105 protein-coding genes, 3 tRNA genes and 1 pseudogene (2 of these 109 cut by a window edge) are annotated in these 115,343 nt (G+C 54.7%); 44 read left to right on the top strand and 65 right to left on the bottom strand.

All coding sequences use genetic code 11. The features are described 5' to 3' along the window. Positions 1–846 carry the 3' portion of a luciferase-like monooxygenase gene (locus AC6I8N_RS02845; protein ID WP_497829985.1) on the top strand. The gene continues 165 nt to the left of window position 1, outside the view, so 846 of the gene's 1,011 nt are visible here — the last part of the coding sequence; the start codon falls outside the window, past its left edge; its stop codon occupies positions 844–846. A gap of 3 nt (positions 847–849) precedes the next feature. On the opposite strand, the gene AC6I8N_RS02840 is transcribed toward AC6I8N_RS02845, so the two are convergent. Further along, complete coding sequence (locus AC6I8N_RS02840; protein ID WP_021185749.1) at positions 850–1,764, bottom strand: AraC family transcriptional regulator; 915 nt, start codon at positions 1,762–1,764, stop codon at positions 850–852. A 183-nt stretch (positions 1,765–1,947) separates the two neighbouring features. On the opposite strand from AC6I8N_RS02840, the gene AC6I8N_RS02835 reads away from it, so the two are divergent. After that, positions 1,948–2,694, top strand: a complete 747-nt coding sequence (locus tag AC6I8N_RS02835) for an SDR family NAD(P)-dependent oxidoreductase (protein ID WP_208724705.1) — start codon at positions 1,948–1,950, stop codon at positions 2,692–2,694. A 58-nt stretch (positions 2,695–2,752) separates the two neighbouring features. Here the strand turns inward: AC6I8N_RS02835 and AC6I8N_RS02830 are convergent, their stop codons facing one another. The 17 genes from AC6I8N_RS02830 to rlmE form a co-directional block, all read right to left on the bottom strand. Then, positions 2,753–4,669 carry a DEAD/DEAH family ATP-dependent RNA helicase gene (locus AC6I8N_RS02830; protein WP_497829984.1) on the bottom strand — a complete coding sequence of 639 codons (1,917 nt, stop codon included), beginning with the start codon at positions 4,667–4,669 and terminating at the stop codon, positions 2,753–2,755. Between the two features lie 16 nt (positions 4,670–4,685). After that, complete coding sequence (yrbN, locus tag AC6I8N_RS02825; protein WP_100229640.1) at positions 4,686–4,742, bottom strand: protein YrbN; 57 nt, start codon at positions 4,740–4,742, stop codon at positions 4,686–4,688. A 105-nt stretch (positions 4,743–4,847) separates the two neighbouring features. Next, a complete protein-coding gene (gene nlpI / locus AC6I8N_RS02820) occupies positions 4,848–5,732 on the bottom strand; it encodes a lipoprotein NlpI (RefSeq protein WP_021185746.1) in 885 nt (294 codons plus the stop codon). 132 nt (positions 5,733–5,864) lie between these two features. Beyond that, positions 5,865–8,003, bottom strand: a complete 2,139-nt coding sequence (gene pnp, locus AC6I8N_RS02815) for a polyribonucleotide nucleotidyltransferase (RefSeq protein WP_021185745.1) — start codon at positions 8,001–8,003, stop codon at positions 5,865–5,867. Between the two features lie 309 nt (positions 8,004–8,312). Further along, entirely contained in the window at positions 8,313–8,582 is a 270-nt protein-coding gene (rpsO, locus tag AC6I8N_RS02810) for a 30S ribosomal protein S15 (RefSeq protein WP_013507704.1), read from the bottom strand. Positions 8,583–8,705: 123 nt separating this feature from the next. After that, positions 8,706–9,650, bottom strand: a complete 945-nt coding sequence (gene truB / locus AC6I8N_RS02805) for a tRNA pseudouridine(55) synthase TruB (protein ID WP_497829983.1) — start codon at positions 9,648–9,650, stop codon at positions 8,706–8,708. Next, on the bottom strand, positions 9,650–10,057 hold the full coding sequence (gene rbfA / locus AC6I8N_RS02800) for a 30S ribosome-binding factor RbfA (RefSeq protein WP_013507702.1): 408 nt from the start codon (positions 10,055–10,057) through the stop codon (positions 9,650–9,652). Before rbfA ends, truB begins: the two co-directional genes overlap by 1 nt. A gap of 65 nt (positions 10,058–10,122) precedes the next feature. Beyond that, a complete protein-coding gene (gene infB, locus AC6I8N_RS02795; RefSeq protein WP_021185743.1) occupies positions 10,123–12,816 on the bottom strand; it encodes a translation initiation factor IF-2 in 2,694 nt (897 codons plus the stop codon). 17 nt (positions 12,817–12,833) lie between these two features. Then, positions 12,834–14,321, bottom strand: a complete 1,488-nt coding sequence (gene nusA, locus AC6I8N_RS02790) for a transcription termination factor NusA (protein WP_021185742.1) — start codon at positions 14,319–14,321, stop codon at positions 12,834–12,836. 24 nt (positions 14,322–14,345) lie between these two features. Then, positions 14,346–14,798 carry a ribosome maturation factor RimP gene (gene rimP / locus AC6I8N_RS02785; protein ID WP_021185741.1) on the bottom strand — a complete coding sequence of 151 codons (453 nt, stop codon included), beginning with the start codon at positions 14,796–14,798 and terminating at the stop codon, positions 14,346–14,348. Positions 14,799–15,010: 212 nt separating this feature from the next. Further along, positions 15,011–15,087: transfer RNA gene (locus tag AC6I8N_RS02780), tRNA-Met, on the bottom strand. Positions 15,088–15,146: 59 nt separating this feature from the next. After that, positions 15,147–15,233, bottom strand: a tRNA-Leu gene (locus tag AC6I8N_RS02775). 47 nt (positions 15,234–15,280) lie between these two features. Continuing rightward, positions 15,281–15,613, bottom strand: a complete 333-nt coding sequence (gene secG / locus AC6I8N_RS02770; RefSeq protein ID WP_013507698.1) for a preprotein translocase subunit SecG — start codon at positions 15,611–15,613, stop codon at positions 15,281–15,283. Between the two features lie 218 nt (positions 15,614–15,831). Continuing rightward, positions 15,832–17,166 carry a phosphoglucosamine mutase gene (glmM, locus tag AC6I8N_RS02765; protein WP_021185738.1) on the bottom strand — a complete coding sequence of 445 codons (1,335 nt, stop codon included), beginning with the start codon at positions 17,164–17,166 and terminating at the stop codon, positions 15,832–15,834. Between the two features lie 6 nt (positions 17,167–17,172). Further along, a complete protein-coding gene (gene folP, locus AC6I8N_RS02760) occupies positions 17,173–18,006 on the bottom strand; it encodes a dihydropteroate synthase (protein WP_208724702.1) in 834 nt (277 codons plus the stop codon). An 85-nt stretch (positions 18,007–18,091) separates the two neighbouring features. Continuing rightward, positions 18,092–20,020 (bottom strand): ATP-dependent zinc metalloprotease FtsH, encoded by a 1,929-nt coding sequence (gene ftsH, locus AC6I8N_RS02755; protein ID WP_036627470.1) that lies wholly within the window; start codon positions 20,018–20,020, stop codon positions 18,092–18,094. 174 nt (positions 20,021–20,194) lie between these two features. Beyond that, positions 20,195–20,824 carry a 23S rRNA (uridine(2552)-2'-O)-methyltransferase RlmE gene (rlmE, locus tag AC6I8N_RS02750; RefSeq protein ID WP_013507694.1) on the bottom strand — a complete coding sequence of 210 codons (630 nt, stop codon included), beginning with the start codon at positions 20,822–20,824 and terminating at the stop codon, positions 20,195–20,197. Positions 20,825–20,950: 126 nt separating this feature from the next. On the opposite strand from rlmE, the gene yhbY reads away from it, so the two are divergent. Then, positions 20,951–21,247: a ribosome assembly RNA-binding protein YhbY gene (yhbY, locus tag AC6I8N_RS02745; RefSeq protein ID WP_021185735.1), complete on the top strand. Its 297-nt coding sequence runs from the start codon at positions 20,951–20,953 to the stop codon at positions 21,245–21,247. A 107-nt stretch (positions 21,248–21,354) separates the two neighbouring features. On the opposite strand, the gene greA is transcribed toward yhbY, so the two are convergent. Further along, entirely contained in the window at positions 21,355–21,831 is a 477-nt protein-coding gene (greA, locus tag AC6I8N_RS02740) for a transcription elongation factor GreA (RefSeq protein WP_013507692.1), read from the bottom strand. A 246-nt stretch (positions 21,832–22,077) separates the two neighbouring features. Between greA and dacB the strand changes: the two genes are divergently transcribed. The 3 genes from dacB to pmrB are packed head-to-tail and all read left to right on the top strand — an operon-like array spanning position 22,078 to position 25,228. Then, positions 22,078–23,511 carry a serine-type D-Ala-D-Ala carboxypeptidase gene (gene dacB / locus AC6I8N_RS02735; protein WP_036627468.1) on the top strand — a complete coding sequence of 478 codons (1,434 nt, stop codon included), beginning with the start codon at positions 22,078–22,080 and terminating at the stop codon, positions 23,509–23,511. Further along, complete coding sequence (pmrA, locus tag AC6I8N_RS02730) at positions 23,511–24,173, top strand: two-component system response regulator PmrA (RefSeq protein ID WP_021185733.1); 663 nt, start codon at positions 23,511–23,513, stop codon at positions 24,171–24,173. Before dacB ends, pmrA begins: the two co-directional genes overlap by 1 nt. After that, positions 24,170–25,228 carry a two-component system sensor histidine kinase PmrB gene (pmrB, locus tag AC6I8N_RS02725; protein WP_497829982.1) on the top strand — a complete coding sequence of 353 codons (1,059 nt, stop codon included), beginning with the start codon at positions 24,170–24,172 and terminating at the stop codon, positions 25,226–25,228. The genes pmrA and pmrB overlap by 4 nt, the downstream gene beginning before the upstream one ends. On the opposite strand, the gene AC6I8N_RS02720 is transcribed toward pmrB, so the two are convergent. Continuing rightward, positions 25,225–27,477, bottom strand: a complete 2,253-nt coding sequence (locus AC6I8N_RS02720) for a TonB-dependent siderophore receptor (RefSeq protein WP_497829981.1) — start codon at positions 27,475–27,477, stop codon at positions 25,225–25,227. The genes pmrB and AC6I8N_RS02720 overlap by 4 nt on opposite strands. Positions 27,478–27,730: 253 nt before the next feature. Between AC6I8N_RS02720 and fes the strand changes: the two genes are divergently transcribed. From fes to AC6I8N_RS02705, 3 genes are read left to right on the top strand one after another with little or no spacing between them, the layout of a single operon-like run. After that, positions 27,731–28,942, top strand: coding sequence for an enterochelin esterase (gene fes, locus AC6I8N_RS02715; RefSeq protein WP_497829980.1), 1,212 nt, complete (start codon positions 27,731–27,733; stop codon positions 28,940–28,942). A gap of 29 nt (positions 28,943–28,971) precedes the next feature. Then, on the top strand, positions 28,972–29,193 hold the full coding sequence (locus AC6I8N_RS02710) for an MbtH family protein (protein WP_497829979.1): 222 nt from the start codon (positions 28,972–28,974) through the stop codon (positions 29,191–29,193). Next, positions 29,186–33,103: an enterobactin synthase subunit F gene (locus AC6I8N_RS02705; protein ID WP_497829978.1), complete on the top strand. Its 3,918-nt coding sequence runs from the start codon at positions 29,186–29,188 to the stop codon at positions 33,101–33,103. Before AC6I8N_RS02710 ends, AC6I8N_RS02705 begins: the two co-directional genes overlap by 8 nt. Positions 33,104–33,179: 76 nt before the next feature. Here the strand turns inward: AC6I8N_RS02705 and AC6I8N_RS02700 are convergent, their stop codons facing one another. The 3 genes from AC6I8N_RS02700 to fepD are packed head-to-tail and all read right to left on the bottom strand — an operon-like array spanning position 33,180 to position 35,895. Beyond that, positions 33,180–33,974: an ATP-binding cassette domain-containing protein gene (locus AC6I8N_RS02700; protein ID WP_021185727.1), complete on the bottom strand. Its 795-nt coding sequence runs from the start codon at positions 33,972–33,974 to the stop codon at positions 33,180–33,182. Then, positions 33,971–34,942: an iron-enterobactin ABC transporter permease gene (gene fepG, locus AC6I8N_RS02695; protein WP_208724699.1), complete on the bottom strand. Its 972-nt coding sequence runs from the start codon at positions 34,940–34,942 to the stop codon at positions 33,971–33,973. Before fepG ends, AC6I8N_RS02700 begins: the two co-directional genes overlap by 4 nt. After that, complete coding sequence (gene fepD, locus AC6I8N_RS02690) at positions 34,939–35,895, bottom strand: Fe(3+)-siderophore ABC transporter permease (protein WP_244634015.1); 957 nt, start codon at positions 35,893–35,895, stop codon at positions 34,939–34,941. The genes fepG and fepD overlap by 4 nt, the downstream gene beginning before the upstream one ends. 181 nt (positions 35,896–36,076) lie before the next feature. Here fepD and entS point away from each other — a divergent pair, with 181 nt between their 5' ends. Then, entirely contained in the window at positions 36,077–37,327 is a 1,251-nt protein-coding gene (entS, locus tag AC6I8N_RS02685) for an enterobactin transporter EntS (protein WP_497829977.1), read from the top strand. Here the strand turns inward: entS and fepB are convergent. After that, complete coding sequence (gene fepB, locus AC6I8N_RS02680) at positions 37,322–38,287, bottom strand: Fe2+-enterobactin ABC transporter substrate-binding protein (protein ID WP_208724696.1); 966 nt, start codon at positions 38,285–38,287, stop codon at positions 37,322–37,324. The genes entS and fepB overlap by 6 nt on opposite strands. A 176-nt stretch (positions 38,288–38,463) precedes the next feature. On the opposite strand from fepB, the gene AC6I8N_RS02675 reads away from it, so the two are divergent. Genes AC6I8N_RS02675 through AC6I8N_RS02655 form a run of 5 tightly spaced genes read left to right on the top strand, consistent with a single transcriptional unit; the run spans position 38,464 to position 43,316 of the window. After that, entirely contained in the window at positions 38,464–39,642 is a 1,179-nt protein-coding gene (locus tag AC6I8N_RS02675) for an isochorismate synthase (protein WP_208724695.1), read from the top strand. A gap of 10 nt (positions 39,643–39,652) precedes the next feature. Continuing rightward, complete coding sequence (locus AC6I8N_RS02670) at positions 39,653–41,269, top strand: (2,3-dihydroxybenzoyl)adenylate synthase (RefSeq protein WP_497829976.1); 1,617 nt, start codon at positions 39,653–39,655, stop codon at positions 41,267–41,269. Between the two features lie 17 nt (positions 41,270–41,286). Beyond that, positions 41,287–42,141 (top strand): isochorismatase family protein, encoded by an 855-nt coding sequence (locus tag AC6I8N_RS02665; protein WP_021185720.1) that lies wholly within the window; start codon positions 41,287–41,289, stop codon positions 42,139–42,141. Then, on the top strand, positions 42,138–42,896 hold the full coding sequence (gene dhbA, locus AC6I8N_RS02660; RefSeq protein ID WP_021185719.1) for a 2,3-dihydro-2,3-dihydroxybenzoate dehydrogenase: 759 nt from the start codon (positions 42,138–42,140) through the stop codon (positions 42,894–42,896). The genes AC6I8N_RS02665 and dhbA overlap by 4 nt, the downstream gene beginning before the upstream one ends. Before the next feature lie 3 nt (positions 42,897–42,899). Continuing rightward, positions 42,900–43,316 carry a hotdog fold thioesterase gene (locus AC6I8N_RS02655; protein WP_497829975.1) on the top strand — a complete coding sequence of 139 codons (417 nt, stop codon included), beginning with the start codon at positions 42,900–42,902 and terminating at the stop codon, positions 43,314–43,316. 76 nt (positions 43,317–43,392) lie between these two features. On the opposite strand, the gene cgtA is transcribed toward AC6I8N_RS02655, so the two are convergent. The 3 genes from cgtA to rplU all read right to left on the bottom strand — a co-directional run bounded on the left by cgtA (position 43,393) and on the right by rplU (position 45,399). Next, complete coding sequence (gene cgtA / locus AC6I8N_RS02650; RefSeq protein ID WP_021184255.1) at positions 43,393–44,568, bottom strand: Obg family GTPase CgtA; 1,176 nt, start codon at positions 44,566–44,568, stop codon at positions 43,393–43,395. A gap of 246 nt (positions 44,569–44,814) precedes the next feature. Further along, on the bottom strand, positions 44,815–45,072 hold the full coding sequence (rpmA, locus tag AC6I8N_RS02645) for a 50S ribosomal protein L27 (protein ID WP_006121751.1): 258 nt from the start codon (positions 45,070–45,072) through the stop codon (positions 44,815–44,817). Between the two features lie 15 nt (positions 45,073–45,087). Beyond that, positions 45,088–45,399 (bottom strand): 50S ribosomal protein L21, encoded by a 312-nt coding sequence (gene rplU / locus AC6I8N_RS02640; protein ID WP_013507673.1) that lies wholly within the window; start codon positions 45,397–45,399, stop codon positions 45,088–45,090. A 255-nt stretch (positions 45,400–45,654) separates the two neighbouring features. Between rplU and ispB the strand changes: the two genes are divergently transcribed. Both ispB and AC6I8N_RS02630 read left to right on the top strand, forming a co-directional pair. Beyond that, positions 45,655–46,626 carry an octaprenyl diphosphate synthase gene (ispB, locus tag AC6I8N_RS02635; protein WP_013507672.1) on the top strand — a complete coding sequence of 324 codons (972 nt, stop codon included), beginning with the start codon at positions 45,655–45,657 and terminating at the stop codon, positions 46,624–46,626. A gap of 233 nt (positions 46,627–46,859) precedes the next feature. Then, positions 46,860–47,171 (top strand): helix-turn-helix domain-containing protein, encoded by a 312-nt coding sequence (locus AC6I8N_RS02630; RefSeq protein ID WP_208724693.1) that lies wholly within the window; start codon positions 46,860–46,862, stop codon positions 47,169–47,171. 57 nt (positions 47,172–47,228) lie between these two features. Here the strand turns inward: AC6I8N_RS02630 and murA are convergent, their stop codons facing one another. The 7 genes from murA to mlaF form a co-directional block, all read right to left on the bottom strand. Beyond that, the gene (gene murA / locus AC6I8N_RS02625) at positions 47,229–48,488 is read right to left on the bottom strand and encodes a UDP-N-acetylglucosamine 1-carboxyvinyltransferase (protein WP_036626380.1); all 1,260 of its coding nucleotides are present in this window, start codon (positions 48,486–48,488) and stop codon (positions 47,229–47,231) included. 54 nt (positions 48,489–48,542) lie between these two features. Further along, positions 48,543–48,800: a BolA family iron metabolism protein IbaG gene (gene ibaG, locus AC6I8N_RS02620; protein WP_021184251.1), complete on the bottom strand. Its 258-nt coding sequence runs from the start codon at positions 48,798–48,800 to the stop codon at positions 48,543–48,545. A gap of 115 nt (positions 48,801–48,915) precedes the next feature. Then, positions 48,916–49,221 carry a lipid asymmetry maintenance protein MlaB gene (gene mlaB / locus AC6I8N_RS02615; RefSeq protein WP_021184250.1) on the bottom strand — a complete coding sequence of 102 codons (306 nt, stop codon included), beginning with the start codon at positions 49,219–49,221 and terminating at the stop codon, positions 48,916–48,918. Continuing rightward, positions 49,221–49,853 (bottom strand): phospholipid-binding protein MlaC, encoded by a 633-nt coding sequence (mlaC, locus tag AC6I8N_RS02610; RefSeq protein ID WP_497829974.1) that lies wholly within the window; start codon positions 49,851–49,853, stop codon positions 49,221–49,223. Before mlaC ends, mlaB begins: the two co-directional genes overlap by 1 nt. A gap of 19 nt (positions 49,854–49,872) precedes the next feature. Then, positions 49,873–50,400: an outer membrane lipid asymmetry maintenance protein MlaD gene (mlaD, locus tag AC6I8N_RS02605; RefSeq protein ID WP_208724691.1), complete on the bottom strand. Its 528-nt coding sequence runs from the start codon at positions 50,398–50,400 to the stop codon at positions 49,873–49,875. 4 nt (positions 50,401–50,404) lie between these two features. Beyond that, positions 50,405–51,187: a lipid asymmetry maintenance ABC transporter permease subunit MlaE gene (gene mlaE / locus AC6I8N_RS02600; RefSeq protein ID WP_021184247.1), complete on the bottom strand. Its 783-nt coding sequence runs from the start codon at positions 51,185–51,187 to the stop codon at positions 50,405–50,407. Between the two features lie 4 nt (positions 51,188–51,191). Beyond that, the gene (gene mlaF / locus AC6I8N_RS02595) at positions 51,192–52,007 is read right to left on the bottom strand and encodes a phospholipid ABC transporter ATP-binding protein MlaF (protein WP_021184246.1); all 816 of its coding nucleotides are present in this window, start codon (positions 52,005–52,007) and stop codon (positions 51,192–51,194) included. 226 nt (positions 52,008–52,233) lie between these two features. On the opposite strand from mlaF, the gene AC6I8N_RS02590 reads away from it, so the two are divergent. The 11 genes from AC6I8N_RS02590 (at position 52,234) to npr (ending at position 60,244) form a co-directional block, all read left to right on the top strand. Then, the gene (locus AC6I8N_RS02590) at positions 52,234–53,214 is read left to right on the top strand and encodes a calcium/sodium antiporter (RefSeq protein WP_021184245.1); all 981 of its coding nucleotides are present in this window, start codon (positions 52,234–52,236) and stop codon (positions 53,212–53,214) included. 16 nt (positions 53,215–53,230) lie between these two features. Continuing rightward, the gene (gene kdsD / locus AC6I8N_RS02585) at positions 53,231–54,211 is read left to right on the top strand and encodes an arabinose-5-phosphate isomerase KdsD (RefSeq protein WP_021184244.1); all 981 of its coding nucleotides are present in this window, start codon (positions 53,231–53,233) and stop codon (positions 54,209–54,211) included. Between the two features lie 13 nt (positions 54,212–54,224). Continuing rightward, complete coding sequence (gene kdsC, locus AC6I8N_RS02580) at positions 54,225–54,791, top strand: 3-deoxy-manno-octulosonate-8-phosphatase KdsC (RefSeq protein WP_021184243.1); 567 nt, start codon at positions 54,225–54,227, stop codon at positions 54,789–54,791. Beyond that, on the top strand, positions 54,788–55,366 hold the full coding sequence (lptC, locus tag AC6I8N_RS02575; RefSeq protein ID WP_021184242.1) for an LPS export ABC transporter periplasmic protein LptC: 579 nt from the start codon (positions 54,788–54,790) through the stop codon (positions 55,364–55,366). The genes kdsC and lptC overlap by 4 nt, the downstream gene beginning before the upstream one ends. Beyond that, the gene (gene lptA, locus AC6I8N_RS02570; protein WP_036626375.1) at positions 55,335–55,889 is read left to right on the top strand and encodes a lipopolysaccharide ABC transporter substrate-binding protein LptA; all 555 of its coding nucleotides are present in this window, start codon (positions 55,335–55,337) and stop codon (positions 55,887–55,889) included. Before lptC ends, lptA begins: the two co-directional genes overlap by 32 nt. A gap of 5 nt (positions 55,890–55,894) precedes the next feature. Further along, positions 55,895–56,620, top strand: coding sequence for an LPS export ABC transporter ATP-binding protein (gene lptB / locus AC6I8N_RS02565; protein WP_021184240.1), 726 nt, complete (start codon positions 55,895–55,897; stop codon positions 56,618–56,620). A 48-nt stretch (positions 56,621–56,668) separates the two neighbouring features. Then, entirely contained in the window at positions 56,669–58,102 is a 1,434-nt protein-coding gene (rpoN, locus tag AC6I8N_RS02560) for an RNA polymerase factor sigma-54 (RefSeq protein ID WP_497829973.1), read from the top strand. A gap of 21 nt (positions 58,103–58,123) precedes the next feature. After that, complete coding sequence (hpf, locus tag AC6I8N_RS02555) at positions 58,124–58,411, top strand: ribosome hibernation promoting factor (protein ID WP_013507656.1); 288 nt, start codon at positions 58,124–58,126, stop codon at positions 58,409–58,411. A gap of 174 nt (positions 58,412–58,585) precedes the next feature. Next, a complete protein-coding gene (gene ptsN, locus AC6I8N_RS02550; protein WP_200864665.1) occupies positions 58,586–59,068 on the top strand; it encodes a PTS IIA-like nitrogen regulatory protein PtsN in 483 nt (160 codons plus the stop codon). A gap of 52 nt (positions 59,069–59,120) precedes the next feature. After that, on the top strand, positions 59,121–59,975 hold the full coding sequence (rapZ, locus tag AC6I8N_RS02545) for an RNase adapter RapZ (RefSeq protein ID WP_013507654.1): 855 nt from the start codon (positions 59,121–59,123) through the stop codon (positions 59,973–59,975). Then, a complete protein-coding gene (gene npr, locus AC6I8N_RS02540; protein WP_013507653.1) occupies positions 59,972–60,244 on the top strand; it encodes a PTS phosphocarrier protein NPr in 273 nt (90 codons plus the stop codon). Before rapZ ends, npr begins: the two co-directional genes overlap by 4 nt. Before the next feature lie 5 nt (positions 60,245–60,249). Here npr and mtgA read toward each other — a convergent pair whose 3' ends face one another. Both mtgA and arcB read right to left on the bottom strand, forming a co-directional pair. Then, on the bottom strand, positions 60,250–60,972 hold the full coding sequence (gene mtgA, locus AC6I8N_RS02535) for a monofunctional biosynthetic peptidoglycan transglycosylase (protein ID WP_497829972.1): 723 nt from the start codon (positions 60,970–60,972) through the stop codon (positions 60,250–60,252). 896 nt (positions 60,973–61,868) lie between these two features. Next, positions 61,869–64,202, bottom strand: coding sequence for an aerobic respiration two-component sensor histidine kinase ArcB (gene arcB, locus AC6I8N_RS02530; RefSeq protein WP_021184235.1), 2,334 nt, complete (start codon positions 64,200–64,202; stop codon positions 61,869–61,871). Positions 64,203–65,104: 902 nt separating this feature from the next. Here arcB and AC6I8N_RS02525 point away from each other — a divergent pair. Continuing rightward, the gene (locus AC6I8N_RS02525; RefSeq protein WP_497829971.1) at positions 65,105–70,636 is read left to right on the top strand and encodes a glutamate synthase-related protein; all 5,532 of its coding nucleotides are present in this window, start codon (positions 65,105–65,107) and stop codon (positions 70,634–70,636) included. 63 nt (positions 70,637–70,699) lie between these two features. After that, a complete protein-coding gene (locus AC6I8N_RS02520) occupies positions 70,700–72,457 on the top strand; it encodes a sulfite reductase subunit alpha (protein ID WP_021184233.1) in 1,758 nt (585 codons plus the stop codon). A 38-nt stretch (positions 72,458–72,495) separates the two neighbouring features. Here the strand turns inward: AC6I8N_RS02520 and sspB are convergent, their stop codons facing one another. The 6 genes from sspB to zapE form a co-directional block, all read right to left on the bottom strand. Then, positions 72,496–72,981 (bottom strand): ClpXP protease specificity-enhancing factor, encoded by a 486-nt coding sequence (gene sspB / locus AC6I8N_RS02515; protein WP_013507647.1) that lies wholly within the window; start codon positions 72,979–72,981, stop codon positions 72,496–72,498. A 3-nt stretch (positions 72,982–72,984) separates the two neighbouring features. Beyond that, a complete protein-coding gene (sspA, locus tag AC6I8N_RS02510; protein ID WP_021184232.1) occupies positions 72,985–73,626 on the bottom strand; it encodes a stringent starvation protein SspA in 642 nt (213 codons plus the stop codon). Positions 73,627–73,794: 168 nt separating this feature from the next. Next, on the bottom strand, positions 73,795–73,929 hold the full coding sequence (locus AC6I8N_RS02505; protein ID WP_021184231.1) for a hypothetical protein: 135 nt from the start codon (positions 73,927–73,929) through the stop codon (positions 73,795–73,797). A 24-nt stretch (positions 73,930–73,953) separates the two neighbouring features. Beyond that, positions 73,954–74,346: a 30S ribosomal protein S9 gene (gene rpsI, locus AC6I8N_RS02500; protein ID WP_013507645.1), complete on the bottom strand. Its 393-nt coding sequence runs from the start codon at positions 74,344–74,346 to the stop codon at positions 73,954–73,956. 15 nt (positions 74,347–74,361) lie between these two features. After that, a complete protein-coding gene (rplM, locus tag AC6I8N_RS02495; protein ID WP_013507644.1) occupies positions 74,362–74,790 on the bottom strand; it encodes a 50S ribosomal protein L13 in 429 nt (142 codons plus the stop codon). A gap of 235 nt (positions 74,791–75,025) precedes the next feature. Beyond that, complete coding sequence (zapE, locus tag AC6I8N_RS02490) at positions 75,026–76,153, bottom strand: cell division protein ZapE (protein ID WP_021184230.1); 1,128 nt, start codon at positions 76,151–76,153, stop codon at positions 75,026–75,028. A gap of 184 nt (positions 76,154–76,337) precedes the next feature. On the opposite strand from zapE, the gene zapG reads away from it, so the two are divergent. The 3 genes from zapG to degS all read left to right on the top strand — a co-directional run bounded on the left by zapG (position 76,338) and on the right by degS (position 79,367). Next, positions 76,338–76,742, top strand: coding sequence for a Z-ring associated protein ZapG (gene zapG, locus AC6I8N_RS02485; protein ID WP_021184229.1), 405 nt, complete (start codon positions 76,338–76,340; stop codon positions 76,740–76,742). A 106-nt stretch (positions 76,743–76,848) separates the two neighbouring features. After that, positions 76,849–78,219, top strand: a complete 1,371-nt coding sequence (degQ, locus tag AC6I8N_RS02480) for a serine endoprotease DegQ (protein WP_036626367.1) — start codon at positions 76,849–76,851, stop codon at positions 78,217–78,219. Between the two features lie 86 nt (positions 78,220–78,305). After that, complete coding sequence (gene degS / locus AC6I8N_RS02475; RefSeq protein WP_021184227.1) at positions 78,306–79,367, top strand: outer membrane-stress sensor serine endopeptidase DegS; 1,062 nt, start codon at positions 78,306–78,308, stop codon at positions 79,365–79,367. 86 nt (positions 79,368–79,453) lie between these two features. On the opposite strand, the gene epmA is transcribed toward degS, so the two are convergent. The 4 genes from epmA to efp form a co-directional block, all read right to left on the bottom strand. Beyond that, on the bottom strand, positions 79,454–80,431 hold the full coding sequence (epmA, locus tag AC6I8N_RS02470; RefSeq protein WP_497829970.1) for an elongation factor P--(R)-beta-lysine ligase: 978 nt from the start codon (positions 80,429–80,431) through the stop codon (positions 79,454–79,456). Positions 80,432–80,630: 199 nt separating this feature from the next. Next, entirely contained in the window at positions 80,631–80,765 is a 135-nt protein-coding gene (locus tag AC6I8N_RS02465) for an entericidin A/B family lipoprotein (RefSeq protein ID WP_208724684.1), read from the bottom strand. A gap of 102 nt (positions 80,766–80,867) precedes the next feature. After that, positions 80,868–80,999: an entericidin A/B family lipoprotein gene (locus tag AC6I8N_RS02460; RefSeq protein ID WP_013507637.1), complete on the bottom strand. Its 132-nt coding sequence runs from the start codon at positions 80,997–80,999 to the stop codon at positions 80,868–80,870. A 55-nt stretch (positions 81,000–81,054) separates the two neighbouring features. Continuing rightward, a complete protein-coding gene (gene efp / locus AC6I8N_RS02455; RefSeq protein ID WP_021184224.1) occupies positions 81,055–81,621 on the bottom strand; it encodes an elongation factor P in 567 nt (188 codons plus the stop codon). Between the two features lie 41 nt (positions 81,622–81,662). On the opposite strand from efp, the gene epmB reads away from it, so the two are divergent. Beyond that, positions 81,663–82,691: an EF-P beta-lysylation protein EpmB gene (gene epmB, locus AC6I8N_RS02450; RefSeq protein ID WP_021184223.1), complete on the top strand. Its 1,029-nt coding sequence runs from the start codon at positions 81,663–81,665 to the stop codon at positions 82,689–82,691. Between the two features lie 100 nt (positions 82,692–82,791). Here epmB and AC6I8N_RS02445 read toward each other — a convergent pair whose 3' ends face one another. From AC6I8N_RS02445 to AC6I8N_RS02430, 4 genes are all read right to left on the bottom strand, one after another. After that, positions 82,792–83,139 (bottom strand): DUF4156 domain-containing protein, encoded by a 348-nt coding sequence (locus AC6I8N_RS02445; protein ID WP_021184222.1) that lies wholly within the window; start codon positions 83,137–83,139, stop codon positions 82,792–82,794. Between the two features lie 194 nt (positions 83,140–83,333). Next, the gene (gene groL, locus AC6I8N_RS02440) at positions 83,334–84,983 is read right to left on the bottom strand and encodes a chaperonin GroEL (protein WP_021184221.1); all 1,650 of its coding nucleotides are present in this window, start codon (positions 84,981–84,983) and stop codon (positions 83,334–83,336) included. Positions 84,984–85,031: 48 nt separating this feature from the next. After that, a complete protein-coding gene (locus AC6I8N_RS02435; RefSeq protein WP_021184220.1) occupies positions 85,032–85,325 on the bottom strand; it encodes a co-chaperone GroES in 294 nt (97 codons plus the stop codon). A gap of 196 nt (positions 85,326–85,521) precedes the next feature. Further along, positions 85,522–85,974, bottom strand: a complete 453-nt coding sequence (locus AC6I8N_RS02430) for an FxsA family protein (RefSeq protein ID WP_021184219.1) — start codon at positions 85,972–85,974, stop codon at positions 85,522–85,524. Positions 85,975–86,359: 385 nt separating this feature from the next. On the opposite strand from AC6I8N_RS02430, the gene aspA reads away from it, so the two are divergent. The 7 genes from aspA (at position 86,360) to AC6I8N_RS02395 (ending at position 92,654) form a co-directional block, all read left to right on the top strand. After that, complete coding sequence (aspA, locus tag AC6I8N_RS02425; protein WP_021184217.1) at positions 86,360–87,796, top strand: aspartate ammonia-lyase; 1,437 nt, start codon at positions 86,360–86,362, stop codon at positions 87,794–87,796. Positions 87,797–87,899: 103 nt separating this feature from the next. Next, positions 87,900–89,201 carry an anaerobic C4-dicarboxylate transporter gene (locus AC6I8N_RS02420; RefSeq protein ID WP_208724683.1) on the top strand — a complete coding sequence of 434 codons (1,302 nt, stop codon included), beginning with the start codon at positions 87,900–87,902 and terminating at the stop codon, positions 89,199–89,201. Positions 89,202–89,275: 74 nt separating this feature from the next. Next, positions 89,276–89,599 carry a divalent cation tolerance protein CutA gene (gene cutA, locus AC6I8N_RS02415; RefSeq protein ID WP_497829969.1) on the top strand — a complete coding sequence of 108 codons (324 nt, stop codon included), beginning with the start codon at positions 89,276–89,278 and terminating at the stop codon, positions 89,597–89,599. Further along, positions 89,575–91,275 carry a protein-disulfide reductase DsbD gene (locus tag AC6I8N_RS02410; protein ID WP_497829968.1) on the top strand — a complete coding sequence of 567 codons (1,701 nt, stop codon included), beginning with the start codon at positions 89,575–89,577 and terminating at the stop codon, positions 91,273–91,275. The genes cutA and AC6I8N_RS02410 overlap by 25 nt, the downstream gene beginning before the upstream one ends. 65 nt (positions 91,276–91,340) lie before the next feature. After that, positions 91,341–91,919, top strand: coding sequence for a division control transcriptional repressor DicD (dicD, locus tag AC6I8N_RS02405; RefSeq protein ID WP_021184213.1), 579 nt, complete (start codon positions 91,341–91,343; stop codon positions 91,917–91,919). Between the two features lie 108 nt (positions 91,920–92,027). Then, a tRNA-Phe gene (locus AC6I8N_RS02400) sits at positions 92,028–92,103 on the top strand. Between the two features lie 377 nt (positions 92,104–92,480). Next, entirely contained in the window at positions 92,481–92,654 is a 174-nt protein-coding gene (locus AC6I8N_RS02395) for a YlcI/YnfO family protein (protein ID WP_021184212.1), read from the top strand. A gap of 167 nt (positions 92,655–92,821) precedes the next feature. On the opposite strand, the gene cydC is transcribed toward AC6I8N_RS02395, so the two are convergent. From cydC to kup, 6 genes are all read right to left on the bottom strand, one after another. After that, positions 92,822–94,465, bottom strand: coding sequence for a thiol reductant ABC exporter subunit CydC (gene cydC, locus AC6I8N_RS02390; RefSeq protein WP_497829967.1), 1,644 nt, complete (start codon positions 94,463–94,465; stop codon positions 92,822–92,824). Then, positions 94,462–96,222, bottom strand: coding sequence for a thiol reductant ABC exporter subunit CydD (gene cydD, locus AC6I8N_RS02385; protein ID WP_497829966.1), 1,761 nt, complete (start codon positions 96,220–96,222; stop codon positions 94,462–94,464). The genes cydC and cydD overlap by 4 nt, the downstream gene beginning before the upstream one ends. Positions 96,223–96,229: 7 nt before the next feature. Then, positions 96,230–97,276, bottom strand: a complete 1,047-nt coding sequence (locus tag AC6I8N_RS02380) for a cytochrome d ubiquinol oxidase subunit II (protein ID WP_021184209.1) — start codon at positions 97,274–97,276, stop codon at positions 96,230–96,232. Positions 97,277–97,292: 16 nt separating this feature from the next. Beyond that, positions 97,293–98,735, bottom strand: coding sequence for a cytochrome ubiquinol oxidase subunit I (locus tag AC6I8N_RS02375; RefSeq protein ID WP_021184208.1), 1,443 nt, complete (start codon positions 98,733–98,735; stop codon positions 97,293–97,295). 1,398 nt (positions 98,736–100,133) lie between these two features. Next, positions 100,134–100,745 (bottom strand): DUF2913 family protein, encoded by a 612-nt coding sequence (locus AC6I8N_RS02370; protein ID WP_497829965.1) that lies wholly within the window; start codon positions 100,743–100,745, stop codon positions 100,134–100,136. 184 nt (positions 100,746–100,929) lie between these two features. After that, positions 100,930–102,795 carry a low affinity potassium transporter Kup gene (gene kup, locus AC6I8N_RS02365; protein WP_497829964.1) on the bottom strand — a complete coding sequence of 622 codons (1,866 nt, stop codon included), beginning with the start codon at positions 102,793–102,795 and terminating at the stop codon, positions 100,930–100,932. A gap of 131 nt (positions 102,796–102,926) precedes the next feature. Here kup and AC6I8N_RS02360 point away from each other — a divergent pair. Further along, positions 102,927–103,517 (top strand): annotated as a pseudogene (locus AC6I8N_RS02360) (trehalose-6-phosphate synthase); the annotation flags it as partial. 84 nt (positions 103,518–103,601) lie between these two features. Here the strand turns inward: AC6I8N_RS02360 and AC6I8N_RS02355 are convergent. From AC6I8N_RS02355 to AC6I8N_RS02315, 9 genes are all read right to left on the bottom strand, one after another. Next, positions 103,602–104,879, bottom strand: coding sequence for a TonB-dependent receptor (locus AC6I8N_RS02355; protein ID WP_021184204.1), 1,278 nt, complete (start codon positions 104,877–104,879; stop codon positions 103,602–103,604). A 101-nt stretch (positions 104,880–104,980) separates the two neighbouring features. After that, a complete protein-coding gene (locus AC6I8N_RS02350) occupies positions 104,981–106,372 on the bottom strand; it encodes an FAD-binding oxidoreductase (RefSeq protein WP_208724677.1) in 1,392 nt (463 codons plus the stop codon). A 23-nt stretch (positions 106,373–106,395) separates the two neighbouring features. Beyond that, positions 106,396–107,196 (bottom strand): ABC transporter permease, encoded by an 801-nt coding sequence (locus AC6I8N_RS02345; protein WP_208724676.1) that lies wholly within the window; start codon positions 107,194–107,196, stop codon positions 106,396–106,398. Continuing rightward, positions 107,196–108,029: an ABC transporter ATP-binding protein gene (locus tag AC6I8N_RS02340; protein ID WP_415173128.1), complete on the bottom strand. Its 834-nt coding sequence runs from the start codon at positions 108,027–108,029 to the stop codon at positions 107,196–107,198. The genes AC6I8N_RS02345 and AC6I8N_RS02340 overlap by 1 nt, the downstream gene beginning before the upstream one ends. Further along, positions 108,026–108,997: an ABC transporter substrate-binding protein gene (locus AC6I8N_RS02335; RefSeq protein ID WP_497829963.1), complete on the bottom strand. Its 972-nt coding sequence runs from the start codon at positions 108,995–108,997 to the stop codon at positions 108,026–108,028. The genes AC6I8N_RS02340 and AC6I8N_RS02335 overlap by 4 nt, the downstream gene beginning before the upstream one ends. 14 nt (positions 108,998–109,011) lie before the next feature. Beyond that, entirely contained in the window at positions 109,012–109,890 is an 879-nt protein-coding gene (locus AC6I8N_RS02330; RefSeq protein WP_208724674.1) for a creatininase family protein, read from the bottom strand. Between the two features lie 14 nt (positions 109,891–109,904). Further along, positions 109,905–110,360 carry a RidA family protein gene (locus AC6I8N_RS02325; protein WP_021184198.1) on the bottom strand — a complete coding sequence of 152 codons (456 nt, stop codon included), beginning with the start codon at positions 110,358–110,360 and terminating at the stop codon, positions 109,905–109,907. Next, positions 110,350–111,555, bottom strand: a complete 1,206-nt coding sequence (locus AC6I8N_RS02320) for an amidohydrolase family protein (RefSeq protein ID WP_497829962.1) — start codon at positions 111,553–111,555, stop codon at positions 110,350–110,352. Before AC6I8N_RS02320 ends, AC6I8N_RS02325 begins: the two co-directional genes overlap by 11 nt. After that, entirely contained in the window at positions 111,552–112,508 is a 957-nt protein-coding gene (locus AC6I8N_RS02315) for a PDR/VanB family oxidoreductase (RefSeq protein ID WP_497829961.1), read from the bottom strand. Before AC6I8N_RS02315 ends, AC6I8N_RS02320 begins: the two co-directional genes overlap by 4 nt. A 147-nt stretch (positions 112,509–112,655) precedes the next feature. Between AC6I8N_RS02315 and AC6I8N_RS02310 the strand changes: the two genes are divergently transcribed. Beyond that, complete coding sequence (locus AC6I8N_RS02310; RefSeq protein ID WP_497829960.1) at positions 112,656–113,606, top strand: LysR family transcriptional regulator; 951 nt, start codon at positions 112,656–112,658, stop codon at positions 113,604–113,606. Positions 113,607–113,824: 218 nt separating this feature from the next. Then, positions 113,825–115,343: the 5' portion of a PTS beta-glucoside transporter subunit IIABC gene (bglF, locus tag AC6I8N_RS02305; RefSeq protein WP_208724671.1), read on the top strand. 347 nt of this gene lie beyond the right edge of the window; 1,519 of the gene's 1,866 nt are visible here — the first part of the coding sequence; it begins with the start codon at positions 113,825–113,827; its stop codon lies off the right edge, out of view.

The following is a 115,343-nucleotide window of genomic DNA, read 5'->3' as shown; positions in this document are numbered from 1 at the left end:
ATTGCCAGCGCGGCAACCTCCGTATTGATTGGTTATCTGGCTGCTAGCACCGAAACCCTGCGTCTCGGCTCCGGCGGCATTATGCTGCCGAACCATTCACCGTTGGTGATCGCCGAACAATTTGGCACCCTGGAGGCGCTCTATCCGGGACGTATCGATTTAGGGCTGGGCCGTGCGCCGGGTTCCGACCAGCGTACTATGCTGGCGCTGCGTCGCCATCTGTCGAGCGCACAGGCCGACAGCTTCCCCGATGATGTCGTTGAGCTGCTGAACTGGTTTGATGCTGAGGTGGGTGAATGTCCACCGGTTCAACCGGTGCCCGGCCTGTGTTCAAAAATTCCGGTCTGGCTGCTGGGTTCCAGTCTTTACAGCGCCCAGTTGGCCGCACAGCTTGGCTTGCCATTTGCCTTTGCCTCGCATTTTGCCCCGGATCTGCTGCTCCAGGCATTGCACCTGTACCGTGAGAAGTTCCAGCCATCAGCGCGTCTGGAAAAACCTTACGCAATGGTGTGCGTCAATGTGGTGGCCGCCGATAGCGAACGTAATGCGCGCTTCTTGTTTACCTCAATGCAGCAGCAATTTATCAATCTGCGTCGCGGTAAACCGGGTCCACTCCCGGCGCCAGTGGAGAATATGGACAACTTATGGTCGCCGTCAGAGCAATACGGCGTGCAGCAAGCACTCAGCATGTCGATCGTCGGAGATAGCGACAAAGTTCGCCACGGCCTCGCGGCGCTGGTACGCGAAACTCAGGCGGATGAAATCATGGTGAATGGCCAGATTTTCGATCCGCAGGCACGCCTCCGCTCCTTCGCTATCGCGATGGAAGCCGCTCGCTCGCTGTAACGGTTATTGCGGTGGGTACGCTTCCTGGCCCACCGCCATCTGACGGATATCCCGTCCCGGAGACTGGCCATAGAATCGGCTGTATTCACGGCTGAACTGTGAAGCGCTTTGATATCCCACCCGATAACCCGCCGTTCCGGCATCCAGTTTTTCCATCAACATCAGACGCCGCGCTTCATTCAGACGCAGCTGCTTTTGATACTGCATTGGCGTCATGGCAGTGACCGATTTGAAGTGATGGTGCAGTGACGAAATGCTCATGCCTACGTTGCTTGCCAGCTGATCCATCTTTAACGGCTGATGAAAGTTTTCCCGCAACCAACGCGCAGCGCGCGCCACTTTGTTACCCGGACGTTCTGCCAGCGCCATATTCAGAATGCGCGGCCCTTCCGGCCCGGTCAGCAGACGATAAAAAATTTCCTGCTCAATTAACGGTGCCAGCGCCGCGATGTCCTGTGGCTGATCCAGCAGTTCAATCAGGCGAATGACCGCATCCACTAACGGCGGGGCCACTTTATGCACCGTAATGCCACGCTCATTGGTGGTGGCGGCGGCTACCTGATGCAACGGAAAGTGCTCCAGATAACGCATCAGACGTGCCTCATTGATAGTGATGCCCACCCCCAGATTGGGTTTCTCCTCCGTCGCCATCACCACGCAGGATTGCACAGCCATATCCAGCGTCACCAACAGCAAATCGCCCGCCCCGTAATGCATCACATCCTCTCCCATGCGCAGCGCTTTCTGTCCCTGCGCGACCAGCGCAAAGCTGGCCCAGGTGGCAACATGCGTCAGGCTGGTGGGTCTGGAACTGCGGCCAAAAGAGAGAAAATCGATAGCGCTGTGGTGACGGCCATCAGCCGGGGCGTGGCGGGCTATCATGGCAACCAGTTGCTGCCACTGTTCCTGATGAATCATGCGTTGGGCGCTCCGCGATGAGAGATCGTCAAGTCGCTATTCTAACCTGGCGTGGTTGTTACGCCTGCTCCCTGGGATGGAGATTTGCAGGATCGTGCAAAAAGCTTGCAGGATTGCGCTACCGGTAGATTGTATGGACAGCGCATTCTTATGCTTCCCCGAAACCTCAGGTGGAGAGACACAATGAAAGCACTTGAAGGCAAAATTGCGCTGGTGACGGGCGCTTCGAAAGGCATTGGTGCAGCTATTGCCATGACTTTCGCGGCGGCCGGCGCCCGGGTGGTAGTGAATTATCGTCAGGATGAAGTCGGCGCAGCTGACGTGGTGACGGATATCCGTGCTCTGGGTAGCGATGCCATCGCCGTGCAGGCTGATGTCTCGCGTGAAGCTGATGTTGCACGGCTCTTTGCTACCGCCATTGATCAATTCGGCGCACCGGACATCGTGGTGAACAACGCAGGTATTTTTCATCATGGTGATTTCACCGCGCTGAGTGTCGTTGAGATGCAGCAACAGCTGAATGTAAACCTGTTCGGCACGCTTCTGGTTTGCCAGCGAGCAGCACAGCATTTTCCGTCACGCGGCGGTTGCATCATCAACCTGAGTGCGTTGAATAGCCAGCGCAGCACGCCCGGTTCAGTGCTGTGGGCCGCCACCAAAGGCGCGATCGATACCCTGACACAGGGTCTGGCACGAGAACTTGGGCCGCGTAATATCCGCGTCAATGCCCTGGCCCCAGGCATTATCCTGACCGAAGGTTTACTGGCGGCGAAGAAGATGCACCCGGAACTGAAAGCACAGTTAATTGCAGCAACACCGCTGGGACGCTTTGGCTTACCGGAGGATGTGGCGCAGGTCGCGCTGTTCCTCGCATCGGAGGAGTCTGCCTATGTCAGCGGCGAACGGGTGCTGATTGCTGGCGGCGTGTAGGAAATAGGAAAAAAATGGGACGCCGAGGCGTCCCATTTTGTTATTCAGCGTTTATCGCTTAGATATCACGACGACGCGGTGCTGCTGCACCCGCTTCTTCGCGACGCGGGCCACGGTTACCTTCACGGCTGAAACGGCCACCTTCACGACCACCTTCACGACGTTCAGAGAAACGACGACCGCCTTCACGACCTTCACCACGCGGTGCGCCACCCTCACGGTTACCACCACGACGCTCACCACCGAAGTCACGGCCACCGCCACGACGTTCGCTGCGCTCACCGCGCTCAAACGGCTGTGCGTCGCCCAGCAACTGCATATTCATCGGTTTGTTCAGAATACGCGTGCGGGTGAAGTGTTGCAGAACTTCGCCCGGCATGCCTTTCGGCAGCTCGATAGTAGAGTGAGAAGCAAACAGCTTGATGTTACCGATGTAACGGCTGCTGATGTCACCTTCGTTAGCGATCGCGCCCACGATATGACGAACTTCAACACCATCATCACGGCCCACTTCAATGCGGTACAGCTGCATTTCGCCCACATCACGACGCTCACGACGCGGACGGTCGCCATCACGGCTGTCACGCGGACCACGAGAATCGCGAGAGTCACGACGATCATCACGATCACGGAATTCACGACGCGGCGGACGCGGTGCATCAGCAGGTACGATCAGAGGACGTTCGCCCTGAGCCATTTTCAGCAGTGCCGCAGCCAGGGTTTCGATATCCAGATCTTCTTCCGGCTGCATTTTGCTCAGCAGGGCACGGTACATTTCCAGATCGCTGCTTTCCAGCTGCTGCTGAACTTTCGCCGCGAATTTAGCCAGACGACGCTCACCCAGCAACTCAGCATTCGGCAGTTCAACTTCCGGAATGGTCAGCTTCATGGTGCGTTCGATGTTACGCAGCAGACGACGCTCGCGGTTCTCAACGAACAGCAGCGCACGACCTGCACGGCCTGCACGACCGGTACGGCCAATACGGTGAACGTAAGATTCTGCGTCCATCGGGATGTCATAGTTAACAACCAGGCTGATACGCTCAACGTCCAGACCACGGGCAGCAACGTCGGTTGCGATCAGGATGTCGAGACGACCATCTTTCAGACGCTCCAGCGTCTGCTCACGCAGTGCCTGGTTCATGTCGCCGTTCAGTGCTGCGCTGTTGTAACCACTGCGCTCCAGCGCTTCAGCCACTTCCAGCGTTGCGTTTTTGGTACGCACGAAGATGATCGCAGCATCGAAGTCTTCTGCTTCGAGGAAACGCACCAGCGCGTCAGTTTTACGGCCATAAGCGGTCCAGTAAGACTGAGAGATGTCCGGGCGGGTAGTCACGCTTGACTGGATGCGCACTTCCTGCGGATCTTTCATGAAACGCTTGGTGATACGACGAATCGCTTCCGGCATGGTGGCAGAGAACAGAGCGGTCTGATGACCTTCCGGGATCTGCGCCATGATGGTTTCAACGTCTTCAATAAAGCCCATACGCAGCATTTCGTCAGCTTCGTCCAGTACCAGACCACGCAGGTTGGACAGATCAAGCGTACCGCGTTTCAGGTGGTCAAGCAGACGACCCGGGGTGCCCACGACAATTTGCGGGCCCTGACGCAGTGCACGCAGCTGTACGTCATAACGCTGGCCGCCGTACAGGGCCAACACGTTTACGCCACGCATGTGTTTGGAGAATTCAGTTGCTGCTTCAGCAACCTGCACCGCCAGCTCACGGGTCGGTGCCAGCACCAGAATCTGCGGTGCTTTCAAATTTGGATCAATGTTATTCAACAGCGGCAGAGAGAATGCTGCAGTTTTGCCACTACCGGTCTGTGCCATACCCAGCACGTCACGGCCAGCCAGCAGGTGCGGAATGCACTCAGCCTGGATCGGTGACGGCTTGACGTATCCCATGTCGTTAAGAGCAGACAGGATGGATTCGTTCAGGCCCAGATCAGCAAAAGTGGTTTGAATATCAGTCATGTAGTACACGTGCCTCTTAGATTGCGGCGGCCAGTCTACATAACTCGTCATGAAAATTTTCAGTCATTTTCATCGAAAAGTGTGAACCGGCTCAAATTAGAAGTTTCGACGAACAGAAAAGCCCTCATCCCGGAAGATGATGACTTAACGGGTAATTCAGGCAATAAAAGTTCGTCAGCTATTGCTGGTCAGATTCTGATAAATCGTCTTGTGCCTGGCCGAGTTGCGCCAGTTCCAACAATGCGTATCGGTGTTCAACAAAGTTGTTAACGTTGTTGGCCACCGCCAGTTTGAACAACGCTTTCGCGTCGTCCTTCTCCCCCAGACTTAGGTAGTACTTACCTAAATAGAAGTTGGTTTCACTGAGATGTTCAGCGAGCGAGGTGTTATCCGTTGCGTCCGCCTTGAGACGTTCCATCAATGTTTTTTCACTGATGTCGCCCAGGTAGAACTCGACAATATTCCATCCCCATTGATCCCGGACCGCTTTGTCGTAACGCTGTTTCAGCGAAACTTTTGCTTTGTCGACATCCATCTCGCGTTCAACGAGGTAGAGCCACAGGCTGCGGAATGGATCATTAGGATCGTCTTGATAAAACGCCAGCAGATCATCTTGCGCTAACTTGTATCGACCGCCGTAATAGAGGGCGATACCACGGTTTAAATGCGCATAGTTGTAAGTTGGATCAAGCTCAAGTACAGAATCAAACGCTTCATAGGCAGCATCAAAATTGCCTGCCTGCGTTAAATATATGCCGAGATAGTTAAACACCTCAGGCATATCCGGTCTGATAGACAGCGCTTGCGAGAAATCGTTCCGCGCTAATGCTCTCAGACCTAAGCTATCATACAACACTCCACGCTCATATAATAGCTGTGCGCGTTCATCATCGGTCAGGGCGCGACTGGCAAGAATTTGTTCCATTCGCGCCAAAATCACTTCCTGCTGCAGTGTGGGCTGCAAAGGTACTGCCAGAACTTCGTTCTTACGCCAATTGGAGTTGCTGCATCCTGCCAGCGTCAAAGCTGTCGCAACAAAACACCAGCGCAAAAAAGGCTTCATTTCCCACTCCCGAATACAAACATTGGGATAACCATCCTGTCATCCGCCTGCTGTGCACAAGGATTCCCGCCCTCGCGATGATACAAACACCTCTCCCCACCAAACGGCAGGGAGAGGCTAATCAGGAAACGCTTACTCGGCGTCAGGTGCATCGGTCGCAGCGGTAGTCTCGACCGCCTGCGGTTTCTGCTCTGTCGCTTCTTTGATGCTCAGACGTACACGGCCCTGACGGTCCACTTCCAGTACTTTAACCGGAACTTCCTGGCCCATCTGCAGATAGTCGGTCACCTTCTCAACGCGCTTGTCAGCGATTTGAGAGATGTGTACCAGACCTTCTTTGCCGCCGCCAATCGCAACAAAGGCACCGAAATCAACGATACGGGTCACTTTACCACTGTAAATGCGGCCCACTTCGATTTCTGCGGTGATCTCTTCGATACGACGAATAGCTTCTTTCGCTTTCAGGCCATCGGTCGCGGCGATCTTCACGGTGCCATCATCTTCGATTTCGATGGTGGTGCCGGTTTCTTCAGTCAGCGCACGAATGACAGAACCGCCTTTACCGATGACATCTTTGATCTTGTCTGCATTGATCTTAATGGTGTAAATACGCGGTGCGAACTCAGAAATCTCCTGACGCGGCGTGCTGATTGCCTGTTCCATCACGCTCAGAATGTGCAGACGCGCACCCTTAGCCTGGTTCAAAGCAACCTGCATGATCTCGCGGGTGATCCCTTCGATTTTGATATCCATCTGCAGCGCGGTCACACCTTCACGGCTACCGGCCACTTTGAAGTCCATGTCGCCGAGGTGATCTTCGTCACCCAGGATGTCAGACAGAACCACAAATTTTTCGTCTTCTTTTACCAGGCCCATCGCGATACCGGCTACGGCAGCTTTGATCGGCACACCAGCATCCATCAGCGCCAGAGAAGCGCCACACACGGAAGCCATAGAAGAAGAACCGTTTGATTCGGTGATTTCAGATACCACACGTACGGTGTACGGGAAATCTTCCTGCTTCGGCATCACCGCCAGCACGCCGCGTTTCGCCAGACGACCGTGACCAATTTCACGACGCTTTGGTGAACCGACCATACCGGTCTCACCCACCGAGTACGGAGGGAAGTTATAGTGGAACAGGAAGCTGTCGGTACGTTCGCCCATCAGCTCGTCCAGGCTCTGCGCATCACGCGCAGTACCCAGGGTAGCAGTAACCAGCGCCTGAGTTTCACCACGGGTGAACAGTGAAGAACCGTGGGTACGCGGCAGCACGCCAGTGCGCACGTCCAGACCACGAATCATGTCTTTTTCACGGCCATCGATACGCGGTTCGCCGTTCAGAATACGGGTACGTACCACGTTCTTTTCCAGGCTGTGCACGATGTCACCGATTTCAGCGTCATCCAGCGTTTCGTCTTCAGCCAGCAGCGCTGCAATGGTTTCGTCTTTGATAACGCCAACCTGAGCGTAACGTTCCTGCTTATCAGTGATGCGGTAAGCATCGCTGATGCGTGCTTCAGCCAGTGCGGCAACGCGTGAAATCAGCGCATCGTTAGCAGGCTCTGGCTGCCAGTCCCAACGCGGTTTACCGGCTTCAGCCACCAGCGCGTTGATGTTTTCGATGACAACCTGTTGCTGGTCGTGGCCGAATACCACCGCACCCAGCATCTGATCTTCAGTCAGGATATCAGCTTCAGATTCCACCATCAGTACGGCGTTCTGTGTACCGGCAACCACCAGATCCAGACGAGATTGTTTGATTTCGTCAGCCGTCGGGTTCAGTACGTATTGATCGTTGATGTAACCAACGCGCGCAGCACCGATCGGGCCGTTGAACGGAATACCAGACAGCGACAGCGCAGCAGAAGCACCGATCATCGCAACGATATCCGGGTTAACCTGTGGGTTAACAGAAACAACGGTAGCGATAACCTGAACTTCGTTAACAAAACCTTCCGGGAACAGCGGGCGAACCGGGCGGTCAATCAGACGCGCGATCAGGGTTTCACCTTCGCTCGGACGGCCTTCACGACGGAAGAAGCTACCCGGGATACGGCCAGCAGCGTAAGTACGCTCCTGATAGTTGACGGTCAACGGGAAGAAGTCCTGACCTGGTTTAGCTTTTTTCTGGCCAACAACGGTTACGAAAACCGCGGTGTCGTCCATGCTTACCATCACAGCAGCGGTGGCCTGGCGTGCCATCATGCCAGTTTCCAGCGTGACGGTATGCTGACCATATTGGAATTTGCGTACGATCGGGTTCAGCAAAATTAAAGTCCTTAACGTCGGGGCAGACCCATCTCAGGCCCGCCGGGGATTACCGATCTTCAGCTGCATCCTCGCGACTAATGACAACCTTTAACCGCCCTTGCGGTAAAGCCTCTCATTAGCCGCGCGAACCTCTGCAAGCGAAGATCACTCTCAGCAACAATACATGAGTTTGGACCGGATTGCTGCCGATTGCTCGAAAAAAGGGGCCATAAAGGCCCCCTTTTCGCGAAACTCGCACAAATCTGATCATCAGATGCGTTTTTTTGCATACTGTCTGCGCTACACCCTTGATCAGATTCTTCAGACTTAGCGACGCAGACCCAGGTTTTCGATCAGGCTGGTGTAGCGTGCAACGTCTTTACGCTTCAGGTAGTCCAGCAGCTTACGACGCTGGGATACCATGCGCAGCAGACCGCGACGGCTGTGGTGGTCTTTTTTGTGCTCAGAGAAGTGACCCTGCAGGTGGTTAATCTGAGCAGTCAGCAGAGCAACCTGAACTTCAGTTGAACCGCTGTCGTTAGCACCACGACCGTATTTGGCAACGATCTCTGCTTTAGCTTCTACGCTTAGAGACATAATAAACTCCAGTTATTAATGAATGTATGGGTGCCGATCTCTAATTCAGCAGCCCGCTTTTAAAGCCGCGCTATTCTACTCTTCGCCCAGCGGCAACGCAAATACCCCGTTGGGCGAACCGCATTATTGCGGAAATTCTACCACCAGACGGCGTGGCGCAACACGCAGTCGCTCGTCAATCTCTGCCATACCGATAAATTTACGCGCTTCGCCTTCCGTGACTCGCACCAGGCCCGCCGCAGGTACCCCTTCGGCCTGCACCGGCTGGCCCAGCTTAAAGAAAGCGGCAACGGCATCGGGCAGATTCACTTCCGGAAAATCCGCAGCCGGGCTATCCATCGGTAACAAGAGCGGATCGAGCAGTTCAGCGGGCGCGATTTCTGCCGCTGTGGCTTGTTCCAACAACGCTTGCAACTGCTCAAGCGTGACCATTTTCTCTGCCGGATAGCGGGAAACCTGCAAACGACGCAGCATGGTCACATGGGCACCACAACCGAGTTTCTCGCCGAGGTCGTCGATGATGGTCCGAATATAGGTGCCTTTGGAGCAGTGGATTTCCAGCTCCAGCTCATCCCCTTCCCAGCGAATAAACAGCAGTTCATACACGGTGATGGGACGGGCATCACGCTCAACAGTAATCCCCTGGCGTGCATACTCATACAACGGACGCCCCTGATGCTTCAGCGCCGAAAACATGGTCGGCACCTGCTGGGTATCGCCACGAAAACTTTCCAGTGCAGCATCCAGCTCAGCCTGAGTAAAGCTGACCGGACGGGTTTCGACCACATTGCCGTCGGCATCAGAGGTATCGGTACGCTCACCCAGGCGAGCAATCACCCGGTAACGCTTATCCGAATCCAGCAGATACTGCGAAAACTTGGTGGCCTCACCGAGACAGATGGGCAGCATGCCGGTTGCCAGCGGATCCAGCGCGCCGGTGTGGCCCGCTTTGTTCGCATTAAAGATGCGTTTTACTTTTTGCAGCACGTCGTTAGAGGACGCACCCTGATGCTTATCCAGCAGCAATACACCATGCACATCGCGACCGCGACGACGAGGACGACTCATCAATCCTCCTTGTCGTCGTCCGTTGCATGATCGCCACGGCGTTCAGCATCATTTTTGACAACGTTGGTGACCAGGTTTGACATGCGCATACCTTCGATCAACGAGTTGTCATAGAAGAAGGTCAGCTCAGGCACAATGCGCAGACGCATCGCTTTACCGACTAAAGTACGGATATAACCTGAAGCCTCTTTGAGTGCCTTCAGACCGTTTTTCACCGCTTCTTCGTCTTTATCATTCAAAAAAGTGACAAACACTTTGGCATAAGCCAGATCGCGTGACACTTCAACGCCAGAAACCGTCACCATCATACCAAGGCGCGGATCTTTAATTTCGCGTTGCAGGATGATTGCGATCTCTTTCTGCAATTCCTGTGAAACGCGCTGTGGGCGGCCAAATTCTTTCGCCATTATGCTTTCTCCCAAATAATTCGGGAGGCCAGCGGCCTCCCAAATTGCAACACATCAGATGATGATCAATCGATGGTGCGTTTAACTTCAATCACTTCAAAGACTTCGATCATATCGCCGACACGAACGTCGTTGTAGTTCTTCACGCCGATACCACACTCCATGCCGTTACGCACTTCGTTGACATCGTCTTTGAAGCGACGCAGGGATTCCAGTTCGCCTTCATAGATAACAACGTTGTCGCGCAGAACACGGATCGGGTTGTGACGTTTGATGTTGCCTTCGGTAACCATACAGCCCGCGATCGCACCAAATTTCGGTGACTTGAACACATCACGAACTTCAGCCAGACCAATGATCTGCTGTTTGTATTCCGGAGCCAGCATGCCGCTCATCGCCGCTTTCACTTCGTCAATCAGGTTATAGATGACGGAGTAGTAACGCAGGTCGACGCTTTCCGCTTCAATTACGCGACGAGCCGAAGCATCAGCACGCACGTTGAAGCCGAGGATGATCGCGTTGGAAGCCGCAGCCAGCGTCGCGTCGGTTTCGGTGATACCACCTACGCCCGAACCGATAATCTTCACCTTCACTTCGTCGGTGGAGAGTTTCAGCAGGGAGTCGGAGATCGCTTCCACAGAACCCTGTACATCGGATTTCAGTACGATGTTCAGCTCGGACACTTCGCCTTCAGTCATGTTGGCGAACATGTTCTCCAGCTTAGATTTCTGCTGACGCGCCAGTTTCACTTCGCGGAATTTACCCTGACGATACAAAGCAACTTCACGCGCTTTCTTCTCGTCACGGACCACGGTGGCTTCATCACCCGCAGCCGGAACACCGGACAGACCGAGGATTTCGACCGGAATTGACGGACCAGCAGCCAACACTTCACGGCCCAGCTCGTCACGCATCGCACGCACACGGCCATATTCGAAGCCGCACAGCACGATATCGCCTTTATTCAGGGTACCTTCACGCACCAGAACGGTAGCGACCGGACCACGACCTTTGTCGAGGAACGATTCAATCACCACGCCGCTTGCCATACCTTCACGGATAGCAGTCAGTTCCAGAACTTCCGCTTGCAGCAGAATTGCGTTCAGCAGGTCATCAATGCCGGTACCGGCTTTCGCAGAAACGTTGACGAACATGTTCTCGCCGCCCCACTCTTCCGGGATGATACCGTACTGAGTCAGCTCGTTCTTAACGCGATCCGGATCGGCTTCTGGTTTGTCGATCTTGTTCACGGCAACCACAACCGGCACACCGGCCGCTTTCGCGTGCTGGATAGCTTCAATGGTTTGCGGCATCACGCCGTCATCCGCGGCCACGACCAGGATAACGATATCCGTTGCCTGTGCACCACGCGCACGCATCGCGGTAAACGCGGCGTGGCCCGGGGTATCCAGGAAGGTGATCATGCCGTTTTCGGTTTCAACGTGGTAAGCACCGATATGCTGGGTAATGCCGCCCGCTTCGCCTGAGGCGACTTTGGTTGAGCGGATGTAGTCCAGCAGTGAGGTTTTACCGTGGTCAACGTGACCCATGATAGTCACGACCGGTGCGCGGCTTTCCTGCGCAGCATCGGTATCACGATCGTCCATCACCGCTTCTTCCAGCTCATTCTCACGGCGCAGGATCACTTTGTGACCCATCTCTTCCGCAACCAGCTGGGCAGTTTCCTGATCGATAACCTGGTTAATGGTCGCCATAGCGCCCATCTTCATCATGGCTTTGATGACCAGGGAACCTTTCACGGCCATTTTGTTAGCCAATTCTGAAACGGTGATGGTTTCACCGATGATAACATCACGGTTCACTGCCTGAGCTGGCTTGTTAAAGCCTTGTTGCAGGGAGCTCGGTTTGCGATGTTTACCGCCTTTACCACCACGAACAGCGGCGCGCGCTTCTTCACGGTCAGTTTTGGCTTCAGAATGCTTGTTGCCTTTCTTGGCAGGGCGAGCAGCTTTAGTGGTGCGGCCACGGCCACGACCGCCTTCAACTTCGCGATCGTTTTCATCTTCAGCCTGGCGGGCATGGGTCGAGGTGGTGACGTGATAGTCGCCTTTATCCTCTTCTTCCGGTTTTTCCCACTCAGCAGCTTTTTCTTCTGCCAGACGGCGGGCTTCTTCAGCCGCACGTCGTGCGTTTTCTTCCAGCTTACGGCGCGCTTCTTCTTCGGCTTTACGCTTCAGTTCTGCGGCTTCGGCTTCACGACGGGCCTTATCAGAATTCGCGGCTTTGGTTAGTTCGTCGGTAGGTTGATTAGTCACTTTGTCATTTTCCGCTGCTTCACGCTTCGCCTTGTCAGCGGCTTCGCGCTTGGCTTTTTCTTCGGCTTCACGTTGCGCTTTTTGTTCAGCTTCGCGACGGGCTTGTTCTTCCGCCTCGCGACGCGCCTTCTCTTCCGCTTCACGCTGCGCCTCGGCTTCAGCTTCAGCCTGAGCCTGCGCTTCGGCTTCTGCATCACCCTTCACATAGGTGCGCTTTTTGCGGACTTCGATTTGCACCGACTTACTTTTACCCCCGGTGCCAGGAATATTCAAGGTGCTGCGAGTTTTACGTTGCAGCGTCAGTTTACCTGAACCGGCCTGACCATGTTCACGATTCAGGTGGGACAATAAGGTTTCTTTCTCTTGCTGGGTCACCGCGTCGTTCTCAGACTTACGGATCCCCGCATCAGCAAATTGCTGTACCAGGCGATCTACCGGAGTCTGAATTTCGGCGGCCAGCGATTTTACGGTTACATCTGTCATGCTGTTCCTTCCTGTAATTATGCGTCATCGCCGAACCAGCAGATATTACGCGCGGCCATGATCAGCGCGCCGGCTTTCTCATCATCCAGCCCTTCGATATCTGTCAGATCGTCGACACCTTGCTCGGCAAGATCTTCCAGCGTGCAAACGCCAATCGCTGCCAGACGGTAAGCCATCGCACGATCCAGACCCTCGAGATTCAGCAGATCCTCAGCAGGCTCCTGATTGCCACGGCTCTCTTCTTTCGCCAGTGCCAGGGTAGTTAACGCATTTTTTGCTCGTTCACGCAGGGCTTCTACCGTGTCTTCATCGAGGCCGTCAATTTCCAGCAGCTCGTTGATCGGTACATATGCCAGCTCTTCAAGAGAAGAGAAGCCCTCTTCCACCAGAATGGTGGCAAACTCTTCGTCGATGTCGAGATGTTTGGTGAACATATCGATGGCCGCGTGTGCTTCAGCCTGATGCTTCGCCTGCAGGTCATCGACGGTCATTACGTTCAGTTCCCAACCGCTCAGCTGGGAAGCCAGACGTACGTTTTGGCCGTTACGGCCGATCGCCTGAGCCAGATTGCCAGCTTCAACAGCGATATCCATGGTGTGATTGTCTTCATCCACCACAATTGACGCTACATCAGCCGGAGCCATAGCGTTGATGACGAACTGTGCCGGGTTATCGTCCCACAGCACGATATCGATACGCTCGCCACCCAGTTCGCTGGAGACAGCCTGCACGCGAGCGCCACGCATACCTACGCAGGCACCCACCGGATCGATACGTTTGTCATTGGTTTTCACCGCGATTTTGGCGCGAGAACCGGGATCACGCGCTGCCGCTTTGATCTCAATAACTTCTTCGCCAATTTCCGGTACTTCGATGCGGAACAGTTCGATCAGCATTTCCGGCTTCGAACGGGTCACGAACAGCTGCGCACCACGCGCTTCCGGACGCACGGCATACAGCACACCGCGAATACGGTCGCCAGGGCGGAAGTTTTCACGCGGCAGCATATCTTCACGCACGATGACCGCTTCAGCATTGCTGCCGAGATCCAGCGTGATGTTGTCGCGGTTCACTTTCTTCACCACGCCAGTGATGATGTCGCCTTCCTGCTCGCGGAACTGATCCACCACCATCGCGCGTTCAGCTTCGCGCACTTTCTGCACGATAACCTGCTTCGCCGTCTGGGTGGTGATACGGTCAAACGTGACCGATTCAATCTGATCTTCAACAAAATCGCCCAGATTGAATGCTTCATCTTCGAAGCGGGCTGCTTCCAGCGTGATCTCGCGAGTCGGCTGCGTCACTTCATCAACAATCAGCCAGCGACGGAAAGTATCGAAATCGCCACTTCGGCGGTCAATGCTGACACGCACGTCGATTTCCTGCTCATACTTCTTTTTGGTCGCAGTGGCCAAAGCGCTCTCCAGCGCTTCGAAGATTTTCTCACGCGGCAGGGCTTTTTCGTTAGAAACGGCTTCTACTACAGCTAAGATCTCTTTGTTCATCCTGGTTAGCCTCAATCCGGACTTTTAAAAGTGGGGGACCAGGTTCGCTTTCTGAATGTTGCTCAGCGCGAACACTTCATCCTTACCCTCAACGGTTACCGTGATCATCTCGCCTTCGACAGACTTAATGATGCCCTGCCATTTACGGCGGTTCTGCACGGCCATACGCAGTACCAGACTTACCTCTTCACCGGCGAAACGCGCGTAGTGTTCAGCAGTAAAAAGAGGACGGTCAAGACCCGGTGAGGAAACTTCAAGGTTGTAAGCCACGGTGATGGGATCTTCCACATCCATCACAGCGCTGACCTGGTGGCTGACATCGGCGCAATCATCAACATTGATACCCTCTTCACTATCAATATAGATGCGCAAGGTTGATGTGCGACCACGAATAAATTCGATACCGACCAATTCGTAGCCAAGCGCTTCTACCGGAGCAGAGATCAACTCTGTCAATTTTTGCTCTAATGTGGACAAGCCCACCCCCAAGACATAAAAAAAGGGCCTAATAGCCCAGTGTTGCGATTTCCTGATAACAAAAAACCCCGAAAAATCGGGGCTTTTTGTGACTGGACCCTGTATGCCGCGATGCGGCTCGGAGCACAATCCAGAAGAATTTTTTTCAAAACTCACTGCGAATGCGTCCGTCGATGCATACAGTATATTTGAAAAAGAACTCTAAGGGAAAGTGGTTGCGGGGGCCGGATTTGAACCGACGACCTTCGGGTTATGAGCCCGACGAGCTACCAGGCTGCTCCACCCCGCGTCCGAAAACGTGGCGAATGTTACGCCGAACATGCAAAAATTGCAAGTCATACTGAGATTTGGTACCGAGGACGGGACTTGAACCCGTAAGCCCAATCGGGCACTACCACCTCAAGGTAGCGTGTCTACCAATTCCACCACCTCGGCACTTCACTGACGGCGACGATAATATGTCGCACTGCAAGCTGACGATCTTACTGCGGGATATCGTTACCCGGGGTTGCCGGTTTGGCTGGCTGAGTCTGTTCAGATTTAGCCGGCGCAGTCAGATTTTCCCACTCGCTTCCTTTGGAAGTTTTATTCGTGTTCAGGTTACCCAGAATCAGGCTGATGATGAAGAACAGCGTCGCCAGCACTGCGGTCATGCGAGTCATAAAGTTACCAGACCCGGTAGAACCGAACAGCGTCGCAGAAGCGCCTGCACCAAATGATGCTCCCATATCAGCGCCTTTACCTTGTTGCAGCATGATCAGACCAACAAGGCCCAGTGCCACAATAAGGAAAACAACTAAAAGAGCTTCGTACATAATCAACCTGTTTCCTTGCGCGTAAACCGCACAGTTAAAGCTTCAACCAGTATCGATGGGGAGTCTCGTCATCACCCATCAGAAGCGGGTGTGAATACTAACCAAAGGCACATTGCTCTGCAAGCGCAATTTTCACGAACCTCATCAATTGCGGAAAAAAGCGCCATCATGGTGATTTTACAGGCGGAAAGAGAAAAATCTTACCGCCTGAAAGGCACTTAAACCGCCTTCACCGCATCGGCAATTTTGTGCGCCAGCGCGGTCACCTGCGCTTCATCTTCACCTTCCACCATCACCCGAATCAGTGGCTCAGTGCCAGATTTACGTAACAGCACGCGACCACGACCCGCCAGCGTTTTTTCCACTTCTGCGCTGGCCGCTTTGACGGCATCACTTTGTAAAGGATCGTTGTTGCCGCTGAAGCGAACATTGACCAACACTTGGGGCAACATCTTCATGCCGCTACACAGGTCATGCAGGCTCATATGGTTTTGCACCATTGCAGTAAGTACTTGCAAACTTGCAACGATGCCGTCGCCAGTGGTGGTTTTGTCCAGCAGGATGACATGGCCGGAGTTCTCCGCCCCCAGACGCCAGCCCTTCTCCTGCATTTTCTCCAGCACGTAGCGGTCGCCAACTTTGGCACGCACAAACGGGATACCAAGCTGCTTCAGCGCCAGTTCAAGGCCCATGTTGCTCATCAGCGTCCCCACTACGCCACCGCGCAGTTGGCCCTGACGTAAACCTTCTCGCGCAATGATGTAGAGGATCTGGTCACCATCAACCTTCGCGCCTAAATGGTCAACCATCATGATGCGATCGCCGTCGCCATCGTAAGCCAGGCCGATATCGGCCTTCTCTTCCAGCACACGTTGCTGCAACATCTTCAGATCGGTTGCGCCGCAATTTTTATTGATGTTCATACCATCCGGTTGAGTCGCGATGGCAATCACCGTAGCCCCCAGTTCACGCAACACGTTTGGCGCAATGTGATAGGTCGCCCCGTTCGCGCAATCCACCACGATTTTTAAGCCATTCAAGCTCAGTTCACTGGGGAAGGTGCCTTTGCAAAACTCGATGTAGCGCCCGGCAGCATCGACAATGCGGCTGGCACGTCCCAGCTCAGCAGACTCAACACAAGTGATCGGTTTTTCCATCTCCAGTTCGATCGCTTCTTCCACTTCATCTGGCAATTTGGTGCCTTCAGCAGAGAAAAATTTGATGCCGTTATCGTCGAAGGGGTTATGTGAAGCAGAAATCACAATGCCAGCTTCGGCGCGGAAAGTGCGTGTCAGATAAGCAATCGCCGGCGTCGGCATCGGACCGGTAAACGCCGCAGACAGACCCGCCGCTGCCAGCCCGGCTTCCAGAGCCGATTCCAGCATGTAGCCCGAAATACGCGTATCTTTGCCAATCAACACTTTCTTAGAACCGTGACGGGCCAGCACTTTTCCTGCCGCCCAACCCAGCTTCAGAACGAAATCCGGGGTAATTGGCGCTTCACCCACTTTGCCGCGAATCCCATCCGTACCGAAATATTTACGATCACTCATGCCTTTTTATCCTTTTGCTCTGCGTGTCGCTTCAACCACACGCATCGCTTCAACAGTTTCTTTCACGTCATGCACGCGAATAATGTGCGCGCCTTGCATGGCGGCAATGACCGCACACGTCAGGCTGCCGGTCAGGCGCTGGGCCGGGCCGACATTCAGCAACTGACCAATCATTGATTTACGCGACATCCCCACCAATAACGGCAAACCGAAATGATGAAAATGGCTCAGTTCAGCCAGTAGCTCATAGTTGTGGCTGAGATTCTTACCGAAACCAAAGCCGGGGTCGAGTAGCAGATTCTCTTTTTTAATACCGGCGTCGACACAACGCGTAATCTGTTCTGTGAAGTAAGCGTCCACTTCACTGACGATGTTTTGATACTGCGGTGCTTGCTGCATGGTGCGCGGCTCACCTTGCATATGCATCAGGCACACCGGCAATCCGGTATCAGCCGCAGCCTGCAACGCACCGGGTTCAGATAATGAGCGAATGTCATTAATGATGTGAGCACCCACTCGCGCAGATTCACGGATCACTTCAGCCTTTGAAGTATCGACAGAAATCCATACCTCAAAACGCTGGGCGATGGCTTCCACCACCGGGATAACCCGCTCCAGTTCCTCCTCAACGCTCACCTCATCGGCTCCCGGACGGGTCGATTCACCACCAACATCAATAATGGTTGCCCCGGCATTGACCATCTCATTGGTGTGCGTCAGCGCATCCACCAATGAATTGTGCTTACCGCCATCGGAGAAGGAGTCCGGCGTGACATTCAAAATGCCCATCACATGGGGAAACGAGAGATCGAGATGGGTATCACGGGCGTACAACTTCATGGCGAGAGCCTCCTTGAGGAATTACGGAACTACGGGATGTAAAAAACCCCGGACCGGCCGGGGTTTTTGTCGAGGTTTGCGCCTCTTATTTGTCGAGCTGTTCTGACATGGTGTTGCCTGGGTTCGGCGTACGCGGTTCATCAACCGGACGTGGCGCCTTCGGCGTACCGTTGTTGTCAGAAGAGTTGCTGCCTGGATCTTCCCAGCCAGCAGGTGGACGCACTTCACGGCGTGCCATCAGGTCATCAATCTGCGGTGCATCAATGGTTTCATACTTCATCAACGCGTCTTTCATCGCGTGAAGAATATCCATGTTTTCACCCAGGATACGGCGTGCACGTTGGTAGTTGCTGTCGATCAGGTGTTTAACTTCCTGGTCGATAATACGCGCCGTTTCATCAGACATATGCTTGGCTTTCGCCACAGAACGTCCGAGGAACACTTCTCCCTCTTCCTCTGCATACAGCAGTGGACCGAGTTTTTCTGAGAAGCCCCATTGGGTCACCATGTTACGCGCCAGATTAGTGGCAACTTTGATGTCGTTTGATGCACCCGTCGATACGTGTTCCACACCGTAGATAATCTCTTCAGCCAGACGGCCGCCGTACAACGTAGAGATCTGGCTTTCCAGTTTTTGACGACTGGCGCTGATCGCATCGCCTTCCGGCAGGAAGAAGGTCACACCCAGTGCACGACCGCGCGGAATAATCGTCACTTTATGTACCGGATCGTGTTCCGGCACCAGGCGACCAATAATCGCGTGCCCCGCTTCGTGATAGGCAGTCGATTCTTTCTGCGCTTCCGTCATCACCATAGAGCGACGTTCCGCACCCATCATGATTTTGTCTTTCGCTTTCTCGAATTCAACCATCGATACCACGCGCTTATTGGAGCGGGCAGCAAACAATGCAGCTTCGTTGACCAGGTTCGCCAGGTCAGCACCGGAGAAGCCCGGCGTACCACGCGCGATGATGGCAGCATCAATATCGGTTGCCAGCGGCACGCGACGCATATGCACTTTCAGAATCTGCTCACGGCCACGCACGTCTGGCAGACCGACCACCACCTGACGGTCGAAACGGCCAGGACGCAGCAGCGCCGGGTCCAGCACGTCAGGACGGTTAGTAGCCGCGATAACGATAATACCTTCGTTGCCTTCAAAGCCGTCCATTTCAACCAGCATCTGGTTCAGCGTTTGTTCACGTTCATCGTGACCACCGCCTAAACCTGCGCCACGCTGGCGACCCACTGCATCGATCTCATCGATAAAGATGATGCAAGGTGCGGCTTTTTTCGCCTGCTCGAACATGTCACGCACACGAGATGCCCCGACACCCACGAACATTTCAACGAAGTCAGAACCGGAAATGGTAAAGAAAGGCACTTTAGCTTCACCGGCAATCGCTTTCGCCAGCAGCGTTTTACCCGTACCCGGCGGACCAACCATCAGTACGCCTTTCGGGATTTTACCGCCCAGTTTCTGGAAGCGACTCGGTTCACGCAGATATTCGACCAGCTCACCCACTTCCTCTTTGGCCTCATCACAACCGGCCACATCCGCAAAAGTGGTTTTGATCTGATCTTCGGTCAGCATGCGGGCCTTGCTCTTGCCGAAGGACATCGCGCCCTTCCCGCCGCCACCTTGCATCTGACGCATAAAGAAGATCCACACGCCAATCAGCAGCAGCATCGGGAACCAGGAGATGAAGATCGAAGCCAGCAGGCTCGGCTCTTCCGGCGGTTCGCCAACTACTTTGACGTTTTTGGTCAACAGGTTATCGAGTAACTTGGGATCGTTGACAGGAATATAGGTCGTGTATTTATTACTGTCTTTTTTGGTAACGTTAATCTCACGCCCGTTAATACGTGCCTCGCGGACCTGATCCTGGTTCACTTCCGACAGGAAGGTTGAATAATCAACCCTACGGCCATTCGACTCGCTGGGCCCAAAGCTCTGGAATACTGACATCAGCACAACCGCGATGACTAGCCAGAGAATCAGGTTTTTCGCCATGTCACTCAAGGGATTAACCTCATATTACAACGGTGTTAACAGACAGCGTAGGGTACTATATATCCTTCATACCTGGAATCGCGGCGCTGATGATTTTGCTTGTTTACCCTGAAAGTCAGAATACTCATCGGTGTAAACGCATTGGTCGCCTTGCTTTGATTCCTGTCAATCAGGTTATAGTTTGCGCCCTGTCGCCACAATGTACACTTCGCGCGAACGTGAACGCGAAGCATCCGGCTTACGAATTTTCACTTTCGTAAACAGGGAGCGAATTTCCCGCAGGTATTCATCGAAGCCATCTCCCTGAAACACTTTCACTACAAAACTGCCGCCTGGTGCCAGGATATCCCGACACATTTCCAACGCTAACTCTACCAAATACATGGAACGTGGAATATCAACCGCCGGTGTACCACTCATGTTCGGAGCCATGTCCGACATGACAACCTGCACTTTTTCGTCACCAACACGTTCCAGAAGCGTCTTCAGCACGGCTTCGTCACGAAAATCGCCTTGCAGAAAATCGACCCCAACAATCGGGTCCATGGGCAGCAGGTCACACGCAATAATACGGCCAGAAGAGCCAATCAGTTGTACCACATATTGCGACCAGCCACCGGGTGCAGCTCCCAGATCTACCACTGTCATACCGGGTTTGAAAAGCTTGTCACCCTGCTGTATTTCCTCAAGTTTAAACCAGGCGCGCGAACGCAACCCTTTTTTCTGTGCCTGTTGCACATATTTATCGCTAAAGTGTTCCTGAAGCCAGCGACTGGAACTGGCCGAACGCTTTTTACCCGTCATAATTTTTCCAGTTAAATCGTCATCGTAGCGATAAATCAGCACGCATCGGTTGCGTTGATTTGGCGATATACCCGAGATGGCGGTAGAATGAACCGTTTTCAATCCCTAAGTAAGCAAAAAAATACGATGAATCTGAGTACCAAACAAAAACAGCACCTGAAAGGTCTTGCCCATCCATTGAAACCCGTTGTTATGCTGGGCGGAAATGGCCTGACTGAAGGCGTGCTCGCCGAGATCGAACAGGCGCTGGAACATCACGAATTAATCAAGGTAAAAATTGCCTCGGAAGATCGTGAAACCAAACTGTTGATCGTTGACGCAATCATTCGCGAAACGAAAGCTTGCAACGTACAGGTCATCGGCAAAACGCTGGTGCTGTATCGCCCTGCAAAAGAGAGCAAAATTTCTCTGCCTCGCTCATAAGGCGGGCAAAGAAAGTGCCATGCTCCTGCATGGGATAAAAGGCCGCTATGCGGCCTTTTTCCTTTCTTTACAATATGCAGCAATGCATTTCAAAGCGTAGCAATATCTTAAAGGTATTCCACCTTCAGGATCTCATATTCCACATCGCCACCCGGGGTTTTGATGATGGCGACGTCATCCGCCTCTTTTCCGACCAGACCACGCGCCATTGGCGAGTTCACCGAAATCAGATTTTGTTTAAAATCGGCTTCATCATCCCCCACGATGCGGTAGGTGGATTCTTCGTCGGTATCAAGGTTCAGCACCTGCACGGTCGCACCAAAAATGACGCGGCCAGTTTTCGGCATCTGAGTCACATCAATCACTTGCGCATTGGAGAGCTTAGCTTCGATCTCCTGAATACGACCCTCGCAGAAACCCTGTTCTTCGCGGGCGGCATGATATTCGGCATTCTCTTTCAAATCGCCGTGCTCACGGGCTTCGGCAATTGAGGCGATGATGCGCGGGCGCTTAACGGTTTTCAGTTCGTTCAGCTCTTCGCGCAGCTTCTCAGCGCCTTTCAACGTCATCGGAATCTGATTCATTTTAGCTCCTCGTCATCTTTCCTGGTTAACGGCGTCATCCTGACAGGTGACAGCAGAAAACAGCTTCTGCGGCGCGTTACCTCATTTCACAAGCAAAAGAATCCTGACCCGGAAAGCGTTCCGGGTCAGGATCGGTTTTGCATTTTGATACGTATTTTACCCCAGAGTTCCCTGTGGGTCATCGTTTACTTTGCACCGTCCGGGGACGTAGTATTGTCGCCTTCACCCGTCAGTTACCGCGAGATTATGCGATTTTCACGACTTGTTACCGGACTAACCTGTGCGTTTATGCTGCAGGCACAAGCAGCCCCCGTTGAAGAATACATGCAGTATTTGCCAGACGGCGCAAACCTGGCGCTGATGGTACAAAAAGTGGGCGCATCAACCCCGATAATCGACTTTCATGGCAAACAGATGGCGCTGCCCGCCAGTACCATGAAAGTGGTCACCGCGCTGGCGGCGTTGCTGGAACTCGGACCCGACTTCCGTTTTCAGACCACGCTGGAAACCAAAGGCGCCGTTAGCGATGGTACGTTGAATGGCGATTTGGTGGCGCGCTTTGCCGGTGATCCGACGCTCAGCCGTCAGGATCTGCGCAACATGGTTGCTGCACTGAAAAAGCAGGGTATCACTCATATTAAAGGCAACCTGGTGATCGATACCTCGGTCTTCGCCAGCCATGATATGGCACCGGGTTGGCCGTGGAACGACCTGACCCAATGCTTCAGCGCCCCGCCGGGCGCGGCTATTGTTGATAAGAACTGTTTCTCCGTTTCACTCTACAGCGCCAACACGCCGGGCGAAAATGCCTTTGTGCGTATCGCCTCTTATTATCCGGCTCACATGTTCAGCCAGGTACGCACCCTGGGCCGCAACAGCGGTGAAGGACAATATTGTGAGCTGGATGTGGTGCCAGGTGAACTGAATCGTTACACCCTGACCGGCTGCATGCGTCAACGTGCCGAACCGCTCCCGCTGGCGTTTGCCGTTCAGGATGGTGCCGCCTGGGCCGGAGAGATTCTGCGCGATGAACTGCGCGCCGCAGACATTGATTACAGCGGTCATCTGGTACGCCAGACACAGGTTACATCGCCGGGCACGGTGCTGGCCTCAACACAATCTGCGCCGCTGCATAATCTGCTGCACACCATGCTGAAGAAATCGGACAACATGATCGCCGACACCGTATTCCGTACCATCGGCCATCATTACTTTAACGTGCCTGGCACCTTCCGCGCCGGTTCTGACGCGGTGCGGCGTATCCTGCGCGAAAAAGCCGGTATTGATCTCGGTAACAGCATTCAGGTAGACGGTTCCGGCCTGTCACGCCATGATTTGATCGCACCGGATACCATGATGCAGGTGCTGCAATACATTGCCAAAAATGATTCGACGCTGAATTATATCTCGATGCTACCGCTTGCGGGTTATGACGGCACGCTACAATATCGTGGTGGCCTGCATGAAGCGGGTGTGGATGGCAAAGTCTCGGCCAAAACCGGTTCACTTCAGGGTGTCTATAATCTGGCAGGATTTATCACCACAGCCAGCGGCGCGCGTGTCGCCTTTGTGCAATACCTTTCAGGTTATGCTGTGCCACCGGAAGATCAGAAGACGCGACGTATCCCACTGGTACGTTTTGAGAGCCGCCTCTACAAGGATATTTACCAGAACAACTGATGAAACTGTTAATCGTTGAGGATGATGCGCTGCTGCAATCGGGCCTGGCCCAGGCATTGAGCGCTCAGGGTTACGCCGTGGACTGTGCCGCCAACGCCGCAGAGAGCAATGCCTTGCTGCGCAGCGGCCAGTACAGCCTGATCGTGTTGGATCTCGGTCTGCCCGATCGTGACGGCGCAACCTTGTTGCGCCAGTGGCGACGTGACGGCATCAACGTGCCAGTATTGATTCTCACCGCTCGCGATGCGCTGGAAGATCGCGTAGACGGGCTGGATGCCGGTGCCGATGACTATCTGGTAAAACCTTTTGCGCTGGTCGAGTTACAGGCCCGGGCACGCGCATTGATTCGCCGCTATCAGGGGCACAGCGACAACCTGCTTCAGCAGGGCGATTTGACCCTCAACCTCAGCTCTCAACAGGTGTTGCTGGAAAACCTGCCGCTGGAGATCACCCCCAAAGAGTTCGCGCTGCTGACGCGCCTGCTGATGCGGGTCGGGCAGAACGTGCACCGTGAAACCTTGCAGCAGGATCTCTACAGCTGGAATGATGATCCCGGCTCCAACACCCTGGAAGTCCATATCCATAATCTGCGCCGCAAACTCGGCAAAGACCGCATCAAAACCGTCCGTGGTGTGGGTTACCGGCTGGAAGTGCGCGAATGAACAGCATGCGTCAGCGGTTACTGATTATGCTGGCGCTGATTCTGCTCACCTGCCAGATCATGAGCGCCGTGTGGCTGTGGCACGAAAGCCGGGAGCAGATTGGCTTTCTGGTGAGTGAAACCCTCTCCGCCAAAGCGCGCAATGAACACGTTGAAAATGAAATCCGTGAAGCGATAGCCTCGTTACTGCTGCCTTCGCTGGTGATGGTGTGCCTGACGCTGCTGTTCTCCTTCTGGGCAATCAACTGGATTATCCGCCCACTGAAGTCACTGCAAAACAGCCTGGCACATCGCTCTGCCGATAACCTGTCCCCCTTGCCGATCTACTCTGAGATGGAAGAGATCGTGGCGGTGACCACCTCCATTAATCAGCTGTTGTCACGCCTTGACCATACCATTCAGCAGGAGCGCTTATTCACCGCTGATGCCGCCCACGAGTTGCGTACACCGTTAGCGGGGTTACGTCTGCATCTGGAATTACTGCAACAACAGAATGTACCGCAGAGCGAAATGTTGGTGGCACGTATTGACCAACTGATGCACACCGTCGAACAGTTGTTGATGCTGTCACGCGCCGGTCAGGCATTGGCCAGTGGCCATTATCAACAGCTGCACTGGCAGCAAGACATCATGCAACCGCTCCAGCCCGAGATGGCCGAACTTTATCAGCAACGCCAGCAGCAGCTGCACTGGCCGCAGGGTGCCGACGTACCGCAGCAGGGCGAAGCGGTATTGCTGCGCCTGATGCTGCGCAATCTACTGGAAAACGCCTCGCGGTACAGCCCGGAAGGGAGTGAAGTGAAGGTGGTGTTACGTCAGGAACAACAACAAGTGATTGTTGAAGTCTGGGATCAAGGGCCAGGCATCGAAGCCAGCGCGGCAGAGGAGTTAACCAAAGCCTTTCGGCGGCGCGATCAACGTTATGGCGGCAGTGGGCTGGGCTTGAATATCGTGCTGCGCATCGTGCAGATGCATCGTGGTCGTCTGGAGTTACTGAACCGTAAAGATGGCAGCGGACTGATTGCCCGCTGCCATTTGCCTCAGTTGCTGAATTAGAACTGGGTGTTGAGGCTCATGTAGTAAGTGCGGCCTGAATCGTTGTAGGTATTGGCACCCGCACCGTACAGGTAAGCGCCGGTAGTTGAGTTACCGGTAGTCTGGGCATTACCCTGACGCCAGTGGCGCTTGTCGAACAGGTTGTCGATACCTACTGTCACGCTGACGTACTTGTTCACATCATAAGTACCGCTCATGCCGAGGATGGAGTAAGGGCTAACCTGATCGGTGGCGCTGCCGGTAACCGGATCGCCATGATAGTCATACTTCTTCGGCACCTGCTTACCATACCAGGTAAAGGTGGTTTGCAGTGACAGATCTTCCATTGCCTGCCAACTCAGTGTCGAGTTCAGGGTATATTGCGGAATAATCGACAAACGGTCGCCCGTAGTTTTGTTCTTACTCTGCAACATGTAGGTGAAGTTGTTATTCCAGGTCACCGTATCGGAGAAAGGAATGTTAACCGTTCCTTCCAGCCCTTCAACCACCGCTTTTGGCACGTTTTCCCATTTGTAGATGTTAGTGGTGCCGTTGGAAGCGGTACCGGTTGACACCATACCCGCTTCAATTTTGTTGCGATAATCGTTACGGAACCAGGTCAAACCGGCCTGATAGCCCTCGTGTTTCCACTCCAGACCAATCTCTTTGTTGATGCTGTTTTCCGCTTTCAGGTCTTTGTTACCTTGCAGATAACAGGCGCTGGAGGCGTCAGCACAACCCTGGCCGTTGCTGTACAACAGATAGTTCGGGTTGGTCTGATACAGGCTTGGTGCCTTATAAGCACGGCCAATCCCCATCTTCAACGTGAAATCATCACCCAGACCTTGCGACAGGTTCAGTGATGGGCTCCAGTTGTTGCCAACAATCGAATGATGGTCGAAGCGCAGGCTTGGGGTCAGCATGGTGCTGTCGGTGACTTCCATATTGTCTTCAGCAAACAACGAGAAGATTTCAGCCTGTGAGTAAGGACTGCGCCCGGTATTGGAGATACCCGGCACGCTACCGTAGTTGGCCGCCTGCGTGGTTGAAGACGGATCCTTCATACGCTGCTGGTTCCATTCAGTGCCCAGGGTCGCCGTCTGGTTGATCAACCATTCAAACGGGATGCTGATTTCACTGTGCAGCATGATGTCATCCAACTGAATGGTGTTAAAACCACTGTTGGAGAAGATCCCCTCGGTGCCGCCTGCCAGGCCTTCATTAATACGGGTATTACGGGTTTTCTCGTAGCGTCCCCAGGTATTGGTGCTGACACCATTATCCCAGGCACCGGTCCACTTCAGCGAGACGTTCTGACGATACAGGCGGTTAGTTTCGTCACCGTACTTGCTTTTCACCAGCGTGCTGGTGTTGGTGTTCTGGGTATCACCGGCATACAGGTTGCCCTGACGGCTATAACCCGCCTGAAGTTCCAGGGTCTGCATCGGCGCAAACGCCCAGCTTAATAAGGCATTGATATCTTTATTGACTGAACCTTCGCGTCCCGCCGGATAGCTGCCCGCGTAAGTCCCGGTACGATCTGCCGCATGGCCTTCGTTGATATCGTAAGCATCAGCCTGCGTTTTAGCTAAACCGCCATATAAACGGAAGTTGAAATCATCGCTCAGCGGCCCTTGCAGACTGAAGTTGGTGCGTTTGGTTGCGCCTTCATCTTTATGCTGCGGTACGTTGAAATAGGTATTCCAGGAACCGTGCCACTGCTGATCGGTGTATTTTTTGGTGATGATGTTCACCACACCGCCCGCCGCGCCGTTACCGTAGCGCACCGCTGCCGGTCCACGGATCACGTCGATATGGTCGATCAACTCGGGTGGCACCCAGTTGGTATCGCCGCGGGTATCACGCTCGCCACGCCAGCCGAGTCGCACCGAGTTACGGCTGGTGATCGGTATACCATCAACCATAATCAGGGTGTTTTCTGGCCCCATGCCACGAATATCGATCTGGCGATTGTTGCCACGCTGGCCGCTGGTGGAGTTACCGGTCAGGTTAACACCCGGCATGGTACGAATGATTTCTGAGACGTCACGGGCTGGCGGATGCTTTTTGATTTCATCAGCGGTGATAGTAGAAACACCGGGAGCCTGTAGCGTCTGTTGCTCGGCGGTCACCATCATGGTGCCGCCATCGTGTGAACTGGCGTCTGTGCTGGTAGTCGTATTACTGGAGGTATCTGCTGCCCAGGCGCTGCTGGAAAGTAGGCCCAATTCAATCAGAATGGCTAATGATAAACGCGAATATTTTGTCATTTTTTCGTTCCTGGATTGCCAGCAAAGGTGGCTGGCGAGCCGGTGAGAAGGTCACAGTCCTTATCAAAACCCCGTTCCAAGCCTGGCAGTGCTATCCGTTGCGCATCCTTTCCTTAATGGGAAAGTTGACAGGCGGAACGAGCGTGCTCATTTATGAGCGGAAACACCCTATTGCAAATGCAAATAATTATCAATAGTATTATTTATAACCTTTGTGAAAGAATCCTTGAGTAAATGGCGACTGGCAGCACCTATGACCTGGCTAAATGATCTAACCGGCAGTGAAGCCTGGTGGCAGGAGCAACAACGTAAAGGTATCCCGCGTGTGGAAGGCGAAGTGAACGGCGAGTGCCAGGTCACTTTCCTCTGGCGCGACCCGCATGGCAACGAGACGCAGTCACCTATCCAGCGGGTATGGATTAACATCACCGGTGTGACCGATCACCACCAGCGCCGCGCCCCACAATCCCTGATGCGAGTAGCCAATACCGATGTCTGGTACTGGCAAACCACCCTGCCAGCCAACTGGCGTGGCAGCTACTGCCTGATGCCGGATGAGCAGGCGACGGATTTTTCCGGCGATGTCGATATGTACACGCTGCGCAACTGGTGGCGCGACAAATTCCCGACCGCCCAGGCGGATCCGCTCAATGCCCTGCGAGGCTGGTCTGGTGGACGCGGCATGGGGGTATCCCCATTGCATCTGCCGCTGGCACCCAATCAGCAGCTATGGCGTGCGATAGATGAAGGCCACGCCCCTACAATCCCTTTGCAAGAATATCGCTGGGACAGCCACTTACTCGGCAACAGTCGACGGGTGTGGATCTATTGCACCGGCGAGGCCCAACCCGCGTCACGGCCACTGGCAATTTTGCTCGACGGTCAGTTCTGGGCCAACAGCATGCCGATTGCCGGACCGCTGCAACAACTTACCGATGAAGGCGCACTGCCTGCTGCCGTCTATCTGTTTATCGACATCATTGATCGTGAGCACCGCAGCCGTGAGTTGCCGTGTAACCCGCAATTCTGGCAAGCCTTGCAGGAAGAATTACTTCCCCAGGTCGCGCAGTGGGCACCGTACCAACCGCAGGCCACCAGAACCGTGGTCGCCGGGCAGAGCTTCGGCGGTCTGGCATCAGTGTTTGCGGCGCTGCATTGGCCGCAGCAATTTGGCAACGCCATCAGTTTGTCGGGTTCCTTCTGGTGGCCGGAACGTGGTAATCCGCATGGCTGGCTATTGCAGCAACTGGATCAAGGTCTGGCACCGCGCCAGCCGCTGCGTTTCTGGCTGGAAGCGGGTAAACGTGAAGGACTGATTTTGCAGGCAAATCAGCAACTACAACAGAAGTTGCAGGCCTCCGGCTATCAGGTGCACTACCAGCCAGTAGAAGGGGGACATGACGCGCTGTGCTGGCGTGGTGGCCTGCTCGATGGTTTACAGGCGCTGTGGCGCACCCCGATATAAATTCATCTCGCCCGGACTCAGGAGCCGACATGGAACATCGCAATCCCTTCGACGATCCGCAGCAGGATTGTCTGGTGCTGCGCAATCAGCAGCAACAATACAGTTTATGGCCCGCGTTCAGCGCCCTCCCCGCTGGCTGGCTCACCGTGTATGGCCCGCAGCCACAGCCTGTTTGCCTCAACTGGCTGGAACAGAACTGGGGGAATATCCGCCCAGTGACGCAGGACACCAACCGGAGCGACAATGTCTGAATCCCTGATGAATCGACCCCATACCGAACAACAAACCCTGCCGCTGGTGGCAGCACAGCCCGGCATCTGGATTGCCGATCAGCTGTCGCCCCATCACAACGCCTTTGCGGTCGCGCACTTTATTGAATTGCAGGGCGATATTGACAGTGAGTTGCTGAGCAAAGCGATCATCAAAGGGATGCAGGAGGCCGATACGCTGAATATGGCGTTTGGCGAGGTAGACGGCGAAGCGCTGCAATGGCCGCAGATCCAGCATTTCACCGCACCGCAAGTGGTTGACCTGCGCTCAGACGAGAATCCCGCAGACAAAGCCCGCGCGCTGATGCGTGACGATATGAATGGCGATCTGCGCGTGCTGAGCGGTTCCCCCTTATATCATCATTGCCTGTATCGCCTCGGCGAGCAGCATTGGTTCTGGTATCAGCGTTATCACCACCTGGTGGTGGATGGCTTCAGTTTTACCGCCCTGACGCGGCGCATCGCCAACCTGTACAGCGCCTGGGCGCGCCAGCAGGAGCCAGAACCCACGCCGTTTATCCCCTTTAGCGAAGTGGTGGAGGAGTATCAGCGTTATCAGCAATCCTCCTCCTTTGAACGTGATCGCCAGTTCTGGCGTGAAAAAGGGGCGTCCCTGCCCGCCCCTGCCTCACTGGCGGCGCAACCGCTGGCCGGACAAAGCGCCAGCACCCAACTGCTGCGCCATAGCCTGACGATGGATCACGCCACCTTCCAGACGCTGGTCAGCCAACATCCGCAGCACAGCGCCGCCGATCTCGCCTTCGCGCTGGTTGGCTTATGGTTGGCGCGCCTCAGCGGGCAAAACGATTTTTCCGCAGGTTTCATTTTTATGCGGCGTATCGGTTCGGCCGCGCTATGCGCCACCGGGCCGGTGATTAACGTGTTACCGATGGCGATCCATTACGACCCGTCACAGCCACTGGCCGCACTGGCAACGCAACTGGCGGGTGAAGTGAAGAAAATGCGCCGCCACCAGCGCTATGACGCTGAACAGGTGCAACGCGATCTGGGACGCCTTGGCGATGGCGATCCGATCTACGGTCCGGTGATCAACCTGAAGATGTTTGATTATCAGCTGGATTTCGCCGGTGTGGAGGGCATCACCCATCAACTGGCTTCTGGTCCGGTACGCGATCTGGAAATCGCCATCTATATCAGTGAACAGGGTGAGCTGACGCTGGAGTTGTTGGCGAATGCGGAACGCTACAATCTGGCGACGCTGCAACGCCACACCAGCCGTTTTGCGCTGCTGCTGACCCAGTTGGCCGCGGAACCGCAGCGCCCGTGCGGCGAGTTGGATCTGTTGACCGCAGCAGAACATCACTGGCTGGCGGATATTAACCATACCCCTCACCCGGTGCCTGCCGAGACTCTGGCATCGCTGTTGGCTCAGCAGGTAACCCGCACCCCGGATGCGCCAGCGCTGGCCGATGCACAGCATCAACTCAGCTACTGTCAGATGCAGCAGCAGGTATTTGCGCTGGCACAACAGCTAAGCGCCGCCGGTGTCGCACGGGGCGATATTGTTGCCGTCGCGCTGCCGCGTTCGGTGCAGTTGTCGCTGGCACTCCAGGCGATCGTTACGCTCGGTGCGGCTTATCTGCCGCTTGATACCGGCTACCCTGATGATCGCCTGCAACTGATGCTGGAAGATGCCACACCACAAACGTTAATCACCTCAGCGTCACTCGCACCACGTTTTGCCGCCATCTCCGACGTCAGCCAGCTACATTTCGATGCGCTGTTTAATCACACGGATGCGCCAGCCCCGCTCAGCGCGCCGCAACCGCAGGACGGTGCCTACATCATCTATACCTCGGGTTCTACCGGGCGTCCCAAAGGGGTGCTGGTCGGTCATGAGGCGATCGTTAACCGTCTGCTATGGATGCAAAATCACTATCCGTTGCAGGCTAACGATGTGGTGTTGCAGAAAACCCCGAGCAGCTTTGACGTTTCGGTGTGGGAATTCTTCTGGCCGTTGCTGGTCGGTGCCCAACTGGTGATGGCCCCACCGGAAGCCCATCGCGACCCGGAAGCCCTGCAACAGTTGTTCGCGCAACATCAGGTCACCACCACCCACTTTGTGCCTTCGATGCTGGCGGCGTTTGTCGCCGCATTGCAGGACGATGCCGCGATTAACAGTTGTGCCAGCCTGCGCCGCGTGTTCTGTAGCGGCGAAGCACTGCCAACCGATTTATCCCGCGAGTGGGAGCAGTTGACTCAGGTGCCGCTGCACAATTTATACGGTCCGACTGAAGCGGCGGTGGATGTGAGCTGGTATCCAGCGTTCGGCGAGTCACTGGCGGCGGTTGAAGGTGCGAGCGTGCCGATTGGCTATCCAGTCTGGAACACCGGCCTGCGTATCCTTGATGCGCGCCTGCAACCGGTGCCGCCGGGTGTGGCGGGCGATCTCTATCTGACCGGCATTCAACTGGCACACGGTTATCTGGGGCGTCCCGATCTCACCGCCAGCCGCTTCGTCGCCGATCCGGCCGGCAAGGGTGAACGTATGTATCGCACTGGCGACGTGGCGCGTTGGCTCGACAACGGCGCGGTGGAATATCTTGGCCGCAGTGACGACCAGTTAAAAATTCGTGGTCAGCGCATCGAACTCAACGAAATCGATCATGTGTTGTGCGCTCAGCCTGGCATTGAGCAAGCGGTGACGCACGCCGTGGTGCTGGGGGGGGCCACGGCACAAGGCGATGCCCGCCAACTGGTGGGTTATGTCATTGCCGATCATGCTGTAGACGGTGAGGCCCTGCGTAACGCACTGGCCCAGCAACTGCCCGCCCATATGGTGCCAGTGGCGATTGTCCAACTGGAGGCTTTCCCGCTCAGCAGCAACGGCAAACTGGATCGCAAAGCCCTGCCGCTGCCGCAGGCGAGCAGCGCCAATGCCGGGCGTGAACCGCATCCCGGCCTGGAAAGCCAACTGGCTGCGGCGTTTTGTCAGTTGCTGTCACGCGACAGCATCAGCGCCCAGGATGATTTCTTTGCCCTGGGTGGTCATTCACTGCTGGCGATGCGCCTTGCTGCCCAGTTGCGCCGTGAACTCCGGCAGCCAGTGACCGTCGGACAGATCATGGTTGCCTCCACCGTCGAGAAGCTGGCTGCATTGTTAAGTGATGCGCAATCCCACCAGCAGGCTGGTTTTGAGGCCGTGCTGCCGCTGCGCCAGGGCAGTGGGCCAAATTTGTTCTGTTTCCATCCGGCCTCTGGCTTTGCGTGGCAATTCAGCATTCTGCAACGCTACCTTGATGCGCGCTGGTCGTTGATCGGCATTCAGTCGCCGGACACCGCCAGCCCGTTGAATCAAAGCACGCATCTGGACGAGGTGTGCGACGCCCATCTGCGCACCCTGCGCGAGGTACAGCCGCACGGCCCTTATTATTTCCTCGGCTATTCACTTGGCGGCACGCTGGCTCAGGGGATTGCGGCACGGCTGGCGGCTGCCGGTGAAGAGGTGGCGTTCCTCGGCCTGCTTGATACCTGGCCGCCAGAGACGCAGAACTGGGATGAAAAACGCGGCGAAAACGTGCTGGACCCGGCAGTGCTGGACGAAGTGAACCGCGAGCGCGAGCAGTTTATTGCGGCGCAACGGCATCAGGCGGGTGAAGAGATGCAGGCGATGTTTGACACTATCGAAGCCAACTACGCCAGTTCAGTACGTCTGTTGGCAACGGCACGCAGCGCCAGCTTCAGTGGCCGCGCAACCTTGTTCCTCGCAGAACAGACGCAACAGCCGGGACAGGATGCACACCGCGCCTGGGCACCTTATGTTGGCGAGCTGGAGGTGTGGCCGATGGATTGCGCCCACGTCGATATCATTTCACCGAAGATGTTTGAGCAAATCGGACCGTTATTACAACGGCTACTGAGCAAACTCTGATCCAGAATGTAGGGCGCGATTTATCGCGCCGATTCTTTCCAGCACCGCGCACGGAACCGCGCGATAAATCACACCGCTACGGCCGTCCCAGCGGCACAATCATTGGCGTATGCGCCACCGGGTCTTCTACAATCACGCAGCGCAAGCCGTATACCTGCTCAATCAACGCGGGCGTGACAATCTCTGCCGGTTTCCCTTCCGCGATAATCCGTCCATGACGCATAGCAATCAGGTGCGTGGCATAGCGGCAGGCGTGATTCAGATCATGCAGCACCACCACCAACGAACGGCCATGCTGTTGATTGAGATCCTGCATCAATTCCAGCAATTCAATCTGATGGGTGATATCCAGCCAGGTGGTCGGCTCGTCCAGTAACAACAACGGCGTTTGCTGCGCCAGCACCATCGCAATCCACACACGCTGACGCTGACCGCCAGACAAGGTATCCACCTGCTGATCAGCGAGATCAGACACCCCGGTCGCCAGCATCGCCTGCTGCACCGCAGCTTCATCTTCAGCACGCCAGCGCCCGAACAGCGCCTGATGTGGATAACGTCCACGCGCCACCAGCTCAGTGACGCTGATGCCTGCCGGGGCGTTAGAACTTTGCGGCAGCAGGCCCAGGCGGCGTGCCACCTCTTTGGTGGGATAGCGCGCAATGGCTTCTCCGTCCAAAAACACCTGACCTTTTAACGGCGTATTCAGACGACTCAGGGTGCGTAACAGGGTTGATTTGCCACAGGCATTCGGGCCAATAATCACCGTCAGCTCCCCTTCCGGGATCGCCACCGACAAATTTTCTGCCACCACTTTTTTGTCGTAACCCAGCGTCAACCCTTCGCCATAGAGACGACTGGAGATTTCGGTCATTGGCGTCGTGCCTCCCGCACCAGTAAAGCAATCAGATAAAGGCCGCCGATGCTGACGGTAATCACCCCCACCGGCAATTGATAAGGTAAGAACAGATGCTGGGCCGCGAAATCGGCAGCAATCAGCAACAGCGCACCACATAATCCGGCCAGCGGCATGCCGCCGCCGAGACGGCGCGCAATCTGCGGTGCCAGTAGCGCTACAAAGGAGATCGGGCCGACCAAAGCCGTTGAAGCAGCGATCAGCACCACACCAAGCAGCATCAACCACAGGCGGCTACGCTCCACCGGCACGCCAAGGGCGCAGGCGGTGTCATCCCCCATCTCCAGCAAACGCATCCGGCGGGCCAGCAGCGCCACCAACAGCAGCGCCAGCAGTAACACCACGATCACCGGCGGCGTTTTTGTCCAGGTAATACCGTTCAGCGAACCGGCGCTCCACAGACCAGCGCTGAGGGCAGCATCCAGCGAAGCGCTGATAATCAACCAGCTGTTAAGCCCCATCAACAACGCACGCACGCTGATGCCGACGATAATCAAACGGAAAGTCTCCACGCCGTTACGCCAGGCAAACAGGTAAACCAGCGCGGCAGTGGCAATGCCGCCAATCATCGCAGCGGCCGTCATCGCCGAGGCGTTTTGGTTGAACAACACCAGCGCCACCAGCACACCGCTGTAGGCTCCGGTGTTAAAGCCAAGAATATCCGGGCTGCCTAATGGATTACGCAACAGTGACTGGAAAATCGCGCCGCTCACGCCCAACGCTGCGCCAATCAGCAACGCCATCAACACGCGTGGCAGACGCCACTCCAGCACGATCAGTTTGATATTGCTGGCACCCTGCCCCAGCATCACCTGCCAGATTTGTTCACCGCTGACCGGCAAAGCACCCCGTGTCATCGCCAGAAACGCGAGCAACCCGCAACCGAGCAGCAACCAGAAGGTATGAAACATGACGCGCCGGGTCATACAACACCTCGCGCGAGTTTGCGCCGCACCAGTACAATCAACATCGGTGCTCCCAGCATGGCGGTGACGATAGAAACGCGCAGCTCACCAGGCACCAGCAGGCGACCAATAATATCCGCCGTTAACAGCAGGATCGGGGTCACCAACGCGGTAGCAGGCAGTAGCCAGCGATGGTCATTCCCCACCAGCCAGCGCGCCAGATGCGGCGTCATCAACCCAACAAACGCAATCGGTCCAACCGCTGCGGTGGCTGCACCGCACAGCAGCGCAATCGCCAGCAGCCCCAGTACCTGGGTACGGGCCACGCGCGTACCCAGCGCGGTCGCCATATCGCCGCCCATACTCAGGCTGTTTAACGCTTGCGACAAACAGAAAGCTACCACGCTTCCGACGGCAACGGCTGGCCACAGGGTACGCAGGATGCTGAAGTCGCGAATATCCAGCGAACCACTGTGCCAGAAACGCAGGTGATCATAGATGTCAGGATTGAGCAGCGAGATGCCTGAGGTCAGCCCTTCCAGTACCGCGCTTAACGCGACACCGGCCAGGGTTAAACGCACCGGATTGACGCGCCCGCCACCTATCGCACCGGTCATCGACACCAGCAATGAAGCCAGTAGCGCACCGCCAAAAGCAAAACCAAGCCATTCGGACGGCGCATTGGCACCAAAGCATGCCACCCCCAACACCACGGCGAAACTGGCTCCGGCGTTGACACCAAGAATACCGGGGTCTGCGAGTGGATTACGCGTCAGGCTTTGCATTAACGCGCCGGCCAGCCCCAGAGCCACGCCCGCCAGCAATCCGGCCAGGGTACGCGGCAGACGCGCCTCGCGAACGATAACGCAATCCGCACTACCACAGGTGGTGGTAACGGCATGATAAACATCGGAAAGAGAGATGGATTTTGCCCCCAGCATTAAACTCAGGGCAATAAGGAGCACCAGCAGCATCCCTGATCCTGCAAGTGCGCGAGTCTGGTGCATAGCGTTATGAACCTTTAATAATCAACGTAATCGCGTGCGTAGGGTAAATGTGATAATGATATTTGTTATCGTTATTACTCGTATTTGTCTATGTTATCATGACTCGCCTCGCGGAAGATGAGGAAAATTGGTGCAAAAAGGCGAAGAAATGAACAAACCCTCCCACTTTATCGATCTCTCCCTGCTTAAATCCCATCCGGCGTTTCGCGCGGTATTTATCGCCCGCTTTATCTCGATTGTCGCACTCGGCATGTTGGCGGTGGCGGTGCCGGTACAAATTCAGCAGATGACAAAATCCCCCCTGCTGGTTGGACTCGGCGTTACGGTAGCCGCCTGCGGCATGTTTATTGGTTTGCTAACCGGCGGGGTACTGGCCGATCGTTATGAACGTAAGAAACTGATTTTATTCGCCCGCTCGACCTGTGGTCTGGGCTTTGTCGGACTGGCGATCAACGCGGCGTTGCCGGAACCCTCACTGACTGCGGTGTATCTGCTGGGGCTGTGGGATGGCTTTTTCGGTGCGATTGGCGTCACCGCGCTGTTGGCCGCGACTCCGGCGCTGGTCGGACGCGAGAATTTGATGCAGGCGGGCGCAATTACCATGCTTTCGGTACGTTTCGGCTCCATCCTGTCACCGGCGATAGCCGGCATGGTGATTGCCAGTGGCGGCGTGGTATGGAACTTCGTCCTCGCGGCGCTGGGGACCTTACTGACCGTGCTGACCTTACTAAAACTGCCGATGCTACCTCCGCCACCACAGCCGCGCGAGCACCCCCTGAAATCGCTGGCAACCGGTGTGCAATTTCTTTTTACCACGCCTTTGGTGGGGATGGCGGCGTTGATGGGCGCACTGGTGACGCTGGCGAGCGCGATTCGCGTGCTCTATCCGGCGCTGGCTCCGCATTGGGAGGTGAGTGCCGACCGACTGGGATTGATGTTCGCTGCCGTGCCTTTGGGTGCCGCAATCGGCGCTGTCACCAGTGGTCGGTTAGCACAGGCCTCACGTCCCGGTTTATTGATTCTCAGTAGCGCTATCGCCTCATTTCTGGCGCTCGGGCTGTTTGGCCTGATGCCAGACTTCCCCCTCGCGTTGCTCTGCCTGGTGGCGTTTGGTTACTTCAGTTCCATTACCAGCCTGGTGCAGTATACCCTGATTCAGGCATTAACCCCTGATGCGCTGCTGGGACGTATTAACAGCTTATGGACGGCACAAAACGTCACCGGGGATGCGCTGGGCGCGGCGCTGATTGGCGGGATCGGTGCCTGGCTGTTACCTCAGCAGGCGGCCGCGGTGTTTGGCTTTGCTGCCACCCTGCTGGGCGTGCTGATGTGGCTGGTGATGGGATCGTTACGTCGCTATCAACCGCCAGCCGTAACGCTGGCGGAAGAAGCATCATGACTTCACAAACAGTTTTTCCAGGCGAGCCAGCAGGTTGCTGGCGCTGAAGTAATCAAGGCGGAAGCTGTCAACGCCCATTGCATAAACCTGTTGCTGCGTCACGGCGGCGTTTTGTGCGAGGAACGGATTAGCCAGCACCGACTGACGGGTTTTGTCGTCGCCAGCAAATAACAGGAAGCTGTGTCCCGTCAGGCCGCTGGCAACGTTTTCACCCGCGAGCTGAATGATGTCCTTGCGCTGTCCCATGCTGTGGCTTTGTTGAATATTGGCCGGAGGCATCGCCAGGGTGAAGCCCAGTTGCTGCAACAATTTGCCCTGCGCCGATTCAGCAGTCCACAAATTCACCGCGCGTCCATCGCCATTCCACACCAGGGCGGAAACCGGCTGCGGCGGTAATGTGATGGCTTTTTTCAGCGCGGCCTGACGATCGGCAAAGGCTTTAATATGCTGCGCCGCCTCGGTTTCATGACCGGTGGCCTCACCGAGCAGCGTCATCAGGTCCTGCCAGCTTTTATCGTCGTAGTTAATCACCAGCGTCGGTGCAATGGCAGAAAGCTGACTCACCAGCTTGATGGCGGAGTCGTTACCCGTGGCGCTGACGATAATCAGATCCGGTGCTTCGGCTGCCACCGCTTCAGCGTTGGCTTCACCAATATACAGGCGTTTGACGCCGCGTTGTTTCGCCACCTCGCCCCACTGACGGAAGAAGCCCTGATCGTCGGAGAGGCGACTGTTGGGGGCGGTAGCACCCGATGCAATCACCGGCGCATCAATCGCCAGCAGTGAACCGGTCAAGGTGACGCTGGTTGAGACAATACGCTGGGGGGCTTTGGTCAATGTCACCACGCCCTGTTCGGTCTGAATTTTGCGTGGCCAGCCCTGTTCGGCACGCGCAAGTCCACTAAAAGCCTGTAAAATGAACAACAGGACAACCATGCCCCATAAACCGCATTTATTCATAAGTTTTCATCCATTATTTAGCTTATTTCCGCCCCCGGCGTAAATGCCGGAAAACGCTTAAAGATAAGGGAACACCCGCGAACTGATTGACTCTTTGGACCATTCGACGTAGGTTACAGGGCCATAATAAAAATGATAATCATTCTTAATAATCTTATCATTTATAGGTGAAAATTATGGTGGAATCCTCCACGTTTGAAAATGCCTGGCTGAAGGATTTTTCCGCACTTTGTCGCGGATTCCTGTTCACATCTCCCTGGCGCAGCCTGGTGACTCAGGGTTGCTACACCACCCTGACCGAACCGGTTCAGGATGCTGCTGCGCTAGACGGTGATTTTCAGCAACAGCTGCGCCAGCATTTTGCAGCGGCGAAAAAACAGGGTATCGAGAAACCGATTCTGGTCGGTGCGATCCCGTTTGATGTCAGCCAACCTGCCGCTTTGTTTATTCCTGAATCCCATCAGACCTTTAAGCGTGCCGATTTACTGGCCGCGTTACCGACCGAACTGAGTGCGCTGCCCGCCGTGCGCCGCCGTGCGGCAGTGCCGGATCACGACGCCTTTACCCAAATGGTGGCAGATGCGGTGGCGGCCACACAACGTGGCGATCTCGACAAAGTGGTCCTGTCGCGCCTGATGGATATCGTGACTGAACAACCGGTGGATAGCGCTGCGCTGATGCAGCGGGTCATGGCGCAAAACCCTAACAGCTACCATTTCCATCTGCCGCTGCCGCAGGGTGGTGTGTTGCTGGGAGCCAGCCCGGAACTGATGTTGCGCAAGCAGGGGCGTGACTTCAGCTCTTGTCCTCTCGCCGGTTCCGCACGTCGCGATAGCGACAGCCAAACCGATCGCGCAGCCGGCGAAACGTTGATGAACTCCAGTAAAGATCGGCACGAACATCAGCTGGTCACCGATGCGATGCGCTCCACGCTGCAACCGCGCAGCCGTCTGCTGTCGGTGCCGACCGTACCCTCGCTCATCACCACCTCAACGTTATGGCATCTCGCCACGCAGATTGATGGTGAAGTGCAGGATCCGCGCGAGAATGCCCTGTCCCTCGCCTGCCTGCTACATCCGACCCCGGCTCTCAGCGGTTTCCCGCATCAGCAAGCGCAGCAGCTGATCCAACAGTTGGAGCCGTTCGATCGTCAGCTGTTTGGCGGCATCGTCGGCTGGTGCGATGACGCAGGCAATGGCGAATGGGTCGTCACCATCCGTTGCGGCACGGTACATGACAGCCGCGTGCGCCTGTTCGCGGGTGCCGGAATTGTGGCCGACTCTCAACCCGAATCAGAATGGCGTGAAACCGGCGTGAAGCTGGACACCATGTTGCGCGCCTTTGGACTGCAATAAAGGAAAGACCATGAGTATTCCCTACAACCGCTGGCCTGACGAACTCGCCGCCCGTTACCGCGAAAAAGGCTACTGGCTCGACGTACCAATGACCGACATCCTGGCGCGTCAGCAACAGAATGACGCCATCGCGGTGATCGACGGCGAACGCCAAATCAGTTATCGCGAAATGGATCAGCTGACCGACAACCTGGCGGCTGCCCTGCAACGTCGCGGCCTGAAAACCGGCGATACCGCGTTGGTGCAGCTCGGCAACGTGGCGGATTTCTATCTGACCCTGTTTGCCTTATTTAAAATTGGCGTGGCACCCGTCAATGCGTTGTTTAGCCATCAGCGCACAGAAATGACCGCCTACGCGGCGCAGATTGAACCGGTGCTGCTGATTGCCGATCGTACCCATCCGCTGTTCGCTGATGATAGCTTTATCGATGTGCTGTGCCGCAGCCATCCCTCGTTGCAGCAGGTGATTCTGCGCAATGACACCCAGCCGGAAAACACCCTGGAAACGCTGCTGGCGGAAAGCGCCGGTGATTTCACCCCAACGCCGAGTGCGGGTGATGAAGTGGCCTTCTTCCAGCTCTCCGGCGGCAGTACCGGTACGCCGAAGCTGATCCCGCGTACCCACAACGATTACTACTACAGCATTCGTGGCAGCGTGGATATTTGCGCCGTGACCGACCGCACCCGCTATCTGGTAGCACTGCCTGCGGCACATAACTTTCCGATGAGTTCACCCGGCGCACTCGGCGTGTTTTATGCCGGTGGTCAGGTGGTACTGGCCGCCGATCCCAGCGCAACACTGTGCTTTCCGTTGATCGAAAAACATCAGATCACCGATACCGGCCTGGTGCCGCCTGCGGTGAGCCTGTGGTTGCAGGCGATTCAGGAATGGGGCAGCAACAAACAGCTGGCCTCACTGGAACGGATGCAGGTGGGCGGTGCGAAGTTGGGTGAGACATTGGCTTCCCGCATCCAACAAGAAATTGGCTGCCGGTTACAACAGGTTTTCGGTATGGCGGAAGGGCTGGTGAACTACACACGCTTCGACGACGACGAGAAAACCATCCTCACCACCCAGGGACGTCCAATTTCTGATGATGATGAAGTCTGGGTCGCCGATGCCGATGGCAATGCATTGCCGGTGGGTGAAGTGGGCCGTCTGATGACACGCGGTCCTTATACCTTCCGTGGTTACTATCGCAGCCCGGAGCATAACGCCGCCAGCTTTGATGCCGACGGGTTTTACTGTTCCGGCGATCTGATTGAGATTAACCCGCAGGGTTACATCACCGTACAGGGACGCGAAAAAGATCAGATCAACCGTGGCGGAGAGAAGATCGCCGCAGAGGAGATCGAAAACCTGCTGCAACGTCACCCGGATGTGATTCACGCTGCGCTGGTATCGATGAATGATGAGCTGATGGGTGAAAAGAGCTGCGCCTTTATTGTCGCCAGCCAGCCGATTAAGCCGGTGGCGCTGCGTCGCCATCTGCGCGAACTGGGCGTAGCCGAGTTCAAATTACCCGATCGTATTACCTGCGTAGACGCCCTGCCGCTGACCCCGGTTGGTAAGGTAGATAAAAAACGTCTGCGCCAACAACTTGCCGACCAACAAGCGCAAGCCTGACCTGTTCCGGAGATTGTATGGCTATTCCAAAATTGACCTCTTATCCGCTGCCGACCGCCACCGAGTTGCCTGCCAACAAGGTGAAATGGGCGCTGGAGCCGCAACGCGCGGCGCTGCTGATTCACGATATGCAGGCCTATTTCCTTAATTTTTGGGGCGAAAACAGCCCGCTGGTGAATCAGGTTGTCGAAAACATCGCGCGGCTGCGGGCTTACTGCAAAGCGCAAGGCATCCCGGTGTTCTACACCGCGCAGCCTAACCAGCAGAGCGATGAAGATCGTGCGCTACTGAATGATATGTGGGGACCCGGCCTCAACAAGCATCCCGATCAACAGAAGATCGTTGATGCTCTGGCACCGGATCAGCACGATCATGTACTGACCAAATGGCGTTACAGCGCCTTTCATCGTTCTCCGCTGGAGTCGATCCTGCAAGAGATGGGCCGCGATCAGCTGATCATTACCGGCGTTTACGCCCATATCGGTTGCCTGACCACCGCCACTGACGCCTTTATGCGCAACATCCAGCCATTTATGGTGGCCGATGCGCTGGCTGACTTTACCCGTGAAGAACATCTGATGGCGCTGACCTACACCGCTGGCCGTAGCGGCAAAGTGGTGATGACCGCTGATCTGATGCCGCTACCGCTGAGCAAAGACGATCTGCGTGCGCTGATCCTGCCGCTGTTGGAAGATGACGATGTGCCGGAAGATGATGAGAATCTGATCGACTACGGTCTTGATTCCGTACGCGTGATGGCGCTGGCAGCGCGCTGGCGTCAGGTGCACAGCGATATCGATTTCGTTAGCCTGGCGAAGAATCCCAGCATTGACGGCTGGTGGGCGCTGCTGTCGCGGGAGTCGACGAAATGAGCCTGCCGTTTGATTTCCGTGGAAAAATTGTCTGGGTAACCGGGGCCGGTAAAGGCATCGGCTACCATACGGCGCTGGCTTTTCATCAGGCGGGCGCGCAGGTGGTGGGCTTCGATCTGCGTTTTGATCAGGCAGACTATCCGTTTGCCTGTCAGGTGATGAACGTTGCTGATGCTGCTGAAGTGAAAACCGTCTGCCAGCGTCTGCTGGCGGATCAACCGCGTCTCGATGTGCTGGTAAACGGTGCTGGCATTCTGCGTATCGGCAGCACCGAAGAACTGGCGTTTGAGGACTGGCAGGCTTGCCTCGCCGTCAACGCCGGTGGTGCGTTCAATATGTTCCAGCAGACGCTGCCGGTGTTCCGTCAGCAACGGGCCGGCGCTATCGTCACCATCGCTTCGAATGCCGCCCATGCACCACGTCTTGGCATGTCTGCTTATGGCGCATCCAAAGCGGCGCTACGTAGCCTGTGCCTCACCGTAGGTCTGGAGATGGCTCCGCTCGGCGTGCGTTGCAATATCGTCTCACCAGGATCGACCGATACCGATATGCAGCGCAGCCTGTGGCATACCCCGGAGGCGGAGCAGGAGATGATCAACGGTTTCCAGGATCAATATAAACTCGGGATCCCGCTGCGTAAGATCGCCAAACCGCAGGAGATCGCTGCCAACATTCTGTTCCTTGCTTCCGATCTCGCCAGCCATGTGGTACTCCAGGATATCGTGGTGGACGGTGGCGCGACGCTGGGAGCCTGATGCATGGCAATCTGGAAACGATCGATAGAACTGGATGAACTGAACCGGATGGGTGAGAACTCACTGGTGGCGCATCTGGGCATTGTGTTTACCGTGATCGGCGACGATCACCTGGAGGCCATCATGCCGGTAGATGCACGTACGCAGCAGCCATTTGGTTTGTTGCACGGCGGCGCATCGGTGGTGTTGGCGGAATCGATGGGATCGATTGCCGGCTATCTCAGCGTGGAAGAGGGAAAAAGCGTGGTGGGGATTGAGGTGAGTGCCAGTCATCACCGCGCGGTCAGCAGCGGCGAAGTGCGCGGTATCTGCCGCCCACTGCATCTCGGCGCACGTAATCAAAGCTGGCAGATCGAGATCCGCAATGGACGCGATCAGTTGTGCTGTAGTAGTCGTTTGACGGTGGCAGTGCTCGGGTAATTTGACCTGGTATGCCATCCTTTCTGCCGTAGCGGCAACAAAAAAGCGGCCATCTGGCCGCTTTTTGCTGGAGCAATTAACGCTGGTAAATGATTTCGACGCCCTCGTCGTCATCTTCATCCCAGTCGTCATCCCAGTCTTCGTCTTCTTCCACTTCCTGCGCGTTTTCCATCGCTTCACGGTGGTAATCATCCCACATGAAGGCAACTTTCTCCGGCTCTTTCGCTTCTTCTTCGACTTCTTTCGGGTTCGCGATGATGAAGCTCATTACGTCCCAACACAGGTCGTTGACGCCATCACGGCTGGCAGCGGAAATCAGATAGTATTTATTTTCCCAGCCCAGCGCTTCTGCAATCGCTTTAGCACGGCTTTCCGCTTCTTCACGGCTCAGCAGGTCAGTTTTGTTGAACACCAGCCAGCGCGGCTTCTGATACAGTTTATCGCTGTACTTCTCCAGCTCGCCGAGGATGATGCGCGCGTTTTCTACCGGATCTGACTCGTCAATCGGCGCGATGTCGATCAGGTGCAACAACACGCGGCAGCGTTCAAGGTGTTTCAGGAAACGAATACCCAGGCCCGCACCTTCCGCAGCACCTTCAATCAGGCCCGGAATGTCGGCGACCACAAAGCTTTTTTCGCTGTCCATACGCACCACGCCGAGGCTTGGCACCAGGGTAGTAAACGGATAATCAGCAACTTTTGGCTTCGCGGCAGAAACAGCACGAATAAAGGTCGATTTACCTGCATTCGGCAAACCAAGCATACCGACGTCAGCCAGCAGCATCAGCTCCAGTTGCAGGTCACGTTTTTCACCCGGCGTACCCATCGTTTTCTGGCGCGGAGTACGGTTCACAGAGGATTTAAAACGGGTATTGCCCAGACCATGCCAGCCGCCTTTGGCGACCATCAACTTCTGCTCGTGGCGGGTCATATCGCCCAGCGTTTCACCGGTGCCCTGGTCAATGACACGCGTCCCCACAGGGACTTTGACGATGATGTCTTTACCACGTTTGCCGGTACAGTCACGGCTCTGGCCATTCTGGCCACGCTCAGCACGGAAAGATTTTTCGAAACGATAATCGATCAGGGTATTCAGGTTTTCATCCGCCAGCAGGTAAACGTCGCCGCCATCGCCGCCGTCACCACCGTCCGGACCACCTTTCGGAATGTATTTTTCGCGGCGGAAGCTGACGCAACCATTACCGCCATCACCCGCGACCACCAGGATCGTCGCTTCATCAACAAACTTCATTTTCTTTCTCCGTCACACTAACGTTCTCAGCGGGTTCCCAACTGCGAACGGGTCCGCCAGGGTCTTCTGCGCTGACCGGCGGCGGATAATACAGGATGGGCAATGCCTTGTGTACATAAATTGTACAGCAATCTGCGTCAGGATGCAGGCTTACGCGCGCTCCGCAGCAGAATGTAAAAAGCCCCGCAAAGCTGCGGGGCCTTTCATTCGTTCGTTCAGACGTTAACCGTCTGCGTCACGACAACCTTACTCAGCAACGATGCTGATGTATTTACGGTTGTTCGGACCTTTAACTTCGAATTTAACTTTGCCGTCTGCGGTAGCAAACAGAGTGTGGTCACGACCACAACCTACGTTGTTACCAGCGTGGAATTTGGTACCACGCTGACGAACGATGATGCTACCTGCCAGAACAGATTCGCCACCGAAACGTTTAACACCCAGACGTTTTGCATTGGAGTCACGACCGTTACGAGTCGAGCCACCAGCCTTTTTATGTGCCATTTGTCAGATCTCCTCTTAGGCGCTGATGCCAGTGATTTTCACATCAGTGAACCACTGACGGTGGCCCTGCTGCTTACGGTAGTGCTTACGACGACGAAACTTAACGATTTTAATTTTCTCGCCACGACCATGAGCAACAACTTCTGCTTTGATCACGCCGCCTGAAACCAGTGGCGCGCCGATTTTCACGTCTTCGCCATTTGCAATCATCAGAACCTGGTCGAACTCGATGGTTTCACCGGTTGCGATGTCCAGCTTTTCCAGGCGAACGGTCTGACCTTCGCTTACTCGGTGTTGTTTACCACCACTTTGGAAAACCGCGTACATATAAAACTCCGCTTCTGCGCATGCCTTTTTGTTTATCAGGCGGCGCTATAAATATTCACAATAGGGCGCGAATTCTACGCAAATCTCCAGCAGAAGACAAGTGCACTTTGCACTCTCTTGCAGAAAAAAAGCGCAGGATGAATGCAAACGTTTATCGAGGCGATTTTTCAAGTACAATCAGTAACAGATTACCTGAACTCACGCTGGGTAAAAGCGCTTACCATGCCGAGAAACGAGTCATAGCTGAACAGACGAATGAACTTAGAACAGATTAATGAATTAACCGCGCAGGACATGGCGGCCGTCAACCAGACCATCCTCGACCAGCTGAATTCAGATGTCTCGCTGATTAACCAGTTGGGTTATTACATCATCAGCGGCGGCGGAAAACGTATTCGCCCGATGATTGCGGTGCTGTCAGCACGCGCACTGAATTACCAGGGTTCGCAACATATCACCAATGCGGCGCTGATCGAATTTATCCACACCGCCACGCTGCTGCATGACGATGTGGTGGATGAATCCGATATGCGTCGTGGCAAAGCGACGGCCAATGCCGCCTTTGGCAACGCTGCCAGCGTGCTGGTCGGTGATTTTATCTACACCCGTGCTTTCCAGATGATGACCAGCATGGGATCCCTGAAGATCCTCGCACTGATGTCTGAAGCGGTAAACGTGATCGCCGAGGGCGAAGTGTTACAGCTGATGAACGTCAACGATCCGGATATCACTGAAGAGAATTACATGCGGGTGATTTACAGCAAAACCGCCCGTCTGTTTGAAGCCGCTTCGCAAGCGTCCGCCATTCTCGCTGAAGCCACCCCGGCACAAGAAAAAGCGCTCCAGGATTATGGTCGCTATATTGGCACCGCTTTCCAGTTAATTGACGATTTGCTGGACTACAGCGCCGACGGTGAGACACTGGGCAAAAATACCGGTGATGACCTGAGTGAAGGGAAACCGACGCTGCCCTTGCTGCATGCCATGCATCACGGCACGCCTGAGCAGGCGCAGATGATTCGTCGCGCCATTGAAGAGGGTAATGGCCGCCATCTGCTGGAACCCGTGCTGGAAGCGATGCAACAATGCGGCTCGCTGGCGTGGACGCGCCAACGCGCGGAAGAAGAGGCTGATAAAGCGATCGCTGCGCTGAAAATCCTGCCGGAAACGCCGTGGCGTAGCGCACTTGAGGCCCTGGCCCATATGTCCGTCCAACGCGATTTTTAATCTCTATGGGGCCGTTTCTGGCCCCTTCTCGCTCTCACTTCTGCTCCATCCTTTTACATCGTTTGCAAAACTTTTGCGAAATATCACGCAGTTATTGATCATTACTTGAAACTTACTGGAAATTTCTGGAATCTTTTTGCTATAAATATCTGTAACTTTCCAGCTACCTTTGCGAAGGAAAGGCATATTCTCCCGTTGGATTAGATGGCAACATGGACAAGGAGTAGAAGTTTATGCGCATAAGGAGAAAAGACTGGCATTCGGCTGACATTATCGCCCGCCTGAGAAAAAAGGGGATGACAATGGCGGAATTGTCACGACAGTCAGGTCTGAGCTCATCAACGCTGGCCAATGCAATCGTTCGCCCCTGGCCGAAAGGTGAATGGTTGATTGCCGGAGCACTCAATATTCATCCCTCAGAGATCTGGCCGAGCCGGTATTATGATCCTAAGACACGTTGCTTACGCGATCGCAAAGTACGCCTGCCCGCTGAAAAAGATCCCGAATTGCCTGTAGATCCTGAAGCCTCTTGCCCGGATCTCTGACAAAAAAAACCAGCCGCATCATGCGACTGGTTTCTTTATTTCAAGCCGATAAGATCGTTATTCGCCGCTGACGCGTTCGATATTCGCACCCATCGCTTTCAGCTTGTCTTCGATATGCTCATAACCACGATCGATATGGTAAATGCGATCAACCAGCGTGGTGCCTTCCGCAATGCAACCTGCCAATACCAGGCTGGCCGACGCACGTAAGTCAGTCGCCATCACCTGGGCACCAGAAAGGGTTTCAACGCCATGACAGATCGCCGTGTTGCTTTCGATTTCCGCGTGCGCACCCATGCGGATCAGCTCAGGGATGTGCATAAAGCGGTTTTCGAAGATCGTCTCGGTGATCACGCCAGTACCTTCTGCCACCAGGTTAAGCAGCGTGAACTGCGCCTGCATGTCAGTCGGGAAGCCCGGATGAGGAGCAGTGCGTACATTGACCGCTTTCGGACGCTTACCATGCATATCAAGGCTGATCCAGTCTTCACCGGTTTCGATATCCGCACCGGCATCACGCAGTTTAGCCAGTACGGCATCCAGCGTATCAGGCTGGGTATTGTGGCACAGCACTTTGCCACGCGAGATCGCTGCCGCCACCAGGAAAGTACCGGTTTCGATACGGTCTGGCAGTACGCGATACACGCCGCCACCCAGGCGTTCTACGCCTTCGATGGTGATTTTATCAGTACCTGCGCCACTGATTTTCGCACCCAGGGTGTTGAGGAAGTTTGCCGTATCGACAATTTCCGGTTCACGCGCGGCGTTTTCAATGATAGTGGTACCGGTCGCCAGGGTCGCTGCGCTCATAATGGTCACGGTGGCACCCACGCTCACTTTGTCCATCACGATATGCGCGCCTTTCAGACGACCATCAACCGAGGCTTTGACATAGCCCTCTTCCAGTTTGATCTCCGCACCCAGCTGCTCAAGGCCGGTAATGTGCAGATCAACCGGACGCGCACCAATCGCGCAGCCGCCCGGCAATGACACTTGTCCCTGACCAAAGCGCGCAACCAGCGGCCCCAGCGCCCAAATGGAGGCTCGCATGGTTTTAACCAGATCGTAAGGCGCACAGAAGACATTAACTTCGCGCGCATCAACGTGTACCGAACCATTGCGTTCAACTTTCGCACCCAGCTGACTCAGCAGCTTCATGGTGGTGTCGATGTCACGCAGTTTCGGCACATTCTGAATCTCTACTGGCTCTTCAGCCAACAGCGCTGCAAACAGAATAGGTAGCGCAGCGTTTTTCGCCCCGGAGATGGTGACTTCACCACTCAAACGGGTCGGGCCTTGCACACGAAATTTGTCCATTAACATGGTTCTCAATATCCATCCCAACAAGCCCGCCTGAGCAGGCTTGTGCGCTTAGAAACCGTTAAGTTTCCGATCGCGCGCCCACTCGGCAGGGGTATAAGTTTTAATAGAAACCGCATGAATGCGATTATCCGCAATATATTCCATCAGAGGCGCGTAAACCGCCTGCTGCTTTTTAACCCGGCTCAGCTCGCCAAACATCTCACCGACGGCAATCACCTGAAAGTGGCTGCCATCGTTGCTGAGGACATGTACTTCGTCTAACGGCAGCGCCTGCATCAGCACAGCCTGAACTTCACTATTTTCCATCGCTCTTTGCTTCAAGTTAATAAGAATAAGCCAGACATCTTAGAGGAAAGTTCCTGACTCTTAAATACGCAAAAGCCCCTGAAAGCATCAGGGGCTTTATAGATGTGGATAATGATTAGGCGGTTTGTTCCGCAGAAACAATTATCTGCTGGAGGTTATAAAGCGTAATCAGTGACTGGAGTTTCTCGGTAATACCGCTAAAGCATGGCGTGCTGCCCTGCGCACGAACGATTTCACGTAAATGCACCAACAACGCCAGACCTGCTGAATCAACACGATCCAGCGCTGCCACATCAATGGTATCGATGCCTGCCATAGCCGTTTCACGTTGATGCCACAAGGCAAGAAGCGTATCACGGTCCAGTTTGCCGCTCAGGGCCAGTGTGCTGCCAGTGCGCTGCCAGCGTAATGGTTCGCTCATTATTGCTGCTTATCCAGAGAGATAGGCTGCGCTGCTGAGGCTTTCAACTGCGCGGTCAGACCATCAATACCTTTGGTGCGCAGCAGATCGCCCCACTCATTCTGTTTGGTGGTGATCATACTGATGCCTTCAGCCACCATGTCATAGGCTTGCCAGTCACCGGTGCGGGTGTTCTTACGCCACTGGAAATCAAGGCGAACCGGCGGGCGACCATTAGGATCAATAATCGTGACACGAATTGCCACGATATTGGCATCGCCAATCGGCTGCTCCGGTTGGATTTGGTAGGTCTGACCGTGATACAGGGCCAGAGCCTGACCGTAAGCCTGCGCCAGATAATCACCAAAAGCGGCAAAGTAAGCATCACGCTGCGCAGGAGTCGCATCACGATAGTAACGGCCCAGCACCAATGCACCGGCGTATTTGATCTGGACATACGGCAGCAATTCCTGGCGCACGATATCGCGCAGGTAGTTCGGGTCCTGCTTGATCTTCGGCTGTTCGTTTTTCAGGCGAGTAAAGGTTTTCGCCGCCGCTTCATTCATCAGTTTATAGGGATTGCTCTGGTCCGCGGCCGTAGCGGCCAGGGGAACGATGGCCAGCATGGCAATCATCAGTAAACGTTTTAACATCGTGTTGTACCTCTTGGGATTATTCCGTTACTGCGGGTGCGCTCTCCGCACCCTGTTGTTTATTATCGTTTTTATTGTCGCCGCTCTTATACAAGAACTGGCCAATTAAATCTTCCAGCACCAACGCCGATTTGGTATCGCGCAGCGTACCGCCATCTTTCAGCATCGCTGATCCGAGATCCGGGTCATCAAAGCCCAGATTCAACGCCAGAAACTGTTCACCCAGTAATCCCTGGGTGCGGATCGCCAGTGAACTGGTGTCCGGTATTTTGTCAGCGTATTGATCGCTGATCGCCATCGTCACGCGCGGCGACAGGGTTTTATCATCCAGAGAGATATCGGTCACTCGACCAATCACCACGCCGCCGATCTTGACCGGCGAGCTGACTTTCAGGCCGCCGATATTATCGAACGTGGCATACAGCTTCCATGTAGGTTCAGTCCCCAGCGACTTCAGGTCAGCAACACGCAGGCTGAGAAACAGCATTGCCAGCAGAGCCAGCAGCATGAAGACGCCTACCCAAATTTCGTTTTTCTTGCTTTGCATTGCATCATTTCCCAAACATCAGTGCTGTCAGCACAAAATCCAATCCGAGTACCGCCAGTGAAGCGTGCACCACGGTACGCGTCGTCGCCCGACTGATCCCTTCCGAGGTCGGGATGGCATCATAGCCATTGAACAGCGCAATCCAGGTTACCGTAATGGCGAAGACTGCGCTTTTGATAATGCAGTTGATGACATCAGTACGGAAATCCACGGCATTTTGCATCGCGGACCAGAAGAACCCTGGATCGATCCCCTTCCAGCTGACACCCACCAATGCGCCGCCCGCAATCCCCACAGCCGTAAAAATCAACGCCAGCAGCGGCATGCTGATAAAACCAGCCCAGAAACGCGGTGACACCACGCGGCGCAGCGGGTCGACTGCCATCATCTCCATGCTGGAGAGCTGCTCAGTCGCCTTCATCAGGCCAATTTCTGCCGTCAACGCCGATCCTGCGCGCCCGGCAAACAGCAAGGCGGTGACCACCGGACCAAGTTCACGCAGCAGCGACAGCGCCACCAACATGCCAAGGCTGGTTTCCGCGCTGTAGGTGGTGAGAACCAGATAGCCCTGCAATCCCAGCACCATACCGATAAACAACCCGGAAACCATGATGATCAGCAGTGACATGACGCCCACGCTGTAGAGTTGCTTAATCAGCAATGGCGCGTGTTTGCGAAACGCCGGTTTACCCACCAGCGCATGAAACAACATCATTCCTGCGCGACCAAACGCCGCACAGGTGTTTATCCCCTGACGTCCAAGTGACGCCAGCGCCTGTAACAACATCAGTTTAGGTTCTCCCTGCTTGGGTCAAATCAGCCAGATAATCCCCGGCCGGAAAGCGGAACGGCACCGGGCCATCCGCATGCCCCTCAATAAACTGGCGCACGCGTGGATCTGCGTTTTGTCGCAATTCAGGCGCACTTCCCTGAGCAATAACTTTTTGCCCGGCAACAATATAGGCATGATCCGCAATGCTCAAGACCTCTGGCACATCGTGCGAAACCACAATGCAGGTTACGCCCAGCGAATGGTTCAACTCATCAATCAATTTCACCAGCACACCCATAGTGATCGGATCCTGACCGACAAAGGGTTCATCAAACATGATCAGATCCGGCTCCAGCGCAATCGCGCGCGCCAGGGCAGCGCGCCGTGCCATACCACCCGACAGTTCCGCCGGTTTGAGTTGTGCCGCGCCGCGCAGCCCCACCGCCTCCAGCTTCATCATCACCGTGCTGTGCAGCAGCTCCGGCGGTAATTGCGTATGCTCACGCAACGGCCAGGCGACATTGTCAAAGACGCTAAGATCGGTAAAAAGTGCCCCCGACTGGAACAACATGCTCATTTTTTTACGCACTTCATACAATCTGCTGCGCGACAATGAGGGAATGTTCTCATCGTGAAACCAGATTTCACCTTTATCCGGTTGCAGCTGGCCACCAATCAGACGAAGTAATGTGGTTTTACCAATACCTGACGGCCCCATGATGGCGGTAACTTTGCCCGCCGGTACCGTTAAGGATATGTCGTCGAAGATGGTGCGATCTCCGCGCGAAAAGCTCACGCCACGAACCTCAACCAGATTCGCTTGTTGCTGGATCATCTTTACCTCTTAATGGGGATCGGGCGTTATCGTGTCCGGGGATGGTAGCCTGTAAGGCCGCAATGCACGAGAGTTTTACAGAAACTTACCCACCCGGTGTGGCGAAAACCGCCTTAAAATTTACTTTTGCCTCTCAGACAGTCAAAATCAGCGCCTGTTTCAATGCGCTAATGTTTTTACCCGTCGGTCAAGGTGTGCCGACACCCCCGGCCATCAAGGATTTTTCATGTTCGTAGCCACTGCCCTGCTGTTCATTGGATTGATTTTACTGGCTTACGGTGCTGACCGATTAGTTTTCAGTGCCGCGATCCTCAGTCGATCCTTTGGCATCCCGCCATTAATCATCGGTATGACGGTGGTCAGCATCGGCACTTCGCTTCCAGAATTGATCGTCTCTTTCTCCGCCGCGCAACATGGGCAGATGGATTTAGCAGTAGGCACAGCTCTGGGTTCGAACATCACCAATATTTTGCTAATCCTGGGCGGCGCGGCGCTGCTGCACCCCTTAACCGTCCACTCCAATCTGATTCGTCGCGAACTCCCGTTAATGCTGCTGGTCTCACTGCTGAGCGGCATCATGTTGTTTGATAATCATCTTAGCCGCCTCGATGGTGTGGCTTTGTTGCTGATTGCGCTGGTTTATCTGTTGGTGGTGATCCGCATCGCGCGCCGGGCCGAACGCGAGAACAATGACACCCTGACGCGCGAACAATTAGCCGAGCTACCACGCGATGAAACCGGTAATACCGTGGCCTTCCTGTGGCTTGCCGTGGCGTTGCTGATCCTGCCTATGTCGACCCGGATGGTGATCGATAACGCGACGGTCTTTGCCGACTATTTCGGGGTGAGTGAACTGGTGATGGGCCTGACGCTGATCTCGGTAGGTACCAGCCTGCCAGAGCTGGCGACTGTGATTGCCGGGGCCATGAAAGGCGAGGACGATATCGCCATCGGCAACCTGATCGGTGCCAACATTTATAATCTGGCTATCGTACTGGGCCTGCCTGCGCTGATTCATCCGGGCAGTATTGATCCCCACGCGTTTGCCCGGGATTACTGGGTCATGTTGGGGGTTAGCGTGTTGTTCGCCCTGCTGTGCCTGCAACCGCGACGCCGAATTGGCCGGGCAGCAGGCACCTTGTTGTTAGCTGGATTTATCGTGTGGGTGTGCTGGCTGTGGCTTAGCCCCATGTTTACCCCAAGTTAATAAGGACAGACTGAGCATGTCACATCAGCGACTGGATTTTGACTTTCAACAGGCGGGCAAAGCGGTGCTGCGCATTGAGCGCGAAGGACTTGAGCAACTCGATCAATATATCAATGACGATTTCTCCCGCGCCTGCGAAATGATCTTTGCCTGTCGGGGCAAAGTGGTGGTGATGGGTATGGGCAAGTCCGGACATATCGGCAAAAAAATCGCCGCCACGTTCGCCAGCACCGGAACGCCAGCGTTCTTTGTTCATCCGGCGGAAGCCAGCCACGGTGACCTTGGCATGGTCAGCACCGATGATGTGGTGGTGGCCATTTCTAATAGCGGCGAATCCAACGAAATCCTCGCGCTAATCCCGGTTCTTAAGCGACAGAAAGTCCAGCTGATTTGTATCACCAGCCGTGCCGACAGTGCGATGGGACGTGCCGCCGATGTGCATCTGTGCGTTAAAGTGCCACAGGAAGCCTGTCCTCTTGGGCTGGCCCCAACTACCAGCACCACCGCAACGCTGGTGATGGGCGATGCGCTGGCCGTCGCGCTGCTGGAAGCGCGTGGCTTTACCCAGGAAGATTTTGCACTGTCCCATCCCGGTGGAGCTCTCGGACGTAAACTGCTGCTGCATGTCAGCGACATCATGCACAGCGGCGACGAGATCCCGCATGTCTCTCGGGATGCCTCACTGCGTGATGCGTTGCTGGAGATCACGCGTAAAAATCTCGGCCTGACGGTGATCGTTGATGACCTGATGAAAATCGAAGGCATCTTTACCGACGGTGACTTGCGTCGGGTGTTTGATATGGGTATCGATTTCCAGTCAGCCAGCATCAAAGATGTGATGACACGCGGCGGTATTCGCGTACGTCCCAACCTGCTGGCCGTTGACGCCCTTAATCTGATGCAAAACAAAAACATCACTGCGCTGCTGGTGGCCGATGACGATCGCCTGCTCGGTGTGGTACATATGCATGACATGCTGCGCGCTGGCGTTGTCTGAACAGGAAAAGAACATGAGTGTTGAAACAGCTGCAATCGAGACCTGTTATGGTCCGGTAAGCGCAGAAGTGATGGCGCGCGCAGCGCAGATCCGCCTGCTGATTTGTGATGTGGACGGCGTAATGTCAGATGGCCTGATTTATATGGGCAACAGCGGCGAAGAACTGAAAGCTTTCAACGTGCGCGATGGCTATGGCATTCGTTGCCTGCTGACCTCCGGCATTGAAGTGGCTATTATTACCGGCCGCAATGCCAAACTGATGGAAGATCGCTGCAAAACCCTCGGCATTACGCATCTTTACCAGGGACAATCGGATAAGCTTTTGGCCTGGCGCGAACTCCTGGATAAACTGTCATTATCTGCGGAACAGGTGGCGTATATCGGTGATGACCTGATCGACTGGCCGGTAATGGCCCGCGTGGGTCTGAGCGTAGCGGTCGCCGATGCGCACCCGATTCTGTTGCCGCGCGCGCATTACGTCACCCGCATTGCCGGTGGCCGCGGTGCGGTACGTGAACTTTGCGATCTGATCTTAATGGCGCAGAACAAATTTGAGGATGCCAAAGGGCAATCAGTATGAGTAAAAGCAGGCGTTGGATAACGCTGATTCTGGCCCTAATCGCTCTGGTGCTGATTGGCTGGAATCTTACCAACCAGGATGAGAGCAAAGCGCCGGTTACCACCAACGACCAGGAGCCGACTTACACCAGTTCGACTTCTCACACCGTGGTGTACAATCCAGACGGTGCGCTGGCCTACAAACTGATTTCGGATAAAGTGACCTACTTTGCTGCCGATGAACTGAGCTGGTTCGATAATCCGGTGATGACCACTTACGACGTGAATAAAATTCCGACCTGGTCTGTGCGCGCCGATAAGGCAAAGCTCACCAAAGATCGTATGCTTTATCTTTACGGCCACGTTGAAGTGAACACCCTGACGCAGGATTCGGAGCTGGAACGCATTAAAACCGATAATGCGGTGGTCAATCTCGTCACCCAGGATGTTACCTCAGACGATCAGGTCACCCTTTATGGCCGCAGTTTTAACTCTACTGGCATGAAGATGCGCGGCAACTTACGGACGAAAAATGCCCAGTTGATTGAAAAGGTCAAATCCTCCTATGAAATCCAAAATGAAAAACAACAGCCTTAAATTACTGCTGGTCAGCGCCCTGTTAGCCACCAGCTTGCCCGCTCTGGCATTAACCGGGGATTCTGACAAACCCGTGAATATCGATTCAGAGAATCAGTCGCTGGATCTGCAAGGCAATGTCGCTACCTTTACCGGCAACGTCATCGTGACTCAGGGATCGATCAAGATCACCGCCGACAAAGTCGTCGTCACTCGCCCGGGTGGTGACAGCAAAAAAACCATCGTTGATGCCTGGGGCAACCCGGCAACCTTTTATCAGATGCAGGACAACGGTAAGCCGGTACAGGGTCATGCGGCCAAATTGCACTATGAACTGGCGAATGACTTTGTTGAGCTGACGGGTAACGCCTACATTGAACAGTTGGATAGCAATATCAAAGGCGATCGCATCACCTATCTGGTGAAAGAACAGAAAATGCAGGCCTACAGTCAGGGCCAGAGCAAACGCGTGACCACCGTGCTGGTGCCGTCGCAGTTGCAGGACAAAAACGGTTCATCCCAGAGCCAAAAGAAGAGTAACTAATTTCTATGGCCACACTGATCGCTGAAAACCTGGCGAAAGCCTACAAAGGCCGCCGCGTGGTAGAAGACGTTAGCCTGCAAGTTAAATCCGGTGAAATTGTCGGATTGCTTGGCCCCAACGGGGCCGGTAAAACCACCACCTTTTACATGGTGGTCGGGATCGTGCCGCGCGATGCCGGTCGTATTGTGATTGATGATGAAGACATCAGCATTCTGCCGCTACATGCGCGTGCACGTCGCGGCATTGGTTATCTGCCGCAGGAAGCCTCGATTTTCCGTCGCCTCAGCGTTTACGACAACCTGATGGCCGTATTGCAGATCCGTGACGATCTCAGCGAAGAGCAGCGTCAGGATCGAGCCAACGAACTGATGGAAGAGTTCCACATCGAACACCTGCGTGACAGCATGGGTCAGGCACTCTCCGGCGGTGAACGCCGTCGTGTCGAGATTGCCCGCGCGCTGGCTGCCAATCCTAAGTTTATCCTGCTGGATGAACCATTTGCCGGTGTTGACCCAATTTCCGTCATTGATATCAAGAAGATCATTGAACATCTGCGCGACAGTGGGTTGGGTGTGCTGATTACCGACCACAACGTACGCGAAACCCTTGCCGTTTGTGAACGCGCTTACATCGTCAGCCAGGGGCATCTGATTGCTCACGGCACACCCGATGAAATACTTGCAGATGAGCAGGTTAAGCGTGTTTATTTGGGCGAAGAGTTCAGACTCTGATAAGGTGTCGGAACCTCCGACGTTTGCTTAGGAAATTCAATCCGGATTATGAAGCAAGGTTTGCAACTCAGGCTCAGCCAACAGCTGGCGATGACACCCCAGTTGCAGCAGGCAATTCGCTTGCTGCAACTCTCTACGCTTGAACTCCAGCAGGAATTACAACTGGCGCTGGAAAGCAACCCATTGCTCGAACAATCAGAACTCCATGAAGAAGTAGACGCACGCGAATATCAGGAAAGCGAAGCCCTCGACACCCGCGAGGCTCTGGAACAGAAGGACATGCCGGAAGAGCTGCCGCTCGATGCAACCTGGGATGAAATCTACACCGCCGGAACGCCTTCCGGTACGGGTACCGATTACCAGGATGATGAGCTGCCGGTCTATCAGGGCGAAACCACGCAGTCGTTGCAGGATTATCTGATGTGGCAGGTTGAGCTGACACCGTTCACCGATACCGACCGCGCCATTGCGACTTCGATTGTCGATGCCATTGACGACACCGGTTATCTCACCGTGACGCTCCAGGATATTTGCGACAGCATCGGTGATGAAGAACTGACGCTGGAAGAAGTGGAAGCGGTATTGAAACGCGTACAGCGTTTTGATCCGGTCGGCGTTGGCGCACGCGATTTGCGTGATTGCCTGCTGGTGCAGCTGTCCCAATATGCCGCCGATACGCCGATGCTGGCGGAAGCACGGTTGATTGTGAGCGATCATCTCGATCTGCTGGCCAATCACGATTTCCGTAGCCTGATGCGCATGACGCGTCTGAAAGAAGATGTGCTGAAAGAGGCAATGTTGCTGATTCAGTCGCTTGATCCGCGTCCAGGTCAGTCGGTCAACACTAGCGAACCTGAGTATGTCATCCCGGATGTACTGGTACGCAAGGTCAGCACCCGCTGGACAGTTGAGCTAAATGCCGACAGCGTACCGCGTCTCAAAATTAATCAGCACTACGCTGCGATGGGCGGTGCGGCGCGTAATGACAGCGACAGCCAGTTTATCCGCAGCAATTTACAGGAAGCCAAATGGCTGATTAAGAGCCTGGAGAGCCGTAACGACACGCTGCTGAAAGTGACTCGCTGTATTGTCGAGCAGCAGCAGGCGTTTTTTGAACAGGGCGAGGAGTACATGCGTCCGATGGTGCTGGCGGATATCGCCCAGGCCGTGGATATGCATGAATCCACCATTTCCCGTGTTACCACGCAGAAGTACTTGCATAGCCCGCGTGGCATCTTTGAACTGAAATATTTTTTCTCCAGTCATGTGAATACCGAAGGTGGCGGCGAAGCCTCCTCGACGGCAATTCGTGCGTTGGTGAAAAAATTGATCTCTGCGGAAAATCCCGCAAAACCCTTGAGCGACAGCAAACTGACCTCCATGTTATCTGAACAGGGCATCATGGTGGCCCGCCGTACGGTTGCTAAGTATCGCGAGTCTTTGTCCATCCCGCCCTCGAATCAGCGCAAGCAGCTGGTTTGAATGTATTGAGAAGGAAGACCTATGCAAATAAACCTTACCGGACTGAATGTAGAGATTACCGAGCCGCTGCGCGAATTTGTAAATAGCAAATTTGCCAAATTGGAACACTATTTTGATCGCATTAATCAGGTCTATATTGTTCTGAAAGTGGAAAAGGTAACGCAGATTGCTGATGCAACACTGCATGTGAACGGCGGTGAATTGCACGCGACATCGGAAGCGGAAGACATGTACGCGGCGATTGACGGATTGATCGACAAGCTTTCCCGTCAGTTGACCAAACATAAAGATAAACTGAAAAAACACTAACCTTCACGCTTGCAGAGTACTGATAGGTTCGGTACTCAGAGCACAGAATGGGGCGGGCTGACCGCCCCGTTTTGTCATCTGCGCAAGCGCCAACAGGAGACACTGCATTTTTCCCGTGATAAGGGGTAAAGTGGGTGATCCTCGCGGCTATGTGAACTCGCAAGTGAAACGATGATGAACAACGATCTGACACTGGAATTGAGCTCGGTCCTTACGCTGGACTGCACCCGCAGCGGCGTACACTGCCAGAGTAAAAAACGTGCGCTGGAAATAATCAGCGAACTGGCAGCCAAACAGCTCAATCTGCCTCACCAGACGCTTTTCGAAGCGATCCTCACCCGTGAACGCATGGGCAGTACCGGTATTGGCAATGGTATTGCCATTCCACATGGCAAACTGGAGGAGGACACGCTGCGCGCCGTAGGCGTGTTCATTAGCCTCGATCAACCTATCGCTTTTGACGCGGTGGATAACCAGCCTGTGGACCTGCTGTTTGCACTACTGGTGCCCGCAGACCAGTGTAAAACCCATCTGCATACATTATCGCTGGTGGCAAAACGTCTGGCAGATAAAACCGTCTGTCGCCGTCTGCGCGCTGCGCAGAGCGATGAAGAACTCTATGCCATTATCACAGAAGCGCAGGAAGACCACCCTTAAGCGACAGATACTTTTACCGGCCAATGCGCCGGTTTAAAACGGGAGAAATGTGATGGTGCTGATGATCGTTAGCGGTCGGTCAGGCTCAGGAAAATCAGTCGCGTTGCGTGCGCTTGAGGACATGGGGTTTTACTGTGTCGATAACCTGCCAGTGGTATTGCTGCCAGAACTGGCCAATACCTTAAGCGAACGCAACATCTCTGCTGCCGTCAGTATCGACGTGCGCAATATGCCGGAATCACCGGAGATTTTCGAAACCGCGCTTAACAACCTGCCGGACTCGTTTTCGCCACAGTTGCTGTTCCTCGACGCCGATCGCAACACGCTGATCCGTCGCTACAGCGACACACGTCGCCTGCATCCACTCTCCAGTAAGAATTTGTCACTGGAAAGCGCGATTGATGAGGAGAGCGACCTGCTTGAACCACTGCGTTCACGGGCTGACCTGATCATTGATACCTCCGAGATGTCGGTGCATGAGTTGGCTGAAATGCTTCGCACCCGTCTGCTGGGTAAACGCGAACGCGAGCTGACGATGGTGTTTGAATCCTTTGGCTTCAAGCATGGCATTCCGATTGATGCCGATTATGTGTTTGATGTGCGTTTTCTGCCTAACCCACACTGGGACCCAAAACTGCGTCCGATGACCGGCCTTGATCGCCCGGTGGCCGCGTTCCTCGACCGGCATACTGAAGTGCACAACTTTATCTATCAGACACGCAGCTACCTTGAATTGTGGCTCCCCATGCTGGAAACCAATAATCGTAGCTATCTCACTGTCGCAATCGGTTGTACCGGTGGTAAACATCGTTCGGTCTATATCGCCGAACAACTGGCCGACTATTTCCGTTCGCGCGGTAAAAATGTGCAATCCCGTCATCGCACCCTGGAAAAACGCAAATCATGACCGTGAAGCAAACCGTTGAGATTCGTAATAAATTGGGCATGCATGCGCGCCCGGCGATGAAGTTATTTGAACTGGTGCAAAGTTTCGACGCAGAAGTGCTGCTGCGTAATGAAGCAGGAACGGAAGCGGAAGCCAGCAGCGTAATTGCGCTGCTGATGCTGGATTCCGCCAAAGGCGGCCATATTGAGATTGAAGCCAGCGGCCCGGAAGAAACCCAGGCGCTGGCAGCGGTAATTGAATTGTTTGAAGCCGGTTTTGATGAGGATTAACCGCTTCAGTGCAATTTGTAGCGGTTAAGGAAACCTTCCCCACCCAGTTGCCGCATCTGGCGCATAATCCATTGCTGTCTCTGACGGATGTAACCTGAAGGGGCGTCGGCGCGAAAACGGATCGGATTAGGCAATACCGCCGCCAGCAGCGCCGCTTCTGCCATAGTCAGGCGACTGGCGGGTTTGTGAAAATAGCGCTGGGATGCCTCTTCTACCCCAAACACACCGTTGCCAAATTCGGCGATATTCAGATAGACCGTAAGAATGCGTCGCTTGGTCCAGACCGTTTCGATTCCTACCGTCAATCCCGCTTCCAGCCCTTTACGAACCCAACTGCGTCCATCCCACAAAAACAGGTTTTTCGCGGTTTGTTGCGATAGCGTCGAAGCACCACGCATCCGTTCATCACCGTCGTTATCCAGCACCGACTGAATCGCGGCAACGTCAAATCCCCAGTGTTCTGGAAATTTTTGATCCTCAGAGGCAATGACCGCCAGCGCCATCCACGGTGAGATCTCATCCATGCTGACCCAATCCGAATGCGCCACATAGCCAAAATTGCCGTGCAGCCAGGCACCCAGCTGTCGTTCAACCATCACTGCGGAAAAAGGCACCGGCAAGAAGGAAAATAGCAAAATCCCTGCCAGCCAAATACCCAGCCAGGCGAGAAGAAATTTTGCGATCCACACTTTTACACGTTGCCAAAGTTTCCCTTTATTCTTAGCCATCAAATTATCTCTTACCTGTTCCCTGTATTAATCAATCACCAAGGTCACCATAGCATTCGATGATAGTCGAATACGGAGAATCGCTGCCTGACCAGTTGATTTATCGAACAAATTCATTGCCTGCGCAACCATCGTTGCTTTAATAGAGCCAAATACATCAAGCACTTCCGCTATGAAGGAATCGGTTCCATGCTTAAATACTCATCGGAAAAGTTGTTGACAGACACTTCATTGAATGTGATCCATATCACGCAAATTGGTTCACGATGCTTAACATTGAAATTTCACAGTGGTTGATCCCTCTCATTGATTATTGAGAGCATTCCGAAAAAAATGTGTAAATTATCCGCAAGGGCTTTGCGCTATCTTCGAATTCTGGTTAAGCAATTTGCCTACTTTTTGGTTTACATCCATCGTTAAAACCTGAATCTGGAACTTTCTATCGATGGTTTCCAAAACGTTTTGGATAACCCGCGCTACCAACCGTGTTTCATGCCATATTTCATGCATTTACTACGAAAAAAAGCGAATTTTTCCTGACCAGGCGACTTTCGTCGCACTTGCCGGGTTTTTACGTCACTTCAGCGAGTTAAAACCCGACCAAAAACAGAACGACTGGTCAAAATTAATGCAATGAGTCAAAGAAATTGATTCCTTGCTTGACTGTGTCAGCAAATTAATGTTTTCTGTATTTAAACGCTGCTCAACATCACACAATTTAATGAATCTTGTCACAAGTGGTGACGAATTTGCTAAGGTGGTTTTGAAGCGTTAACCAATACCACGCTGTTGCTCAGGATAGACCTCAAATAATAGCAGCAGCGCCATTTTCCCTGGTGTTGGCGCAGTATTCGCGCACCCCAGTTTCGACTGGGGTCATTTTTTTCTGGTCCTTGTTACTTTTCCCGCGCTGCAACCCATTCACGTAACACATTCACGTCATGCTGCCATTCTTGTTTTAATTCGTCGATCCACTCCTGAACGTTGTCCCACCACGCAGGCAATTCGGGTGACTGGATCTGTTTGGCCAGCTTTTGTAGATGCAGCAAACCGACCGAACCCGCTGCACCTTTGATTTTGTGTCCCTCTTCGGCAATGCCTTTCTGGTCGCGCGCCATCATGTTCGAGTCAAGCACGTCGAGATAGCCTGGCATCATCTTTTCAAACATCGTCAGGCTTTGCGTAATCAACCCAGGCCCCACCAGCTCGATATACTGTTCCAGCATGGGCACATCCAGCAGCGTCCGGTTTTTCTCCTCTGACGGTTCAGCCATCGGGGCGTCGGTTTCCGCCTGATAATCCCAGAACTTTTTGATCATCGCGGTCAGTGCAGGGACGGCCAGTGGTTTGCTCAGCACATCATCCATCCCGGCATCCAGATACTCTTTTTTATCTTTCAGTACGTTGGCGGTCAGAGCCACTAACGGTGGCAGCATCTCTCCGGCGTGTCGCTGATGAATGGCACGCGACACATCAAGGCCGGTCATATCCGGTAACTGGATATCCAGCAGCACCAAATCAAACTCCTGCGGGTCGAACATCTCCAGCGCGGCGGTGCCGGTCATCGCCACCTCCACGCTACAACCGAGCTTCTCCAGCACCGAACGCGCCACAATCACGTTCAGTTCAATATCCTCAACCAACAGGACATGCAACGCCGGCAGTGGCATCGCATCGTCCAGATTGTCGTCCTCAACCTCTTCCGCGACCCGTGGTGCCTTGATCTCGACGGTGAAGCAGGAACCCTGCCCCTGAACGCTACGTACCGTGATATCGCCGCCCATCGCCTGTGCCAGACGACGTGATACTGCCAGTCCAATCCCCGTACCCGTTGCGGGTTTACCACCATGCTGATCTTTCACCTGATAATACATGGCGAAGATTTTGTCCTGTTCCTCTTGTGGGATCCCCATGCCGGAGTCTTCCACCTCAAAATGCAGCGTCTCATCCTGGTGATAGGCAACGCGCACCACGATCTCGCCCTGCTGGGTAAATTTCACCGCGTTACCAATCAGATTCCACAGGATCTGCCGCAGTCGGGTGCCATCCGCCGAAATTTTATGGGGCAACGGCAGTTCAGGCGACATGACAAACTTTAGCCCTTTCGGCTGTGCCAGCAGACCAGAGAGGTTTTCCAGGTCCGCCAGGAAGCCGGTAAAGTCGAGCGGTTGGTTATCGAGTTGCACTTTACGTCGCTCGATTTTGTCCACCTCAATCACATCATTAAAGATGTTGCCCAGGGTGATGGCGGAGACGTGAATGGTTTTCAGGTACTTCAACTGCTCCTGATTGAGGTCGGTATCCAACAGAATGCGGCTCAGGCCAACAATGCCGTTAAGCGGCGTACGCAGCTCGTGGCTGATAGTTGAGATAAAGGTGGTTTTCTCACGGCTGGCGTTCTCCAGCGCGTCCTGATAGCGCTTACGCTCGGTAATATCACGTCCAAAGCCCATCAGGCCACTGCGTTTCCCAACGCGGTCGTAATAAGGCACTTTACGGATTTCGAAACAGGCTTTACGCCCATCGGGATATTGCAGCCACTGTTCGTAAGTCAGGGAGACATTGTGCCGGAATACTTTTTCATCCGTTTCCAGCACCTTGGTTGCGGCATCTTCGTCGTAAATATCGCGCGGCGTCAGGCCAATGAGCTGTTTCTCACTTAATCCGGTCAGCAGCTCCATCGCCCGGTTACACCCGGAGAATTGCTTGTCGATATTGCGGTAGAACACCAGATCCGGTGACGCATCAAGGAATGATCGCAGGAAGGAGGATTGCTGCTCCAGTTCAATCTGCGCCTGCTCACGCCGAGCCATCTCTTCGCGCAGCTTATCCATCACCTGCTCACGCGCCTGTTCGGCTTTAATACGGTCGGCAATCTCCTGGTTGAGCTGGGTAATGGTTTCTTTCATCTGCTGATTCAGCTCAAGATCGCGCGTGCGCATCTCTTCCAGCTTATCCACCAGGCGGGAGAGACGCTGACGCGACTCTTCCAGTTGATCAACCACAACCGAGAGGAAATAGACCGCCCAGGGGGTAATCAGCAGACCAAAGAACACCGAACGCACCACATCAATGCTCTCAACATGACCGCGCAGGACCATAGTGACGGCCATCTGGACCACCATCGCCAGCACCACCAGTGCCGAAGCCAACAGCAGCGAAAAGCGTACCAGTCCCAGTTTGACCATTAAATCAACGTAGTACTGCGCTAAAAGACGAATCTGTTTCATTACCCGCTCCCTGAACGAAATCTGGCTCATGATAGCGCAATTATCCGCGCTCCGCGCTGGTTGCCCATACCCAATCGCTGAGGTTATGCCCCGTTATGGTGCATTGCCGGACTATTTCGCCGACGTTCCCGCCATTATGCTGAAAGCGCTTGACTAATTCCGCCAACTGAATAATCTGGAGGGCCGCACTTTTGCGGCCCATTTCTCAGCACCTCGTGCGAATCAATACCCTGGCAGCCATATCGTCCGATGGTTGCTGTTCCTTTTTGCATATCCATTCAACTTAAGCGCTGTTTTAAGCACGCCTCTGATGATTAATTTTACTAATGACGACCCCTGGTCTGATTCAAATATGACGCCATAAGAAAAACAGATACATCCTGTGCACGAAGTGGTCCAAACAGCATTTTATGCTGAAAACATTTCTTTCCCCAGCATGGTGCAGAGATTTGATGGCTGCACCACAGTGAGACGGCTCACACTTCCTGCGGGATTACGCGGGGGTACACCGTCAACTTTTTCAACAAATTAATAATAAAAATCATAAAGTTAATCGACAAAAAAGCATATTACCCTCAATAAAGCTGGCTATTTGACCTGAGTACGCTTTCCCGATAAGTTGGAATTCCGCTGGATGCTTTCCTGTCGGGCCAGTGTCTCGGCATATCTATGCAGCAAGAAGACTCCCTCTAGATGCAAGTTATCTCCAGTTAAGAGACCCGGATTAAAGAGCAGCTCATCAAGGACGTCCATACTATGTCTTGAGAGGAATTGCTCGGTGTTGCGACGCCCGCTCATTGCCGAGCGGAGCAGAAATTGATACAGCGCCTGTGAGCTGACTCAGCAGTGCTCTGTACTTGAAATAATGCAGGTAATGTCAAAAGCAGTTTAAGGAGACCTCAATGTCCACTCAAAAACCTAATCCCTATGGCTTGTATGATCCAACAGCGGGCAGTGATAGCTGTGGTGTAGGTTTCATTACCCGTAAGGACGGCGAGCAGACTCATGAGATCCTGCAAATGGCACACAGTGCGCTGTGCACCGTGCCGCACCGTGGCGGGATGTCAGCTGAAGGCGTGGGCGATGGCGCAGGCGTCAACGTCGACCTTTCTCTGCACTTCTTCCGGAAAATCACCGGTCAGCCGCTGGAAGCGGGCCGTTTTGGCGTGGGTAACTTCTTCGTTCCGAAAGATGCCGAACTGCGTGCCAACGCCGAGCGTCTGGTGGAAGAAACGCTGGCCGCCTATAACTTCCCGGTGCTGGTAAAACGCGACATGCCGCTGGACGGTAGCGTAACGCGCCCAGCCGCCCTGCAATTCCAGCTGCCGATTGTGCAGTGGGTGTTTGCTGCGCCACAGGACACCACCAGCCAGAACGAATTTGAGCAACGCATCTATCGTGCGCTGCTGGACATTGAAGCGCAGGCCTTTACTGAAAGCGAATTTGGCGGTCTGTATCCGCTGTCGCTCTCCTCGCGCACTCAGGTATTTAAAGCACGCCTGAACTCCAACGAAGTGATCCCATACTTCAAAGATTTGACCGACCCGGACCATCAGGTGCGTGGGTTGTTCTTCCATACCCGTTTCTCCACCAACACCGACCCGCACACCACGATGGCACAACCGTTCCGTCTGATGGCGCATAACGGTGAATTGAACACAGACCGTAAAAACCGCATTGCCGAATCAGCGCTGGCGCTGGCACGCGGCAAAAAAATTGTGCGCCCGAAAGGCCAGTCAGACAGCTCACGTCTCGACCAGAGCATCCACAGCCGCCTGATGGAAGATAATCTCGACCTGATCAATGCCGTCGTCTCCATGATGCCGCCAGCATGGGAGAACGACACCTCGCTCTCCACTGAAGTGCGCGCCATGCTCGAATACTTCTCATTGTATGAAGAGAAGAACGATGGCCCGGCAGCACTGATCTTCGGTAACGGCGAAGTGATCGGCGCACGTCTGGACCGCCTCGGCCTGCGTCCTCTGCGTTCTGTGGAAACGGCTGAATATATCGGTGCTATGTCCGAAGCTGGCCAGATTGCCTTCCCGCCAGAAAGCGTACTGCGTCGTGGCCGTATCGAAGCGGGCGGCATGCTGTATTACGATCACCGTGAAAAACGCTCCTACACCACCGTAGAAGCACTGGAAAAACTGGCAACTGAGAAAGATTACCCTGCCCTGCTGAGAGCGGCGCGTGTCGACCTGAAAGAACTGCCGGAGATCCCGGCAGAGAAACTGGGTTCACCGCTGCGTTATGGTGGCGACCTCAAAACCTATCAGCGTTTTGTGGCCTACTACTACAACCAGGAAAGCTTCAAATTCATGATGGACCCGATGCTGCAAACCGGCGCTGAGAAAATCTCTGCGATGGGTTACGGCAATGCCATCAACGGCTTGTCCGATCATGAAGGCGGCATGGCGCACTACTTCTCGCAGCGCTTTGCGCAGGTGACGAACCCACCGCTCGATTCTATCCGTGAAGCGGATGGCATGACGCTGCGCGTGGCTCTGGGTGCCAAACCGCATCTGGGCCGCAGCAAAGGCCAACAGATCATCGTTCCGACGCCTATCCTGACGCACCTTGATATGCTGCGTCTGCGTGAGCAGAAAGTGGCGCCTTATCAGCGTTTTGAGATGCTGTACGAGCCGGTAATCGGTAAAGATATCGTCAGCCGTGCAGCCAACGCTGCCGCACTGGAAAAAGCCATCGACGATCTGGCTCAGAAGGTCGTGGACTTTGCTCGTCAGCAGGGCGGAATCGCGGTGCTGACTGATCGCCATATTTCCTCTACCCATGCGGCGATCCCGATGTTGTTGATGGTATCCGCCATCAACCAGCGTCTGGTGCAGGAAGGCCTGCGTCTGGATGTCTCGCTGGTGGTCGAAAGTGGTCAGAGCATCTCCTCTCACCACATTGCCGCAGCACTCGGCTTCGGTGCCTCCGCTATTTATCCGCTCGGCGTGCAAATGCGTGCTGAAGAGAAATTCGGCGAAGGTGAAGAAGGCAACAAAGCCTTTAAACGCTATGCCAAAGCCGCAGAAAAAGCACTGATGAAAACCATGGGCAAAGTGGGCCTGTGTACCGTGGAAAGCTACAGCTGTGGTGAATTCTTCGAACCGAACTTCCTCGATACCGAAGATCCGGTGCTGAAGAAATATTTCCCGAATATCAAAACCCCGGTTGGCGGTGCAGGCTTCCCGGCTATCGCCCAAATGGCGGTGGACTGGCATCAAAGCGCGCTGAAAATCCAGGGTGAAGCGGAAGTCCCGTTACTCGGCCTGTTTAAAGAGCGCGCCGAGGGTGCCGGTCACTCCTATGGCACCATCGCTGTCCGTACCTTTATTGATATGACGGAACAGCCGATTCGCTTTGCGGACAAAGCCCGCGAAGAGGACAACTTTATCCGTCTGATGACGCTGGCGAAACTGGACAACGCGTTCAACATCAAAGCGGAAGCGTTCAAAGACAGCAGCTTCGAACGTATCCCGAATGATGTCATCGACAGCTTTACCATCACGCCGGATTACCGCCAGTTCTCCAGCCTGATGTATGCCGAACGTAAACGTCGTCCGGCGGCGCTGCGTGATATCCTCGCGCTGCCATGTGATTTGACCCACGTCGACAGCGAAGCAGAGTTTGGTCGCAAACTGGGCCGCTACTCGCTGGTGAACAATGGCTTCGCCACCCGTGGTCTGCAATGCGAAGCGGTTAATGGCAGCCTGAACCAGTTTACGCTGCGTCTGGTTGATGCCATTGCCGGTCTGAAACCAGAAAGCGAGCGTCTGGCTGCGCTGGCGCGTGCACTGAAAACCCGTTTTGCCGATGAAATCGAAAAAAGCGAAGTCGTGAATGGCGCGCTGAGTGTCACCGCTTACGGTAAAGCGGCTGACTACCTGTCACGCATCTTCACCGCGCTGCCTTCGCTGCCGCTGGAAGAGATTCAGCCTGCACACGAAATCACCCGTACCTTTGCCTCTGGCGCGATGAGCCACGGCGCACTGGTCGCCCCGGCGCATGAAGCCGTCGCACACGGCACCAACATGGTGGGCGGGATGAGTAACTGCGGTGAAGGTGGTGAACACTATTCACGTCACGGCACCATCCGCGCCTCACGCATCAAGCAGTTGGCATCTGGTCGCTTCGGCGTCTGGGCGGCTTACCTCGCCGATCCGATGCTGGAAGAGCTGGAGATCAAAATTGGCCAGGGGGCAAAACCAGGCGAAGGCGGTCAGTTACCGGCACCGAAAGTTACGGTAGAAATCGCCGCAGCGCGTGGCGGTACGCCGGGTGTGGAGCTGGTTTCTCCACCGCCGCATCACGACACTTATTCTATCGAAGATTTGGCACAGCTGATTCACGACTGTAAAGCCGCACGCGTGCGCGTTATCGTTAAACTGGTGTCTTCCGAAGGTATCGGCACCATCGCGGTTGGCGTAGCGAAAGCCGGTGCTGACGTCATTAACGTCGCCGGTAACACTGGTGGCACCGGTGCGGCATCGGTTACCAGCCTGAAATACACCGGCCGCGTGGCGGAAATCGGCATCGCCGAGGTGCATCAGGCGCTGTGTGCCAACGGCCTGCGTGACAAAGTACAACTGCGTTGCTCTGGCGCGCAGCAAACCGGCAGCGACGTGATCAAATCCGCCCTGCTCGGTGGCGACAGCTTCGAGTTCGGTACGACTGCGCTGATGATGCTGAAATGCGTAATGGCGAAAAACTGTAACGTCAAATGCCCGGCCGGTCTGACGACCAACGCCGAAGCCTTTGATGGCGATCCGCGTCAGTTGGCCCAGTACTTCATCAACGTGGCACAGGAAGTACGTGAGTTCCTCGCACGCCTCGGCCTGCGTTCACTGCGTGAAGCACGCGGCCGTTCAGATCTGCTGCACCTGATGGATCACCCGCTGGAAGTCGGCAAACTGGACCTGCGCGCCATGCTGACCGTCGTACCAGAGCAGAAAATCGCTAAACCCGTCTATCTGGAAAAAGATTTCGAACTGGACAACGGCTGGGTTGAAGAGCTGAAAGATCAGCTGGTCGCGAAAGGCAGTCGTGAGATCGCGCTTGGCGCAGGCATCACGCTGAACAACCGTAACAAGAGCGTCGGTGGTCAGTTGGCCATTGATATCGAACGTATGCTGAACCATGAACTGTCAGCCGAACAAAAAGCCGCTATCCCGGCGGTACTGAAAGATGACCGTGGCCGTCACTACCTGGCACCAGCCACCGTGCAGATCCAAACCTCCGGCTCTGCTGGTCAGTCGTTCGGTGCATTCTGCAACGACGGTATGCAGATGAAGCACTACGGCACCTGTAACGATGGCGTTGGTAAAGGTCAGTGTGGCGGCGAGTTGGTGGTGATGTCACCGGGCGGCGGCGCACAGGATAGCGATGGCAACGTGCTTATCGGTAACTTTGCCCTGTTTGGTGCCACCGGTGGACGTCTGTTCGTACAAGGCCAGGCGGGTGACCGTTTCGCCGTGCGTAACTCTGGCGCAACCGCCGTGGTTGAAGGCGTGGGTGACTTCTGCTGTGAATACATGACCAACGGTGCCATTCTCAACCTCGGTACTTTCGGTAAAGGTTTTGGTAATGGCATGAGCGGCGGCTTTGCCTACCAGTACGACCCGTACGGCTCACTGGCGGCACACGCCGCCGGAGACTCGGTGCTGTTTGGCTCCATCGCTGATGAAGACGAAATGGCGAAAGTGCACAAACAAGCGGTGCTGACCATGCTGAACTGGCATCTGGAAGCCACTAACTCACCGCGTGCTGCATGGTTGCTGGCAAACTGGGAAACCGAGTGCCACCACTTTGTGTATGTCATGCCACGTTCGCTGTTGCTCTATCAGGACGGTGGTGAGATTCTGAAGGCGAAATCGCGTAAGGATCTGCTGGAAGAACTGTCAACCTCGCTGGCTGCGCATCAGGTCGCGAAGTTCAAATCAGCCTGGCGTGCGGGCAAAACCATCGCTGATGGCGCAGTACCGGCTTACGGTGCTACCGATACGCTTGAAATGTTCGTGCTGCTCAACAACTATACCGTGCTGAGCTTCGCGCAGCAGTTGGCACTGAGCAAGTTGCCGAAAGGCACTTCAGTGGAAGACCCGGCGGTTGAGAAAGCGGTACGTAACCTGCTGATGACAGAAGATTTCTCGCTGGTAAGCAAGCTGCAACGTCATGCACGCTCTGCTATCGAGAACTACAACGATGATGAACTGGCGAGCCTGATCGCGTCCAAACGTATGTCGGATTACAAAGCCGCGCTGACGCAACGCAACATCCGTTCGATGGACAGCCTGGCTACCTATGGCTGGATCATCTATCAGGATGCCTGTAACCGTGAGGTGCTGGGTCATCTGCCTGATTTTGAAGAGTTGTTTGCCCGTGCGGCATTGCCAGAAATCGCGGCGGCTGTCGGAAAATTATCCTGATAGCTGAATCAACAGATTTGTGTATTACTGACTGAATATGAACGGGATTGAGTAAAAGTACCCATGAAGATTCCTTACATTCCTGAAGATGCACCGTTTAACGGTGATCAGAAATACTGGCTGGCGGGTTTTCTCGCTGGTCTCCACTCACGCCTGTTGGTGTTAGAAGATAAGCAGCAGGCCGCCCCTGCGGCCGGTGCTGCAACGACAACCCAACTGCATATCCTGTTCGGTTCACAGACGGGCAACGCGGAAGCGTTGGCCCAGACCGCAGCGAAAGCCGCGCGTGCCAAAGGCCTGGTGCCTGTGGTGCAGGCGTTGGGTGAGGTGGATATCGATCTCTTCGCCACCATGCGTCATGTGCTGATCGTCACCTCTACCTACGGTGAAGGTGAAATGCCGGACAACGCTCAGCTGTTCTGGCAGGCCATTTCTGCCAGCACCGCGCCGCGTCTGGAGCAGATGCACTTCGCCGTACTGGCGATCGGTGACACCGGCTATGACGGTTTCTGCCAGGCCGGTAAATTCATCGATATGCGCCTCGAACAGTTGGGTGCGAAGCGTGTGGTTGATCGTATTGACTGCGATATCGATTACGAAGAGCCATCCAGTACATGGATCGGTGGAGCCATGCCGCAGTTTGCCGCCAGCGCGGGCAGCAGCGGTACGGTGCTGGAAAGCGCACCGGAAGCACCGGTCATTCCGGGCAGCAACAAACAGAATCCTTATGCTGCGGCATTGGTGACCAACAAACGTCTTTCTGGCGAGCAGTCCGGCAAAGATATCCGTCACTTCGAGTTTGACCTGACGGACAGCGGGCTAAAGTACGAAGCAGGCGACGCACTGGGCGTAATCCCAGTGAATGACCCTGCGCTGGTGACGCTGCTGCTGACCCAGTTGAATGCAGACTATGAAACCCCAGTGCCGGGCTTCGAGCGTAACCTTGGCGATTTGCTGACTTACCAGTTTGAAATCTCTGAGCCGTCGCGCAAACTGATTGAGTGGGTCGGCCAGAACACCACTAACCAGGAATTGCGTCACGTCCTGCAACACGACGACAAAGATACCCTCGGCGTGTGGCTGTGGGGCAAAGATACGCTGGACCTGCTGCAACTGGAGTTGACGCGCAGCCTGTCGGTGCCGGAATTTGTCGCGATGCTGCGCCCGCTGCAACACCGTGCTTACTCCATCTCCTCCAGCTCGAAAGCCCATCCGAATCAGGTGCATCTGACCATCGCTTCAGTGCGTTACCACAGTGGTGGCCGCGCCCGTAACGGTGTCTGCTCTACCTATCTGGCTGAGCGTGTACGTCGCGGCGAAAAACCGGCAATCTTTATTTCGCCCAACAAAGCGTTCCGCGTCCCTGCCAACAATAAGGCACCGCTGATCATGGTGGGTCCGGGTACCGGTATTGCACCGTTCCGTGCCTTTTTGCAGGAGCGCCAGGCCACCGGTGCCGAAGGCAAAAACTGGTTGTTCTTTGGTGACCAGCATCAGGAACACGATTACATCTACCAGGATGAGCTGAACGAGTGGCAACAAAGCGGTCTGCTGACTCACCTTGATCTGGCGTTCTCGCGCGATCAGGAAGAGAAGATTTACGTGCAGAACCGTATGCTGGAGAAAGGTGCTGAGCTTTACGCTTGGTTGCAGGACGGTGCTTACTTCTACGTGTGTGGTGATGCATCACGCATGGCGAAAGATGTCGATGCGGCGCTGTATGAAGTGGTGCGTCAGTTCGGCGGCCTGTCCAGCGAACGTGCGGCAGCTTATGTCGATCAGTTGAAGAAAGATAAACGCTATCTGCGTGACGTCTACTAAGACGCAGGCATAAAAAAACGGGCCATCTGGCCCGTTTTTTATTTCACCACGCGCAGTGAAGGTCGACCACCACGCGGCGGCGGCTCATCATCTGGCGGAGTTTCATCGTCAGTCGAATCATCAGGACGATCGCCATCAATCACCGACATCATGGTTTCTTCCTGGCCTTCCAGTTCATCCTGCGCGGCCAGTTCATAGGCCGGTTCCGGTTCGAACATGGTGCCAGCGCCGTTTTCACGGGCGTAGATAGCCAGAATCGCCGCCATCGGAACTGAGACCTGACGCGGCACGCCACCGAAGCGGGCGTTGAACTGGACATGATCGTTGCCCAGCTCCAGGTTACCTACCGCACGCGGAGCGATGTTCAGCACAATCTGACCATCACGCGCGTACTCCAGCGGCACCTGCACGCCAGGCAAATTAATATCGACCACCAAATGCGGCGTTAACTGGTTATCAAGCAACCAGTCATAGAACGCACGCAGCAGGTAGGGACGACGGGCCGTTAGTTGCGACATTTCCATAGATTAGCCCCGGGCTTGAAGGCGCATTTCACGTTCTGCTTCAGTCAGTGAAGCGAGGAAAGAGTCACGTTCAAATACGCGGGTCATGTAGCCTTTCAGCTCTTTAGAACCTGCGCCAGCCAGCTCAACACCCATAGACGGCAAACGCCACAGCAGCGGCGCCAGATAGCAATCAACCAGGCTGAACTCTTCGCTCATAAAGAACGGCGTACGTGAGAACAGCGGTGCAATCGCCAGCAGCTCTTCACGCAGTTGTTTACGCGCGGCATCGGCTTCTGCACCGGTGCGGGTTTCAATGATGCGCATCAGGCTGTACCAATCCTGCTCAATGCGGTGCATCATCAGGCGGCTTTCACCACGGGCAACCGGATAGACAGGCATCAGCGGCGGATGCGGGAAACGCTCATCAAGGTACTCCATGATGATGCGAGATTCATACAGCGTCAGTTCACGATCTACCAGCGTTGGTACTGTGCGGTACGGGTTGAGGTCAATCAGATCCTGCGGCAGGTTATCCGTTTCAACCTGCTCGATCTCCACGCTGACGCCCTTCTCAGCCAGTACAATACGTACCTGATGGCTGAAAATGTCAGTCGGACCAGAAAACAGCGTCATTACCGAACGTTTGTTGGCAGCGACAGCCATGAAAACCTCCAAGTTTGTTCACAAAAAAATACTGCGAATAGCCAACCACACGGCGACTCACCTGCTTATCAGATTCGCACACAGCCAGCGTTTGCGGCATTTTTCGCCCATCCTGGCGGAAAAAACATCCACAACGCTCCGGCTCGCGGGCGCAAAGTGACAGTCAGTTTACCAGATTTTAAGCAGCTTGTGGGGCGTGGAAAGTGATTTGCAGGCAAAATGCGGGCAAAGCTCGCGTTTTTGTGGCGGCAATTCCTGTCCGGAAAAAGCAAAAAACCCGCCGAAGCGGGTTTTTTGTGCCAACTGACACTGCCGAAGCAGCAACAATTAACGTTTGGAGAACTGCGGACGACGGCGTGCTTTACGCAGACCGACTTTCTTACGTTCAACCTGACGCGCATCACGGGTAACGAAGCCCGCTTTACGCAGTTCAGAACGCAGAGACTCGTCGTACTCCATCAGAGCGCGGGTGATACCGTGACGGATCGCACCTGCCTGACCAGAGATACCACCACCTTTAACGGTGATGTACAGGTCCAGTTTACCAACCAGATCAACCAGCTCCAGCGGCTGACGCACGACCATGCGTGCAGTCTCGCGACCGAAGTACTGCTCCAGAGAGCGCTGGTTAATTACGATGTTACCGCTACCCGGCTTGATAAAGACGCGAGCGGATGAGCTTTTGCGGCGACCAGTGCCGTAGTTTTGAGTTTCAGCCATTGCCTGTAATCCCGATTAAATGTCAAGAACTTGCGGTTGCTGCGCCGCATGGTTGTGCTCGTTGCCTGCGTAAACTTTCAGTTTACGGTACATAGCACGACCCAGCGGGCCTTTCGGCAGCATGCCTTTAACCGCGATTTCAATCACACGCTCAGGACGGCGGGCAATCATCTCTTCGAAGGTCGCCTGCTTGATACCACCGATGTGACCAGTGTGGTGATAGTAAATCTTGTCGTTACGCTTGTTGCCAGTTACAGCAACTTTTTCTGCGTTCAGAACGATGATGTAATCACCGGTATCAACGTGCGGAGTGTATTCCGCTTTGTGCTTACCACGCAGACGGCGCGCCAGTTCAGTCGCCAGGCGACCCAAGGTTTTGCCAGTTGCGTCAACAACATACCAGTCACGTTGGACGGTTTCTGGTTTAGCTGTAAAAGTTTTCATTGAAAAGCTTACCCAAATAAAGTTACACGTTGGTGAAATCCCAAACGCCAAGTTAACGATTGAGGCTCACACGACCATTTCGCCCAGCAAGCCCACCCCCTCAGGTAGAGTTACCGGATCACAAAGGTTCCTGGGAAGAAAAACCTTTGCCGTAACGTGGGGTCGCAAGATTATAGAGAAGTCGACCACAAAGATCGAACCTTTTTACGCCCCACGTCAGGTTTTTTGCGTTGCATCAGGGTAAATGCGGCAGGCGCAGGTATTCTTCACTCTGCATCTCCTGCAAACGCGACAGGCAGCGTTGATATTCAAACTTCAAACGCGTGCCCTGATAAATCTCAAACAACGAGGTTTCAGCCGCCACCACCAGTTTCACATGACGTTCGTAGAACTCATCCACCAACGCGAGGAAGCGGCGTGCCTGGTCTTCCGTCTTGTAAATCATCACCGGCACATCATACAGCAAAACGCTGTGGAAGCGGCGCGACAGCTCAATATAGTCATGCTGGCTGCGTCCTTCGCCACAGAGCGTCAGGAAATCAATCGCCAGCACGCCATCCTGTACCCCCAGCGTCGGCATCTGACGATGGTTAATCTCCAGCACTGGCGCGTCACTGCGCGGTTTACCCGACAGGGCACGGAACATGCGCTCCATTTCCGCATGAGTCTCGTCGTTGAGCGGGAAGCTCCACAAATGCGCCGACGTCAGGGTACGCAGACGATAATCGATTCCCGCATCAACGTTCATCACGTCACAATGACGCTTAATTTGCTCAATCGCCGGCAGAAAGCGCGCACGTTGCAAACCGTTGCGGTAGAGATCATCGGGTGGGATGTTCGAGGTAGCGACCAGCGCAATACCCCGTTCAAACAGCGCTTCCATCAAGGTGCCGAGCAGCATGGCGTCGGTGATATCGGAAACAAAGAATTCGTCAAAGCACAGAATGTCGGTTTCAGCCTTGAAGCGATCGGCAACAATCAACAGCGGGTCACTGTGCCCCTGCAATTGCGTCAATTCTTCATGGACACGCAGCATGAAACGGTGAAAGTGCAGGCGTAATTTGCGATCGCCAGGAATAGACTGAAAAAACAGGTCCATCACCCAGGTTTTGCCGCGCCCTACCCCGCCCCACATATACAGGCCGCGCACCGGCGCTTCTTTACTACTTTTTTCTTTATTCATCAGCTTAGAAAGACGACCAAACAAGCCTTTACTGGCTGGCGGCGTGGTTTGCTGGCGCGCGACCAATCCTTGCTGAATGGCATCTAAGCGGGTAATAGCTTCCCGTTGTACGTCATCCGGGCGAAATTCACCCTGTGACAGCGCTTGCTCATAGCGCGCAAGCGGAGATGAGGTTTGCATGGTTCTCTCAGAGTCCCTGAAAAAGTCCGATTCACAAGTCGGTTGTCGAAAATTAGGCCGCTCTACACTAAGCGATGCCGCTCCAGAGTTCCACTTCCAATCGATTAACGGGTATAGTGGCTGTTATTGAAGTTGAAGCAGAAGCAATGCCCTACGAAGCAACGGAAATTACACGGGAGTCATTATGACCTGGGAATACGGGCTGATTGGTTTAGTGATTGGCATTATTGTCGGCGCAGTCGCAATGCGTTTTGGCAACAAGAAACTGCGCGAACAGCGCACCATGCAGTACGAACTGGAAAAATCCAAAGCAGAGCTGGCGGATTATCGTGAAGAGCTGACCAACCATTTTGCACGCAGTGCAGAATTGCTGGATAACATGGCGCGTGATTACCGCCAGCTGTATCAGCATATGGCGAAAGGTTCTAACGACCTGTTGCCAAATCTGCCGGGCGAGAAAAACCCGTTTGCTTACCAGCTAACGGAAGCCGAAGCGGATAACGATCAGGCACCGGTGCAGATCCCGCGTGATTACTCCGAAGGCGCATCTGGCCTGTTACGTGGCGGCGATCGCGCACCGCGTAATTAATCTTTTGGGGCACAGCAACGCTGTGCCCTTTTTGTTTGTCGAACCCTTACCCCAAACAACTGTCACACTTTTTTAATCCCCTTTTCGCAGCGAGAGCGTTGTAGCAATGAAAAAACAAGCACGACTGTTAAGCGCATTAGCCTTGAGCATTGGGATGAGTCTGGCCGCCACCCCGGCTGCACTGGCGACTCTCCCGGCGCAAATCCAGGGACAGCCACTGCCGAGCCTGGCACCGATGCTGGAAAAAGTGTTGCCTGCCGTGGTCAGCGTCCACGTAGAGGGTACCGAAACCGCGGCTCAGGGTCAGGATTTACCTGAACCGCTGAAACGCTTCTTTGGCCAGATGCCGGGACAAAATCAACCACAGCCTTTTGAAGGCCTGGGTTCGGGTGTCATTATCGACGCCGCGAAAGGCTATATCCTGACCAATAACCATGTCGTCAACGGCGCAGACAAAATCAGCGTTCAACTGAGCGACGGCAGCGAATATGACGCCAAACTGATCGGCCATGACGAGCAGACGGATATTGCGTTGATTCAGGTACAGGGCGCGAAAAACCTGACGCAGGTAAAAATCGCCGATTCCGACACCCTGAAAGTCGGTGATTTCGCGGTCGCCATTGGTAACCCGTTTGGCCTTGGTCAAACCGCCACCTCGGGCATTATCTCAGCGTTGGGCCGTAGCGGCCTGAATCTGGAAGGGTTGGAAAACTTTATTCAGACCGATGCCGCGATTAACCGGGGCAACTCCGGTGGTGCGTTGGTTAACCTGAATGGCGAGCTGATTGGTATCAACACCGCGATTCTGGCCTCCAGTGGCGGCAATATCGGTATCGGCTTTGCCATTCCCAGCAATATGGCGATGAACCTGGCTCAGCAGCTGATTCAGTTTGGCGAAGTCAAACGTGGACAGTTGGGCATTAAAGGTACGGAAATGACCGCCGATATGGCGAAAGCCTTCAATGTCGATGCACAACGCGGCGCATTCGTTTCCGAAGTGCTGCCAAAGTCAGCGGCGGAGAAAGCCGGAATCAAGGCGGGTGATATTATCACCTCCGTGAACGACAAACCGATTACCAGCTTTGCCGAATTGCGGGTAAAAATCGGCACCACACCACCGGGTCAGCAAGTCAAACTGGGGCTGCTGCGTGACGGTAAGCCAATCAGCGTCAACGTCACGCTGGATCAGAGCGCGCAAACCACCGCCAGCGCTCAGCTACTCTCCCCGGCCCTCCAGGGTGCCACCCTCAGTGATGGCACCACCAAGACCGGTGATAAAGGCGTGAAAGTCGACACCATCGAAAAAGGCACACCAGCGGAACAGGTTGGTCTGCAAAAAGATGATGTGATCGTTGGCGTGAACCGTAACCGGGTGGAGAGCCTGGCAGAAATGCGCAAAGTGCTGGAGACAAAACCACCTGTGCTGGCGTTGAATGTAGTGCGCGGCGACGAAAGTATTTACCTGCTATTGCGATAATCATCTCAACAGACGGACAAGCAGGTGTTTGTCCGTCTTTCTCATGTTATTCTGCCCTGCGATCTTATCCGGCTTAAACTAACACCATGTTTCTTAAACTTTTGCGTTCTGTGGTGATGGGCCTGATCGTTGCGGGCATTTTGCTGGCAGCGATCCCTACACTCCGCATGGGCACCAGTGCCCTGATTGAACATGACAGCAGCAATGATGAAGCACCCTTCAGCTTTAACCAGGGTGTGCGTCGTGCTGTGCCTGCGGTGGTCAACGTCTATAACCGTAGCGCGCATGGCAACAACAATCGCGGTATCACCACGCTGGGTTCCGGCGTGATCATGAACGGAAAAGGCTACATTCTTACCAACAAACACGTCATCAATAACGCTGACCAGATTATCGTCGCGTTACAGGATGGCCGTTTCTTTGAAGCGACGCTGGTCGGTTCCGATGCCATGACCGACCTGGCAGTGCTGAAAATCAGTGCCACCAATCTGCCGGTGATCCCGATTAACGCTAAACGCGTGCCCCACATTGGCGACGTGGTTATGGCTATCGGCAACCCTTACAACCTCGGACAGACCGTGACGCAGGGCATCATTAGCGCCACCGGTCGCGTCGGCCTCAGTTCTTCCGGCCGTCAGAACTTCCTGCAAACCGATGCCTCGATCAACCAGGGCAACTCAGGTGGCGCACTGATCAACTCGCTGGGCGAACTGATGGGGATCAACACCCTGACGTTTGATAAAAGCAACGATGGCGAGACGCCGGAAGGGATTGGTTTTGCCATTCCGACGGCACTGGCGACTAAAATCATGGATAAACTGATTCGTGATGGCCGGGTGATCCGTGGATATATCGGCATTACCGGACGTGAACTGCCGCCGTTACATGGTCAGGGCAGCAGCCTGGATCGCGTGCAGGGCATTATTGTCAGCGAAGTGACGCCGGGTGGTCCTGCTGATCGGGCCGGGATTCAGGCTAACGATGTCCTGCTTAGCGTCAATGGTAAACCGGCGGTTTCCGCGCAGGAAACTATGGACCAGGTAGCGGAGATTCGCCCCGGATCCGTGATTGATGTGCAGGTGCTGCGCAACGAGCAGAAGATGAGTCTGCCGGTGACTATCGAGGAGTTCCCGCAAAGCGGTAATTGATGGTTGTAGCGGTGCGATTTATCGCGCGTTTATTTCGGCGTTGCGCACGACATTGCGCGATAAATCCCGCCGCTACGGATCGTCTATTAGCAGCGGTCGACCGGGAAAGCGATCACTTCGCTCAACGAGTTGGCTTTCAGCGCCAGCATAATCAAACGGTCCACGCCCAACGCCACGCCTGAACAGGCCGGCATCCCGTGCTTCAACGCATCCAGCAGGTTGGTATCGATCGGATGCTGTGGCAGTCCACGCGCCGCGCGACGGCGGTTATCCTGCTCAAAACGCTGACGTTGTTCACGGCTGTCGGTTAACTCACGGAAACCGTTCGCCAGCTCGATCCCTTTGTAATACACCTCAAAACGCTCCGCGACGCGGTGATCTTCGGTACTGATCTCTGCCAGTGCCGCCTGGCTGGCCGGGAAGTGATAAACGAAGGTTGGCTTATCGATGCCAATCTTAGGTTCAACACCCAGCATAAACAGCAGTTGCAACAAGGTGTCGCGATCGTCTTCTTCACGCGCCAGCTCGCCATCGCCCAGCTTCTCAGCCGCTTCGCGTAGTTGCGCTTTATCAGCAGATAACGGGTCCAGCTCCAGATGACGAATAAATGCCTGCTGGTACGAGAGGGACTCCGCGCTATCGCACTCCAGCACTTGTTGCAGCAGATCATCAACCTCATTCATCAGCCGGTACATATCGTAATGGGGACGATACCACTCCAGCATGGTGAATTCAGGGTTGTGATGACGTCCGGCTTCCTCATTGCGGAAGCTCCGGCCCAGCTGATAAATCGGACCACTGCCCGCAGCCAGCAGGCGTTTCATATGGTATTCCGGGCTGGTCATCAGCCAGAGATCGCGACCTTCGCTGGCACCTGGGCCAACAAAACGCGTCTGGAAAGGCACCAGATGGATGTCAGTGATGGTCGCCTGGCTCATCGCCGGGGTATCGACCTCCAGCACGCCGCGATCGGCAAAGAAACGTCTGATTTCCGCCATGATAGCGGCACGTTTCAACAAATTGGCAATGGGTGCGCTCGGCTGCCAGCTTGCCGTTTCGCTCATGTTGATGACTCCTTATACAGATAAGGGGTGGAAGTCTACCCGTATTGGCGATGACAGACAACGCCGCCACGCTTACACCCTCAATATCACCATAGGGTCAGGCGGTTTAACAGCAGCAACGACAGGAGGAGGGAATGTTTGGGATAAAGTCGGGATATAAGAAAAGCCGGTACGAAACACGTTCCGCACCGGTCATACATTACTGCGCGCTGCGTTGAATCGCCTTGCCACCTGCTTCTACATCTTCCCCTACACCACGGGTGGTGTTGCAGGCAGAAAGCAGAGAGGAAAGCACCAGTACGGAGAAAATCGCGACAATACTTTTCTTTAACATAACAATATCCTTTTTGGTTGCAGTAAAAGTACAGCTTTTAAAGCATAGTCCCTAAACGCAACGCTGCGGTGTCAGGCACAGAAAAAGGAGATGTGTAGGCGCTTACTTGGCCGCTCGTGAAATTGCGCCACCCAAATGGGAGACATCTTCGCCGAAGCCGTGGAAGGTGTTGCAGGCACTCAATGCCGAGGAGACCAGCAACGCAAAGGCGACGAATTTTGCCAGCTTTTTCATTATTCTGAACTCACTTAGAAAAAAGGCGCATCGAAGGATGCGCCTGATTTGACGATTATTTTACGCGAGAAACGTATTCGCCAGAGCGGGTATCCACTTTTACCACTTCGCCAATCTGCACGAACAACGGCACTTTAACTACGGCGCCAGTTGCCAGCGTAGCCGGCTTACCACCCGTACCTGCGGTATCACCCTTCAGGCCTGGATCGGTTTCGATAACTTCAGCTTCGATGAAGTTCGGCGGCTGAACAGCAATGGCTTTGTTGTTCCACAGGGTAACGATACAATCGGCGTTATCCTGCAACCACTTCTGCACGTCGTCCAGCACCTTAGCTTCAACCTGATACTGCTCGAAACTTTCCGGGTGCATGAAGTAGAAGAAGTCACCGTCGTTGTATGAGTATTGCAGGGTCATATCAACCACGTCTGCGCCTTCGGCAGAGTCAGTTGATTTGAAGGTTTTCTCAACGCGAGAACCGGTCAGCAGACGACGCATTTTTACGCGTGCAAACGCCTGGCCTTTACCCGGCTTAACGAATTCACTTGATTCGATGGCATACGGTTCGCCTTCGAACATGATTTTAAGACCGGAACGAAAATCGTTGCTAAGATAAGTCGCCATAAAGGCCCTCTGTAAATATTGAACTGGTAATAGCCAAAAAAATGGCACACATTGTAACCCTAAATCCCCCTTCCAGAGAAGATTGGTTGCAGCAACTTGCTGATGTTGTCACCGATCCCGCTGAATTACTGCAACTTTTAGCTCTCGAGCACCATGCCGAATTGGCTGAAGGCACTGAAGCAAGGCGACTTTTTGCCCTGCGCGTGCCGCGAGCGTTCATTCAGCGCATGAAAATCGGCGATGCGCAGGACCCGCTACTGTTGCAAGTGTTAACCAGCCGTCAGGAATTCAATGATGCGCCCGGTTACAGCACCGACCCGCTGGATGAACAAAGCAGCGTGGTGCCGGGTTTACTGCATAAGTATAGAAACCGCGCGCTGTTGTTGGTAAAAGGCGGCTGTGCCGTCAATTGCCGCTACTGCTTCCGTCGCCACTTCCCTTATCAGGACAATCAGGGCAATAAGCGTAACTGGCAGGCCGCCATTGACTACATTGCCGATCACCCCGAACTGGACGAGATCATTTTCTCCGGTGGTGATCCGCTGATGGCGAAAGATCATGAGCTGGCATGGTTGATTGCAGCGCTGGAGAGAATCCCGCATCTGAAACGTCTACGCATTCACAGTCGTCTGCCAGTGGTGATTCCGGCCCGCATCACCGAGGGATTGTGCCAGCTACTGGCGAATACCCGTTTGCAGGTGCTGCTGGTGAGCCATATCAACCATGCGCAGGAGATCGATGAGGAATTGCGCTACGGTATGCAAATGCTGAAGCGAGCGGGTGTCACGCTGCTGAACCAGAGCGTGCTGCTGCGCGGCGTTAACGATAATGCGGAACAGCTGGCCGATCTCAGCAATGCGCTCTTTGATGCTGGCATTCTGCCTTATTACCTGCACGTACTGGATAAGGTGCAAGGCGCAGCGCACTTCTTTGTCCCGGACGATGAAGCGCGTGCGCTGGTGCGCGAATTGCTGACGATGGTGTCGGGATATATGGTGCCGAAGCTGGCACGAGAAATCGGCGGAGAACCGAGTAAAACACCACTCGATTTGCAGTTACGACAGGAATAGCAAATAACCAACCGTAGCGGCGCGATTTATCACACAATCTCGTGCGCTTTGCCGGAAAAAACCTGCGCGATAAATCGCGCCGCTACGGGATACTATGCCATTACGGGCACTTGTAAACCTGGCCGGTCATTTTGCTGTCGAGCGGGGCAAACGCAGACAGCAGGTTCTGCGTCGGGCTGGTCGCGCCATAAATGGTGTTGCCGCCCATTTCTGCCGCACGGTTGCGCAGATCGTTGGCCGCGCCGCGCAGTGAACTACCTTCACCACCGGAACCACTCAACCAGTTACTCTGTGAACCGGTGACATTTCCCAGAAGCTGACATTCGCTGCCCGGTTGCTGATCGACGAAAGTTACGCGCTCGCCGCCAGCACTCAGTTGATTTGAGCTGCTGCAACCCGCCAGCAGCAAGCTACCGACTGCCAGTCCGAGCAAGAGGTTAATCCGCATTGTATTCCCCATTTATTATCATCAGTGTCGGGCGGCAGCGTAGCAGAAAAGCGCATATTTTTTCTGAACATTCATTGCCCTAACCCGCGAAGCCGAAGTATTGCGCCCTTACTTATACCCTTTCGCCAGCAAAAGAAAAACCCCTGACCGTTGCCGATCAGGGGTTCTCAGATGACTTAAGCAGTCAACGGCGATTACATCATGCCGCCCATACCGCCCATGCCACCCATGCCGCCAGCGCCAGCACCTAAGTCAGGTGCATCGCCTTTCGGCAGGTCAGTGACCATACATTCGGTGGTGATCATCAGGCCAGCCACAGAAGCCGCGTACTGCAGAGCAGAACGGGTTACTTTGGTCGGATCCAGGATACCGAAGTCGATCATGTTGCCGTACTCTTCAGTCTGCGCGTTGTAACCGTAGTTACCGTCGCCCGCTTTCACGTTGTTGGCAACCACAGACGGTTCTTCACCGGCGTTAGATACGATCTGACGCAGCGGTGCTTCCATTGCGCGCAGCGCAACTTTGATACCGACGTTCTGATCTTCGTTCTGGCCTTTCAGCTCAGTCAGTTTCGCAGCAACGCGCACCAGCGCCACGCCACCACCAGCAACCACGCCTTCTTCTACCGCAGCACGGGTTGCGTGCAGGGCATCTTCAACGCGGGCTTTCTTCTCTTTCATTTCAACTTCAGTTGCTGCGCCAACTTTCAGTACGGCCACGCCGCCTGCCAGTTTCGCTACGCGCTCCTGCAGTTTTTCTTTGTCGTAGTCAGAGGTCGCTTCTTCGATCTGCTGACGAATCTGGGTCACGCGACCAGAAATAGCACCTTCGTCGCCCACACCGTCGATGATGGTGGTGGTGTCTTTGTTGATTACGACGCGTTTTGCCTGGCCCAGGTCTTCCAGAGCTGCTTTTTCCAGCTCCATACCGATCTCTTCAGAGATAACGGTACCGCCAGTCAGGATAGCGATATCCTGAAGCATCGCTTTACGACGGTCGCCGAAGCCCGGTGCTTTAACCGCAGCCACTTTCACGATACCGCGCATGGTGTTAACCACCAGCGTCGCCAGCGCTTCGCCTTCCACGTCTTCTGCGATGATCAGCAGCGGTTTGCCAGCTTTAGCAACGGCTTCCAGCACCGGCAGCATTTCGCGGATGTTAGAGATTTTCTTGTCAGCCAGCAGGATGAACGGGCTTTCCAGCTCAACAGCACCGGTTTCCGGCTTGTTGATGAAGTACGGAGAGAGGTAACCGCGGTCAAACTGCATACCTTCAACTACGTCCAGCTCGTCTTGCAGACCGGTACCTTCTTCAACGGTGATAACGCCTTCTTTACCCACTTTTTCCATCGCCTGAGCGATCAGGGTACCGACGCTTTCATCGGAGTTGGCAGAAATGGTACCAACCTGAGCAATAGCTTTAGAGTCAGAGCACGGAACTGACAGCGCTTTCAGCTGTTCAACAGCGGCGACAACGGCTTTGTCGATACCGCGCTTCAGGTCCATCGGGTTCATGCCAGCCGCAACAGCTTTCAGACCTTCGTTAACGATAGCCTGTGCCAGTACGGTTGCGGTGGTGGTGCCGTCGCCTGCTGCGTCGTTCGCTTTAGAGGCCACTTCTTTCACCATCTGCGCGCCCATGTTTTCGAACTTGTCTTCCAGCTCGATTTCACGCGCTACAGAAACACCATCTTTAGTGATGGTCGGTGCACCAAAAGATTTATCCAGAACCACGTTACGGCCTTTCGGGCCCAGGGTAACTTTTACTGCATCTGCCAGTACGTTCACGCCACGCAACATTTTTACGCGTGCGTCATTACCGAATTTTACGTCTTTAGCTGCCATTTCAAATATCCCTTAAATTCGTTTCGTTCAGTGAATTACGCGTAAAAATTACGCTTCGACAATCGCCAGAATGTCGTTTTCAGAGATGATCAGAACTTCTTCGTTGTCGATCTTCTCAGTTTTTGCGCCGTAACCTTCGTTGAAAATCACCACGTCGCCCACTTTAACGTCCAGTGGCAGGATGTTGCCGTTTTCCAGGATACGGCCTTTACCTACTGCAACCACTTCGCCGCGAGTAGATTTGCCTGCCGCAGAACCGGTCAGAACGATGCCGCCAGCTGATTTTGCTTCAACTTCTTTACGCTTGACGATCACGCGATCATGTAACGGACGAATTGACATGTGATAGCTCTCCTTTAGAAAGTCCAATCATTCAGTTTTAGGGGTTGAACGCCGGGCTTCATGGCTTCCGGCCTCGTGGAGGAAGAGATTAGGGCTAATAAGAAGGCTTTCAAGGGGGAAAACAGAAAAAATTTTCGTTTTTGTAACAGACGACGAAAAACCCAGCAAAAAGGCGGCTCACGCCGCCTTGAGAAAATCACTGGTCTTTGTCGTGACCGATACGATCGTTATTTTTGCGCTCGTATTCGCCATCAACGGTAAAGCCACTGTCCGGTCCTGCTCCCGGCCCACGCCAGACGCGCAGATGCGGCATCAGCTTCAGCGTCAGGTGCTTTTGCACCGGTGGCAGCAGCAACAACAGTCCGAGAAAATCGGTAAAAAAGCCGGGAAGCAGCAGCAAAAAACCGGAGATGATCAGCGAAACGCTTTTGATCATCTCTGCCGCCGGGCTTTCATTACGCGCCATTTTCTCCTGCATCAGCATGAAGTTTCTTACGCCCTGATTTTTCACCAGCGAGACACCAATACATGAGGTGAAAATCACCAGCAGCATGGTGAGCAGAACGCCCAGCACATGCGCGACCTTGATGAAAAGCGTGATTTCAATCCAGGCCAGAACAAAAAAAATCACAAACGGTAACCAGCGCACCGATATCTCCTGTGAGTTGTGGCTGCCTCGCTTCAGGCCAGACAGCAGAATGGGATGGTCAAAGGGACCGTAATGAAAGAGATGGTCATTCCGGGGAGTGATTTCAACCGATCCTGCCAAATTTTTCCGGCTGACTTAAAATTGTGAGAAACATCACATATCGTTATTAGCGTAGCGCCAGCAAAAGCCCGTAAAGTGATCTGTGCACAGGCTTTTCTGTAATGACAGAATATGATCGTGCTCGCCAGACCGAAGATGGATAAAATGTCGGCGCTGGTATTCCACGACAATATAATTGCATCACCTGCATGTGTCTCGCCGTCCTCCTCTGATCGCCTCAGAGTGCGTCCGGCAGCCACTCAGCAGCCATAATAAGAAGGTAATCATGGCGAACAACATTCGTATCGAAGAAGACCTGTTAGGCATGCGTGAAGTTCCGGCCGACGCCTACTATGGTGTTCACACTCTGCGTGCGATTGAGAACTTCTATATTAGTAATAGCAAAATCAGCGACATACCTGAATTCGTTCGCGGTATGGTGATGGTGAAGAAAGCAGCCGCCCTGGCAAACAAAGAGCTGCAAACAATTCCCCGCAATATTGCTAACACCATTATTCAGGCCTGTGATGAGGTACTGAACAACGGTAAGTGCATGGATCAATTCCCGGTTGACGTCTATCAGGGCGGCGCGGGTACCTCGGTCAACATGAACACCAACGAAGTGCTGGCTAACATCGGTCTGGAGCTGATGGGTCACCACAAAGGTGAATATCAATACCTCAATCCGAACGACCATGTGAACAAGTGTCAGTCCACCAATGACGCTTATCCCACCGGCTTCCGTATCGCCGTTTATACCTCGATTCTCAAACTGATCGACGCCATCAACCAACTGGGTGAAGGCTTCCAGCGCAAAGCGGTGGAATTCGAGAACATCCTGAAGATGGGCCGCACCCAGTTGCAGGATGCGGTACCAATGACACTTGGTCAGGAATTCCACGCCTTCAACGTATTGTTGAACGAGGAGACGCGTAGCATTCTGCGCACCGCAGAACTGCTGCTGGAAGTGAACCTCGGTGCGACCGCGATTGGTACGCGTCTCAACACGCCGGACGGCTACCAACATCTGGCGGTACAACGTCTGGCTGAAGTCAGCAACCTGCCGGTGGTCCCGGCGGAAGACCTGATTGAAGCCACTTCCGACTGCGGTGCCTACGTGATGGTGCATTCATCGCTGAAACGCCTGGCGGTGAAACTGTCGAAAATCTGTAACGACCTGCGCCTGCTCTCCTCAGGTCCACGCGCAGGTCTGAACGAAATCAACCTGCCGGAATTGCAGGCAGGTTCTTCCATCATGCCCGCCAAAGTTAACCCGGTGGTGCCGGAAGTGGTGAACCAGGTGTGCTTCAAGGTCATCGGCAACGACACTACGGTGACGATGGCCGCCGAAGCCGGGCAGTTGCAGCTCAACGTGATGGAGCCGGTAATCGGCCAGGCGCTGTTTGAATCCATCAGCATCCTGACTAACGCCTGCTACAACCTGCTGGAGAAATGCGTCAACGGCATCACCGCCAACAAAGCGGTGTGTGAAGCCTACGTGTTCAACTCGATCGGTATCGTCACCTATCTCAACCCGTACATTGGTCACCACAACGGTGACATCGTCGGTAAGATTTGTGCCGAAACCGGCAAGAGCGTACGTGAAGTGGTGTTGGAGCGTGGCCTGCTGACCGAAGCCGAGCTGGACGACATCTTCTCCATTCAGAACCTGATGTTCCCGGCCTACAAAGCCAAACGCTACACCGACGAAAACGAACAATAACCCGTTCTGGATCACGTTGTCGCAAGCACGCCCGTATAGAATGCGGGCGTGTTTTTTTTTGGCGACTACAACTAAGGAATGTCGCGTTTCAGGGAGTGAAAAGATGGTCGTGGTTGAATTAATGATCGTGTTGCTGGCGATCTGGTTGGGTGCCCGTCTGGGCGGCATCGGCATTGGTTTTGCCGGTGGGCTGGGTGTGCTGGTCCTGACGCTATTTTGCGGCATGAAACCCGGCGCGATTCCTTTTGATGTGATTGAAATCATCATGGCGGTGATCGCCGCCATTGCGGCCATGCAAGTGGCGGGCGGTATGGATTATCTCGTCAGTCTCGCTGAACGCCTGCTGCGCCGCCATCCACGTTACGTCACCTTCCTCGCCCCTCTGGTCACTTATGTAATGACATTGCTGGCCGGTACTGGCCATACCGCTTTTTCCACTCTGCCGGTGATCGCCGAAGTCGCCAAAGAACAAGGTGTGCGGCCTTCACGCCCGCTCTCCATCGCCGTCGTGGCGTCGCAAATTGCCATCACCGCCTCACCGATCTCCGCTGCGGTGGTGTTTTTCGCCTCGCTGCTGGAACCACGCGGAGTCAGTTATCTGGCCCTGCTCGGCGTAGCGCTGCCCTCAACCATGCTGGCGATCTTCTGTGCCGCCATCGTCACCAATTTCCTCGGTAAGGAATTGAAAGACGACGACGTTTATCAGGCCCGGTTGGCAAAGGGTGAAGTGACGTTACGTGGCGCCCAGGTGTTTAATCTCAAGCCGGGAGCCAAACGCTCGGTGGCGCTGTTCCTGGTGGGTATTGCGGCGGTGGTGCTGTATGCCACCGCGATCAGCGATAGCGTGGGTTTGATAGCCAACCCGGTACTGCCGCGCAACGAGGCAATCGTGGTGTTTATGCTCACCATCGCGACGCTTATCTGCCTGACCTGCAAAATCGATACCGGTGAAATTCTCAGCGCCAGTACCTTCAAGTCGGGCATGAGCGCCTGTATCTGCGTCATGGGTGTGGCCTGGCTGGGAGATACCTTTGTTAAAGCGCACCTCGACACGATCCAGACGCTGGCCGGGGATATGCTGCAAAGCTACCCGTGGTTGCTGGCGCTGGTGCTGTTCTTTGCTGCCACCCTGCTCTATTCACAAGCCGCGACCACCAAAGCGCTAATGCCCGCGGCGCTGTTGCTGGGCGTATCACCCCATGCGGCAATTGCCTCATTCGCTGCGGTTTCCGCCCTGTTTGTACTGCCTACCTATCCGACGTTGTTGGCGGCGGTAGAGATGGACGACACTGGCTCAACACGCATCGGTAAGTATGTGTTTAATCATTCTTTTATTGTACCCGGCGTGCTGGCGATTGTGCTGTCGGTGCTGTTTGGTTTCCTGCTGGGTGGCCTGATCCTGTAGCCTGGTTACATCCTGTAAACCCTGCGTTTATCTGGTCGTGTTATCATCACCCCTTTCGTCAGCGGAGCCTTCTGATGCACACCCATTCAGCAGTTATTGTGTTGTGCACTGCCCCGGACCAGACTTGTGCCAGGCAACTGGCCGCCAGTGCGCTGGCCGCGAAACTGGCCGCCTGCGTTACGCTACTGCCCGGTGCCACATCGTTTTATGTCTGGGAAGGAAAACTGGAGCAGTCCAGTGAAGTCCAGATGTTACTGAAAAGCGATACACAACATCAGCAGGCGCTAATGGATCTGCTTAAAGCGGCGCATCCTTATGATGTGCCGGAACTACTGGCGTTGCCGGTACAACATGGAGACAGTGAATACTTGTCATGGCTGCACGCATCTCTCGCCTGATCGGCCTCTGCCTGGCGCTGTTTATCAGCCTGTCGGCTCAGGCATCAATCTTTTCGCCCAATAACAACAGCCGCTTCGTACCGGTTGACCAGGCTTTCGGCTTCGATTTTAGCCAGCAAGGCAATCAATTAACGTTGAGCTGGAAAGTGAAATCCGGCTATTACCTTTATCGCCAGAAAATCCAGGTTATGCCGCAAAAAGCGCAAATAGCGCCGCTGACATTGCCGCCAGGACAAGCGCACGAGGATGAGTTCTACGGTAAAAGTGAAATCTATCCGCAGGATTTACAACTGCCGGTCATCATCCATCAGGCCGATCAAGGGGCCACTCTGACGGTAACCTATCAGGGCTGTGCCGCCGCGGGCTTTTGTTATCCACCCGAAACCCGCTCCGTCCCACTTAACGCCGTCGCCGCTAATAACGCCACGCCCGCGGTAAGCGCTCAACCGGACAACCGTAGCACCCCGCTGCCGTTCTCGCCGTTGTGGGCGTTGCTGATTGGCATTGGTGTTGCCTTTACCCCCTGTGTACTGCCGATGTATCCGCTGATCTCCAGCATTATCCTTGGCGGCCCGCGACGCTTTTCCCTCGGTCGTCTGTTCGCGCTGGCGATGGTCTACGTACAGGGTATGGCGCTGACCTACACCTTGCTTGGCGTGGTGGTTGCGGCTGCGGGGTTACGCTTTCAGGCGGCGTTACAGCATCCCTATGTATTGATTGGCCTCTCGGTGCTGTTCATCGCTCTGGCGCTGTCGATGTTTGGCCTGTTCACCCTGCAACTGCCCGCCAGTCTGCAAACACGTCTGACGCTGTGGAGTAACCGCCATCAGGGAGGATCGTTGCCTGGCGTATTTGCGATGGGTGCGCTGGCGGGTTTGATCTGTTCCCCCTGCACCACCGCGCCGCTCAGCGCGATCCTGTTGTATATCGCCCAGAGCGGCAATCTGCTGGCCGGTGCGGGTACCCTGTGGCTGTACGCTTTTGGTATGGGGTTGCCACTGATTGCCGTGACGCTGTTCGGCAACAAGCTGCTGCCGAAAAGCGGCCCGTGGATGCATAGCGTCAAAGAAGGTTTTGGTTTTGTGATCCTCGCACTGCCGGTTTTCCTGTTGGAACGCGTAATAGGCGATCTTTGGGGCATGCGCCTGTGGAGCCTGCTCGGCGTGGCATTCTTTGCCTGGGCGTTTCGCCTTAGCCTGGGGCTACAGGGCAAAGGACGTGTGGTACAGGTGGTGATGTTGGTGGCTGCGGTGGTGGTGGCGCGTCCATTGCAGGACTGGGCGTTTGGTGTCGATAACCCGGAGCAAACCGTCGCCCATCTGCCCTTCCAACCCATTGCCAGCAGCCAGCAGCTCGATACGGCGCTGCAACAGGCACAGGGGCGCATGACTATGGTCGACCTGTACGCCGACTGGTGCGTCGCCTGCAAAGAGTTTGAGAAGTACACCTTCAGCGACGCACAGGTGCGCAGCGCCCTGAGCCAGGTGCAGCTGTTGCAGGCGAACGTCACCGCCAACAACGCTCAGGATAACGCCCTGTTGCAGCATTTACAGGTACTGGGCCTGCCAACCATTCTGTTCTTCGACGCGCAAGGTAAAGAGATTCCTGACTCGCGCGTGACCGGTTTCCTTAACGCCGACGAATTCCGCGCGCATTTGCACAATCTGCCGCGTTAAACGACACTGGAGCAAGACACACCCCGTCCGATTGCCGGACGGGCCGCATACCAGAGGAGAGTCACTTGCAACGTGAACAGATACTCGAGCATGCGTTGAATGTGCTTGAACAACGCGGCCTCGCCGCCACCACGTCCCTGCAACAACTGGCCGGAGACAGCGAACTGGCACCCCAACAGCTGGAACGCTTCTGGCCGGACCGCGATGCCCTGCTGTATGACGCCCTGCGCTATCACGGTCAGCAGATTGATAGCTGGCGACGCCAGATTCAACTCAACGAACGTCTGAGCGGCGCAGAGAAGCTGCTGGCGCGCTATGAGGTACTGGCGGAACATGTCAGCAAAGGTCGCTTCCCCGGTTGCCTGTTTATCGCCGCCTGTAGCTTCTATCCGCAGCCGGATCAACCCGTCCATCAACTGGCAGAACAGCAAAAACGCGCCTCCTGGCAATTTACCCACGATATTCTGGTTAATCTTGAGCTGGATAACCCGACAATGGTGGCAGATCAGATGGAATTGATTCTGGAGGGTTGCCTGAGCAAGCTGCTGGTGAAGCGCAACGTGCAGGATGTTGCGATGGCGCGCCGTCTGGCCGAAGATGTGCTTAGCATCGCGCTGTGCCGTAAAAATGGAGCGCTCGCGTAGCCATTTTGGCGGTTCTGCATGAAAAGCAGGCAATCAATCACGTTTCCTGCGGTTTTTTCGCGAAAGCCGTTGACGACCGTGAGCCATTAGGGTTTAATGCGCCCCGTTGCCCGAATAGCTCAGTCGGTAGAGCAGGGGATTGAAAATCCCCGTGTCCCTGGTTCGATTCCGGGTTCGGGCACCAAAATTCAGAGAACCCAGCCAATGGCTGGGTTTTTGCTTTTTGGCTTCCGGTCGTTTTTACATTAACTAACGCTTTGTAAATGAAATGCCCTTCCTTTCAGTACCCATATTCTGAAAATTTCTATAGCATTATTATCGCTTCCGTAATATTCATGACTCAACATCTCGCTGGGAATAATCCCAATATCCGCGCATTGAAATAACTACGGAGTCACCCATTTTCTGGTAATCTGGTATTTCACATCAGGAAAATTATACGGTTCGGAAAAGTATCAAAGTTCACCTGCTGATCGCTTTTCTACAGAAACCGCCTGAGAGAAATATTATTCTACCTTTCAGCCACCTTTATAGATTTTGATAATTTTACAGGGGACAAATATGGACAAAATGACAAATTCCAAAACCCGTCGCAAACACATCCGCTTCTCTCATACGCTGCTCGACCAGATTGAAGAAAGCATGAACAGTGAAAACAGCCAGAACTTCTCGGCCTGGGTCGTGGATGCCTGTCGTCTTAAGGTGCGGGAGATTCAAAAGAATTTTAAAAGATAAAATTATTATTTAAATATCTCGGGTATTTCACCCACCATGCAACTGACAAAAGAAACAATAAGACATAACGTATTGGCGAGAGATAAAAGAACTTTTCTGCGATATTCGCATCAATAAAAAAGGTCTGTTATGGAAAATAACTTTCTCATAACAGACCTTCTATTTTATTAACTTTCCAGTACCAGCCGACTGTCTGCCAGAATTAATGGCTGAATTTGGTGTGTCACCAATAACGTCGTTTTTCCTTTCACCAATTCTTTTAGCGCATTCAGCACCATGTCGGTATTGGTGGCATCTAATCCTTCTGTCGGTTCATCTAATAAGATGACGGGAGCATGCGACAGAAAGGCTCTGGCGATGGCGATCCTGCGTGCCTGACCACCGGAAAGCCGGGTACCGAGTTCCCCGACCAACGTATCCAACCCCGCAGGAAAAGCACGGACTTCCTCTGCCAGTGACGCCTGAGTGAGAGCCTGCCATAAGGCTGCATCATCCGCATCAGGGGATACCAGCCGCAGGTTGTCCCGGATGGAGGCATTAAACAGATACGTTTTTTGTCCAACCACCGAGATAATCTGTCGCAGTACCTCATCCGATAAGCTTTTTACCGCATGACCACCAATCAACACCTCGCCTTTTTCACAATCCCAAAAACCCTGTATCAGGTTAAGAATCGTAGTTTTACCTGCCCCACTGGGCCCCAGCAACGCCAGGCACTGACCTTGCGCAACCCGAAAGCTGAGTGAGTCCAGCACAACGGGTTGTTCTGGTGCATAACGCATGGTGACCGCGGAAAAGGTCAGGTCGAAGGTTGCAGGCATTTCACTGCGCGTGGGCAAGACCACGGCCGGGGTAAGTTCCGCCATAGAAAAAATCCGCCGCGCCGCTTCGCGAGTGACGCCCAGCGCGGCAAATGCCGTGGGCAATGCCGCCACCGCTTCGGTGCTGGCAAGTACCGCAAATAACAACATGACGATGTCATTGCCGGCGATACCGCCGGCATGTCCCGCACCGACCAGCAGGATAAAGGCACAAAACATACCCAACTGGCCTGCCAGGGCCGACAATGCGCTACCTGACGCCCCGGTCCACGCCTGCTGACGCTGCGCGGCAATCAACTTTTGTGAAAGCAGGGACAAATGTCCGGCCTGTCGGGCAACAGCCCCCGCCACTTGTAACTCGCCAAGGCCGCGAATCAGATCGGTCGACGCAGCCTGAATCGCCGCGCGTAATCCCGCGACCGCATGACCACTTGCCCGAGTGCGGGACGCTACCGCCAGCGGCACAATCACCCCCGCGAGCAACAACATCACGCCATCAATAACGGCGACACCCGGAGAGAACCAGAAAAGCACGCCCAGGATGGCGACCGATGAGATCAGCCCGGCAATCGCCGGAGCCAGAATTCTCAGGTAAAAATTGTCGAGGCTATCAATATCGGCTCTCAGACGCGCCAGCACATCACCGTCACGGAAACCCTGTAAACGGGCGGGAGCCAGCGGCTCAAGACGTTGATAAAACCAGACACGCAGCACTGACAGCAGCCGTAACGTTGCATCGTGCGTCACCAGGCGCTCAAGGTAGCGAGCAAAGGTACGCAACACCGCCAGGCCACGAATAGCGGCAGCCGGTGTGAAGAACTCCAGCGTCAGTGCCCCGACACCGGCCAGCGCCATCGACGCGATAAACCAACCCGACAGCGCCAGCAGCGTGACGTTAGACAGGATGACGACGACAGACAGACCGATACCGAGCGCCATCCGCCACCGCCAGGGGCGCGCCAGCCTTAAGAGATGACGTAAGTCGTTCATGCGGTTGCTCCTTTCTGAAGCCGTTCAAGCTCGGCAAACACACCGCCACTTTGCAGCAGATCCTGGGGCTTGCCTGACTCGATCACCCTGCCCTGTGCCAGCACCAAAACCTTGTCGGCCATCGCCGCCACGTCGGTATCGTGAGTAATCACTAACCGAGCTGAATCAGGCAGCGCCTCGGCCAACGCGCCCATCATCTGCCGCGCCGTGTGGCTATCCAGCGCCGCCGTCGGCTCATCAAGGATGAGCACCGGTGGTGCGGTCAGCACAGCTCGCGCCATCGCCACGCGCTGGATTTGACCACCAGAAAGGCCCTGGCCGCCATCGCCAACCTGGGTGGCGTAGCTGGTGGGTAATGCGTCGATAAAGGTCGCAGCCTGAGCCAGTCGCGCAGCGGCATACAGTTCATGGTTCCCGGCTTCGGGATGTGCGAGACAAATGTTATCGGCTATCGAACCGGCAAACAGCGTGGGCCGCTGTGGCAGCCAGCCGATTTGCTTTTGCCACGCGGGTAAATCCAATCCGGAGAGATCCTGTCCATCAATCAGAATCCGCCCGTTTGCCGGGGTAATAAAGCGCAACAGCAGCCTGGCAAGGGTGGTTTTGCCTGCACCACTCGAGCCAACAATAGCCAGCGTTTCACCCCGGCGCAGCGTAAAGGAGATGTCCTCAATGCCGCCGCCTTCCTGATGCTGATAACTCACCCCTTCAACACGAATCTCCTGCGGCGCACCAACCGGTGTCACCGTGTTGGGTGCCGTTGCAGGTGGCTCGGTATTCAGGATAGCTAACAGCCCTTCGGTCGCGCCCAGGGCATCCATACGGGCGTGATAATGTGCCCCCAGATCACGCAGAGGACGAAAGAACTCAGGGGCAAGCAGCAGCGCGAACAAACCTGGCAGGAAGGCCAGTTCACCGTAATACAGACGGAAGCCGACATAGACCGCCACCATCGCGGTACTGATGGTCGCGAAAAATTCCAGCACCAGCGAGGACAGAAACGCCACGCGCAGCACCTTCATCGTCGTCTGACGGTAGTTTTCGGAAATCACCGCAATGATCTGCGCCTGTCTGCGGGCCGCATTGGATTGGCGCAGGGTAGTCAGGCCAGAAATCACATCGAAGAAATGCGCACTCATCAGGCTGAGCTTATGCCACTGCCGGAGGTTCATTTTTTCGGCACCCTTGCCGACCAGGATCATAAATAACGGAACCAGGGGGGCCGTTATCAACATAATCAGCCCGGAAACCCAATCGGCGGGGAACAGCGCCACCAGGATCGCCAGAGGCACGATACCGATGATGATTTTTTGCGGAAGAAAGGCGGAGAAATAGGTTTCGATCGCTTCGACACCTTCACCCAGCGAACTGGCGATGCTGCCGGTGCGCTGTTGCTGGCTCCATGTTGGACCCAGTGCCGCGATACGTTCCAGTAACGTTCCCCGCAACGTCTGTCGAATGCGCGCGGCACTCTCGAAAGCGAAGCCCTGGCGCAGCATGTCCAGACCTGCACGCAGGATCATCACGACAGGCAATAGCCAAAGTTCGGGGAACAGTTCGGTCAATCCTTTGCCGCCGATGACAACCCGGTCGATCAACCATGCCAGCAGCCAGCACTGGACAATCATCATGATGGCATTCAGCGTTGCCATGGTGACGGACAGGGAGAAAAGCGCGCCTGCCTGGCGACGCTGGCTGGAGAGCCAACGTTCCGCCAGGCGAGCGGCTGCGCCACTAAGGGGAGGACGAGCCGACATGATGCGTTTAGTGTCCGTAACCAACCAGTTTGGAGATGCGTCCCCGGAAGACCCAAATCTGGTACCAGTTATACATAATCATGACTGGTACAAACCCACCCATTGTCAGGGTGAAGGTGATCAGGGAAACCTGCGGGCTGGCACCAGCCCAAATGGTCCAGGTATTCGGTACGATCCACGGGAACATGGTAATCAACATACCAAAGCCCAGAATCAGCGCCGCACCGTTGAACCACATAATCGCCGCAAAATCTTTGTCTTTCAGGGTGTCACGACGCACCTGCTCAATGCAGAACAGCGCGATAAGACCAAACAGGCCCCAAATCCAGAAGTGCGGGCCAAACCACTTCGCACGCGCCCAGTCAAAAATCGCCGCGCTCCACACCCAGGTGATCACTACCGCAGCAATCGCTAACCAGAAAATAGTCGCAGTCCAGCGGGCAGCATCCTGACGGATAGGCTCTGACTTTTCAAAACGTGCACGCACAAACAGCACACCGGAGAAGGTCATGGCAACGCAGGAGGAAATGCCGGTCCAGATGGAGAAAGGCGAAATAAAGTTAAACGCCCCGCCCGCATAATGCGGCACGCCCTGCGCCGGGGTATCCAGCGCAAATCCCTGCAATACGGCACCGACACACATGCCGCCAAAGAAGGTCACGGTCAGACTGGCGACACCAAACACCCCGTCTGAGAAGCGCTGCCAGAACGGCGACGCCAGGTGACGGAACTCCAGCGCCACAGCACGGGACATAATGCCCCATAACACCAGCGCCATCGGCACCATCAGGTAGCTAAAAGCCGAACCGTAAACGAACGGGAAAGTACCAAACATGATCCCCCCGGCCACAATCAGCCAGGTTTCGTTGGCATCCCAGGTGCCGGCCATCGCCGCCATAATTGCGCCGCGTTCGTCATGATCTCTTACGAAGAGCGAGAAAATCCCCGCCCCAAGGTCTGCGCCATCCAGCGCAATGTATAACAACACGCTGACGCCAAAAGCCAGCCACCAGGCAATCGTCAGAAATTGCTGGGTATGAGTAAGCATATCCATGGGTTTCTTCTCCGCGTCAGACCGGTCTTACGTATTCAGGATGGTCAGCATGACCGCCTGGCGGCAGGTCGAGCTGGCCGATATGCTCATGGCCTTCACCCGGCAGCTTGCTGGTCAAATCTGGACCCTGACGAACAACTTTTGCCAGGAACCAGATCGTACCGGCAACCACCGCTGACTCGAAGATGGCAAAGCCAACCAGCCAGAAGATTGCCAGGCCAAGCGTCATCGCGCTCATACCGTCCTCAGTACGCATCAGTCCGTTAACAATCCACGGCTGACGACCAATTTCACGCGTCCACCAACCTGCGATTACCGCGATATAAGGCAGCACCACCATCACAACCGCGATAAACAGGAACAACGTATTACGTGGGGCCAGTTCCACCGTCATACGACGGCGCGCCATCAGCCAGATACCCCACAGGCTGACCAGCAGAATTGCACCACCCGCTCCGGCCATCGCGCGGAACGCATAGAAAGGCAGCACCACAGGCGGCTGTTCGTCTTTCGGGAAGCTGTTCAGGCCTTTCACCGGGCCATTCCAGGTTTTGGTTTCAATCAGGCTGAGTGCATGCGGGATGGAAATCGACCAGGCCAGCCCATTTCCTTCGGCATTCGGCCAACCGATGATATGCCAGGCGCTGTTGACGTTACCTGCTGCATCATAGGTGTCGTAGTGCCCTTCCATCGCTGCCAGTGCCGCAGGTTTGTTTTCGAGAGTATTCTCGCCCAGCACATCACCCATATAGATTTGTGCAGCAGAAACCACGGCCAGCAACACCAGCGCATATTTCAGCGGTCGCAGGAAAAGCTCCACATTGCGGCGTTTCAGTACGAACCAGGCACAGGTCGCGACCACGAAGCAGAGCGACAGCTCGAAGCTGGCCAGCAACATGTGAGGAAACGCGCTTTTGACATTCGGATTGAGGAGCGCGGCTACCCAATCGGTCACATGAAAGATGCCATTCTTGTATTCGACACCGGTTGGCGTCTGCATCCAGGAGTTAGCGACCAGAATCCACATCGCCGAAAGCGTTGAGGAGAGGGCGACGTTGAAAGTCGCGAAAAGATGCATCCCACGGCTGATCTTGCCCCAGCCAAAAATCATCAGTCCGATAAAACCGGCTTCATACATAAAGGCGGTGATGGTCTCATATCCCAACACCTGGCCAAAGAATGGCCCGGCAGCTTGAGAAAAGCGGCCATACAGGATACCAAAAGCCATTTCCATCGTAACACCCGTTGCCACACCGGCTCCGAAGTTGACGATGAACAGCTTTTCGAAAAAGCGACACAAGCGGTACCACTTTTCATCATTTTTTCTGACCCACATCAGTTCAGAAATGAACAGCAGCGCGGCCAGACCAATGGTCAGTGGCGGGTAAATGATATGTACTGATGAGATTAACGCGAAGTCGATTCGCGTAATCAGCGATGTGAGATCGTTACTTAACATGACTATCTTCTTTTCTATTAAGTGACCAGATTAGCCAGCGACAACCGAACGCTCTTCCCCTTACATGGCAGGTGAAGTGGTAAGAGTCAGAACGGGGAGTGTAGAAAAAGGTGTCGCACCATCGGATTAGTCTACACGCCAAAACATCCTGGTTAGCATATATCCCTGCTAAACACATTAGAAACAGGATAATATCCGCCAACATGTACATGGCATGTCGAGCCTGGCCAGTTGGCCATGCTTACAACCAGGCAATTGCCGACGAAGCTTAAAAATAAGCGCAACAGTACTCGACGGTAAGAAAATTACCGTTAAGACCTGAAATTTGCTTATTTGAGATGATCCAGGTTTCGAGACGCTTATATTGTCGATAAAGCACAATATAGGAGCTGTGTAGTCCGAATGAGGGTCAGTATATTCCCCCCCACCCGCATATTGTCAAGAAAAATGTGGGTAAATCGTTTTTCTGTTGCAAGAGATCTTATATTCATTCACAAGAAACAAAAAATGAATCAATCAACCAACCAACTGTAACTAAAAGAAAATCAAACATTGAAACAGTTGACTATTCTAAGTCAAATTGCGGCTGATTCGGCAATAAAAAATACGCAAATACTCACAAAATAACAACTTAAATCAACAAGTTAACGAGATTTTGTTTTTTCAGTGTTAACCAAAAAATGACTAATAAGGATGTTTATACAAATTCAATCCGCTTCGGGATAATAATAATTTCCAATGTGTACGATAACGTTTAATCAATATAAAGGTACATAAAATTCACAAAAAAAACGATATCCGCATTATCATAATGGTCATATCAATAACCTTTCAGTCGATAATTAACAACAAAAATAACCAACGAGTAACATCTATAATTTACCAACAGATCCTTTATTTTCTGACGATAAAATATCCGGCCTGTCGTGGGTGAGTTGTCATGAAAAAGGGTTCATGCTTCACATGAACCCTTTTTTTACCCCAGCGCACGATTAGCTCATCCATTACGGTTGAGGTTGGTGACAGTCAACCTGGTGAACTAAGGCCACCATAGCAGCGCCTGGGCCACATAGATGAGACAAGCCAGCACGATTTTCGAACATAAACTGCGATGGGTAAAATGCTTCAAAATCACGCATAAAATAACGAACAGCATTCGTAGCATTTCGCGCAGATGTAACAGGTGAAAGATTGCCATAACATTTCCACGAATGACCAAAGTAGTTATGACTATACCTTAGTTTAGTTTGCGTGAAATGAATATCCGGCCAGGATTGATGAACTGTCTAGGTTAGTCTTTTAGAGGATTACGGAAAGCAATCGTATTTACACCCATTCGCAGCGGCGCGATTTATCGCGCTAATGCGGTATCAATCATATGAAAATATAATTAGCGAATTATTGATTCAATGGCCTATGCACCACTAACCGATAAAGAGAAGGTATCTGGTGATCAGCACAGTTTTCTGTGCACCATCCGTAACGATTAAGGATATTTTCCAGTCGTGCCGTGTTTCCTGTCAGCCGCACCATTAAAGGCGCAATTTGCTTGCCGTCTTCATTAAATGAGACATCCAGCGAGCTACGTGACAAATAAATCGCATCCATCACCGGATTAGCACTGACCCTATTACGCCCGGACCATTCCCGATCATTGAGATGATGAAAGGTAAAATCCATCTGCTTCGCCGTTTCAATAGCATAGGTCAGTCTGAACAGGTCATTTTGCTCCAGTAATACGCCATTGCAGGTACGCCAGAGATATTCAAGCTTATCGCGCAATTCAGACCTTGCGCCAAGAGTTCGCCCCTGCTTCAGTAACCAGAGAATATCCGGCGCGACCTCACGGGGGAAACGATGTTGTTTCAGTGCCGTGGAGAGCCAGCGAATCAGAAAAATATTTTCCTGCGATACCGAACCTACTAATCCATCCAGTCTGGCAACATGCAGAGCCACCAATGCACACCATGCTAAATGTCCGGTTTTCTCTGTCAACGGTTCAGTTCTCACAACAACATCTCCATGTCATTAACTGCCACTCCAGCGGATTCAAGTGAAATACAATTTTGGCGGAATGTAAACCTCACACATTCACCTTTCTGATGTGTCCTGCCTTTATTAAAGGCATTATTAAAGAATAATCTGAGATTTCATTTAAAAAACCTTTCTGCCAGAACGTCTTTGTCTCTTCATATCAAAACTCCCTCTGCCCGCCTAACTCAATCACCCTGTTGGCAGGGATCATAAATTGTTCATGAGCACGCAACGCATTGCGCTGGAAGAAATGGAAAATCGCCCCTTTCGCCCGCGCCAACCCGCGACGCTTTTTCATCACCAGCGTGTCGTGGGAAGTAAAGAACGAGGCTTCCTGTAGCGAGCAACCAAAGCCTTCCAGGCCGCACAAATGCAAAATCTCCTGCATTGAGGGCACCTCATGCCAGCCATAGGAAGCCGTCACCTGCCAAAATGAGGGGGAAAGTTGCTGCATGCTGATGCGCTTCTGGTTATGCACCCTGGGCGTGTCGATGGTGCGGATATGTAAAAGTACGGTGCGTTGATGCAACACGCGGTTATGTTTGAGGTTATGCAGCAGCGCCTGCGGGATTTCATACTCCTTGCGCGCGAGAAAGATCGCGGTGCCGCCAACTCTCATCGGCGGTGCGGCTTCCAGCGAACTGATCATCGCCTTCAGTCCCACCGGGTCATCCGCCAGTCGGCGAATAAGCAGTGAGCGCTCACTACTCCAGATCAGCATCAACACCAGCATCGTCATCGCCAGCAGAACCGGCACCCAACCGCCGGAGAGCAGTTTCATCAAATTGGCGCTAAACAGCGGGACATCAATGGTCAACATACACACAAGGAACACCACCGCCAGGGGCAACGGCCAGCGCCAATTTTTGAACGCCACCACGCTTGCCAGACAGGCTGTCAGCACCATAGTGCCGGTCACCACGATGCCATACGCCGACGACAGCGCAGAAGATTGGCGGAAAGAGATAATAATGACGGTCACGGCGGCAAACAGCAGCCAGTTAACCACCGGAATATAGATTTGCCCGGACTCGGTCGATGAGGTGTAGACAATACGTACCGGCGGCAGAAATCCCTGGCGAATCGCCTGATGCGTCAGGGTATAGACGCCAGAGATCACCGACTGCGCCGCAATCACGGTCGATAGCGTGGCAAGAACAATCAGCGGAATCTGCGCCCAGCCTGGTGCCAGCAGGTAAAAAGGATTGCGCACAGCATCCGCATCCGTCAGCACCAGCGCTCCCTGACCAAAGTAGTTCAGCACCAACGCTGGCATCGCAATAATCAGCCATGCCAGCCGAATCGGCGCTTTCCCCAGATGTCCCATATCCGCATACAACGCTTCGGCCCCGGTCACGGCCAACACCACCATACCTAACGCCGCGAACGACAGCGCTTTGTGGCTGTTAAGAAACTCCAGCGCGTACCAGGGGTTCAGCGCTTGCAGCACACCCGGATGCATCACAATCCCACGGATACCCAGCGCAGCGAGGGTGAGAAACCACACCAGCATCACCGGGCCAAAGACCAGACTGACCCGCTCGGTGCCATGTTTTTGAATAATAAACAGTAAGGTCAGGATGACCACCGACAGCGGCACAATCACATGGTCCAGTGCGGGTGCCACCACTTCGATCCCTTCAATCGCCGACAACACCGAAATGGCCGGTGTGATCACGCCATCACCATAAAAGAATGCACCACCAATCAACCCGGCCAACACGATAAAATGCCCGGCACGACCGCTAACATGCTGACGAGCCAGAGACATCAACGTCAGAATCCCACCCTCTCCGTCGTGATCGGCACGCATCACAAAGCAGACGTATTTCACGGTGACGATCAGCGTCAGCGCCCAAAAAATCAGCGAGAGAAACCCCATCACGGCAGTAGAGGTCATGCCGCCGTTGGGTAATATCGAAAGGCATTCGCGCAGCGTATACAACGGGCTGGTGCCGATATCACCAAACACGATACCGGCCGCTGCCAGCATACCTGCCGGGAGAGACTGCTTAGTTGAAGCCATAAGAGAGGCATCCTTTCACTGGGGGTTACGGACAGCAAAGCGAATGAGCATATTATAGCTGCTGCCCCTGCCGCTGATGCGGAGAGTAACGCGCATAACCTCCCGTTTTTGCCTGATTTTTATATCCGCCCGCCATCCCGGACTGGCAATGGCTGGCTGAGTCGTTGCTGTGTTGCGATCTGATTGGTTTTCAGACCAGCCAGGACATGAACAACTTTCTGCTGTGGGTGGAGAGCGGATTTCGTTGCGAACGTCTCGGTGGCACGCTGGAGTGGTGCCCCGTCAGTTATCTGACCAAATCTTACAGCCGTGAGGAGCAGGCAGGGATTTATCGCGCATCCCGCGTCGCGCTGGTGACGCCACTGATGGCAGGTATCAGCCTGATGGCAAAGATGTATGTGGCGGTGCAGGATCCGGCCAACCCCGGCATGCTGATCCTGTCGCAGTTTGCCGGGGCGTCGGAACATATGGATGGCGCGTTGATCGTCAATCCTTATGACCCGGATGCCATCGCCGACGCCATCCATACCGCGTTGCGAATTCCGCTCAGTGAACGTCAGAATCGCCATGCACGGTTGATGAAAGGCATCCACCGTCAGGATTGCCACGGGTGGGCAGCCGGTTTTTTGGCTGATCTACATGAGTCAGAAAGTGATGAAGCAGCTGTAATGGCGGGAAGTTTGGTGGTGACAGCCAAAATGGTGGGGAGGTTGAGATATTAGTTTCAGGTAACAACCCTGACGTAACGGCGCGATTTATCGCGCCGTTACGAAGATAAAACGGGAGGCCGCAAAGCCCCCGAGGATTTAAAAATCGTATTGCAGGCTCAAACGGTTCTGCCAGAAGTGAGAATCATACAACGGAGATGTCTGCACCCCGGCGAAATCGGTCAGACTCAGGCCCTTCAACACGCCACTGAAACTCCAGGTGAAATACACCAGATATTCCGACTGGTTGATGCTGGCCGACGCCGGTGACGGTTTCAGATCCATAAATGAATACTGCGTCCCGAGCGACAGGTTTTCATTCATTACATAGTTCAGGTTGGTCATATAGGCGTTGCCGCTGCCGAGATCCTGGGTACTGGTAAAGAACGGCTGCGCAAAGTAAGGACCGGACGAGGTGTTGTGCGCGTATGGGGTAACCAGCGAGCCGTTGTTCCAGCTATTGCCGCTGGCGGCAATGTGGTCATAACCCAGTTTCCAGCTCAGGGCTGGGGTAAAGGTCAGCGCCAGTTGAGCACCGTAAGAGGTACTGTTGACTTCACCGGCGAGCGCTTTGCCAAGGCTGGTGCCACGAATAAACTGCACGCCCAGGTCCGGCTGGAACAGCGTATCCTGCCATTGCAAATGACTCTCGCCATACACCAGACGGGTGTAATCGGCGTACTCCTGATACCACAACTGGCCGGTGAGTTTTTTACCGTCCCACTGCGTACCGCGACCACCGCCCAACGCCCACATGCCGTTGGTGCGTTCATCAACATCAGTATACGCCGTGGTATTAAGAAACTGATCGTCACCCCACGGTTTATAACGCCAGACTTTAGTGGCATGCAGATAATTGGTGCTGTCGCCGTAATTCGCATCAACGCCACGGAACAGAATTGGCGTAATACGCCAGTCGTAATCACCGACAAAAGGAATATTGATTCGTTGATCACCGGCCGTTATTTTAAAATCATCCTGCTGCCAGCTTAAATAAGCTTCACCGACGTTGGTTTGATTATCGCCAATATCGCTGATGGTATTTGCTTCATCCGGATGATCGATACCACGCAGGAAAATACCGCTGACGCCAGCACGAAAACCATAAAACGGCGCGGTTTCATACTTGATGCTGCCACCGTAGCTCACGGTATCCTGATTAAACCCTTTGGAGAAATAGGCGTTATGCGTCGAATAATACAGCGTACGCAAACTACCGCTCACGGTGCCGCAGGTGAAGATATCGGTAAAACTATTTACGCCACTCGCACCGTACTGACAATCGCTGATATTGCTCTGTGTTGCCGCCAGTGCAGCCGGAGCAAGCGGGAAAAACAGCGCAGCAAGACACGCACCACTCAGTGTTTTTAATTGCATAGTCCCAAGCCTCGTCACTTTTTAAAAGAGCAAAGCATGGCCACCCGCACAATAAATGTGCGGTGGTGGCTCGCTTTGCTGTAAAAAAGTTTTATTATTGATTAATTATTTACACCGGTTATTTTCACATCCGGCAATGTATCGCGCACTTCCCAGCCACGTAATTTGCCGGGATTAAGTAAATTATACGGATCGCAGGCGCGTTTCATAGCAACAACATCCGCCCGCACCATGCCCTGTTTACCATCTTCAATATGAATAACGTGCGGGTTATTTATTTTCACACCGTTATCACGGTAAATTTGCATAATATCATTCAGGCGATCTTCATCGCTAAAACGCACCAGCGGCAAGCCGCTACAGGTTAAGGTGCCGTTCATATCGCGCAGAAATTCAATATGCGACATCACTTCATCTGATAATTGCGCTTCCATCGCCAACGCCTGCTGATGGTAATTTTCCGCTGCATAGGCGGTTTGCAGATAGGTCAGGGTTTTATCCACTTTCAGCGCCTGAAGCGTGGTGTGGTTCCAGCAATATTCAATCAGCGAATGGCCGTGGTTCTCACCCTCGGCAAAATGCAACGCGCTGCGACCACCATGCTGTGTCAGCAATGATGGCAGCAGACGGTCGCTCTCCACACCGACCACCGAAATCACGCCGTGTTGTCCCGCCACCTCCGCGTCAGCGAGATCGGTGAAGTAATCCAGTACCGGCGCAGCCATCACCGCCACCTGACGCTTCACCAGCCCCGGCGATTTTGCCAGGGCATCAGCAAAGGCCATCGCCGCCGGAAAACTGGTAAAGGTGTCGAGACGTTCGATCCAGTCATGACGCGGAGCCAGCGCCAGCTCGATTTCCAGCACGATGCCGTTACTGCCGTAAGCGTGGTGCAGCAGCAAGGCGTCCGGTGCCTGAAGCGTCAGGATGCGCGGCGTCTCTTCCATTGTCATCAGCTTCACCGACAACACATTGCCAGGTGCTGCCAGCGGGCCATAGTTGATGGAACCCACGCCACCAAAACCGCCGCCAAACAGACCGCCAAGAGTCGCCAGCTTCCAGGTGGACGGCATACAACGCAGCTCCCAACCGAGCGGCCGGGTATGGGCTTCCAGATCACCGAGGCGAATCCCGGCCTGCGCACAGACCGTGCCCTGCCCCATGCTCACCACGGCGTTGAGTTTGGTCATATCGACCATCAACCCACCGTTAAGCGGAATCAGCTGACCGTAGTTGCCGGTGCCACCACCCCGCAGATTCAGCGGAATGCGGCGGGCAGTACAGGCAGCCACCACCGCCGCCAGCTCCTGCTCATCACGCGGGCGCACCGCCAGCTCGGCGAACTTCTCTTCCAGTTGCGGTTTCAGCACCGGGCTGAACCAGTGAAAATCGCGCGACAGGCGTTTGACCTTCGGCGCTTCTTTAATCCAGTCAAGTTCAGGCAACGCCGCAACCAGCGCCGCCAGTGCAGACTGACGATCGGAATCAGACATCTTTCTTTCCTGTAGTTGAGGTATCAGGTCGGGCTAAGTTCGCTCTCATGCCAGGCCGCCAATACGCGGCGCGTCAGCCACGACATCAGGGCAAACAGCAGGAAACCCGCCAGAGAAATCAGCAGCAGCGCGGCAAACATCAGCGGAATATTGAGCTGATAGCCGGCCTGCAAAATCTGGTACGCCAGCCCGGTATCGGTGCCGCCGGTGCCAGCAACAAACTCCGCCACCACCGCGCCAATCAGCGACAAGCCGCTGGAGATACGCAGCGCGCCAAAGAAGTACGGCAACGCCGAAGGAATGCGCAGGCGCAGCAGAATCTGCAAACGCGACGCATGGTTCAGTTTGAAATAGCTCAGCAACCCCGGCGAGACACTACGCAGTCCCTGGGTGGTGTTGGAGATAATGGGAAATACCGCCATCAGCGTGGCGCACACCACCAGCGACATGGTGGTGTCTTTCACCCAGATGATGATCAGCGGCGCAATCGCCACAATCGGCGTTACCTGTAAAAACACGATGTAAGGAAACAACGCGCTTTCGATAAAGCGGTTCTGCACCAGCAAAAACGCCACGATGGAGCCAATCACAATCGCCACCACAAAGGAGATCACGGTGATCTTCAGGGTGTAAAGCAAGGACATAAACAGCGTCGGGAAGTTCTGCACCAGGCTCTGCGCCACTACCACCGGCGACGGCACCAGAAAGGCGGGCACCTTCAGCGTGGTGACCAGAAACTGCCACAACAATAACAATACGATGGCGAACAGCGCCGGGAACAACCACTGCTGAAACTTACGCTGCGCGGCTAAGGGCTTCTTCATTATTTGCTCTCCTGACTGGCGGCAAACAGACCGCGCTGCAACTGCTGCGCATACTGCGTAAACTGCTGGCTGACACGGAACTCATCATCGCGCGGGAACGGCGCATCAATGCTGATATCATCCACCACGCGCCCGGGTCTGGCGGCCATCATGATCACCCGCTGCGACAGGAACACCGCTTCCTGAATCGAGTGAGTGACAAACACTACCGTCAGCTTCTGCTCCTGCCACAGTTGCAGCAGGTCGCTGTCCAGCTTGTTACGGGTGATCTCATCCAGTGCTCCGAAGGGTTCATCCATCAGTAACACCTTTGGCCGCGTCACCAGACCACGCGCAATCGACACACGCATCTGCATACCGCCGGACAACTCGCGCGGCAGCACATGACCAAACTGCCCCAGACCGACCAGTTCAAGGATCTCCCGCACGCGGGTGTCGGCTTCGGCACGCGGCACGCCGGCTAAGTCGAGCGGCAGGCGCACATTCTTGTGCACGCTGCTCCACGGCATCAGCGTCGCCTCCTGAAACACGAACGATAACGGCAGATCGCGCTGTTTTTCCCGGCGATCGCGCCGAAACAGCATCAACTTGCCATCGCTCGGCTCAATCAGCCCGGCGATCATTTTCAGCAAGGTACTTTTGCCACAGCCAGACGGACCAAGCAGCGAGACAAATTCGCCCTGGCGAATCGTCAGGTCTACCGGCAGCAAGGCACGCGTACCGTTCGGGTAAATTTTCTCAGCGGAGAGCACTTCAATCGCCGGAGAGGCCGCATGTAGCGGCACCGCTTGCGCATCATTGCTCATCAGGGTCAGTCGGCTGGCGGCATTCATGGCATAACCTTCACGTCTTGAATGAATTTCAGGGTGTAGCTGCCGTCAAACGGTACTTTCGCCGGGTCGATCAGCTTGTTGTCCACCAGCAGTTGCCAGGTCTGCTTCAGGCGCGGTACGGTCATGATGCCGATACCCCCGGTCTGCGCATCGCCGCCGGTCAGCATCTGGTACTTCTTCATCTGCGCAATGCCGAAGGCAATCTGCTCGTCGGTCATCTGCGGGTTTTCTTTCTTAATCAGCACATTGCCCGCAGCCGGATTCTCCAGGTAGTTTTTCCAGCCCTGCATTGAGGCTTTGACGAAGGCTGCAACCGCCTGCGGACGTTTTTCGATGGTCGATTTCATACAAACGATGCTGTTGCCATACGGCGGGTAGCCCCAGTCGCTGATGGGGTAAACATTGGCCTGTGCACCGGCCTTCTGCACCGCGAACGGTTCGGAGGTCACGTAGCCCTGCTGCACCAGCGTTTTATCCGCGAGGAATGGCTGCACGCTAAAGGTATAAGGACGTACACGCGCGTTTTTCAGGTTGAGTGCGCTCTGCGCCCACGGCCAGTACGAGGTATAGGCTTCTGCGGCTAACAGGAAAGTTTTACCCTGCAAATCAGCCTGACTTTTCACATCCGGGTGGGTAATAAACACAATCGCCGAGTGCTGGAAAGTGGTGGCAACCGGCACCGCTTCCACGCCCTGCTGCCAGGACTCCAGCGCCTGCATGTTATCGCTGATGATGCAGTCAGCCTGACCAGCAGCCATCAGCTGCATGGTGTGCACCTGCGGACCGCCCATTTTAATGGTGACATCCAGCCCGGCATCGCGGTACAGATTCTGCGCCTGAGCCTGGTAAAAACCGCCATGCTCGGCCTGAGCATACCAGTTGGTCATAAAGGTAAATTTCTCGGCGGCCATACCTGGTGCCGACAGTGCCACAGCAAGCGCGGCGACAATGCTCAATGTTTTTTTCATAGCCGATCCCCGAATTAGCGCGGTTGTAATAATGATGCTGCGTCGTTTTGGTCTAAAACTTTGCCCTGCCACTGCCCTTTGCCCCACGCCGGTTCGGCACGGGTTACCCAGGTCATTTGGTGCACTTCGGTGATCACCTGCGCCCAACTGATGGCCAGCGACTCAAGGATCGCCTCGCCCTGCTCTGGGGTGGAAGGCAACGGATCGCCAATCACGCCGCTGGGGCCGAAATCATACGAAGCCCAGGCCGCCATCGGGCGGGTGCTGGAGAGTGTCGGGCACGGGAACGCCGGTGGATAGTTGGCGACGGCTTTCTCCATCTGCACCGTATCGGGTGCCAGCGCCAGCATCAGGGCGGTTTCGGCATGACCGGCGTGCATCGCCATCTGCCGTTCTTTCTCGTCCATAAAACTTTCGGCGCAGTTCGGTACTTTGAAAGTGTCCTGCATGATGATGATCATGTCGCCGTGGCGCAGACGCAGTTCACGCATCGCCATCTGCAATGGCTGCGGTTGACCGCCATGACCGTTTACCATCAGGAACTTACGGAAACCGGCGCGGTACAGCGATTCGCCAATCTCCAGAATGGTATGCAGCAGCGTCTCACCGGTCAGCGTCAGGGTGCCGGGGAAATGCAGATGCTCATCCGATTTGCCATAGGTGATGGGCGGAATGGCATAGGCCGGAATTTCTGCCGGTAAACGCGCCAGTGCATGACCAACTACCCCGGAGGAGATCACGCTGTCCACCGCGCACGGCAGATGCGGGCCATGTTGCTCAATCGCCCCGGTCGGCAGTACGATCACCGTGTTGGCTTTGTCTTCCAGCGTGGCGATATCGGTCCAGCTCAGATACGGCAAAAAGCGGTTTGCCGGAATATAACCATGTAACATCTCGCTTCCTCGTGTTATTGCGGCAACCACGCCGTCGCTTCAACTTCAATTAAGACATCCGGGCTGGGCAGCATTTCGCTGACCTGTACCACGGTAGAAACCGGTGGCGTATCGGGGTAAAACAACTTGCGCACCCGACTGTAGTGAGGAAAGTGGTCCAGATTGCGGAAGTACTGCACCAGCTTGATCACATCGCTCATCTGGCCGCCTGCGCTCTCGATGGTGGTGCGGATGCTCTCCAGCACGTACCAGCTCTGCGCCAGAATTGGCCCTTCTTTGATATCGGTGGAAAACTCGCCGGTACGCCCCAACAGTTGCTGCGCCTCGGCGGGGATATCGTCGTAACCACGCACAATCAGCGCGGTTTGCGGATTCACCGGGATGATGCCGGAGAGAAAGATAAAATCGCCCGCGCGTCGCCACGCGGCATACTTCGCCAGCGGTTTACCCGCCCCAGCTTCAAGCGTCATTAGTGAACTCTCCATAACAGATCCCCTGTTTCAACCGATAGCGGTGACGGCTGCGCAATGGCCAGCTTGCCGCTTCGGCAGCAGGGAAAATGACAAAATCGTTAGCCAGCAGAGTTGCACCGTCATGTAACGCCGCACGCTGGCAAATCAGGGCCGATGCTTCATCAAAAGCCGCGCCCAGTTGCGCACTCAGTAACCCGCTAAACAGCGTATCGAGTGGGTCGTAGCTGCCGACCGGACAAAACGCGTCCTGCACGTTATCCGCCCCCAGCAACACCGGCATACCACGCGTTTGCGCCTCTTTAATCAGGGTTAAACCGCGCTGGCGCGGGGTGCGTCCTGGCACCGCGTCTTGTAACAACAGGTTGGTCAGCGGCAGCGCAATCAGGGTAACGCGGTGTTGCGCCAGCACATCGAGGATCGCCTCGCCGTCCTCCTGCTGCGCCAGCGCACAACCGTGGCTACAGGTAATACGTCCGCTAAACGGATGGTGTTGCAAATAACGCGCCAGCCAGCGCAACCCTTGTGCGTCGTGGCTCAGTTCTTCGTCGATATGCAGATCAATATCCAGCCGCCAGCGTTCTGCCGCCTGCAACAGATGGGTAAATGCCTGCGCATCCCAGTTGCTGCTGTGAATAAAACCGCCAAGCAGCGCACCGCTGGCAGCGACCTGGGCGGCGATATGTTCCGCCTGGTCGGCATCGGCAAAAAAGGTCAGCGGGGCCAACGCCACGCGTTCGAGAGTGCACAGCGGATGCTGCATTTCGCCCACAATCTGCCACGCCAGTGGCGCATCGGCTGAGAACCAGTCGATATGGGTACGCAGCAGGCCCACGCCAGCCTCCACCGCCCAGTTCAGCGCCTGGCGGGCGCGTTGGCGCAGATCGTCCGCGCTCCAGCGCGCCCGGTCCTGATGCATCGCAGCAATCGCCGCCAGCAGGCCCGGTTGCAACGCCGGGCTGCGCTGCACGGTGAAGGTTTTATCGAGATGGGCGTGAGGTTCAATCAACGGCGGCAGCACCAGCGCGCCGTTCAGCGCCAGATAGCCGCTAACGTCACGATCTGGCTCGATATGGGTGCCATCTTCGCGAAAATGTAGCGTCGCCAGCACTGGATGATCGCCATGCATCGGCCAGTTCTGCGGGAGCAGCCAGCGGGGTAAACGCGCGCCTGTCGCGCCTGGATACGCGTTCACAGGTCAAGTACCAGTAACGGGGAACGGGCGCGTGAGCAGCACAGCACGATGCAGTCATTCGCCGCGCGCTCTTTCTTACTCAACACTTCATCGCGATGATCCGGCTCACCGCTCAGCACGCCGGTAATACAGGCTCCGCACATGCCCTGCTCGCAGGAGAGTTCGATGTCGATCCCTGCACGCTCCAGCACTTCAGCAATGCTTTCATCGGCATTGATGGTGTGGCGCGCACCGCTGGAGGCGATTTCTACCGTGAACACGTCGCCAGCAATCGATTGCGTGGTGACATCAGGTTTAAATTTTTCGCTATGCAGTTGATCGTCACGCCAGCCATGTTGCTGCGCCAGTTGATGCAGATGCTCCATAAAACCCGCCGGTCCACAGCTCACCAGCACGCTGTTGTGCGCTACTTTGAGGTCTTCTGGTACTCGCTGGCGCAGGCTATCGCCCTCGCTGCTGTAATGCAGCACCACCCGCGTGCCAAGCTGGTCCAGACGCACGCTGAACGGCAGCTCATCGTGACGTTTAAGAAACAGATGCAGCGTGAACTCGGCATTCTGCGTTGCCAGGTGCTCAGCCATCACCAGCAACGGTGTCAGGCCGATACCCGCCGCAAACAGCAATGTACGCGGCGCTTCCGGCAGCGGAAAATGGTTGCGTGGTGCGGAGATGGTTAAACGCGTCCCTGTCTGCACCTGATGGTGCAGCCAGCGAGAGCCGCCGCCCGATGCCTGATCGAGACGGACGCAAACTTGATAGTGTGCCTCCCCGGCGGCCGAGCACAGCGAATACTGCCGCTTGCCACAGTCGGGAATGGTCACATCAATATGGGCACCGGGGGTAAACACCGGTAGTGGGTGGCCGCTGGCAGACGCCAGGGTCAGTAATACATTGCCAGCACCGTTGAACTGCTTTGCGATGACGGTGACAGCCAGATTCTCTGCCTGCTTCATAATAATCCTGCATACGACGGACACGTCATCAGCCGGGAGGCCGCGCGTAGTCTTGTTTTTATCGTGATTGCGATTATTATTTTGCCTGTGTGTAAGCGTCCATCTGTTTAATTCGCACGATGCGTTGCAAAAAAGAGAGCACCCGCTATGTTCGCCTTCTCCCGGTTTCTGATCTACTTCACCGAGGTGGCCCGCCAGGGTTCACTGCGCAAGGCTTCCGAGACGCTGCATGTTTCGGCATCCTCCATCGATCGACAGATTTTGCGGGTGGAACAGCAGCTGGATATGCCGCTGTTTGAACGTCATCCATCAGGATTACGTATGACCGCAGCCGGGGAAATTTTGCTGAACGCTGCCAGGAACTGGCAGCGAGAGTTTGGTCGCGTCTGTACCCAGCTCGATGATCTGCGCGGCCTGCGTCACGGCCATGTGCATATCGCCACCATTGATGCCATCAACCGCGGCTTTTTCTCGGCCATTCTGCAACGCATTCGCACCGAGTATCCCGGTATCTCCTTTACGCTCACCACCATGAGCAACATCCATATCGCTAACGCGCTGACCGATGGCGACGCCGATTTTGGCATCATGCTCAATCCACAAAGCTCGCGCGAGCTGCTGGTGAAGTCGTTTGCGGATTTACGCCTGGGTATTGTGGTCAGCAGCCAACACCCGCTGGCCAAGCTGGAAACTATCCGCTTCAGCCATTGTGAATCCTGGCCGTTTATCGTTCCCGCCGCCCCCCTGATGCTGGCAGAGCCGCTTGAGGCCCTGATCAACAGCTCCGGCATCACCCTGAATGAGGTAGGCCGCACCAACAATATCCATATGCTGCGTTCGCTGGTTCGCGATGACGTGGGCATCAGCCTGATGTGTTGGCTGGATATTGTGGATGAATACCGCCGTGGTGAACTGAAATTTATCCCGCTGATAGATGGCATGCTGAAGCCGTTTACCCTGTCGCTGTGCGTCGCCCCGCAGCGTCAGCTATCGATTGCCGCCTCAATGATGCTGCGTGAACTGGAGTCGTTTTTTGCCCTGATGCAGAACGAAGAAGCCCTGGCGGGGCAAACCACTGCCCCTCCGCCCGCCCCGTAACAGCGGGATTTTTGACTCGGCTCACACTTTCTCCCTTTCCCCTCTTGCCAGCCTGCCGTTGATTGCTGAAGATGGGCGCGATTCAGGATTGTTACTGCAAATCAGGCAAAACCTAAATCGCACCGCATTCAGTTTTCGAGCGCGGTGCGATTTAGGTTTTTTTTTGCCTCCAATCCGGGACAACCCGAGAACAACAGCGATTATCAGCGGGAGTAGGTATGCCATATCAGGAACTGGCCGACGAAATTGTCGAAGGTGTCGGCGGTAAAGCCAACATCATCAGCGTGATCCACTGCGCCACACGCTTACGCTTTAAACTCAAGCAGCCGGGTAAAGCCCAGACTGCGGCGTTGAAGAATAATCCCGGCATCATCATGGTGGTGGAGAGCGGCGGCCAGTATCAGGTGGTGATTGGCAACCACGTTGGCGAGGTATATCAGCAGGTAGCCAGTCGTCACGGGTTGGAAAACGACAACAGCGACCGTGCCGATGCCCCCAAACAAACGCTGTTCGCCCGCTTTATCGATCTGGTTTCCGGCATCTTCACCCCGTTTATCGGGGTAATGATCGCCTCCGGTATTATCAAAGGACTGCTGGCCCTGGCGCTGGTGCTGGGCGTCATGCATCAGGAGAGCGGCAGCTACAAGCTGCTGTTTGTCGCCAGCGATGGCCTGTTTTATTTCCTGCCGATCCTGCTTGGCTACAGCGCCAGCAAAAAATTTGGCGGCAACCCGTTTGTCGGCATGGCTATCGCCGCTGCGCTGGTCCATCCGCTGATCCTCACCGCGCTGGAACAGCAGCAGCAGGGCGAGAATCTACGCTTTTTCGGCATCCCGCTGGAGATCATTAACTACAGCTCATCCGTGATCCCGATTATCTTTGCCTCCTGGGTTGCCAGCCTGGTTGAACGGGTGGTACATCCGCGTTCCCCTGGCGCGGTGCGTAACTTCACCACCCCGCTGCTGTGCCTGATTATCACCGTGCCCCTGACCTTCCTCGCCATCGGTCCGGCTGCCACCTGGCTGAGCCGCATGCTGGCGGAGGGGTATCTGTGGATTTACAGCCTCAGCCCGACCATCGCCGGTGCGGTGATGGGGGCCATCTGGCAGGTGTGCGTGATCTTCGGTCTGCACTGGGGGCTGGTACCGATCATGCTGAACAACCTCACTAACTTCGGCCACGACACCCTGCTGCCGCTGCTGATGCCAGCAGTGCTCGGCCAGGCTGGCGCCACCCTCGGCGTGATGCTGCGTACCCATGAAGCCAAAGTGAAGGCGATGGCCGGTTCTGCCTTTAGCGCCAGCATCTTCGGCATCACCGAACCGGCGGTGTACGGCATCACCCTACCCAACCGTCGTCCCTTTATCTTTGGCTGCATCGGTGGCGCACTGGGTGCCGCAATCCTTGGTTTCTGGCATACCACCATTTATTCGTTTGGTTTCCCCAGCATCTTCACCTTTATTCAGGTGGTGCCGCCCAGTGGCATCGACGCCAGCGTCTACGCCTCTTTTGCCGGTGCCATCGTGGCATTGCTGTTCGCCACCGTCGCCACCTGGCTGTTTGGCCTGCCCACTCCCGCCCCGGTAGTGGAAACCGCCCCGACTCCGGCAGGCGATGCCTCGCCGGTACGCAAGCAAACCGTGTTTAGCCCGATCTCGGGCAAGGTAATGGCGCTGGATTCGATCAAAGATGAAACCTTCGCCAGCGGCCTGCTGGGCAAAGGTGTGGCAATTGTGC

This window comes from Pantoea sp. X-Soil-TKNS-1279 (assembly GCF_059730565.1).
This window is presented reverse-complemented; position numbering and strand designations above follow the sequence as displayed.

Coding starts and splice junctions, on each gene's coding strand:
- kdsC (WP_021184243.1), top strand. CDS start 54,225: ATGAGTGTTGAAACAGCTGCAATCGAGACCTGTTATGGTCCGGTAAGC.
- rpsO (WP_013507704.1), bottom strand. CDS start 8,582: ATGTCTCTAAGCGTAGAAGCTAAAGCAGAGATCGTTGCCAAATACGGT.
- cutA (WP_497829969.1), top strand. CDS start 89,276: ATGCACACCCATTCAGCAGTTATTGTGTTGTGCACTGCCCCGGACCAG.
- cydD (WP_497829966.1), bottom strand. CDS start 96,222: ATGTCGGCTCGTCCTCCCCTTAGTGGCGCAGCCGCTCGCCTGGCGGAA.
- epmB (WP_021184223.1), top strand. CDS start 81,663: ATGGCACACATTGTAACCCTAAATCCCCCTTCCAGAGAAGATTGGTTG.
- glmM (WP_021185738.1), bottom strand. CDS start 17,166: ATGAGTGATCGTAAATATTTCGGTACGGATGGGATTCGCGGCAAAGTG.
- AC6I8N_RS02380 (WP_021184209.1), bottom strand. CDS start 97,276: ATGGATATGCTTACTCATACCCAGCAATTTCTGACGATTGCCTGGTGG.
- AC6I8N_RS02375 (WP_021184208.1), bottom strand. CDS start 98,735: ATGTTAAGTAACGATCTCACATCGCTGATTACGCGAATCGACTTCGCG.
- hpf (WP_013507656.1), top strand. CDS start 58,124: ATGCAAATAAACCTTACCGGACTGAATGTAGAGATTACCGAGCCGCTG.
- rplU (WP_013507673.1), bottom strand. CDS start 45,399: ATGTACGCGGTTTTCCAAAGTGGTGGTAAACAACACCGAGTAAGCGAA.
- kup (WP_497829964.1), bottom strand. CDS start 102,795: ATGGCTTCAACTAAGCAGTCTCTCCCGGCAGGTATGCTGGCAGCGGCC.
- rapZ (WP_013507654.1), top strand. CDS start 59,121: ATGGTGCTGATGATCGTTAGCGGTCGGTCAGGCTCAGGAAAATCAGTC.
- AC6I8N_RS02675 (WP_208724695.1), top strand. CDS start 38,464: ATGGTGGAATCCTCCACGTTTGAAAATGCCTGGCTGAAGGATTTTTCC.
- cydC (WP_497829967.1), bottom strand. CDS start 94,465: ATGAACGACTTACGTCATCTCTTAAGGCTGGCGCGCCCCTGGCGGTGG.
- groL (WP_021184221.1), bottom strand. CDS start 84,983: ATGGCAGCTAAAGACGTAAAATTCGGTAATGACGCACGCGTAAAAATG.
- sspA (WP_021184232.1), bottom strand. CDS start 73,626: ATGGCTGTCGCTGCCAACAAACGTTCGGTAATGACGCTGTTTTCTGGT.
- AC6I8N_RS02350 (WP_208724677.1), bottom strand. CDS start 106,372: ATGTCTGATTCCGATCGTCAGTCTGCACTGGCGGCGCTGGTTGCGGCG.
- AC6I8N_RS02655 (WP_497829975.1), top strand. CDS start 42,900: ATGGCAATCTGGAAACGATCGATAGAACTGGATGAACTGAACCGGATG.
- AC6I8N_RS02525 (WP_497829971.1), top strand. CDS start 65,105: ATGTCCACTCAAAAACCTAATCCCTATGGCTTGTATGATCCAACAGCG.
- nusA (WP_021185742.1), bottom strand. CDS start 14,321: ATGAACAAAGAGATCTTAGCTGTAGTAGAAGCCGTTTCTAACGAAAAA.
- rpmA (WP_006121751.1), bottom strand. CDS start 45,072: ATGGCACATAAAAAGGCTGGTGGCTCGACTCGTAACGGTCGTGACTCC.
- degS (WP_021184227.1), top strand. CDS start 78,306: ATGTTTCTTAAACTTTTGCGTTCTGTGGTGATGGGCCTGATCGTTGCG.
- fes (WP_497829980.1), top strand. CDS start 27,731: ATGACCTGGCTAAATGATCTAACCGGCAGTGAAGCCTGGTGGCAGGAG.
- degQ (WP_036626367.1), top strand. CDS start 76,849: ATGAAAAAACAAGCACGACTGTTAAGCGCATTAGCCTTGAGCATTGGG.
- rpoN (WP_497829973.1), top strand. CDS start 56,669: ATGAAGCAAGGTTTGCAACTCAGGCTCAGCCAACAGCTGGCGATGACA.
- rpsI (WP_013507645.1), bottom strand. CDS start 74,346: ATGGCTGAAACTCAAAACTACGGCACTGGTCGCCGCAAAAGCTCATCC.
- kdsD (WP_021184244.1), top strand. CDS start 53,231: ATGTCACATCAGCGACTGGATTTTGACTTTCAACAGGCGGGCAAAGCG.
- fepG (WP_208724699.1), bottom strand. CDS start 34,942: ATGACCCGGCGCGTCATGTTTCATACCTTCTGGTTGCTGCTCGGTTGC.
- AC6I8N_RS02710 (WP_497829979.1), top strand. CDS start 28,972: ATGGAACATCGCAATCCCTTCGACGATCCGCAGCAGGATTGTCTGGTG.
- AC6I8N_RS02335 (WP_497829963.1), bottom strand. CDS start 108,997: ATGAAAAAAACATTGAGCATTGTCGCCGCGCTTGCTGTGGCACTGTCG.
- greA (WP_013507692.1), bottom strand. CDS start 21,831: ATGAATCAGATTCCGATGACGTTGAAAGGCGCTGAGAAGCTGCGCGAA.
- folP (WP_208724702.1), bottom strand. CDS start 18,006: ATGAAGTTGTACGCCCGTGATACCCATCTCGATCTCTCGTTTCCCCAT.
- AC6I8N_RS02630 (WP_208724693.1), top strand. CDS start 46,860: ATGCGCATAAGGAGAAAAGACTGGCATTCGGCTGACATTATCGCCCGC.
- AC6I8N_RS02420 (WP_208724683.1), top strand. CDS start 87,900: ATGGTCGTGGTTGAATTAATGATCGTGTTGCTGGCGATCTGGTTGGGT.
- AC6I8N_RS02830 (WP_497829984.1), bottom strand. CDS start 4,669: ATGACTGATATTCAAACCACTTTTGCTGATCTGGGCCTGAACGAATCC.
- AC6I8N_RS02700 (WP_021185727.1), bottom strand. CDS start 33,974: ATGACCGAAATCTCCAGTCGTCTCTATGGCGAAGGGTTGACGCTGGGT.
- AC6I8N_RS02840 (WP_021185749.1), bottom strand. CDS start 1,764: ATGATTCATCAGGAACAGTGGCAGCAACTGGTTGCCATGATAGCCCGC.
- AC6I8N_RS02345 (WP_208724676.1), bottom strand. CDS start 107,196: ATGAAGAAGCCCTTAGCCGCGCAGCGTAAGTTTCAGCAGTGGTTGTTC.
- epmA (WP_497829970.1), bottom strand. CDS start 80,431: ATGAGCGAAACGGCAAGCTGGCAGCCGAGCGCACCCATTGCCAATTTG.
- dacB (WP_036627468.1), top strand. CDS start 22,078: ATGCGATTTTCACGACTTGTTACCGGACTAACCTGTGCGTTTATGCTG.
- mlaF (WP_021184246.1), bottom strand. CDS start 52,007: ATGATCCAGCAACAAGCGAATCTGGTTGAGGTTCGTGGCGTGAGCTTT.
- efp (WP_021184224.1), bottom strand. CDS start 81,621: ATGGCGACTTATCTTAGCAACGATTTTCGTTCCGGTCTTAAAATCATG.
- AC6I8N_RS02445 (WP_021184222.1), bottom strand. CDS start 83,139: ATGCGGATTAACCTCTTGCTCGGACTGGCAGTCGGTAGCTTGCTGCTG.
- yhbY (WP_021185735.1), top strand. CDS start 20,951: ATGAATCTGAGTACCAAACAAAAACAGCACCTGAAAGGTCTTGCCCAT.
- mlaE (WP_021184247.1), bottom strand. CDS start 51,187: ATGTTGTTACAGGCGCTGGCGTCACTTGGACGTCAGGGGATAAACACC.
- AC6I8N_RS02665 (WP_021185720.1), top strand. CDS start 41,287: ATGGCTATTCCAAAATTGACCTCTTATCCGCTGCCGACCGCCACCGAG.
- lptC (WP_021184242.1), top strand. CDS start 54,788: ATGAGTAAAAGCAGGCGTTGGATAACGCTGATTCTGGCCCTAATCGCT.
- pmrB (WP_497829982.1), top strand. CDS start 24,170: ATGAACAGCATGCGTCAGCGGTTACTGATTATGCTGGCGCTGATTCTG.
- AC6I8N_RS02315 (WP_497829961.1), bottom strand. CDS start 112,508: ATGAAGCAGGCAGAGAATCTGGCTGTCACCGTCATCGCAAAGCAGTTC.
- entS (WP_497829977.1), top strand. CDS start 36,077: ATGAACAAACCCTCCCACTTTATCGATCTCTCCCTGCTTAAATCCCAT.
- ibaG (WP_021184251.1), bottom strand. CDS start 48,800: ATGGAAAATAGTGAAGTTCAGGCTGTGCTGATGCAGGCGCTGCCGTTA.
- rplM (WP_013507644.1), bottom strand. CDS start 74,790: ATGAAAACTTTTACAGCTAAACCAGAAACCGTCCAACGTGACTGGTAT.
- AC6I8N_RS02340 (WP_415173128.1), bottom strand. CDS start 108,029: ATGAATGCCGCCAGCCGACTGACCCTGATGAGCAATGATGCGCAAGCG.
- murA (WP_036626380.1), bottom strand. CDS start 48,488: ATGGACAAATTTCGTGTGCAAGGCCCGACCCGTTTGAGTGGTGAAGTC.
- aspA (WP_021184217.1), top strand. CDS start 86,360: ATGGCGAACAACATTCGTATCGAAGAAGACCTGTTAGGCATGCGTGAA.
- AC6I8N_RS02835 (WP_208724705.1), top strand. CDS start 1,948: ATGAAAGCACTTGAAGGCAAAATTGCGCTGGTGACGGGCGCTTCGAAA.
- lptA (WP_036626375.1), top strand. CDS start 55,335: ATGAAATCCAAAATGAAAAACAACAGCCTTAAATTACTGCTGGTCAGC.
- nlpI (WP_021185746.1), bottom strand. CDS start 5,732: ATGAAGCCTTTTTTGCGCTGGTGTTTTGTTGCGACAGCTTTGACGCTG.
- mlaD (WP_208724691.1), bottom strand. CDS start 50,400: ATGCAAAGCAAGAAAAACGAAATTTGGGTAGGCGTCTTCATGCTGCTG.
- ptsN (WP_200864665.1), top strand. CDS start 58,586: ATGAACAACGATCTGACACTGGAATTGAGCTCGGTCCTTACGCTGGAC.
- mlaC (WP_497829974.1), bottom strand. CDS start 49,853: ATGTTAAAACGTTTACTGATGATTGCCATGCTGGCCATCGTTCCCCTG.
- AC6I8N_RS02410 (WP_497829968.1), top strand. CDS start 89,575: ATGGCTGCACGCATCTCTCGCCTGATCGGCCTCTGCCTGGCGCTGTTT.
- secG (WP_013507698.1), bottom strand. CDS start 15,613: ATGTACGAAGCTCTTTTAGTTGTTTTCCTTATTGTGGCACTGGGCCTT.
- rlmE (WP_013507694.1), bottom strand. CDS start 20,824: ATGACGGGTAAAAAGCGTTCGGCCAGTTCCAGTCGCTGGCTTCAGGAA.
- lptB (WP_021184240.1), top strand. CDS start 55,895: ATGGCCACACTGATCGCTGAAAACCTGGCGAAAGCCTACAAAGGCCGC.
- sspB (WP_013507647.1), bottom strand. CDS start 72,981: ATGGAAATGTCGCAACTAACGGCCCGTCGTCCCTACCTGCTGCGTGCG.
- AC6I8N_RS02670 (WP_497829976.1), top strand. CDS start 39,653: ATGAGTATTCCCTACAACCGCTGGCCTGACGAACTCGCCGCCCGTTAC.
- AC6I8N_RS02435 (WP_021184220.1), bottom strand. CDS start 85,325: ATGTCAATTCGTCCGTTACATGATCGCGTGATCGTCAAGCGTAAAGAA.
- AC6I8N_RS02460 (WP_013507637.1), bottom strand. CDS start 80,999: ATGAAAAAGCTGGCAAAATTCGTCGCCTTTGCGTTGCTGGTCTCCTCG.
- infB (WP_021185743.1), bottom strand. CDS start 12,816: ATGACAGATGTAACCGTAAAATCGCTGGCCGCCGAAATTCAGACTCCG.
- AC6I8N_RS02720 (WP_497829981.1), bottom strand. CDS start 27,477: ATGACAAAATATTCGCGTTTATCATTAGCCATTCTGATTGAATTGGGC.
- AC6I8N_RS02465 (WP_208724684.1), bottom strand. CDS start 80,765: ATGTTAAAGAAAAGTATTGTCGCGATTTTCTCCGTACTGGTGCTTTCC.
- arcB (WP_021184235.1), bottom strand. CDS start 64,202: ATGAAACAGATTCGTCTTTTAGCGCAGTACTACGTTGATTTAATGGTC.
- zapE (WP_021184230.1), bottom strand. CDS start 76,153: ATGCAAACCTCATCTCCGCTTGCGCGCTATGAGCAAGCGCTGTCACAG.
- fepB (WP_208724696.1), bottom strand. CDS start 38,287: ATGAATAAATGCGGTTTATGGGGCATGGTTGTCCTGTTGTTCATTTTA.
- AC6I8N_RS02520 (WP_021184233.1), top strand. CDS start 70,700: ATGAAGATTCCTTACATTCCTGAAGATGCACCGTTTAACGGTGATCAG.
- fepD (WP_244634015.1), bottom strand. CDS start 35,895: ATGCTGCTGGTGCTCCTTATTGCCCTGAGTTTAATGCTGGGGGCAAAA.
- npr (WP_013507653.1), top strand. CDS start 59,972: ATGACCGTGAAGCAAACCGTTGAGATTCGTAATAAATTGGGCATGCAT.
- pmrA (WP_021185733.1), top strand. CDS start 23,511: ATGAAACTGTTAATCGTTGAGGATGATGCGCTGCTGCAATCGGGCCTG.
- AC6I8N_RS02590 (WP_021184245.1), top strand. CDS start 52,234: ATGTTCGTAGCCACTGCCCTGCTGTTCATTGGATTGATTTTACTGGCT.
- dhbA (WP_021185719.1), top strand. CDS start 42,138: ATGAGCCTGCCGTTTGATTTCCGTGGAAAAATTGTCTGGGTAACCGGG.
- ftsH (WP_036627470.1), bottom strand. CDS start 20,020: ATGGCGAAAAACCTGATTCTCTGGCTAGTCATCGCGGTTGTGCTGATG.
- truB (WP_497829983.1), bottom strand. CDS start 9,650: ATGAGTCGTCCTCGTCGTCGCGGTCGCGATGTGCATGGTGTATTGCTG.
- AC6I8N_RS02310 (WP_497829960.1), top strand. CDS start 112,656: ATGTTCGCCTTCTCCCGGTTTCTGATCTACTTCACCGAGGTGGCCCGC.
- zapG (WP_021184229.1), top strand. CDS start 76,338: ATGACCTGGGAATACGGGCTGATTGGTTTAGTGATTGGCATTATTGTC.
- AC6I8N_RS02395 (WP_021184212.1), top strand. CDS start 92,481: ATGGACAAAATGACAAATTCCAAAACCCGTCGCAAACACATCCGCTTC.
- AC6I8N_RS02325 (WP_021184198.1), bottom strand. CDS start 110,360: ATGACGCTTGAAGCTGGGGCGGGTAAACCGCTGGCGAAGTATGCCGCG.
- cgtA (WP_021184255.1), bottom strand. CDS start 44,568: ATGAAGTTTGTTGATGAAGCGACGATCCTGGTGGTCGCGGGTGATGGC.
- AC6I8N_RS02330 (WP_208724674.1), bottom strand. CDS start 109,890: ATGTTACATGGTTATATTCCGGCAAACCGCTTTTTGCCGTATCTGAGC.
- rbfA (WP_013507702.1), bottom strand. CDS start 10,057: ATGGCGAAAGAATTTGGCCGCCCACAGCGCGTTTCACAGGAATTGCAG.
- mlaB (WP_021184250.1), bottom strand. CDS start 49,221: ATGAGCGAACCATTACGCTGGCAGCGCACTGGCAGCACACTGGCCCTG.
- AC6I8N_RS02705 (WP_497829978.1), top strand. CDS start 29,186: ATGTCTGAATCCCTGATGAATCGACCCCATACCGAACAACAAACCCTG.
- ispB (WP_013507672.1), top strand. CDS start 45,655: ATGAACTTAGAACAGATTAATGAATTAACCGCGCAGGACATGGCGGCC.
- AC6I8N_RS02355 (WP_021184204.1), bottom strand. CDS start 104,879: ATGCAATTAAAAACACTGAGTGGTGCGTGTCTTGCTGCGCTGTTTTTC.
- mtgA (WP_497829972.1), bottom strand. CDS start 60,972: ATGGCTAAGAATAAAGGGAAACTTTGGCAACGTGTAAAAGTGTGGATC.